General features: G+C 63.8%; 75 protein-coding genes and 1 other RNA gene. 45 read left to right on the forward strand and 31 right to left on the reverse strand.

The window, feature by feature from the left end; all coding sequences use genetic code 11:
- The first annotated feature begins 90 nt into the window (after window positions 1-90).
- The 9 genes from HCO70_RS20075 (at window position 91) to HCO70_RS20115 (ending at window position 9,567) form a co-directional block, all read left to right on the forward strand.
- Window positions 91-1,167 (forward strand): hypothetical protein, encoded by a 1,077-nt coding sequence (locus HCO70_RS20075; protein ID WP_172299526.1) that lies wholly within the window; start codon window positions 91-93, stop codon window positions 1,165-1,167.
- Window positions 1,168-1,230: 63 nt separating this feature from the next.
- Window positions 1,231-2,370 (forward strand): hypothetical protein, encoded by a 1,140-nt coding sequence (locus HCO70_RS20080; RefSeq protein WP_172299528.1) that lies wholly within the window; start codon window positions 1,231-1,233, stop codon window positions 2,368-2,370.
- Window positions 2,367-3,932, forward strand: coding sequence for a hypothetical protein (locus HCO70_RS20085; RefSeq protein ID WP_172299530.1), 1,566 nt, complete (start codon window positions 2,367-2,369; stop codon window positions 3,930-3,932). The genes HCO70_RS20080 and HCO70_RS20085 overlap by 4 nt, the downstream gene beginning before the upstream one ends.
- A 34-nt stretch (window positions 3,933-3,966) precedes the next feature.
- Complete coding sequence (locus tag HCO70_RS20090; protein ID WP_172299532.1) at window positions 3,967-5,907, forward strand: ATP-binding protein; 1,941 nt, start codon at window positions 3,967-3,969, stop codon at window positions 5,905-5,907.
- 7 nt (window positions 5,908-5,914) lie between these two features.
- Window positions 5,915-6,301 (forward strand): hypothetical protein, encoded by a 387-nt coding sequence (locus HCO70_RS20095; protein WP_172299534.1) that lies wholly within the window; start codon window positions 5,915-5,917, stop codon window positions 6,299-6,301.
- On the forward strand, window positions 6,291-7,217 hold the full coding sequence (locus tag HCO70_RS20100; RefSeq protein WP_172299536.1) for a restriction endonuclease: 927 nt from the start codon (window positions 6,291-6,293) through the stop codon (window positions 7,215-7,217). The genes HCO70_RS20095 and HCO70_RS20100 overlap by 11 nt, the downstream gene beginning before the upstream one ends.
- A gap of 4 nt (window positions 7,218-7,221) precedes the next feature.
- Window positions 7,222-8,583: a DUF6638 family protein gene (locus HCO70_RS20105; RefSeq protein ID WP_172299538.1), complete on the forward strand. Its 1,362-nt coding sequence runs from the start codon at window positions 7,222-7,224 to the stop codon at window positions 8,581-8,583.
- Between the two features lie 2 nt (window positions 8,584-8,585).
- Window positions 8,586-8,861, forward strand: coding sequence for a hypothetical protein (locus tag HCO70_RS20110; protein WP_172299540.1), 276 nt, complete (start codon window positions 8,586-8,588; stop codon window positions 8,859-8,861).
- A 10-nt stretch (window positions 8,862-8,871) separates the two neighbouring features.
- Entirely contained in the window at window positions 8,872-9,567 is a 696-nt protein-coding gene (locus HCO70_RS20115; protein WP_172299542.1) for a DUF1523 family protein, read from the forward strand.
- A 15-nt stretch (window positions 9,568-9,582) separates the two neighbouring features.
- On the opposite strand, the gene HCO70_RS20120 is transcribed toward HCO70_RS20115, so the two are convergent.
- Window positions 9,583-9,825, reverse strand: a complete 243-nt coding sequence (locus HCO70_RS20120; protein ID WP_172299544.1) for a hypothetical protein — start codon at window positions 9,823-9,825, stop codon at window positions 9,583-9,585.
- A gap of 141 nt (window positions 9,826-9,966) precedes the next feature.
- Here HCO70_RS20120 and HCO70_RS20125 point away from each other — a divergent pair, with 141 nt between their 5' ends.
- Window positions 9,967-10,215 carry a DUF6455 family protein gene (locus HCO70_RS20125; RefSeq protein WP_172299546.1) on the forward strand — a complete coding sequence of 83 codons (249 nt, stop codon included), beginning with the start codon at window positions 9,967-9,969 and terminating at the stop codon, window positions 10,213-10,215.
- A gap of 186 nt (window positions 10,216-10,401) precedes the next feature.
- A complete protein-coding gene (gene mscL, locus HCO70_RS20130) occupies window positions 10,402-10,836 on the forward strand; it encodes a large conductance mechanosensitive channel protein MscL (RefSeq protein WP_172299548.1) in 435 nt (144 codons plus the stop codon).
- A gap of 48 nt (window positions 10,837-10,884) precedes the next feature.
- On the opposite strand, the gene HCO70_RS20135 is transcribed toward mscL, so the two are convergent.
- Window positions 10,885-12,225, reverse strand: a complete 1,341-nt coding sequence (locus HCO70_RS20135) for an MFS transporter (protein WP_172299550.1) — start codon at window positions 12,223-12,225, stop codon at window positions 10,885-10,887.
- Between the two features lie 182 nt (window positions 12,226-12,407).
- Between HCO70_RS20135 and HCO70_RS20140 the strand changes: the two genes are divergently transcribed.
- Window positions 12,408-14,126 carry a tryptophan halogenase family protein gene (locus HCO70_RS20140; protein ID WP_172299552.1) on the forward strand — a complete coding sequence of 573 codons (1,719 nt, stop codon included), beginning with the start codon at window positions 12,408-12,410 and terminating at the stop codon, window positions 14,124-14,126.
- Between the two features lie 3 nt (window positions 14,127-14,129).
- Here HCO70_RS20140 and hemF read toward each other — a convergent pair whose 3' ends face one another.
- The 4 genes from hemF to clpS all read right to left on the reverse strand — a co-directional run bounded on the left by hemF (window position 14,130) and on the right by clpS (window position 17,297).
- On the reverse strand, window positions 14,130-15,020 hold the full coding sequence (hemF, locus tag HCO70_RS20145) for an oxygen-dependent coproporphyrinogen oxidase (RefSeq protein WP_172299554.1): 891 nt from the start codon (window positions 15,018-15,020) through the stop codon (window positions 14,130-14,132).
- Window positions 15,021-15,133: 113 nt separating this feature from the next.
- Window positions 15,134-15,937, reverse strand: a complete 804-nt coding sequence (locus HCO70_RS20150; protein WP_172299556.1) for an SDR family NAD(P)-dependent oxidoreductase — start codon at window positions 15,935-15,937, stop codon at window positions 15,134-15,136.
- Between the two features lie 27 nt (window positions 15,938-15,964).
- Window positions 15,965-16,960, reverse strand: a complete 996-nt coding sequence (locus HCO70_RS20155; protein WP_172299558.1) for a class I SAM-dependent methyltransferase — start codon at window positions 16,958-16,960, stop codon at window positions 15,965-15,967.
- A gap of 16 nt (window positions 16,961-16,976) precedes the next feature.
- Window positions 16,977-17,297: an ATP-dependent Clp protease adapter ClpS gene (gene clpS, locus HCO70_RS20160; protein ID WP_172299694.1), complete on the reverse strand. Its 321-nt coding sequence runs from the start codon at window positions 17,295-17,297 to the stop codon at window positions 16,977-16,979.
- 139 nt (window positions 17,298-17,436) lie between these two features.
- On the opposite strand from clpS, the gene HCO70_RS20165 reads away from it, so the two are divergent.
- Both HCO70_RS20165 and HCO70_RS20170 read left to right on the forward strand, forming a co-directional pair.
- Complete coding sequence (locus HCO70_RS20165) at window positions 17,437-18,135, forward strand: HAD family hydrolase (protein WP_172299560.1); 699 nt, start codon at window positions 17,437-17,439, stop codon at window positions 18,133-18,135.
- 211 nt (window positions 18,136-18,346) lie between these two features.
- Window positions 18,347-19,915 (forward strand): serine hydrolase, encoded by a 1,569-nt coding sequence (locus HCO70_RS20170; RefSeq protein ID WP_172299696.1) that lies wholly within the window; start codon window positions 18,347-18,349, stop codon window positions 19,913-19,915.
- A gap of 130 nt (window positions 19,916-20,045) precedes the next feature.
- On the opposite strand, the gene HCO70_RS20175 is transcribed toward HCO70_RS20170, so the two are convergent.
- The 5 genes from HCO70_RS20175 to HCO70_RS20195 all read right to left on the reverse strand — a co-directional run bounded on the left by HCO70_RS20175 (window position 20,046) and on the right by HCO70_RS20195 (window position 26,592).
- Window positions 20,046-21,653: an ABC transporter ATP-binding protein gene (locus HCO70_RS20175; RefSeq protein ID WP_172299562.1), complete on the reverse strand. Its 1,608-nt coding sequence runs from the start codon at window positions 21,651-21,653 to the stop codon at window positions 20,046-20,048.
- Window positions 21,650-22,756 carry an ABC transporter permease gene (locus HCO70_RS20180; protein WP_172299698.1) on the reverse strand — a complete coding sequence of 369 codons (1,107 nt, stop codon included), beginning with the start codon at window positions 22,754-22,756 and terminating at the stop codon, window positions 21,650-21,652. The genes HCO70_RS20175 and HCO70_RS20180 overlap by 4 nt, the downstream gene beginning before the upstream one ends.
- 127 nt (window positions 22,757-22,883) lie before the next feature.
- Window positions 22,884-23,978, reverse strand: coding sequence for a microcin C ABC transporter permease YejB (locus HCO70_RS20185; protein ID WP_172299564.1), 1,095 nt, complete (start codon window positions 23,976-23,978; stop codon window positions 22,884-22,886).
- Window positions 23,979-23,997: 19 nt separating this feature from the next.
- Entirely contained in the window at window positions 23,998-25,878 is a 1,881-nt protein-coding gene (locus HCO70_RS20190; protein ID WP_172299566.1) for an extracellular solute-binding protein, read from the reverse strand.
- A 189-nt stretch (window positions 25,879-26,067) separates the two neighbouring features.
- Window positions 26,068-26,592, reverse strand: coding sequence for a cytochrome c family protein (locus HCO70_RS20195; RefSeq protein WP_172299568.1), 525 nt, complete (start codon window positions 26,590-26,592; stop codon window positions 26,068-26,070).
- A 117-nt stretch (window positions 26,593-26,709) separates the two neighbouring features.
- Here HCO70_RS20195 and HCO70_RS20200 point away from each other — a divergent pair, with 117 nt between their 5' ends.
- Window positions 26,710-27,540 carry a prephenate dehydratase gene (locus tag HCO70_RS20200; RefSeq protein ID WP_172299570.1) on the forward strand — a complete coding sequence of 277 codons (831 nt, stop codon included), beginning with the start codon at window positions 26,710-26,712 and terminating at the stop codon, window positions 27,538-27,540.
- A 97-nt stretch (window positions 27,541-27,637) separates the two neighbouring features.
- Here HCO70_RS20200 and HCO70_RS20205 read toward each other — a convergent pair whose 3' ends face one another.
- From HCO70_RS20205 to nudC, 3 genes are all read right to left on the reverse strand, one after another.
- Window positions 27,638-28,579, reverse strand: a complete 942-nt coding sequence (locus tag HCO70_RS20205) for a hypothetical protein (RefSeq protein ID WP_172299572.1) — start codon at window positions 28,577-28,579, stop codon at window positions 27,638-27,640.
- 138 nt (window positions 28,580-28,717) lie between these two features.
- Window positions 28,718-29,203: an SRPBCC family protein gene (locus HCO70_RS20210; protein ID WP_172299574.1), complete on the reverse strand. Its 486-nt coding sequence runs from the start codon at window positions 29,201-29,203 to the stop codon at window positions 28,718-28,720.
- A 30-nt stretch (window positions 29,204-29,233) separates the two neighbouring features.
- Window positions 29,234-30,190: an NAD(+) diphosphatase gene (gene nudC / locus HCO70_RS20215; protein WP_172299576.1), complete on the reverse strand. Its 957-nt coding sequence runs from the start codon at window positions 30,188-30,190 to the stop codon at window positions 29,234-29,236.
- Window positions 30,191-30,365: 175 nt separating this feature from the next.
- Here nudC and HCO70_RS20220 point away from each other — a divergent pair, with 175 nt between their 5' ends.
- Complete coding sequence (locus HCO70_RS20220) at window positions 30,366-32,345, forward strand: bifunctional 2',3'-cyclic-nucleotide 2'-phosphodiesterase/3'-nucleotidase (RefSeq protein ID WP_172299578.1); 1,980 nt, start codon at window positions 30,366-30,368, stop codon at window positions 32,343-32,345.
- A 125-nt stretch (window positions 32,346-32,470) separates the two neighbouring features.
- On the opposite strand, the gene HCO70_RS20225 is transcribed toward HCO70_RS20220, so the two are convergent.
- Window positions 32,471-33,601, reverse strand: a complete 1,131-nt coding sequence (locus HCO70_RS20225) for a TauD/TfdA family dioxygenase (protein ID WP_172299580.1) — start codon at window positions 33,599-33,601, stop codon at window positions 32,471-32,473.
- 132 nt (window positions 33,602-33,733) lie between these two features.
- On the opposite strand from HCO70_RS20225, the gene ffs reads away from it, so the two are divergent.
- Both ffs and rsgA read left to right on the forward strand, forming a co-directional pair.
- Window positions 33,734-33,832: signal recognition particle sRNA small type (ffs, locus tag HCO70_RS20230), an RNA gene on the forward strand.
- Window positions 33,833-33,950: 118 nt separating this feature from the next.
- Complete coding sequence (gene rsgA, locus HCO70_RS20235) at window positions 33,951-34,994, forward strand: ribosome small subunit-dependent GTPase A (protein WP_172299582.1); 1,044 nt, start codon at window positions 33,951-33,953, stop codon at window positions 34,992-34,994.
- Here the strand turns inward: rsgA and HCO70_RS20240 are convergent.
- Entirely contained in the window at window positions 34,991-35,374 is a 384-nt protein-coding gene (locus tag HCO70_RS20240; protein WP_172299584.1) for a hypothetical protein, read from the reverse strand. The genes rsgA and HCO70_RS20240 overlap by 4 nt on opposite strands.
- A 98-nt stretch (window positions 35,375-35,472) precedes the next feature.
- Window positions 35,473-37,011: an ankyrin repeat domain-containing protein gene (locus HCO70_RS25060; RefSeq protein ID WP_172299586.1), complete on the reverse strand. Its 1,539-nt coding sequence runs from the start codon at window positions 37,009-37,011 to the stop codon at window positions 35,473-35,475.
- 265 nt (window positions 37,012-37,276) lie between these two features.
- On the opposite strand from HCO70_RS25060, the gene HCO70_RS20250 reads away from it, so the two are divergent.
- Window positions 37,277-39,028 (forward strand): DNA polymerase III subunit gamma/tau, encoded by a 1,752-nt coding sequence (locus HCO70_RS20250; RefSeq protein WP_172299588.1) that lies wholly within the window; start codon window positions 37,277-37,279, stop codon window positions 39,026-39,028.
- Between the two features lie 64 nt (window positions 39,029-39,092).
- Complete coding sequence (locus HCO70_RS20255) at window positions 39,093-39,437, forward strand: YbaB/EbfC family nucleoid-associated protein (RefSeq protein ID WP_172299590.1); 345 nt, start codon at window positions 39,093-39,095, stop codon at window positions 39,435-39,437.
- Here HCO70_RS20255 and HCO70_RS20260 read toward each other — a convergent pair.
- Window positions 39,434-40,351 carry a hypothetical protein gene (locus HCO70_RS20260; RefSeq protein ID WP_172299592.1) on the reverse strand — a complete coding sequence of 306 codons (918 nt, stop codon included), beginning with the start codon at window positions 40,349-40,351 and terminating at the stop codon, window positions 39,434-39,436. The two genes, HCO70_RS20255 and HCO70_RS20260, sit on opposite strands and share 4 nt — an antisense overlap.
- Before the next feature lie 42 nt (window positions 40,352-40,393).
- Window positions 40,394-41,779, reverse strand: coding sequence for an FAD-binding oxidoreductase (locus HCO70_RS20265; protein WP_172299594.1), 1,386 nt, complete (start codon window positions 41,777-41,779; stop codon window positions 40,394-40,396).
- A 73-nt stretch (window positions 41,780-41,852) separates the two neighbouring features.
- On the opposite strand from HCO70_RS20265, the gene recR reads away from it, so the two are divergent.
- A complete protein-coding gene (gene recR, locus HCO70_RS20270) occupies window positions 41,853-42,449 on the forward strand; it encodes a recombination mediator RecR (protein WP_172299596.1) in 597 nt (198 codons plus the stop codon).
- A 26-nt stretch (window positions 42,450-42,475) separates the two neighbouring features.
- Here recR and HCO70_RS20275 read toward each other — a convergent pair whose 3' ends face one another.
- Window positions 42,476-43,354, reverse strand: a complete 879-nt coding sequence (locus HCO70_RS20275; protein WP_172299598.1) for an AraC family transcriptional regulator — start codon at window positions 43,352-43,354, stop codon at window positions 42,476-42,478.
- Between the two features lie 166 nt (window positions 43,355-43,520).
- Here HCO70_RS20275 and HCO70_RS20280 point away from each other — a divergent pair, with 166 nt between their 5' ends.
- The 3 genes from HCO70_RS20280 (at window position 43,521) to HCO70_RS20290 (ending at window position 47,860) form a co-directional block, all read left to right on the forward strand.
- Window positions 43,521-44,276 (forward strand): SDR family NAD(P)-dependent oxidoreductase, encoded by a 756-nt coding sequence (locus HCO70_RS20280; protein WP_172299600.1) that lies wholly within the window; start codon window positions 43,521-43,523, stop codon window positions 44,274-44,276.
- A gap of 323 nt (window positions 44,277-44,599) precedes the next feature.
- Complete coding sequence (locus HCO70_RS20285) at window positions 44,600-45,061, forward strand: pentapeptide repeat-containing protein (RefSeq protein WP_172299602.1); 462 nt, start codon at window positions 44,600-44,602, stop codon at window positions 45,059-45,061.
- Window positions 45,062-45,529: 468 nt separating this feature from the next.
- A complete protein-coding gene (locus HCO70_RS20290) occupies window positions 45,530-47,860 on the forward strand; it encodes an arylsulfatase (protein WP_216665537.1) in 2,331 nt (776 codons plus the stop codon).
- 33 nt (window positions 47,861-47,893) lie between these two features.
- Here HCO70_RS20290 and HCO70_RS20295 read toward each other — a convergent pair whose 3' ends face one another.
- A complete protein-coding gene (locus HCO70_RS20295; RefSeq protein ID WP_172299606.1) occupies window positions 47,894-48,460 on the reverse strand; it encodes a TetR/AcrR family transcriptional regulator in 567 nt (188 codons plus the stop codon).
- A gap of 167 nt (window positions 48,461-48,627) precedes the next feature.
- Between HCO70_RS20295 and HCO70_RS20300 the strand changes: the two genes are divergently transcribed.
- Window positions 48,628-49,803, forward strand: a complete 1,176-nt coding sequence (locus tag HCO70_RS20300) for a cytochrome P450 (protein WP_216665538.1) — start codon at window positions 48,628-48,630, stop codon at window positions 49,801-49,803.
- A 96-nt stretch (window positions 49,804-49,899) separates the two neighbouring features.
- On the opposite strand, the gene HCO70_RS20305 is transcribed toward HCO70_RS20300, so the two are convergent.
- Window positions 49,900-50,682, reverse strand: coding sequence for a DUF1013 domain-containing protein (locus HCO70_RS20305; protein ID WP_172299610.1), 783 nt, complete (start codon window positions 50,680-50,682; stop codon window positions 49,900-49,902).
- A gap of 125 nt (window positions 50,683-50,807) precedes the next feature.
- Here HCO70_RS20305 and HCO70_RS20310 point away from each other — a divergent pair, with 125 nt between their 5' ends.
- Window positions 50,808-51,437 (forward strand): ribonuclease T2, encoded by a 630-nt coding sequence (locus HCO70_RS20310; protein ID WP_172299612.1) that lies wholly within the window; start codon window positions 50,808-50,810, stop codon window positions 51,435-51,437.
- A gap of 136 nt (window positions 51,438-51,573) precedes the next feature.
- Window positions 51,574-52,428 (forward strand): DUF2189 domain-containing protein, encoded by an 855-nt coding sequence (locus tag HCO70_RS20315; RefSeq protein ID WP_172299614.1) that lies wholly within the window; start codon window positions 51,574-51,576, stop codon window positions 52,426-52,428.
- 10 nt (window positions 52,429-52,438) lie between these two features.
- On the opposite strand, the gene HCO70_RS20320 is transcribed toward HCO70_RS20315, so the two are convergent.
- Window positions 52,439-53,425, reverse strand: a complete 987-nt coding sequence (locus HCO70_RS20320; RefSeq protein ID WP_172299616.1) for an NAD(P)H-quinone oxidoreductase — start codon at window positions 53,423-53,425, stop codon at window positions 52,439-52,441.
- Between the two features lie 9 nt (window positions 53,426-53,434).
- A complete protein-coding gene (locus HCO70_RS20325; RefSeq protein WP_172299618.1) occupies window positions 53,435-54,136 on the reverse strand; it encodes a COQ9 family protein in 702 nt (233 codons plus the stop codon).
- 114 nt (window positions 54,137-54,250) lie between these two features.
- Between HCO70_RS20325 and rpsU the strand changes: the two genes are divergently transcribed.
- Window positions 54,251-54,457 carry a 30S ribosomal protein S21 gene (gene rpsU, locus HCO70_RS20330; protein ID WP_057812606.1) on the forward strand — a complete coding sequence of 69 codons (207 nt, stop codon included), beginning with the start codon at window positions 54,251-54,253 and terminating at the stop codon, window positions 54,455-54,457.
- 110 nt (window positions 54,458-54,567) lie between these two features.
- Here rpsU and HCO70_RS20335 read toward each other — a convergent pair whose 3' ends face one another.
- The 3 genes from HCO70_RS20335 to HCO70_RS20345 all read right to left on the reverse strand — a co-directional run bounded on the left by HCO70_RS20335 (window position 54,568) and on the right by HCO70_RS20345 (window position 57,119).
- Window positions 54,568-56,304 (reverse strand): methyl-accepting chemotaxis protein, encoded by a 1,737-nt coding sequence (locus HCO70_RS20335; RefSeq protein WP_172299620.1) that lies wholly within the window; start codon window positions 56,302-56,304, stop codon window positions 54,568-54,570.
- Between the two features lies 1 nt (window position 56,305).
- Window positions 56,306-56,596, reverse strand: coding sequence for a hypothetical protein (locus HCO70_RS20340; RefSeq protein WP_172299622.1), 291 nt, complete (start codon window positions 56,594-56,596; stop codon window positions 56,306-56,308).
- 64 nt (window positions 56,597-56,660) lie between these two features.
- Window positions 56,661-57,119: a winged helix-turn-helix transcriptional regulator gene (locus HCO70_RS20345; protein WP_172299700.1), complete on the reverse strand. Its 459-nt coding sequence runs from the start codon at window positions 57,117-57,119 to the stop codon at window positions 56,661-56,663.
- A gap of 136 nt (window positions 57,120-57,255) precedes the next feature.
- Here HCO70_RS20345 and ald point away from each other — a divergent pair, with 136 nt between their 5' ends.
- Window positions 57,256-58,374: an alanine dehydrogenase gene (gene ald, locus HCO70_RS20350; RefSeq protein WP_172299624.1), complete on the forward strand. Its 1,119-nt coding sequence runs from the start codon at window positions 57,256-57,258 to the stop codon at window positions 58,372-58,374.
- A gap of 130 nt (window positions 58,375-58,504) precedes the next feature.
- On the opposite strand, the gene hemE is transcribed toward ald, so the two are convergent.
- Window positions 58,505-59,533, reverse strand: coding sequence for a uroporphyrinogen decarboxylase (gene hemE, locus HCO70_RS20355; protein WP_172299626.1), 1,029 nt, complete (start codon window positions 59,531-59,533; stop codon window positions 58,505-58,507).
- A 125-nt stretch (window positions 59,534-59,658) separates the two neighbouring features.
- Here hemE and hemC point away from each other — a divergent pair, with 125 nt between their 5' ends.
- Both hemC and secE read left to right on the forward strand, forming a co-directional pair.
- Window positions 59,659-60,609: a hydroxymethylbilane synthase gene (gene hemC, locus HCO70_RS20360; protein WP_172299628.1), complete on the forward strand. Its 951-nt coding sequence runs from the start codon at window positions 59,659-59,661 to the stop codon at window positions 60,607-60,609.
- Window positions 60,610-60,680: 71 nt separating this feature from the next.
- Window positions 60,681-60,881 (forward strand): preprotein translocase subunit SecE, encoded by a 201-nt coding sequence (gene secE / locus HCO70_RS20365; RefSeq protein WP_172299630.1) that lies wholly within the window; start codon window positions 60,681-60,683, stop codon window positions 60,879-60,881.
- 2 nt (window positions 60,882-60,883) lie between these two features.
- On the opposite strand, the gene HCO70_RS20370 is transcribed toward secE, so the two are convergent.
- Entirely contained in the window at window positions 60,884-62,083 is a 1,200-nt protein-coding gene (locus tag HCO70_RS20370; RefSeq protein ID WP_172299632.1) for an oxidoreductase, read from the reverse strand.
- Between the two features lie 222 nt (window positions 62,084-62,305).
- On the opposite strand from HCO70_RS20370, the gene nusG reads away from it, so the two are divergent.
- The 5 genes from nusG (at window position 62,306) to HCO70_RS20395 (ending at window position 66,339) form a co-directional block, all read left to right on the forward strand.
- Window positions 62,306-62,839 (forward strand): transcription termination/antitermination protein NusG, encoded by a 534-nt coding sequence (gene nusG, locus HCO70_RS20375; protein WP_172299634.1) that lies wholly within the window; start codon window positions 62,306-62,308, stop codon window positions 62,837-62,839.
- A 245-nt stretch (window positions 62,840-63,084) separates the two neighbouring features.
- Complete coding sequence (locus tag HCO70_RS20380) at window positions 63,085-63,642, forward strand: outer membrane protein (protein WP_216665540.1); 558 nt, start codon at window positions 63,085-63,087, stop codon at window positions 63,640-63,642.
- Between the two features lie 250 nt (window positions 63,643-63,892).
- The gene (gene rplK / locus HCO70_RS20385; protein ID WP_172299638.1) at window positions 63,893-64,321 is read left to right on the forward strand and encodes a 50S ribosomal protein L11; all 429 of its coding nucleotides are present in this window, start codon (window positions 63,893-63,895) and stop codon (window positions 64,319-64,321) included.
- A gap of 5 nt (window positions 64,322-64,326) precedes the next feature.
- A complete protein-coding gene (rplA, locus tag HCO70_RS20390) occupies window positions 64,327-65,046 on the forward strand; it encodes a 50S ribosomal protein L1 (protein ID WP_172299640.1) in 720 nt (239 codons plus the stop codon).
- 222 nt (window positions 65,047-65,268) lie between these two features.
- Window positions 65,269-66,339 (forward strand): glycerophosphodiester phosphodiesterase family protein, encoded by a 1,071-nt coding sequence (locus tag HCO70_RS20395; protein WP_172299642.1) that lies wholly within the window; start codon window positions 65,269-65,271, stop codon window positions 66,337-66,339.
- 42 nt (window positions 66,340-66,381) lie between these two features.
- Here the strand turns inward: HCO70_RS20395 and HCO70_RS20400 are convergent, their stop codons facing one another.
- Entirely contained in the window at window positions 66,382-67,146 is a 765-nt protein-coding gene (locus tag HCO70_RS20400; protein WP_172299644.1) for a YkgJ family cysteine cluster protein, read from the reverse strand.
- 439 nt (window positions 67,147-67,585) lie between these two features.
- On the opposite strand from HCO70_RS20400, the gene rplJ reads away from it, so the two are divergent.
- The 4 genes from rplJ to rpoC all read left to right on the forward strand — a co-directional run bounded on the left by rplJ (window position 67,586) and on the right by rpoC (window position 77,276).
- Window positions 67,586-68,104 (forward strand): 50S ribosomal protein L10, encoded by a 519-nt coding sequence (rplJ, locus tag HCO70_RS20405; protein WP_172299646.1) that lies wholly within the window; start codon window positions 67,586-67,588, stop codon window positions 68,102-68,104.
- 72 nt (window positions 68,105-68,176) lie between these two features.
- On the forward strand, window positions 68,177-68,560 hold the full coding sequence (gene rplL / locus HCO70_RS20410) for a 50S ribosomal protein L7/L12 (RefSeq protein ID WP_172299648.1): 384 nt from the start codon (window positions 68,177-68,179) through the stop codon (window positions 68,558-68,560).
- A gap of 248 nt (window positions 68,561-68,808) precedes the next feature.
- A complete protein-coding gene (gene rpoB, locus HCO70_RS20415) occupies window positions 68,809-72,945 on the forward strand; it encodes a DNA-directed RNA polymerase subunit beta (RefSeq protein ID WP_172299650.1) in 4,137 nt (1,378 codons plus the stop codon).
- An 89-nt stretch (window positions 72,946-73,034) separates the two neighbouring features.
- Entirely contained in the window at window positions 73,035-77,276 is a 4,242-nt protein-coding gene (gene rpoC, locus HCO70_RS20420; protein WP_172299652.1) for a DNA-directed RNA polymerase subunit beta', read from the forward strand.
- 83 nt (window positions 77,277-77,359) lie between these two features.
- Here the strand turns inward: rpoC and HCO70_RS20425 are convergent, their stop codons facing one another.
- Entirely contained in the window at window positions 77,360-78,319 is a 960-nt protein-coding gene (locus HCO70_RS20425; RefSeq protein ID WP_253913394.1) for a glycosyltransferase family 2 protein, read from the reverse strand.
- A 161-nt stretch (window positions 78,320-78,480) separates the two neighbouring features.
- On the opposite strand from HCO70_RS20425, the gene HCO70_RS20430 reads away from it, so the two are divergent.
- The 5 genes from HCO70_RS20430 to HCO70_RS20450 all read left to right on the forward strand — a co-directional run.
- Complete coding sequence (locus tag HCO70_RS20430; RefSeq protein WP_172299656.1) at window positions 78,481-79,386, forward strand: DMT family transporter; 906 nt, start codon at window positions 78,481-78,483, stop codon at window positions 79,384-79,386.
- A 278-nt stretch (window positions 79,387-79,664) separates the two neighbouring features.
- Window positions 79,665-80,036, forward strand: a complete 372-nt coding sequence (gene rpsL, locus HCO70_RS20435; protein WP_025311764.1) for a 30S ribosomal protein S12 — start codon at window positions 79,665-79,667, stop codon at window positions 80,034-80,036.
- Between the two features lie 12 nt (window positions 80,037-80,048).
- Complete coding sequence (gene rpsG, locus HCO70_RS20440) at window positions 80,049-80,519, forward strand: 30S ribosomal protein S7 (protein WP_172299658.1); 471 nt, start codon at window positions 80,049-80,051, stop codon at window positions 80,517-80,519.
- Between the two features lie 23 nt (window positions 80,520-80,542).
- On the forward strand, window positions 80,543-82,684 hold the full coding sequence (gene fusA / locus HCO70_RS20445) for an elongation factor G (RefSeq protein WP_172299660.1): 2,142 nt from the start codon (window positions 80,543-80,545) through the stop codon (window positions 82,682-82,684).
- Between the two features lie 83 nt (window positions 82,685-82,767).
- On the forward strand, window positions 82,768-82,860 hold a 93-nt coding region (locus HCO70_RS20450; protein ID WP_023878051.1), incomplete at its 3' end, for a GTP-binding protein.

Raw genomic sequence — 82,860 nt, forward strand, 5'->3', positions numbered from 1 at the left:
CTTCGCCTTGCCCGAAACCGGATGACGGGCTCTTGTAAACCCGATAAACATTCCAACGTAATCCTTATTGATTGCCAGGCGAGGAGAGAGATGAGCGACTTTGACACCCAGGTGCGGGACAGCCAGGCCCAGGTGGCCGAGGCGCAGGCCAAGATTTCAGAACTGACCAGCCGCGTGGAGACGATGGGTGCGAAGGCGAAATCGGGCGAAGACATCTCGATCGACATCGAGAACGCCACGCTGGAGGACGTTCACGCCCATACCGAGCTGATGAACGCCAACATTGCCGAGCTGATCATGGGGCTGGATGACGTCACTTCCGGCTTTTCCAAAGATTTCGATGAGATGCGGAACAAGACTGGCTGGGAGAGCTTTGTCGGCTTCTTCTCTCAGGGCCGGTCGGACACGCTGCGTCAGGAGCGGATCCGCACCGCGAATATCGATGACAAGCTGCAGGACCTGATAGCCAAGTCCGACACCATCGTGAAGCTGCTGGAAAACCAGCTTGGCGTGCTGAACGAGCACAAGGAAAAGGTCGAAGTGAACCTGACCGGCACGCTGGACGAGCGCGAGGCGGTCGTCGGCGAACTGGAAAGCCTGCGCGCCGAGATCGTGGGCATGGACCCGAAGATCATCGAGCTGGAGAACAAGATCTCTGTCGAGCAGGACGCCGCAGCGCGGACCAAGCTGGAAAGCGAGCTGGCGGCGCTGAACGCACAGTACAACGAGATGGTCCAGCAGGAGCAGGTCAAGCTGGCCAAGTCGCAGACGCTGGAGCGGTATATCGAGAAGGGCAAGACCTGGGTCGACAGCCTGCAGAACCAGGCGGCGACGCAGATGGTGCTGATCAACAAGCTGCAGACGGATACCAAGCAGCGCGTGGTGCTGTACGACGCGCTGACGAAGTCGCTGAAGACGGCACAGCAGCAGGATGTTGCGCACCGGATCAACGAGATCGGCGTGCAGACCGACAAGGAGGCGCAGACCGCCATGGCGGCCATCGGTTCGGCCACGAACCAGCGGATGGCGGACATGATGGAGGCGCACGAGGATCACATGGTCTTTGCCCGCAAGGTGCTGGAGCAGAAGGCGAAAGCGGATGAACGCTTTGCGCGGCGGTTCCAGGCCATCGTCGAGAAGCACGACAAGAACCTGTACGGGGCGTGATGCGCCAAGCGGGCGCGGTTCAAGAAGGCCGTTCGCGGCCCGGTGCGGGTGGCACGGGTAGCCATGTCTGACACGATCAAGGACGATCTTGTGCGAGACCATGTCGGTCTGACCGACACCTTCGCGGCGCGGCGGTATTTCCGGAAGTTCGAGACGATCACCGGCCACCTGATGCGGGTGGCGGCGGTGATGGAGCAGGAAGGCCGTATCTCGAAGCTCGACGTCAAGGTGATCGGCGGGTACCTGCAGCGGCTGGCGGCGACGTTTCAGGCGCTGTCGCTGAAATACCTGATGACCGGGCGGGACACGGGCACGTTTTTCGGCTCGATCTCCATCGACCGTACGGAAAGCGGGTTTCCCGTGTTCCGGGAACTGCTGACCATGGCGAACGACGCGCAGCAGGCGGAGCGCCATCTGGCCGGGACGATGAATACCCATCGGCTGAAGGACGAGATGATCCGGCAGATCGTGGGCGAGCTGGAGATCCCGACGAAGCTGCAATTCGCGATGTCGCAGCGGCTTTACTACGAGGAACTCGTAAAGGGCGACCTGTTCTGGGGGCAGAACGATCCGCAGGCGCACTGGCTGGGGGATCTGGGGCCGGGCCGGCGGCGGTATCTGGTTCACTGGAGCGTCTACGACAGCCAGGTGAACCTGCCGACGATCTACCTGATGGAGGTGGAGGACACCGGCGCCCGCGGGCTGCCGGTGGATGACCGGCGCTGGCCCGAGGTGCAGGCGCATCTGATCGCGCAGTCGCTGGCGGGGCTGAAGCTGCTGACCATCGCGCAAGGGTTCGACCGGGATTTCGGCGACCTGCATCCGAAGCTGCTGCGCCGGATTCATGTCGGGCCGATGTACTCCGCCGCCTACACCCTGCAGACCGGGCCGATCCACGACGTGCTGGACGAAGCGCATTCGCCGGAGGGTCAGGACTGGGCGCTGGCGTGGACGTCGGAGCGGCTGGAAAGCGAGCGGGTTGAGACGGAGCGGGCCGGCTGGTTCGGGACGGTGGAGCGCGAGATCTTCGCGCTGGACCCGTTCGCCGGGCGTGGCATCGACACCGGGGCCACGGCGACGGAGCGGGCGATCATCATGCCGGCGCGGCCGTTCCAGGTGCTGGCCGAGAAGAACCCGCCGGGGTTCCGCGAGGTGCGCAAGTTCGTGGTCTCGCCGAGCGGTCAGGTGGTGAGTTACCGGTGAGCGTCGTCGGCGAAAGGGAAAGCACCCGCTGGAGCCTGAATGACGCCGTGGCGGTGCCGGTTGCGCTGGTGTTCCTGGCCGCCGGGATATGGCGGCACCGGGGCTATTTTCACGACGACGCCTTTATCTCGCTGCGCTATGCGCTGAATCTCGCGAAGCATGGAGAGCTGACCTGGAACCTCGGCGAGCCGGTCGAGGGGTATACGAATTTCCTGCATCTCTTGGGTGCGGCCGGTCTCATCAGGCTGGGCGTCGCGCCGGAAACCGCCGTGCTGGCGATCAACCTTGCCGGGGCGCTGGTGCTGGTCGTTGTCGCCTTCATGGCCGCGCGGGTGGTGGCGCCCGGGGAGGACCGCGCGCTGGAGCGGATCGCGGCGGTTGTCGCGGTTGGAGCTACTCCGGGCATTGCGGTCTGGGTGACGGGGGGGCTGGAGGCGGTTCCGCTGTCGGCGATGCTGGCCGCGGGGTTGTGGGGCGTTCTGCTGCTGTCGAGGGATCCGGAGCGGGGCGGCGTGATCGCTGGTGTCGTGCTGGCCTTCAGCCTCGCGGTGCTGACGCGGATGGATGCGGCGGTGTTCATCGCGGCGAGCGGGCTGGGGCTGCTGCTGGCAAGCGGGGGCGAGACGCGCAAGCGCCTGATCGCGGCGCTGGTCGTTGTCGGTGTTCCGGCTCTCGTGTCGCTTGGCCATATGGCCTGGCGGTACGAGACCTACGGAACGCTGCTGCCACTGACATTCGATGCCAAGACCTCGCTGCCAATGGCGAGCCGGATGGCTGGGCTGCAGCCATTCTTCACGGCATCGCTGACCTGGGCGCCGATCATCGCGCTTTCGGTTATCGGGCTGTTTGCCGGTCTTCTGTTCCGGCTGCGGGGACGTGATTTCGCGCTGCTGGCGACGGTCTTCGGTGTGCATCTGGCCTATGTGATCTGGTCGGGCGGCGACCACATGAAGGGGTCGCGGGTGTTGCTGGTGATCGTCCTGCCCGCAGCTTTGCAGTTGCTTTCGGTGGCGGAAACGTTGAGCCGGACTGCGGGGCGCGCGATCATGGTGGTTGCCGCGCTGGCATCGGTCGTGGCGCTGTACCTGCGCCCGCCGTTGCAGATGGACCCGGCCGCCTATGTCGGCTCCATCATCGGGCGCCACATCGCGGCGGAATGGCCGGCGGACAGCCTTGTCGCGGTGCACACGGCGGGATCGACGCCGTTTCAGGCCTTGGATCTGCGGTTCATCGACATGCTCGGCCTCAACGATCCGGTCATCGCGGCGCGCAAGGACGTGCCGATCCGCGCCTTCATGCAGCTGTTGCCGGGCCACATGAAGGGCGACGGAGCCTATGTGCTGTCTCGCAAGCCGGACTACATCATCGCCGGATTCGCACAGGGCAGCCCGGTGGAGGAGCAGACCTTCCTGACTGACGTCGAATTGGCCGAACTGCCGGAATTCGCCAAATGCTACGAGATGCGGCAGGAGAACGTGGCGATCCCAGAAGATCTGGCTGGGCGGGGTGAGCCGCCATCCGATCCCCTGGTGTTCAGCTTTTACGAGCGAGTGTGCGAATGAGCGGTAGAGCCGGAGAGATGCGGGAGAGAGAGCGATGACGCAAAGCGCGGATCTGATGGAACTGCGCGAGGAGGATATCCGGTCGCATTACCCGGCTGTTGTCGCGATGCTGGAAGGGTTCGATCACACGCCCCGGATCGCGAAGGCGACGGATCGCCCCGCGCCGGAGCGGTCCTCTGGCATCGGGACACGGCGCCGGTTCCGGTCGACCACGCCGGGGTTGGTCACACGCTCGACGGCGCGGCCGGAGGGCGTGCGCCTGCTGGAACGGATCGAGGAGTCCGATGGCGGCGATGCACTGGTGTCGCCGGTACAGGCTACTGTGATGCAGAGTCTGCGGCGGGCCTTGGCGATATCGCTTGCGGTAGGAGAAAACTATTCCGAGGCGACCGGGCTGAAGGCACTGAAGAAGGAAAACCTCGAGGGCCGGTTGGCCGCCGGCCAGTCGGCGGAGTTTTCCGAACTGTTGCAGGCGGAGGCGCTTGCCGTTCTCTACACATTCGGCAATGCCGCTGCGTTCCTGCTGGCGTCGTCGGCGAGCGAGGTGAGCGTCGAACTGGGCGGCATCGACGAGCTGCTGACCGACAATGCGCAGCTGGCGCTGCACGGTGCATTGTGGGAGCTGGATCAGGATCTTGAGCGCTTTGCCGATAACGAGGCGAAGCTGGTGGCCGTGGTGCTGGCATTCGCGGAAGTGCTGATGGAGCGGGTCGCATTACGGGCGCAGACCGCACCGCGGCTGGGGGCGTTCACCGGCGCTTCATGGCGGGTCGAAGCGGACGATTTCACGATTCAGGGGTTTTCGCCCGCGCGGAAGGCGCGCGGTTCCACCCTGACCATGCAGTTCAAGAAGCCGAACGAAGTCGTGGGCAACCACATCGCCAAGTACCAGGCGATGAAGCTTGCCAAGATGCTGATGGCCTATGATTTCGAGCGAAAGCTGAATCCCTTCGCCGAGATGGGCGGGTTCATCTTTACCTTCATGGGGGACGGCAAGCCGGGCACGGGCAAGACCACGCTGATCCAGATGATGGCGGGGCTGATCTCGGAATACTGCACGAATGCGGGGTATCCGTTCCGTTACCAGAATTTCGGCATCGACAATATCGACAGCTATCAGGGCAAGTCCGGCCAGAATGCGAAGGCGTTCATCAACAACGTGCTGGACCCGAACGTGATCGGCTTCGGCACGGTGGACGACATCGACCAGATCGCCGGCAAGCGCGGCGACCGGCAGTCTAGCGCGGGGCAGCAGGAAGTGACTGCCGTACTGATGGAAGCCTTTGCCGGCGCGAACACCGTGGTGCGGGGCAACTGCACCTTCGGCATGTTCTCGAACTACCCGGAGAACGTGGACGATGCGCTGCGGCAGCGGGCGGGAGCGCGGTTCCTCGTCGACGGTCCGCAGACGCGGGACGACTACATCGACATTCTGGCTTTGCTGCTGGGCAAGAAGCACGATGTTCCGCTGGGGGATCACGACCTTTACGCGGCGCAGGAGATCAAGCGCGCGGTGGCGCGGTCCTTCGAGCAGCATGGCCGGCCGCAGGAGGACGGGTTGCTGCGCGTCTGGCAGGAAACCGAAGCGAAGATCGGCCGGCTCGACACGATCGCGAAGCTGGGGACCTACCTGAAGGCGATCCAGGAGGCGGACGAGCGGTTCACCGGGCGGGCGATCAAGAACATCACCGACGCGGTGAAGGTCCGGGCGATGGATTTCGAGCTGCCGGACGAATGGATGGAGGACCCGGAACTGTTCCTGTTCCGGCCCTATGACGAGAAGCTCGCGATGCTGGAGGAGATGCGGCAGCCGATCACCGTCGAGATGGTGATACAGGAAATCAACCGTTACGCGGACAGCGAGTTCCGCTATGCCGACAAGTCGGACGAGGTGGCCATCGAGGCGATGGTGCGCGATTTCGGCCGGCAGGAAGAGGCGAAGCGGCGGTATCTTGGCGGGAAGGGGGGAGCCTAGGGCGCGGATGATCGACGCGAAGCCGATATCTTTCCTGAACACCGGTGTGCCGCTGATCCTGCTGGGGGCGCTGGCGGTGCTGATCCCGTTGCTGATGGTCCCGCGCGGGACGCGGTCTCAGGTCGAGGTTGCGGTGGGGATCTGGGCGTCGGCCGGGATGCTGCTTTTGGCCGGACTGGCGGTATTCGCGGTGATCTACGCGGTCGAGGGGATCGGCGTATGGTCTGCCTTCGGAAAGGCGCCGCTGGCGACGGGATGGTTCTTTCTGACGCTCTCGGGCTACGCGGCGGTGGCCTGGGGGCCGGTGCTGTTGCTGACCTGGCTGGGGCTGGCGCAGCGGGTGGAGAAGCGGAAGGGCGAAGATCGGGCGAAGGGAGGGAGAAATGGGGCGTAGGTTCGTAGTGGAAGCCGAAGGTCTGCCTGACTTGCCAGGCATGATGCTGGTTACCCTAGAGGCTCTGAGAGAGATTGGGGGATCAGCCACCATTCAAGAACTGGATGAAAAAGTTGCGGAGCTCGAGGGCGTTTCCGAGGTTGAGCAGTCCTACGCAATGTCAGGCGACGACCCCCGACCAAGGCTCAACTATTATTTGGCGTGGGCCAGGACCTTTTTAAAGCGCGGCGAAGCAGTCGAGAATTCATCTCGAGGTGTTTGGGCCATCACTGAGGTCGGGCAAAAGATAACTGTCTATGAGCAGACCAAGACTATCTACGACAGGGTGAATGCGGAAGAGCGGGAGAAGGCACGGGAAAAACGGCAAAAAACAAAGACTGCCGAAGGGAAATCCATCTCAAAGGTAGGCCAAGAAACGCTCATGGAAGCGCCTTCGGCGGTGGCTCTCGAGGAGAATAAGGACTGGAAAACGGAGCTTCTTGAGGTTCTGAAGGCAATTGAGCCTTCTGCGTTTGAGCGGTTGTCCCAGAGACTATTGAGAGAGAGTGGATTTACCAAAGTTGAAGTGAGGGGAAAATCGGGGGATGGAGGAATTGATGGTGTCGGCGTCCTTCGGGTTAATCTCGTATCCTTCCAAATCTTCTTTCAATGCAAAAGATACAAAGGAAGCGTTGGCGCATCGGAGATCCGTGATTTTAGAGGCGCAATGCAGGGTCGGGCCGATAAGGGACTCTTTATCACAACAGGTAGTTTCACCGCACAAGCCTCTGATGAGGCAACGCGCGATGGTGCAACCGCTATTGATCTCATCGATGGGGAGCGCCTGTGCCAGTTGTTAAAAGAGAACGCGCTCGGAATTTCGACTGAAATGATTGAAAAGGTGTCTGTAGACGCCGATTGGTTCAAGAGCATCTGACCAGATGAAACGCCTTATCGAAATGGGTCTGATGTTCGGAAACCTCGTTCGGGTGGACTCGCCGGCGCTGGTGGAGCGGTACAATCGGGCGCTGACGCATCTGACCGGGAAGACGACGGAACAGACGGATTTCCACATCGACATTTCGGGCTTCAGTCCCGAGATCGGCGACGAGCTGGGCGATGACCTATACCTGAACCCGAACGGCTGTAACCGGCAGTTCATCCTGCTGACGACCGAGCAAAAATCGGCGCCGCTGCTGAACGCGCGGTTCTCGTTCTCGCGCCGGGTGCTGCGGGATTTCATCGAGGCGAACGAGGCGAAGCTGTTCGCGCTGGTCACGCGGGATGCGGTGGCGGGGGAGCTGATGAACTCGGTGCTGGAGGTTGGCTCGCCGCAGCGCCTGTTCGATATCCAGCGGATCGTGGTCGAGGCGGATACGACCGGCGGCGACGTGCGCAATGCGCGGAAGCTGCAGGAGAAGATCGAGCGGTTCCGCAACGAGGACGACGCCTGGTGGGACGACGTGCTGATCGCCGAGATGATCGGGCTGGCGAAGCAGACCGGCGACGTGACGCGGAATCCGGTGGACCTGAGCACGTTCGACCTGCAGGTCCCGGATTTCTGGACGGCGCATTACGGCGGCCTTTACGTGTTCCGCGGTGTGGAGCACCCGGCGGCGATCGCATCCGGCGACCGGGAAGCGCTGGGCGAGTTGCCGATCAGGTATGTTCTGGGCCTGAACGAGCCGAACCGGATCGCGAAGTTCTTCGAGCTGAACGGGCTGGTGGAACCGATCGTGAAGGCGCGCGGCATCGACGGGGCGGCGATCCTGCGGCAGAAGATGGACTTCATCCTCGTGGATGCCGCCGCGACTCTGGGCCACGACATGAGCGTCGCGACGCGGCGCGATCTGCGGATGCTGGCGCGGCAGCTGGGGTCCGCGCTGCCGGAAGCCTATCACGGGCTGGCGGCGCTGCTTCGCTGGGCGGAGGGCGGTGGCGACTGGCCGCGGATCGCCAGCGATCACCCGGCGTATTTCTACACCCTGCGCGCGGCGGCGGGTCCGCAGATGGAGCTGGTGAACCAGCTGCTGGCGGAGCTGACTCCGCTGGACGTGCGGCAGCTGTTCATCTGCCACAAGCAGTTATTCTACGACCTGTACCGCGGCTGGAGCGAGGCGAAGAAGGAATACGTGGCCGAGTTCCTTGCCGCCGAATACGCGGTGGACAAGGCGGGCACGCGTGCGGCGCTGTTCGGGCAGGAGCCGGGGATGGAAGAGCCCGAGGCGGAACAGGAGCCCGTGGCGCGGCGCGAGGACCTGATCAACCTGGTCGGCCCCTGGGGCGCGGTGCGGCGGAGCTAGCGATGGGATTTCTGCGGCTGATCTTTTTCGGGTTCATCGGGCTGAGCATCATCTACGGGCTGCTCTGGCTGTACTCCCGCTCGGTACGCCGCGAAAAGCTGGAGGACGCCTGGGATGCCGAACATCCGGAAGGGGGTGATCCCGAGGCGCGGGATGCCTATGTGGAGAAGGGAATGAAGGCGTATCATGCCAGCCTGCGGCCGAAGCTGCTTTTGCTGGTATACGTCGTCCCGGCGGTGGTCGCCGCCGTGGTGCTGATCGTGATGAACTGGACCTGAGGCTGCCTGAATGCGCTACGTGAAATGGACCTTCTACACCATCCTGTTCGTGCTGCTGTTCGGGCTGCTGCACTACACCTTGCCGCAGCATGACGTGGTCCGCGTGGTCAACACCTACCAGGAGCGGCAGGACCTGGACGACTGGACGCGGATATTCTGGGCGAAGCCGGACGATCAGTCGACCGGGCTGATCAACCGCGATGTCCAGTTCATCCAGACGGTGCAAAAGAAAACCTGGCTGCTGGGCTTCATCCGGCGCGACGCCGAAGGTGTGATGGTCTATCGCAACGAGGATACCGGCTGGTCGTGGCCACCATACTTCAAGTTCGACACGGCGAGCCTGCAGACCGAGGCGGATGACCTGCGGTCAACGCGCGAAAGCCCGAAATGGGCGGTCATCACGCATTACGGCTGGCGTAACGAGCTGTTCTCGGCATTTCCGAACGCAATCGCGATCCGGGAAGTCGAGTCGCCCGACGTGGTGGTGATCCCGTGGTTCAACATCTTCTTCTTCGTCTTTGCTATAACCGTGATCCTGTTCATCCGTGCGATGTGGCGGCAGTTCCGCGAACGGTCGGTCGATCCGGTGCTGGAAAGTGCGGGCGACGCCTGGGACCGGGCCGATGCACAGATCGACGACACGCGCGGACGGTTCCGTCGCTGGCTGGATTCGTGGAAGCGCAAGCCGAAGGGGCCGGTGAAGTAACAGTCGCGGGCGCGGTCAGGCGGGGTCGTTGCGGCGGAGGCGGTAGACCCCCTCCGGCAGGTTCAGCGCCGCCGAAAGATCGCGGAGCTGCGTGATCGAGAAGGTGATCTTCTCTACCCTGTCGGTCTGCGGATTGAGCTGTTCCACCGTGACGCAGTCGTCGAAGGCGTTGACGATGACGTCCTCCTGCAGATGGCTTCCGCCCTCGTCGACGAGGGTGACCACGGTGGCGTCGAAATCGTGCTCGATGGTAAACATGGCCCGACCCTAGCGGCCCTTCCGGCCTTTGCCCAGTGCCCGTAGCCGGCCATCGGCGAAAGCTTGATCAGGATCAAGGCGGAGGCCGCCGAAATCTGTCAGAATTACCATATTGGATGGGTTGTTTAGGGAGCCGAACCGATGAGCAATCGACTGGTAGAGGCAAAAACGGCCTGTCTGATGCAGGGTATGTCGCGGGTTCTGGGAACGAGTCCGGACCTTATCGAGGGCGAACTGGGATCGGATCGACTGGACGCGATGGTGCAGACTTGTCGCTCCTGTGCCCGGGCCGACGATTGTATCCTGTGGCTGCTGGATCATCAGGCGGGGTCCCGGAGGGCGCCGGAGTACTGCCTGAACGGAGAGCAGCTGGAAGCGCTGAGCGTCTGACCGGTCAGCCTGCGGAGGGCGGGCTGCGGTGCGATGCCGGCTAATAGGCCGCCCCCTTGCGGAATCCGCAGGGGGCGGCTCTATTTTTTGCCGACAAAGTCGCAAGAGATCCCCGAAAATCCTGTTACAGTCGACCCGCGGCCCCTATAGGGCGGGTCGGACAAGAGCTGGTACAGGGGGCAGAACATGCTTAGCGAATTCAAGGCATTCATCGCCAAGGGCAATGTCATGGACATGGCCGTGGGCATCATCATCGGCGCCGCGTTCACGGCGATCGTCAATTCCATGGTCGGCGACCTGATCAATCCCTTCGTCGGTCTGTTCCTGGGTGGAATCGATCTGACCAACTGCTTCATCGTGATCTCGGGCGACGGCGAATACGCGTCTCTGGAGGCCGCGCGCGAGGCGGGGGCTGCAGTCTTTGCCTACGGCGCCTTCCTGATGGCCGTCATCAACTTCCTGATCATCGCCTTCGTGGTCTTCATGCTGGTGCGCTACGTGAACCGGGTGAAGGATATGACCACCAAGAAAGAAGACGAAGCGGCCGAAGAGGCACCAGCCGGTCCGACGGAACTGGATGTTCTTCTGGAGATCCGGGATTCGCTGAAAAAGCCGGTCTGAGGGGCCGGCGCGGGGGTGATCCAAGCCCCGCCCGCCCGGGACCTGCGGCTATTTCGTTGCGGGCCAGGTCGGATGTTCGTCGTCGATCTGCACGGGGTGGCTGTGGATCCAGCCACGGCCGCGCCGCGTTGCACCCCGAAGATGCGGATGATCCTGCGGGAGGCTGGTGTGTTCATGCTCCAGCTGGTCCGGCATGCCGCCGGGCCAGAGGATTATCGCCACGAATGCCGCGGCCAGACCCGCAGCGCCGAGCCCCAACATGGCGACCGGGACGCCTGCCGTGCTGCCGAGCCATCCCGCGACCGGATAGGCGACCAGCCAGCAGGCATGGCTGAGCGCGAATTGCGCGGCGAAGAGAGCCGGACGATCCTCTGTTTCGGCGGAGCGGCGCAGCAGTCGGCCTGACGGCGTCATCACGCCCGCCAGCGCCGCGCCGATCAGGAACCAGAGCAGCAGGACCATCGGCCATGTCGGCCAGCCGGAAAACAGGATCGCAAGACCGAGGGCGGCCATCGCTCCGCTGCCGAGAAGGGCGCCGGTCAGCATGACCGGGCGGTCCGGCACGCGGTCAAGCAGGGGCGGCAGGGCCAGCGCGCCAAGCATCGATCCCGCGCCATAGGCGCCAAGCAGCACGGCGAGGTCCCGTTCGGCGCCATCATAGACGGACCGCGCGATGACCACCGTCAGTACAAGTATGACGGCGCTGACGGCGGCGACAGTCGCTGTCAGCGCCAGAAGGCCGCGCAGGCGCGGGGTGGCAAGGTAGATGCGGATGCCGCGGGTCAGACGCTCGCGGAAAGGGCGCGGTCTGGCGTCTCCGGGTGCCGGGATATGGGAGCCCAGCACCAGCGCAGCCGATGCGAGAAAGCCGAGCGATGTCCCTGCGAACAGCCAGTTCGGCTCTATCAGGCTGAGCAGCAGGCCGGCCAGAACCGGGCTGGCGAGGTTTTCCATGTCGTAGGCGAGGCGTGCCAGTGACAGGGCACGGGTATAGTTCGCCTCGTCCGGCAGGACGTCCGGCAGCACCGCCTGGTAGGTCGGGGTGAAGGTGGCGGACGCGGCCTGCAGGACGAATATCAGCGCGTAGATCTGCCACGCGGCGTCGATGAAGGGCAGGCAAAGTGCGGCGGCGGCGCGGACAAGATCGGCGGCGATCAGCACCTTGCGCCGGTTGAGACGCGCGAACAGGGCCGTGGCGACGGGTGACAGGCCGACATAGGCCAGCATCTTGATCGTCAGCGCGATGCCGAGAACCTGCCCCGCCTGATCGCCCGCAAGGTCGAACGCGGTCAGCCCCAAGGCGATGGTCAGAAGACCCGTGCCAAGCAACGCCACGACCTGCGCGACGAACAGGCGCAGGTAGGTCGGGTTTCGCAGGATTTTCAGCATCGGCGCACGCGGCTTTCCTTCCGGGAAAGCATTTGCCGGATCGAGGCGCGATGCAAGGGAGTGCGTGCGCATCGGCAACGCAACCCTGGAATGGCATCTCAAAGGGTGACAGGCGCGTATTTGATTGGATAGGCTTAACGCGACGGAAGGGTGTGCGGCGCCGGTAGCAGTGGGGGACAGCCATGGCGGAACCGATCCGGGAAGTGACGATCGTTGGTGGCGGAACGGCGGGCTGGATGGCGGCGCTGCTGCTTCTGCTGGGGTTGCCGGCCGGCCGCAAGGCGAAGATCACGCTGATCGAGTCGCCCAATGTGCCGACGGTGGGCGTCGGTGAGGCCACGGTGCCGGGCATGCCCCGGACATTGCGGGAAAGCGGCATATCGGAGCGGGATTTCTTTCGGGCCTGCAACGCCTCGTTCAAGCTGGGCGTCGACTTTGCCAACTGGAACGTCGATCGCAAAGGCGACTTCATTTCCTACATCAACCCGTTTTCGCGGCCGAACGTGCTGGATCGTGTCGATGTCGGCGTCTACTTCACCGAGTTCGGTGCCGGCAATCTCGACTACGTGCAGTCCATGTGCTTCGCCAAGGATTTCATACAGGCATGCAAAGCGCCGCGGATGTCAGGTTCGCAGGAATACGAGGCCAAGTTGGGCGTGGGTTTTGCCTATCACCTGGATGCCGGACGGTTCGCCAAGCTGATGCAGAAGTCCTGCACCCTGAAAGGCGTGCAGCACGTGCTGGACGACGTCGTCGATGTCGAGATGGACGAAGATGGCAACGTCGCGGCGCTACAGCTGGAACGCACCGGGCGGCATCCTGTCGAACTGGTGATCGACTGCACCGGGTTCCGGGGGCTCATCATCAACAAGGCGATGAAAGAGCCGTTCCTGAGTTACTCGCAATACCTCGCCAACGACCGTGCGATGGCGGTGCAGATCCCGCATGCCGATGAAAAGAAGCTGGAACCTGTGACGCGATCCACGGCGCTGGGGGCGGGGTGGTCATGGCGCGTGCCGCTCTACAACCGGATCGGTACCGGATATGTCTATTCCAGCGCGCATCGCAGCGACGACGAGGCGCGGGAGGAGTTCCTTGCACACCTCGGACCCGAAGGCAAAGGCGCCGAACCGCGGGTGATCCCTATGCGGGTGGGTCGGAACAGGAACGCCTGGGTCAAGAACTGCGTCGCGATTGGCCTGTCTGGCGGGTTCATCGAGCCGCTGGAGTCCACGGCGATCCACATGATCGAGATGGGGATGCGCTGGCTGGTCACCTATTTCCCCGACAAGGACTTCGCGCCACCGCTGCGGGACCAGTACAACCGCCTGACCGGCAAGATGTACGACGAAGTCAGGGATTTCATCTGCCTGCACTATGCCCTCGGCAACCGTACTGACACGCAATATTGGATCGATGCGCGCGAGGCGCTCGAGGTCCCCGACAGCCTTGCCGAGTTGCTCGAGGTGTGGCGCTACGTTCTGCCCGGCCATTATGATCTGAAATTCGCCTCGCTCTTCGATCACGCCACCTATCAGGCGGTTTTACTGGGCAAGCGGGTGTACGAGACCGGATACGGGGCCGGAAGCCTGACGCGCGGGGCGCAGTTGGACGCGGCGAGGTGGAAAAGCTACCTGGGGCAGGTGCGAGGAAAGGCCAAGCAGGCAGTTTCGGCAGCGGCCGATCACCGGACCTATCTGGCCGAACTGCGTGGCGACATGGAACCCAAGGTGCAGTTTCCGATGCCGCAGAAAGCGCCGACGCAGTTCGGGCAATTCGGGCAGTTCGGGATGGCACAAGCAACCGTGCCATTGCCGGGGACGCCGGTGTCTCAGATGGTCAGGGCAACGGCACCGAAACCGCCGAAAGAGCTGGATCAGGACGACGCCAGCCTGCTGTAGTGGTCAGGGCCACTTTGCTAGCGGCGGCAGACTCATCAGTACGGCGTTGGCGTCATGCCCGGTGGCGAGTCCGAATTTCGTGCCACGGTCATAGACCAGGTTGTATTCGGCGTAGAGTCCGCGGTGGACCAACTGCGTCTCGCGGTCTTCCTCTGTCCAGGGCGTATCGCGGCGGCGTTCGGTCACAGGCACGAAAGCGGGCAGGAAGGCGCGACCTACATCCTGCGTGAAGGCGAAATCCTTTTCCCAGTCGCCTGTGTTCAGATCGTCGTAGAAAATGCCACCAACCCCCCGCGCGCGGTGGCGGTGCGGGATAAAGAAATACTCGTCGGCCCAGGCCTTGAAGCGTTTGTAGTAGTCGGGATCGTGCGGGTCGCAGCCGGCCTTGAGGGCGGCGTGGAAGGTTTCGGTGTCCTCGGCATATTCGATGCAGGGATTGAGATCGGCGCCGCCGCCGAACCACCAGGCATTCGGCGTCCAGAACATGCGCGTGTTCATGTGGACGGCCGGCGTATGCGGGTTCTGCATGTGCGCAACAAGGCTGATGCCCGAGGCCCAGAAGCGCGGGTCGTCCTCGATACCGGGTACGCCGCGGGCCGCCATGGTGGTCTGCGCCGCACGGCCCAGCGTGCCGTAGACGGTGGAAATGTTGACGCCGACTTTCTCGAAGACACGACCGCCGCGCATCACGCTCATCAGACCGCCGCCTGCGTCGGCTTCCCCCTCGGCGGCCCGCTTGGTCTCGGTCACCTCGAACCGGCCGGCCGGGTGGCCTGCGAAGGGTCCGGTTTCCTGCGTCGCTTCCAGGTTTTCAAAGGCCGCGACAATCTCGTCGCGCAGGCTGCGGAACCAGTCGGCGGCGCGGGATTTCTTGACGTCGAATGTGTCGGACATGGGCACTCCGGTTTGGCTGCCGCTTGATGCGGCGCACCGGGGCGGAGGTCAACCGATGTGTGCGGCACGGCCCCGGTCCGCGTCTCGTCAGACGAAATCTGCGCCGTCGAATGTCAGTGGGCGGCGGTAGCCACCGAGTCGACCAGCGAGCGGCCGCCATCGACGGTCAGCACCTGCCCGGTCATGAAGCCGGAGCCGTCCGAGGCCAGAAAGCGCGCGGTCTCGGCAACCTCGCCGGCACTGGCGATGCGCGCGAGCGGCGTGTTGCGGATGATCTCGTCGCGGCAGTTGGTTTCCTTGAGCGTGTCCTTCAGGCTGGCGCTCATCACCGAGCCCAGGGCCAGCGCGTTCACGCGGATCCGGTTCGGTGCGAGAACCACGGCCATCGCGCGGGTCATCTGTTCGACCGAAGCGCAGCTGATGGAATAGGCCAGCAGGTCGGGATGCGCGCGCTGGGAGGCGATCGAACTGAGGTTGACGATCGAGCCCTTGGGGGCGTCCGTGTCCTCTTCCGACTGCTTGATCATGCGTTTGGCCACAAGTTGCGTCAGCCGCAGGCTGGTCATCAGATTCTGGCGGATCAACATCTCGACAGCGTCGTCATCGGGGTTCAGCGGTTCGGACTCGGTGATCTGGCGGCTGCCGTTGATCAGGATGTCGACCCGGTCGAAGGCGTCGATGGTGGTCGAGAGAAGATTGGCAAGAGTCAGCTTTTCGCGCAGGTCGCCGGCGAAATAGCGAACGTGGGAGTCGTCCTTGCCGGCGATGTCGCCGACCTCGGCCTCCAGCTTAGCCTCGTCCATGTCTGCAAAGACGACGTTGGCGTCCTGCTCCATGAAATGGCGGGCGATGGCAAGGCCGACTCCGTTGGCGGCGCCAGTCACGATGGCGGTCTTGCCTGCGATTGAGAATGACATGAGTGGTCCCTGATTCCTTCGGTCAGGTTAACGGGTCACACCGCGTGCCGCGACGGGCTTTGCGGCGGTGAGTATCTTGAAGCGGCCGGTGCTGTGGATTTCCTGCACTTCGCGGAACCGGGCGCGGGTTTCGGCCTCGTATGGAAGATGGCGGTTGGCCACAAGCCAGAGACGGCCGGAGGGTTTCAGCATCGCGGCGGCTGCGGCGATGAAGCCACGGCCAAGGGCCGGGTCTGCCGTGCGCGACTGGTGGAAAGGCGGATTGGTCACGACGGCGTCGAACGGCTCTTCCGGCGTGAAGTGCAGCGCGTCGGCCCAGTGGAACCGCGCGCGGGGGTCGGTGACGTTGCGGCGGGCGCATTCCAGCGCGGCATACTCCGCCTCGATCAGGTGAAGCTCCTCGACACCGTCGTGTTTCTGCAACTCGGCTGACAGATAACCCCAGCCGGCGCCGAGATCGGCAATGCGCTTTGGCAGCTTTTCGGGCAGGGCGGCGGCAAGGGCGGCGGAGCCCTCGTCGACCGCGTCGGCCGAAAAGATTCCGGGCGCTGTCACGAAGCCGCCGGCGATTTCGGTGCCCTTCGGATCGGCGGCCCATGCGGAGTAGTCTCCGGTTGCACGGAACAGCTTGCCATGCGCCTTGGAGAGTACCTCGCCAACTTCTCCGGTCCTGCGGCACTCCTTCAGCAGGCTTTCGACACCGTCGACCTTCTGCCCGTCGACAATGACCATGCCGCCGGTCAGCGCCGCCGCTTCGGCGACCAGAGCGCGCGCCTCGGCCTTTGCCCGTGGGACGCAGACCAGTGCGGCGGCAAATTCGCCGGTGGGCGCGACCTGCGTGTCATACCCCTGCGCAGTGAAGACGTCGTAATCTGGGCGGAAACCCTGGATGACCTGCACGCGGTCCTTCGGCAGGGCGGACAGGTCCATATCTGCACGCGGCCGGAACACGGCGATGCGGCCGTCGTCCGGAATGGCGAAGACGCCGCCCTGCAGCGCTGTGGTCAGACGGGATCCAGACATGGGAGCGGGCCGTGCCCTACTCCTTTTCCATTGTGCACTGCAAAGGGTGCTGGTGGCGGCGGGCAAAATCCATCACCTGGCCGACCTTGGTTTCGGCAATCTCGAAGCTGAAGACGCCGACGACGGCGACGCCTTTCTTGTGAACCGTCAGCATCAGCTCGAAAGCCTGCGCGTGGTTCATGCCGAAGAAGCGTTCCAGAACGTGAACGACGAACTCCATCGGAGTGAAGTCGTCGTTGAGCAGAAGAACCTTGTAGAGCGGCGGACGTTTCGTTTTCGCACGCGTTTCAACAACGACGCCGGTGTCACCGTCGTCATCGTTCTGGTTCTTGCTCATGATGAATGGCGAACGCGTCACGCGGGTTCACTCCATCGGCCGTCTGTGTTTGCTTGGAAGCGACTATATATGTTCCCGCCGACCCGTGAAAAGGGGGTCGGGCGCAGCTTTGGGCTGCAAGCGACGGTAAGGTACGGAAATGGCGGAAACGTTAACCACAATCGGCTTCGACGCGGACGACACGCTCTGGCACAACGAGCAGTTCTTCAAAATGACGCAGCAGCGATTCTCGGAGTTGCTGGCCGATTTCGCGGATGCCGAGCACCTGGATGCCAAGCTGCTGGCCGCCGAGCGGCGGAATGTCGGGCATTACGGGTTCGGGATCAAAGGCTTCGTGCTGTCGATGATCGAGACGGCCATTGAGGTGACGGACGAGAAAGTGCCGGCGCGGGTGATTTCGGAGATCATCGCCGCGGGGCAGGAGATGCTGCGCCATCCCATCGAGTTGCTGCCGCACGCGAAGGAAGCGGTCGAGGCGGCGTCGGACCGGTTCCGTGTGCTGCTGATCACCAAGGGCGATCTGATCGATCAGGAACGCAAGCTGGCGCAATCGGGACTGGGCGAGTTGTTCGACGGGGTCGAGATCGTCTCGAACAAGACACCGGATGTCTACGCCCGGATTTTCGCGGAGCATGGCGATGGGCCTGCGAGGGCGATGATGGTGGGCAACTCGATGAAGTCCGATGTGGTCCCCGCGATCAAAGCTGGCGCCTGGGGTGTCTTCGTGCCGCACGACCTGGCCTGGGCGCTGGAACACGAAGAACCGCCTGACGATCACGAGCGGTTTCGCGAGATCGAAACATTGGGTGGGCTGGTGTCACTTCTGGGCGGATTTTAATAAATTTCGAAGGTAGCATTTCCGCAACAGAGAAACATGTTGGTGGTTGGATTTGTGCATCCGCTACATGTTGACACCTCCTTTAAGAAGAAATTCAAAACCTTTGAAACTTCGGTATTTTCTCGTGATGGCTGTCGTGGTACCTTCTGGTTAATAAATCGACCGGACGTCAGATCCGGCGTATAACGAGGCAGTACGGGATAGGGACGTGATGGTGCGTCTATGGCAGTGGGTCCGCCTGGGCCTGTTCTTCATTTCTGTGGCTTTGGTTCTGTCGGGACCAGCAGGTGCGGCACCTTATGCGGCGCTGGTTATGGACATGCGATCGGGCGAGGTCCTGCATTCCGAGAACGCGGATACGCGTCTGCACCCGGCCTCTCTTACCAAAATGATGACGCTCTACCTCGCCTTCCAGGCGGTCGAGCATGGCGAGCTGACGATGGACACCGTCATCACGGTGTCGAACAAGGCGGCATCGGAGCCTCCTTCGAAACTGGGCCTGCGGGCCGGACAGAAGATCAAGCTGCGCTACCTGGTCCGCGCGGCCTCGGTGAAGTCGGCGAACGACGCCGCCACCGCGATCGGCGAGGCGATTGCCGGATCGGAAGCGGCCTTTGCCCGCCGGATGAACCGTACCGCCAAGGCGCTGGGCATGACGCGGACGACCTTCAAGAACGCACACGGGCTGACCGAGGAAGGGCACCTGTCCACCGCGCGGGACATGACGCTTCTGGGCCGTCATCTGTTCTTCGACTATCCGGAATACTACAACCTGTTCTCGCGCATGACGACCGACGCGGGAATGCGCGAAGTGGCAAACACCAACCGCCGCTTCCTTGGCTCCTACAAAGGCGCCGACGGGATCAAGACCGGGTATACGCGCGCGGCGGGCTTCAACCTCGTCGCTTCGGCCGAGCGCGGCAGCGAACGGATCATCGCGACGATGTTCGGCGGACGGTCTTCGGCGCAGCGGAACGAGCAGGTGTCTAAGCTGCTCGACCTTGGTTTCAAGCGTGCGCCGACCCGTGTTGCCCTGCGCAAACCGGCGAAGCCGGCCTATGACTCTTCCTTTCGCGAATACGCTGCGTATGAGGAAGAAGGTGGTGCGGGTAAGACGATCCGACTGATCAAGGCACCTTCGAAGAGCCCGTTCCCGGTTCTTCGGCCCGGGCCGGCGTCTGTTGAGCCGCCGGAGGAAATGCTGGTCGCGATGGCAGAGACGATCGCGGAAACAGTCACGGCAGTTACCGCCACAGTTGCCAAAACACCTCCGGCACTACCTGAAACCGCGCTGGCGCCGCCGCCGATGAAACCTGATTTTCAGCCGGTCTCCAACGTGGGTATCGATGCCGGTGTCGAGGTTGCCATGGCCGATGTCGCGAGCGATGTGATCCCGGAAGGTGACGTCGTGGAGGAGGTTACCGAAAACGAGGTCGCCTTCGCGCCGGTTCCGCGGCCGGACGAGCTGATGGAACATGTAGAAGAGGCTGGCGATGCCGACGAGGCGCCGGTTGTGGTGGAACGGCTGTCGACGAGCGGTGACCGCCATTGGGGAATCAATGTCGGACGCTATCCCACCGAGTTCCAGGCGGAGCGTGTTCTGCTGCAGACCGCGCTGACCGAACTGGGCACGCTGGACGAGGCGCTGCGCAAGGTGAAGCGCAGTTCCCAGGGCTTCGACGCGAATTTCGTCGGAATGACGCAGGATGGCGCCGCTCTCGCCTGCCGCCGTCTGGTGGCACGCAACATCGAGTGCGCTACGCTGGGGCCGGCATCGTAAACTGGCCAGACGACAGATTTGTGGAACAACAGCTCGGGGCGCAGTTTGCGCCCCGCTTGCATTATTCCAGTGTTGAATGTTGATCGCACCCCGAAATAGCGTGGAAAATTTCAACTATCGGACGAATACGTCAAGCAACAGCACCTTCTGCGTGCAGGTCAAAAGCAGCCGCCATTAGCTGTTTCGTATAATCGGTCTTCGGATTCTCGAAGATCTCGACGGCGTCTCCGGCTTCGACAACATCGCCCTGTTTCATGACCATGACCTTGTGGGACAGCGCCCGTACCACTTTCAGGTCGTGCGAGATGAAGAGGTAGGCCAACCCGTACTTTTCCTGCAGTCGCCGCAGCAGAGCGACGATCTGGACCTGCACGGTCATGTCCAAAGCAGAAGTGGGTTCGTCCAGAACTACCAGCCTGGGCCGCAAAACCATGGCCCGGGCGATAGCGATCCGCTGGCGCTGGCCGCCGGAGAATTCGTGGGGATACCGGTCCATCATGGACGGTTCCAGCCCTACCTCGGTCATGATTTCGGAGACCAGTTGGCGTTCCGGCCGGCCGTCGCCGACGCGGTGGATCTTCAGGCCTTCTGCGATGATCTGTTCCACGGTCATGCGCGGGCTGAGTGAACCATAGGGATCCTGGAACACGATCTGCATGTCGCTGCGCAAGGGCCGCATTGCGGTGCCGCTCATCTCGTGGATGCCCTTGCCCATGAAGCGGATCGGTCCATCACTGGAAATCAGCCGCATGATCGCCATCGCCAGCGTGGTCTTGCCCGAGCCGCTTTCGCCGACAATGCCCACGGTTTCGCCTGCCCGCACGGTCAGTGTGGCGTCGTTGACCGCCTTCACATGGCCGACGACGCGGCGCAGAAGCCCGCGCTGGATCGGGAACCAGATGCGCAGATGCTCGGTTTCGGCGATGGTCTCCGCACCTTCCGGGACCGGGCTGGGCCTTCCCGCAGCCTCGGCGCTTAGCAGCATCTTCGTGTACGCGTGCTGCGGGTTGTCGAAGATTTCCTTCGTCACTCCCTGCTCGACGATCTCGCCGTCTTTCATCACGCAGACCCGGTCAGCAAAGCGGCGCACGATGGTCAGGTCATGGGTGATGAACAGAAGGCTCATGCCTTCCCCGTCCTTCAGTTCCGCCAGCAACTCGAGGATCTGTGCCTGGATCGTGACGTCGAGCGCCGTAGTCGGTTCGTCCGCGATCAGCAGGTCCGGACCGTTGGCGAGAGCCATGGCGATCATCACCCGCTGCCGCTGCCCGCCGGACAGCTGGTGAGGATAATCGGCCAGACGGCTTTCGGGGTCACGGATGCCGACCTTGTCCAGCAGCTCGATGATCTTGGCGCGGACGGCGGTGCCTTCGAGGCCTTGATGCAGTTCAATCGACTCCCGCAACTGCTTTTCCAGCGTGTGGAGCGGGTTCAGCGAGGTCATCGGCTCCTGGAAGATGAAGCTGATATCGTTGCCACGCACCTTGCGCAGATGCGCGTCGGAGGCGCCGACCATCTGTTCGCCCTTGTAGCTGACGGAACCGGTGACATCAGAGCTGTCCGGCAGAAGCGAAACCGTCGACAGGGCCGTCACCGACTTGCCGGAACCGGATTCGCCCACCAGCGCGACCGTTTCGCCCTTGTCCACATGGAAGGAGACACCACGCACGGCCTGTACGTTGTTGCCGTCCTGCCGGAAGGCGATAGTCAGGTTCTTCACGTCGAGCATGCGGGTCATGTGAAGGTCTTCCTCGGGTCGAAGGCATCCCGGACGCCTTCAAAGATGAACACCAGCAGCGACAGCATGATCGCGAAGGTGAAGAAGGCGGTGAAGCCCAGCCAGGGCGCCTGAAGGTTCTGCTTCGCCTGAAGCGTCAGTTCACCCAGCGACGGGGCGGAGGACGGCAAACCGAAACCCAGAAAGTCCAGCGAGGCCAGCGTGCCGATGGTGCCGGTGATGATGAAGGGCAGCATGGTCAGCGTCGCCACCATCGCGTTTGGCAGCATGTGGCGGAACATGATGGTCCAGTTCCCGACGCCAAGCGCGCGGGCGGCCCGCACGTATTCGAAGTTCCGCGCACGCAGGAACTCCGCGCGGACCACGCCGACCAGGGCGGGCCAGCCGAACAGCGCCGTCAGGAAGACCAGCAGCCAGAAACTTCGGCCCAGGATCGCGAACATGATGATGATGATGTAAAGCGACGGTGTACTGACCCAGATCTCGATCAGTCGCTGGAACACAAGGTCCAGCCAGCCCCCGAAGAAGCCCTGCACCGCCCCTGCGATGATACCGATCACGCTGGCTATAGAGGTTACGATGATTGTGAACAGGATCGACAGGCGGAAGCCGTAGATCACCCGCGCCAGAACGTCGCGCGCAGTATCGTCGGTGCCAAGCCAATGCACGCTGTCGGGCGGCGAAGGAGCGGTGCCGTCGATGTCGTTGATCGTATTGTAAGAGAACGGAATTGGGGGCCAGACCAGCCAGCCACGCTCGATCTCCTCTCCGTCCACCACTCCGGTCTGTGCCTGCTCGATGATACCTTCCGGATCGTCGAAGCAGGTGTCGAGCCCGCCGGAGATGATCAGGCACTGCACCTCGATATCGGAATAGACCGCCTCTGTCCGGAAATCGCCGCCAAAGGCGGTTTCCGGGTAGAACCGGAAGATCGGCATGTGAAGCTGGCCGCGATAGCTGACGAGGATCGGCTTGTCGTTGGCGATGAACTCGGCAAACAGCGTCAGGCCGAACAGGATCCCGAAGATGATCAGGGACCACAGGGCGCGGCGGTTGCGTTTGAAGTTGCGCCAGCGGCGCTGGTTCAGCGGCGACAGCCACATCCGTTTGCGCTGAACCGGCGGCGGAGGTGCGCCTGGATCGCCGGGGGTCGGCTCCGGCTGCGGTTCCGGCCTTGGCTCGTCCGGCGAGGTTGGCTTGGGACGGTACTGATCGTCTGGCATCGCCATCTCAGCCCTCCCTTTTTTCGAAATCGATACGCGGATCCACGAAGACATACATAAGGTCCGAGATGATCCCGATAACCAGAGACATCAGCCCGAATACAAAGAGCGTGCCGAAGATCACCGGGTAATCGCGGGCGACGGCAGCCTCGAAGCCAAGGCGGCCGAGCCCATCGAGAGAGAAGATCGTCTCGATGATGATCGAGCCGGAGAAGAACACGCCGATGAACACCGCCGGGAATCCGGCGATCACGATCAGCATCGCATTGCGGAAGACGTGACCATAAAGGACCCGACGCTCGGACAGGCCTTTTGCCCGCGCGGTGACGACATACTGCTTCTTGACCTCGTCGAGGAAGCTGTTCTTCGTCAGCAGCGTAAGGGTGGCGAAGCTGGAGATCAGCGAGGCGACGACAGGCAGGGTGATGTGCCACATGTAGTCGAGGATCTTGCCAATCAGCGACAGTTCTTCCCAGTTGTCGGAGGTCAGGCCCCGCAGCGGGAAGATCTTCCAGTATGAGCCGCCGGCAAACAGGACCAGCAGCAGGATCGCGAACAGGAAGCCAGGGATCGCATAGCCCACGATGATCGCGCTGGACGTCCAGGTGTCGAAGCTGGTGCCGTCCTTGACGGCCTTGCGTATGCCCAGCGGGATCGAGATCAGGTAGGCGATCAGCGTCGACCAGAGGCCCAGAGAGATCGAGACCGGCATCTTCTCGATGATCAAGTCCACCACCGAGATCGACCGGAAATAGCTCTCTCCGAAGTCGAAATGCAGGTAGTTCCACATCATCGTCAGGAACCGTTCGAGCGGCGGCTTGTCAAAGCCGAATTCCTTTTCCAGCTCTTCGATGAAATCCGGCGGCAGGCCGCGAGAGCCGAGGTACCGGTCGCCCGCGCTGCCGCTGGTCGCACTGTTCTGCGCCGCTTCGCTGCCGCCGCCGGCGATGGATTCAAACACGTTCCCTTCGCCCTCGAGGTTGGCGATGATCTGTTCGATCGGGCCACCGGGGACGAACTGGGTCAGGGTGAAGTTGACGATCATGATCCCCAAAAGCGTGGGGATCACGAGCAGGAAACGTCGAAGGATATAGGCTCCCAAGGGGCGGGGCTCCGTTCGCTCAGTTGATCGCGCCGGCGGCGCGCAGCTCTTTGGCAGCGTCCTCGTCGTACCACCAGAAGCTCAGGGTTCCGAGCGAATAGGGCGGCAGAGAGTCGGGATGGCGGTACATGTTGTAATAAGCCACCGTGTAGCTGTCCTTGAACCACTGTGGCACCCAGAACCCGATCGAACGCAGAACGCGGTCAAGCGCGTGGGTCGCCGTGGTCAGTTCTTCCAGCGTCTCGGCGTCGATGACGGCCGGCAGCAGGCGGTCGACAGCCGGGTCCTGCAGGCCCATCAGGTTGCGTGAGCTGTCGCCCGCGGTTTCCGAGGCGTACCACTGCTTCAGCCCCGCGCCGGGTTCGAACCCCATGTCGAAGGTATGCGACACGAGGTCATAGTCGCCGTCACGGCGGCGGTCGACATATTGCGAGATGTCCACCCGCTCCAGCTTGGCATCGATGCCGATGGACCGGAGATTGTCGATGAATGGGTTGATGATGCGGTCGAAGGCCGGGCTGTAGTTGAGGATCACCAGCGACAGATCCTTGCCGTCCTTCTCGCGCATCCCGTCGGAGCCGGCAATCCAGCCGGCTTCTTCAAGCAGGTTGAGCGCCTGGCGTCGCGCGCGCCGGGAGGGCAGATTTTCCGTAGCTTCGTTCTCTGGCGCCATCACAACTTCGTCGGTCAGGATCGACTCGGGTAGCAGGCCCTCGTCCACCAGCGGCTGCAGCAGGGCCAGTTCCCCTTCGGAAGGAGTGCCCGTCGCTTCGAGGTCGGAGTTTTCCCAGAACGAGTTCACTCGTTCGTACAGGTTGTAGAACAGTTTTTCATTCGACCATTCGAAATTGAACATCAGCCGCACGGCTTCGCGTACGCGCGGGTCCTGCCATTTCTCGTCGCGCAGGTTGAACACCCAGGATTGCGCGGATCCGATGTTACCGTCAGGCAGTTCAGCCTTGATGGCCCAGCCTTTGTCGAGGGCCTCGAAATCATAGGCAGTGGCCCAGTCCTTCGAGTTGTTCTCTGTGCGGTAGCCGTATTCGCCTGCCTTGAATGCCTCGAGCGCGGCGGAACTGTCGGCGAAGTACTCGTAGCGGACGGTGTCGAAGTTGTACTGGCCGATGTTGAATGGGTTATCGGCACCCCAGTAGTTCGGGTTTCGGCCATAGATCACCTGCCGGCCGGGATCGAAACTCTCCACGATGTAGGGCCCGGTGCTCATGAACGGCTCGAGCGTGGATTCGTCGATCCGCGCACCGGTTTCTTCGAACCATTTCTTGGAGAAGACGACGCTGCCGCTGCCAGCGAACTGGATCGCCTCGCGGCGCGGCGCCTCGTCGGTGAAGGTGAATTTCACACGTTGCGGATCAAGGACCTCGACGTTCTCGTAGTAGGCGTTGAAGATATTGCGGTATTCCGCGATGCCCTGTTCCAGGAACAACTGGTGGGTAAAGGCCACATCCTCGGCCGTCATCGGCGAACCGTCCGAGAAGGTCACGTCGTCGCGCAGGTTGAAGATCACCCAGTCGCGGCTTTCCGGATACTCCATCGTGGTGCAGAGGTAACAGTAGGCGGTGTAGACGTCATCCGCCGTGCCCACGAGGATGCTTTCGTACATCAGGCTCATGCCGTCGGCGGCGACGCCTTTGCGGGTGTAGTTGTTGAAGCTGTCGAAGCCGCCCTGTGCCCATGTGCTGAACTCCCCGCCTTTCGGTGCGTCAGGATTCACATAGTCGAGATGCTCGAACTCCGGCCCGTATTTCGGTTCGCCGAAATTGGTGATCGCATGGGTGACGATCACATCCTCTTCCTGCGCTGTTGCGATCGTGGCCGTCCCAAGGGACAGCACGGGCAGCATCAGAAGACGCGGGATAAGGGGAATGGGGCGGACGGACATGAACGGCTCCTTCGGGCTGCTCGTTACGGGGTATCGCAAGGATACGCGTCTTGCGCGAATTTTAGGAAAAATATCCTAATAGCAAGTTGCAACCCGTCAAACGCCTGTGATCCGCATGTTAACTGCCCGTGACACAAAAAGGCCGCCCCGAAACGAGGCGGCCCTGAGACAATGGGTTGGCCGACAGGATCAGTTGCCCAGCGAGTCGAGCCAGGCGATCAGGTTGGCGCGGTCCTCGACGTCGGAAATGCCCTTGAAGGACATCTTGGTGCCCGGCGCGGCTGCCTTCGGATCGGTCAGGAAGTGGTTCAGGTTCTCGGGCGTCCAAGTGTCGCCCACCTGCTCAAGCGCGCCGGAGTAATTAAAGTCGGGAACGGAGTCGATCGCGCGGCCTACGACGCCGTCCAGGTGCGGGCCCGTGCCATTGCTGCCGTCAACCTTGTGGCAGGACTGGCAGGCGCGGAATTCCTTTTCGCCTGCGGCCGGATCGGCGGCGGCGTAGACCTCGCTGAAATCGATTTCGGGTTCCGGTTCGGAATCGTCCCCGCCCTCGCTTTCGCCGGTGTCGATTGTATAGGCCTGGTGATGTTCCTCGCCGTGGCCGGACTCGCCGACATGGTACAGGCTTTCGGCTACCCAGTTCCCCAGCAGGAAGATCAAGAACATGCCGCAAAAGCCGCCCACGATCTTGGTCATCGTCATAGTGTCGAACATGTCGCGTCCCGTTCCGTCCAGATTCCGGCGCTATCTACCCGCTTCCGTCCCCCCGGTTCAAGGTATATGAGGCGCGACCAATCGCCCAACAGGGCTTTTTGACGGAAAGACAGACAGATGAGCGGATGTATCGCCTTTCAGGGGGAGCCAGGCGCGTATTCTCACCAGGCCTGCCGCGAAGCACGGCCCGAAATGGAGGCGCTGCCCTGCGGGACGTTCGAGGACGTGATCGAAGCGGTGCGGTCGCGTCAGGCGGACCTGGCGATGCTGCCGGTGGAAAACTCGACCTATGGGCGGGTGGCGGACATTCACCGCCTTCTGCCGGAGTCGGGGCTGCATATCGTCGACGAGGCTTTCGTGCGGGTTCACATCAGCCTGATGGCGTTGCCGGGGGTGAAGATCGGCGACATCCGCAAGGTGCGGGCGCATCTGGTGCTGCTGCCGCAATGCGCGGCGTTCCTGGCGGAGCATGGAATCAAGGGCGAGGCGGCGGCGGATAGCGCGGGGGCGGCGGCGGAACTGTCGGAGGCGGGCTATACCGACCAGGGTGTTCTGGCGTCGGATCTGTCGGCCGATATCTACGGCTTGGACATTCTGGCGCGGCATATCGAGGACCATGCGCATAATACGACCCGGTTCCTGATCATGGCACGGGAGGAGGATGCGGCGCGGCGGAGCGACGAGATGATCACCACCTTCGTCTTCCGGGTGCGGAACATTCCGGCGGCCCTGTACAAGGCGATGGGGGGGTTCGCGACGAATGGCGTGAACATGACCAAGCTGGAGAGCTACATGGTGGACGGGTCGTTCACGGCGACCCAGTTCTATGCCGATATTCAGGGCCATCCGGATGATCCGGCGGTGGCTCGGGCGCTGGAGGAGCTGGACTATTTCACCTCCTACCTGAAGATTCTGGGGACCTATCCGGCGGACCTGCCGCGGAGCTGATTTTGGGGCGTCCCCATGGGGACGCCTTTCAAGTCATTGATTTCAGGCATGTTAGCGCAAACGTCCGTTTGAGGACAGGTTCGGTCATCGGCCCGATTCAGAACCACCAAGGGAAGATGTAATTCACCCCGACAGGGCCGATCGGCAGGCAGAGCAATAGACAGATCCACCAGCCGGACCGGTCCAGCACCGGCAGGCGGAAACCGAACCTGCTGGTCTGCAACCAGATCACCATCGCGGCGGCATAGAAGGTGAAGACCAGCCACCGGCCATAGTCGTCGCCGAACAGGTTCAGCCCGAGCGGCGCCAGCACTGCCAGAAACAGCAGGTCCGGGCGCCGGCGGTTGGCCCGGTAGAACCAGAGAAAAAGCGCAAAGACCGCCAGGTAGAAGGCGACGAGAAGGGCCGTCACGTACCACGACAGCGCGAAATCAAAGAACAGCACCTCGCGGTCCCATGCATTCGTGCCGTTGCCTACGGTGATGCCTGCAGCTCTTTCCGACTCGGCGAAAAGGAAGATCGCGACGACAACGATGGCCGGCAGCAGGAGCAGCGGCAACAGGCTTTGCCAGCGTTTCCCGGACCGCAGGAACTGAGCAACAATTGCCAGAGGCAGGCCATAGAACAGGATGGCGGAATGGACGAGGACGCCGATAGTGAGCGCCGCGCCCGCCAGTAGCGGGCGATCCCGAAGGACCAGCGCCAGAGCGGCAGCGAGAAGCAGCATGTTCAGCAGGTCGAAACGGCCCTGATCGTAGCCGACCTGCACCGCCCCGAGGCAACCAACAGCCAGCGCGGTGCGCAAACCGTGGCGGAGGTCAGGTGTTTCCGCCTCCGCATGCGGCAGAGCGCGGTCCGCCAGAACCAGAGCGGCGGCGGAGGTCGCGAAAAACACGATCCACGAGGCGATGGCGGCGGTCAGCGCCGGGTCTTCCGCAAGCATCACGAAGGGATGGAACAGTGTCCCGACCAGTCCGCGCCGGACGAAGCCATGCTCGAAATAGTTCACGACATATTGGGTTATCATCCAGTCGCGCATGGGCAGATGGACCGATCCCAGCGGCACCCATTGCCAGTAGCGGAAGATCAGCCCCGCGAGGCAGGCCAGCGCGGCGGCAAGCTTGAAATGGCGAGAAAGGAACAGCAGGGCGAGTGTCCCGCGATGAATTTCGGACTGTCAGCCAATATGCTGCGCTTTTCGTCCGCTTCCATGTTTGTCTTCGATATGCTTCGCGAAATCGTAGATCCGGTTCGCGAAACGTTTGCTGATTTTGGATTTCGCGAGCTTCATCGACTGGATCATCAGACGCGCGGCCAGATTGCGCGGGCGCAGATCAAGCGAAACCATCAGCCGGGTTCGCCGGGGGGACAGCGCGAGAAGTTCGGCGCGGAGTTGTCCGTCGAGACCGCCGGAATGACTGTCTATCGAGAGCGTGTTGGGGCGGTCGAATTCGGCGATCTTCGCCTCGATCTCGCGTGGCCTGCCGCGAAAGGTGAATGTCACCTCCCATTCGGACCCGATACCGGGCGCACCCTGCCCATCGGTCCGGGTCACCTCTGCCCCGCGGCGCAGCGCCTGCCTTTCGAAGCTGTCGAAGTCGGAAACGGCCGCCCAGACACGATCGATCGATGCCTCGATATCCTCTCGGGTGGAGAATTTCATGTCTGCTGTCCGTGCCTTATGCGCCCCGGATCAGTCTAGACGGTCGGCCAGCCAGTTCCAAATCAGGAATTGGGCGATAGCCCCGCGGCGGGCGGGTTTCATCGCTGTGCTGTTGCCCGCAAACACCTCCATCATCTCTTCGCGGGTGACCCAGACGGCATCCTCGATCTCGACGGGGTCGATGGTGATCTCGCGGGTCAGCGCCTCGCCCCGGCAACCGAACATCAGCGATGAGGGGAACGGCCAGGGCTGTGACGAGAGATATTCCACCGGCCCGACACGGATGCCGGCTTCCTCAAAAACCTCGCGGCGGACGGCGGCCTCGATGGTCTCGCCCGGTTCCACGAATCCGGCCAGCAGGGAATACATCCCCTCGGGCCAGTGCGGGCTGCGTCCCATCAGCAGCGAATTGCCGTGCGTGATCAGCATGATCACAACCGGATCGGTGCGCGGGAAGTGGTGTGCGCCGCAGGCAGGGCAGTCGCGCTGCCATCCCGACATGGCGATGTCGGTTGGCGCGCCGCAGACGGCGCAGCGCCCGTGCGTCGCGTGCCAGCCGGTAAGCGCCTTGGCGGTGGCGAGAAGTTCCGCCTCGCGCGGGGTCAGCCGGCTCATCGCGCCACGCAGTTCCGCGAAGACATAGCTGCCGGGCAAATCTGGGTGCCGCTGTTGCGATGGATCGGTGAAGGCGCCGACGGTTTCCGAGGTCTCTTCCGGCTCCCACGCGGAGATGTCGCAGGCAAAGCGGGGCCAGCCCTCGTCAAGGCCGAGCAGGACGGGATCTGCCGACAGGATCTTGTGGTCGGTGGCGATCCAGCCCGGCTGTTCCAGCGTTTCGTCGGCAAACAGCGGCTTTCCGCGCCAGAGCGGAATTGTGCGGGCTGCCGGATCGGCGCGCAGTTCGGCCACTGCCTTGGCATTGCCTCTTAATTCGGCTGCGCGATTCAGCGCCGAGCCGCCGAAAGTCACCGTTTCCGCTATGCGCAAGTGCCGCGCCTCCGTTACCCTGCCTCTCATTGGCACGGGTTCGCGGCCGGTGCAATTCGCGCATGCGCCGATTTCCGGCGCGTGGGACAACACGCGAATGCGCAACCCCAGGCTATCGCTTTGGTGTCACATGCCGCCGCTATAGCCTCGGCCCGAGTAGTCAGGGAGAATCAGAATGACTAAAGATAGACACGTACGAGTAAACCGCCGCGCATTTCTTGCCGGCACTGCAGCCGGAGCATCTTTGATCGCTCTCCACCCGTTTTCGGCCCGGGCTGCCGCCAACCAGGTCCACCTGCGTCTGATGGAGACGACGGACCTGCACGTCCACGTCTTCCCCTATGACTACTATTCCGACAAACCGGTCGACACGGTTGGCCTGGCGCGCACCGCCTCTATCGTCGACGAGATCCGGGCGGAGGCCACCAACTCGATGCTGGTGGACAACGGCGACCTGATCCAGGGCAACCCGATGGGCGATTACGTCGCCTATGAGCGCGGCATGAAGGAGGGTGACCTGCACCCGATCATCGCCGGGATGAACGTGCTGAACTACGACGCCGCGACGATCGGGAACCACGAGTTCAACTACGGGCTCGATTTCCTGATGAAGTCGATGGCGGGGGCGAATTTCCCGGTCGTGCTGTCGAACATCTCGAAGGAAATGGGCGGCGGGCCGCGGGACGACGTGACGCTGTTCAAGCCTTACGTGATCCTCGAGAAGACCCTGACCGATGGCGCCGGGGGCGAGCATCCGATCAAGGTCGGGATCATCGGGTTCACGCCGCCGCAGGTGATGAACTGGGACCGCAAGCATCTGGAGGGCAATGTCGAGGCGCGGGACATCGTCGCCACGGCGGAAGCCTGGGTGCCGGAAATGCGCGAGGCGGGCGCGGATATCATCATCGCGCTGTCGCATTCGGGGATCGGCGGTGCGGATCACGTGGACGGGATGGAGAACGCCTCTGTCCCACTGGCGGCGGTCGACGGGATCGACGCGGTGATGACCGGGCACAGCCACCTGGTGTTCCCGTCGGATACCTATGCGGATTTCGCGGCGGTGGACATCGAGCAGGGTACGCTGCACGGCAAGCCGGCGACGATGGGCGGTTTCTGGGGTTCTCACCTCGGACTGATCGACCTGATGCTGGAGATCGACGGCAACGAGTGGAAGGTGATGGGCTTCGAGACCTCGACGCGGCCGATCTCACAGCGGAACGAGGACCGGTCGATCACGCCGCTGGTGGAGAGTCATCAGGGCGTGCTGGACGCGGTTCAGGCGGATCACGACGCGACGCTGGCCTATGTGCGGCGCGCGGTCGGGAAGACGTCGGCGCCGCTGCATTCGTATTTCGCCCTGGTGGCGGACGATCCGTCGGTGCAGATCGTGTCGAACGCGCAGACCTGGTACATCGCCGAGATGCTGAAGGGCACCGAGTACGAGGGGCTGCCGCTGGTCTCTGCCGCGGCGCCGTTCAAGGCCGGGGGCCGGGGCGGGCCGGAGTATTACACGGACGTGCCGGCGGGGGATGTCGCGATCAAGAACGTGGCGGACCTGTACCTGTATCCGAACACCATCCGCGCGGTGAAGGTGACGGGGCAGGAGCTAAAGGACTGGCTGGAGCGGTCGGCCGGGATGTTCAACCAGGTCGAGCCGGCCGCGGCGGACGCGGTTCTGCTGAACCCGGATTTTCCGAGCTACAACTTCGACGTGATCGACGGGGTGACCTATCAGATCGACCTGTCGCAGCCGTCGAAATACGGCCCGAAAGGCGAGCTGGAATACCCGGATGCGAACCGGATCGTGAACCTGGAATACGACGGGGCGCCGGTGGATCCGGCGCAGGAGTTCGTGATCGCCACCAACAACTACCGCGCCGGCGGCGGCGGCAGCTTTCCCGGCGCGGACGGCTCGACGATCATCTTCGAGGGGCCGGACACCAACCGCGACGTGATCGTGCGCTACATCGTCGAGCAGGGGACCATCAACCCGTCTGCCGATGCGAACTGGACCTTCGCGCCGCTGGATGGCGCCACGGTGCTGTTCGACACCGGACCGGCAGCGTCTGGCTACATCGCCGATGTGAAGGGCGTGACCATCGAGGAAGCGGGCGAGGGGCCGGACGGCTTCGCGCGTTACCGCATCCAGCTCTGATCTCTGGCGGCCCGCTCCCCTTGGGGCGGGCCGCTTTCCATTGAGCGCCTGCGGCGCACGCTTTCTGGCACTTCGTGCTGTAGGGGGCTCTGCCCCCGTCGCTTCGCGATTCCCCCGGGATATTTTCAGCCAGAAGAAGCGGCTGGCCCGTTGCCACGGGAAAGGACGCGGAGGCGGCTGTCGAATTCCTGGCGGTCGACATAGAAGCCGTGAAGGTGGCGGAAGCCGGTGTTCGGGTCGAAGCGGGTCCGTCCGTGCAGGGTGCGGCGGTTGTCGAAGACGACCATCTCGCCGCCTTTCAGCTTCAGCGTGACGCCGTAAGCCGGATCGTCGAGCCGGGCGAGCCAGCGACGGAAAGCCGGGTAGAAGGCGGTCATCGCCTCGGGCGCCATGTCGAAGACGTCGACGAGGTGCCCGCTATGGGTGATCTCCCGGAGCCGGCCGTCGGGAAACAGGTCAATCACCGGGCGGTGACTGCGGATATCCGCCGTGCTGTCGTGGAAGCGGAACGGCACCGGCGTGCGGCTGAGAAGGGCGTAGTCCTCGGGCGCTTCGGCCTCGACATCCGCGGCGACCGCGAAACCGTCGACGAAGATGGATCCGCCGCCCACCGCCTCGTTCGCGAGGCAGTGCAGGAACTGGTAGCCCGGCGGCAGTTCCTGGTTCGGCAGGTCGGTATGGAGCGGCAGCGCCTCTGCCGTGTAGGCGAGGTTGTTGGGATTCGGGATCGTCCGGACCGCGAAGGTGGTGCCGAAATTGGTTTCGCGCAGGAAACCGACGCGGCGGGCGATCTCCGGGCCGGCCTCGACACGGTCCGCGACGCCCTCGACGATGGTCAGACCGTAGCTGGCGGTATCCTTCATCCAGGCAACGAGCGCCTGATCGCTGGCGAGGATGTCTTCCGCCGTGTAGCGCCGGATGCCGTCGGCGCCCAGATCGCCGCGCCAGAAAACGCGCTCGACACGGGCCGGGTCCGGCACCGCCTCTCCTGGGACGTGGGACAGAAGCCAGTCGAGTTCGAAGGCGCTGCTGTGACCGTCGGCCCAGTTTAGCGACAGGCGGTCGCCGATGAGCTCGGCGCAGGCGAGCACCGGGTTCTCCGGCAGGTCGCGCAGGTCGAGGATGCGTTCCTCAGTCTCGGGGTGGAAGGCGGTGGGGCAGTTGTGGCGCAGCCAGATCAGCGGATAGACCGCGTCGGCGGCTCCGGTGCGCGCAAGATGCAGCCCGTCAGGCGCGATGCTGGCCGATTGCGGCATGGCTGGTCCTCCGTCCGTTTTGCAGGACAGGCTGCCGCGCCGCATGCGGCGGGTCTTGCCGGGATGCGACCTGTCTGTCGTTTCGGGGCAATATGGTTGCACCCGGCGCCAAGACGCACTAAATCCACTGGTCGAGAGGTTGGCGCGGGCGAGCGCCTCGCCAACCCGGTCAGGTCCGGAAGGAAGCAGCCGTAACGAGCCCCGCTTGGGTCGTTGTCCAGCCTCTCACCCTAGAACGGAGGGCGTACGCATGGAGATTGTGGCCCAATAAGCCAAGGGCAGTTCAAGCTGCCTCTGAGGTCGCGGATATCCGTCCGCGAGGCTTTTTCCGTTCGAAGGAATTCTTCCATTGACTGACATTTCATTGGCCGGCCTGGGCTGGTCCAACTTCTATCTGGCGCAGCTCGACGGCGAGGATGCCGAGGCTGCGCCCTGCCGCATCGTGTCCGTTGCACGCGACAGGGTGACGGCGCTTTCGCCTGCGGGCGAGACGGTGCTGATGACCGGCGGGCATCTGTCCGCCGGCGAGATCGCCTGCGGTGACTGGGTGCTGAGCGATGGCGCGCGCGTGCTGCGGGTGCTGGAGCGGCGGACCCTGCTGCAGCGGCGGGCGGCAGGGCCGCGCGCCGAGCGGCAGCTGATCGCGGCGAATGTGGATACGCTGGGGATCGTCACCTCGTGCAACGCCGATTTCAACGCGGCGCGGCTGGAGCGGTACCTGGCGCTGGCGGCTTCAGGCGGGTGCCTGCCGCTGGTGGTGCTGACCAAGGCGGATCTGGCGGAGGATGCCGCGGGGTTCGCGCGGGCGGCGGAGCGGCTGTCGCCGCTGGTGGCGACGGTGGTGCTGGACGCGCGCGATCCGGAGGCGGTGGCGGAGGCGCTGGCGCCGTGGTGCCGGGGCGGGCAGACGCTGGCGCTGGTCGGATCGTCGGGGGTGGGGAAGACCACCCTGACGAATGCACTGACCGGCGGCGCGGAGGCGGTGCAGGGTATCCGCGAGGACGACGCCAAGGGGCGGCATACCACGACGGCGCGGGCGCTGCGTCCGGTGGCGGGCGGCGGCTGGCTGATCGACACGCCGGGGATGCGGGAGCTGGGGCTGACCGGCGCCTCGGACGGGATTGCGGCGGTGTTCGCGGATCTGGAAGAGCTGGCGTCGGATTGCAGGTTTTCCGATTGCGCGCATGAGGGCGAGCCGGGATGCGCGGTGCAGGCGGCGATCGACGCGGGCGATCTGGAGCCGGAGCGGGTTCAGCGCTGGCGCAAGCTGCAGCGCGAGGATGCCCGCAGCACCGAGACCATCGCCGAGAAGCGGTCGCGCAGCCGCGCCTTCGGGAAGCACATCGCCAGGATCCAGCGGGAGAAGCGGTACGATAAGGGGGGCTGGGACTAGCCCACCGCGGATTGCGTCGAAGCGACGGGCGCCGGGGTCAGATCCGGCGCCGGCCCCGCCGCGGGCTGCGACAGGCTGACCCAGATGAACAGGGTCGCGAGGGATGCGGCCGAGAGGCCGAGCACGCCGATCGGCAGCAGTGCCAGGTTCCGCATCGGATCGCGGCGGGGCAGGGACCTTGAAAAGACGGCGGTCAGGGCCGCCATCACGGTTGCCACGAACTGCCAGACGACGAAGACGCCGATGCGGTTCCAGCCCGCCGTGAAACCGAAGTCGTTCTCGGGTGTCACGTAGAAGGCGAGGAACGACCCAAGGTAGGCAATCGCCCAGGCGAAGAGCAGGAGCGGGACCATGCGCCGATGCGCAGTGGAGACGGTCATTCACGACACTCCGATAAGAGGAGTCGCCGAAGCAGCTTTTCGGCGACTCCTTGAACATACGCTTAGTTGGCCGCGGACCAAGAGGATTCTCGAATGGGTCAGCCCGGGCCGGTACCGGTCACCTGTTCGGGGTGATTTTCCGCCCAATCCGCCAGAAAACCGGCCATTTCCGGCTCTCCGGCATTGTCGATAAGCCTTTGCGGCAGCGGTACGCCCGATTCGAGGGCGAGGCGGGCGCAGGCAATGTGATCCCGTTCCGCGCGGGCGGGGCAGTTTTCCGAGCCGTGGAGGATGGTTGAGAGGAGGTCGCCGCCGTAGTGGTTGACGCGGGTCAGGTCGGGGCCGAGGGACAGGAAGAACTCCATTGCTTCTGGCAGGCCCTCCCACCCGGCGATCTGCACCGGGGGAAGGCCCATCGGGTCGGGCCGGTCGGATTCGAGGCCGAGGGCGATCAGGCGTTTGACGTGCGGGAGCTTGCCGGGGAGATGCAGCAGTTCCCGGGGTAGGACGCGGTAGCCGTGGCGCAGGGTTTCGGGGTTCAGGCGGGCGCCGTCGGGCAGGGTGCCGTCCGCAGCTTCGGCGAGACGCTGTTCCTCGGGCGTCAGGGTGGTGTCGCCGCCGGCCTCGGCGATGAGGCGGGCGGCGTCCACGTTGCCGTAGACGCGGGCGAGGCCGTAGGGTGTGGTGCCGTGATACCGCGTGGACGGATCGGCGCCGGCGTCGAGCAGCAGGCGGATCATCCGGGCGTCGCACATGCGGCGGGCCGCCTGGTGCAGGGTGGGGATCACGAAGGACGGCTCGCCGGAGGGGTGCGGGGCGATGCCCTCGTTCGGGTCGGCCCCGGCGTCGAGCAGGAGTTGCACCGCCTGATGATCGTTGAAATCGAGCGCACGGGGCAGGGCGTTGGTGCCTTCGGGCCGCGCGCCGTGCTTCAGCAGGAGTTTCAGGCCGTCGTGATGGCCGAGTTCGGTGGAGTGGTAGAGCGACTCGTTGTCGTTCGGGTCGGCGCCGTGGTCGAGGAGCCATTCGGCGAGGGGGACGTTGTTGGCATGGCCGAGGGCGCCGTAGAGGGCGGAGAGGGGCGTGTTCTCGTCGCCGTCGAACGGATAGCTGTCGTTGGGATCGGCGCCCGCGGCGAGGAGGGCGTCGGCCACGGCGAGCATGTTGGCTTCGTTGCCGCCGCCGTGGATGTGCTGCGAGAAGGCGAGGTGCAGGATGGGGCGGCGGCCCCGAGCGCCGAGGGGGCGGTTCACGGCGTCAGGGTCCTCGGCGAGCACCTTGCGGACGTGGTCGATGTCGTAGGTGGCGCAGGCCAGCCCGAAATCCTCGCGCCCGAGATCCGGGGTTTCGGTCAGCAGGGCATCGGTGACCCAGTGCTGGCCGAAGTAGAGCGCGGATGCCAGCCGCTGCGCCTTGGCGGCGCGGTCCATTGCGGCGCTGTCGGCGGCGAATTTCAGACGTGGCCAGCTGGTGTGGCCGTTCTCGCGCGCGATCACGTGCAGGGCGTCGGCATGTTTCAAAGTGTCGGCGCCGGGCAGGACGGCGTCGACGCGCGCCTGCGCATCAGGATCGCCGGAAAGGAACGCCTTGCGGAGCTGCTTGGCGGCGCGGCGGAGACTGTCGGTGGATATGGTCATCGGTTTCCCTCAATCCGCCCGGTGGTCCGCCTGTCGGGCACGAGTTCAACCGAAGATATGGTCACTTCGTTCTGAGAGGTGCTGTGAAGCTTTCCGCGGACCCGGATGCCGCCTCTGACCGGCATGTCCCAGCGTAATCGGGTCGGGCCGGTTGCACAAGGTTGCTGGCTCGTCGCCCGGATCTTGTTCGCGGATCATTCCCGCACTTGGGGCCGGTGGCAGGTTGCTCTAGTCTCGCCGCATGCCCGATTCCGCCGAGCCGCCGATGACCGACGAGAAATCCCCCGCCTACCAGGTGCTGGCCCGGAAATACCGGCCGGAAACCTTTGCCGATCTTGTCGGACAGGACGCGATGGTGCGGACGCTGAAGAACGCGTTCAAGGCGGACCGGATCGCGCAGGCCTTCATCATGACCGGCATCCGGGGGACCGGGAAGACGACGACGGCCCGGATCATCGCCAAGGGAATGAACTGCATCGGGCCGGACGGCAAGGGCGGGCCGACGACCGAGCCCTGCGGCGTCTGCGAGCACTGCAAGGCAATCATGGAAGGCCGCCATGTCGACGTGATGGAGATGGACGCGGCGTCGAACACTTCGGTCAACGATATCCGCGAGATCATCGACTCGGTGCATTACCGGGCGGCTTCTGCCCGCTACAAGATCTACATCATCGACGAGGTTCACATGCTGTCGACCAGCGCGTTCAACGCGCTGTTGAAGACGCTGGAAGAACCGCCGGCGCATGTGAAGTTCATCTTTGCCACTACCGAAATCCGCAAGGTGCCTGTGACGGTGCTGTCGCGGTGCCAGCGGTTCGACCTGCGGCGGATCGAGCCGGAGGTGATGATCGATCTGCTGCGCAAGATTGCCTCTGCCGAGGGCGGCGAGATTTCCGACGAGGCCCTTGCGCTGATCACGCGGGCTGCGGAAGGGTCGGCGCGGGACGCGACCTCTCTGCTGGATCAGGCGTTGTCGCACGGCGCCGGGGAGACGACTGCCGAGCAGGTGCGGGCGATGCTTGGGCTCGCCGACCGGGGCCGGGTGCTGGACCTGTTCGACATGATCATGGCCGGGGATGCGGCCGGCGCGCTGACCGAGCTGTCGGCGCAATATGCGGACGGGGCCGATCCGCTGGCCGTACTACGCGATCTGGCCGAGATCACCCACTGGGTCAGCGTTATCAAGATTACGCCCGAGGCGGCGGAGGACCCGACCGTCAGCCCCGACGAGCGCGCGCGTGGCATGGGCATGGCCGAACGGCTGCCGATGCGGGTGCTGACGCGGATGTGGCAGATGCTGCTGAAGGCGCTGGACGAGGTGGCGCAGGCGCCGAACGGGATGATGGCGGCCGAGATGGCGGTGATCCGGCTGACCCATGTCGCCGATCTGCCGCCACCGGAGGATCTGATCCGCAAGCTGCAGGACGCGCCACCGACCGCGCCTGCCCCGGCGCCGCAGGGCGGACCGGGCGGCGGCAGCGCCGGAACGCAGGCGGTGCAGCAGGCGCAGGTGCGGATGCAGGCAAGCGGCGGCGCGGCGGGAACGGCGACGGCACTGTCGGTCGACCCGGAACAGGCGCTGGCGCGTTATGCGCGGTTCGATCAGGTGATCGAACTGATCCGCGCGAACCGGGACGTGAAACTGCTGGTCGAAGTCGAGACGACTTTGCGGCTGGCGCGGTATCAGCCGGGGCGGATCGAGTTCGAACCGACCGACGACGCGCCGCGCGATCTGGCGTCGCGCCTGGCCGGGCGGCTGCAGGGCTGGACCGGGGTGCGCTGGGCGGTGAGCGTGGTGGGCGAGGGCGGCGGACAGACCATCGCCGAGGTCCGCGACGCCGAGCGGATGGCGCTGGAGACCGAGGCGAAGAAACATCCGCTTGTCGCGGCGGTGTTCGATGCGTTCCCGGGGGCGAAGATCACAGAGATCCGGACGCCCGAGGCGCTGGCGCAGGAAGCCGAGGCCGAGGCGCTGCCAGAGGTCGAGGATGAATGGGACCCGTTCGAGGAGGACTGAGGTCCCTTGTCCCGCCGCGCCCGGCCCCATATTGAGAGACGGATTTCCCCCGAGGAGTAGTGTGATGTTCAAAGGACTGGGCAATCTTGGCGACATGGCCGGGATGATGAAGAAGGCCAAGGAGATGCAGGCCAAGATGGCCGAGATGCAGGAGGCGCTGGAGACCATGACGGTGACCGGCGAATCCGGGGCCGGGCTGGTCAAGGCGACCGCCACCGCGAAGGGGGAACTGACCGCTCTGGACATCGACCCGTCGATCTTCAGCGCCGAGGACAAGGAAGTCGCCGAGGATCTGATCGTCGCCGCGGTGAAGGATGCGCAGGTGAAGGGCGCCGAGCTGGGCCAGGAGCAGATGCGCAAGATCACCGAGGAACTGGGCCTGCCGGCCGACATGAAGCTGCCCTTCTAGGCGCTGGCGGCGGTTCGGCGGCGTCTGACGTTCGGCTTTCGCGTGTCCTTCTTCACATAGTACGGGGCGGTGCGCGAGCGGGTGAGCAGGCGGTGCTGCACCGCGGGGCTGATCGCTTCGAGAAAGAAGAACGAGCCGAAATCGTCGTAAATACCGTGGATATAGGACGGGTATCGGTTCGGCCCGACCAGAACCGTTGCGTCGGCGGTTTCCGCAAGCTCCCTTATCGTTTTCAGGCCGATGTCCTCCTGCGGGCGGAACTTGCAGCCGCGGCGGCCCAGCGTGGTGATGTCGCCGTGGATGATGACGTCGCCGATCTGCAGATGCGCCGCGATCAGGCAGGCCATGCGTTTGTGGACCAGCGCATAGCCCCACCGGTAGGACCAGCGCACAGTGTAGAGCGCGATGGTGATCGCGCCCGCCAGACCCCATAGCCATAACAGACGCGACGGGGTGGCCCAGGGCGTGCTGTGGCGGTCGTTGCTGAGGTCGCGCAGGCTGGGGGTTTCCACGTCGGTGCTGCGCGGCGTGCTGCAGGCCTGGTCGCGCAGCTGCTCCACCGACTGGATACGCGCGCGCAGGACGCCTGCGTCGGGGATGCGGCGGGCGTCCGAAATATTCGCGGCTTCGTTCATTAGCCGGAAGACGGCGACGCCGAGATTCTCGAAACCGATGGCCCTCAGCCGGTCGGCGACACCGGTCTTGACGGTGCTGTCCACCAGCCCGCGCAGTCTGCCGGAGCGGGAGGCAACGAATTCCGGGCCGTTGAAGCTTTGCAGCTTCAGTTCCGCCACCAGGGCGTCAAGCTCTGGCGTCAGGCCGCAGCGGCGCTGGGCCTGCGCAGGCAGGGTCGCGGCGCACAGGCAGGCCACGGCCAGAATCGCATAGAGGACGGATCGAAGGGACGCTTCCATCCCGGAAGTTTGCGCCGATCCGGCAAATGCTTCGTTAACACCTCACCGGCCAGTGAGCGCCGCACCGATCCTGGCGAGGGGGGACACGCCGCCGCCCGCCGCCTCGTGCCGGTCGGCGGCGTCGAACAGGCGGTACATGGCGTTGATGCCGAGCCAGCGCAGCGGTTCCGGCTCCCACCGGCGGACGCGGCGGTTGACCCAGGGCAGTCCGGTGAGCTCGGTGGCGCGGTCGAGGGCGAGGTCGGCGAGCGTGCGGCCTGCTAGGTTCGAGGTGGAGACGCCGACGCCGACATAGCCGCCGGCCCAGCCGAGGCCGGATTTCGGGTCGTATCCCACAGTGGCGCACCAGTCGCGCGGGACGCCGAGAACGCCGCACCACGCGTGGTCGACCCGTGCCTCGGCGGCGGCGGGGAAGTGGCGGCGCAGAACCGCGATCAGGCGGTCGACGGTGGCGGTGTCGGGGATGCCCGACGCGTCGATGCCGGAGCCGAAGCGATAGGGCGTGCCGCGCCCGCCGACGGCGATGCGGCCCTCGCGCGTGCGCTGGCAGTAGCAATAGACATTGGCGGTATCGCCGAGGATCTCGTGGTTCTGCCAGCCGATTTCGTTCCAGACGGCATCGGGCAGGGGTTCGGTGACGATCTGCGCGGAGTTGAGGGGGAGCCAGTCCCGCCTGTTGTTTTTCAGGGCGGCGGTAAAGCCCTCGGTGGCGCGGAGGACCTTTCCGGCGCGGATCGTGCCCCTGTCGGTGACAATGCGCCCGGGCTGAATGTCGAGAACCTCTGTGCCTTCGGCGATGGTGACGCCGAGCCGTTCCACGGCTGCGGCCAGGCCGCGCACGAGTTTCGCGGGCTGAATGCGGGCGACGCCGGTGATGATCATGGCGCCGAGGGTGTTGGGGATGTTCACCCTCGCGTGTGCCTCTTCGGCGGAAATGGCGAAGACACGGTCGGCGCCTTCGCCCCAGCTCAGTCGATGCGCGACTTCTTCCTGCATGCGTTCGAGCTGGGCGGGGTTCGTTGCGACCATCAGCTCATCGGTGCGCAGGATGTCGGCGTCGATGCCTTCAGCCTCGGCCACGCGGATCACTTCGTCCACGGTGCCGTTCATCGCCTGCACCATGGCGCGGATGCCCTCGTCGGTACCGGTGGAGCGGTATTTTTCGTGGGTCCACGCAAAGCCGCCGGTCAGCCAGCCGCCATTGCGGCCCGAAGCGCCAAAGCCCGCGAATTCCTTCTCGACGATCAGGATGTCGAGGGACGGGTCAGCCTTCTTGAGATAATAGGCTGTCCAGAGCCCAGTATAGCCCGCACCGACGATGCAGATATCGGCCGAAGCATGGCCGGCGAGCGGCGGACGCCGTTCCGGCAGGCCGCCGATATCGCTGTACCAGAACGAGACATCGCCAAGGCGTTGGGGCCGCGTCATTTTCAGTGCTCCAGAAGGGGCGGGCGGCAGATCTCCTCTGTCGCTCCGCTTTGCGCCGGTTTAACCTTTGGCCATGAGCGATGCACCCCGTGAAATCGAAGCCCTGATCGAGATGATGGCGAAGCTGCCGGGACTTGGTCCGCGGTCCGCCCGGCGCGCCGTGCTGCACCTGATCCAGAAGCGCGGCCTGCTGATGACGCCGCTTGCGCAGGCGATGCAGGCGGTGGCCGAAACGGCACGGGAATGCCTGAACTGCGGGAACATTTCCACCGCCGATATCTGCCCGATCTGCGACGCCGAAAAGCGGGCGAACGGGGAGCTATGCGTGGTCGAGGATGTCGCCGACCTGTGGGCGATGGAGCGCGCCGGCGTGTTCAAGGGGCGGTATCACGTGCTGGGAGGCACGCTTTCGGCGCTGGATGCGGTGGGGCCGGACGAGCTGCGGATCCCGAAGTTGCTGGACCGGGTTGCGGCAGAGGGCGTGTCGGAAGTGATCCTTGCGCTGAACGCCACTGTCGACGGGCAGACGACGGCGCATTACATCGCGGACCAGCTGGACGGGCGGGTGAATGTGACCTCGCTGGCGCAGGGTGTGCCGATCGGGGGCGAACTGGATTACCTCGACGACGGGACGATCACCGCGGCGCTGAAGGCGCGGAAGGCGTTCTAGAGCGGTTCATTTGCAGGTAGATCTGCTCAGCTGGCCTTCTTCAGGTCGGCGCGGGGTGGGGCGCCGAACTTCCTTGAATAGTCGCGGCTGAACTGCGTGGGGCTTTCGTAACCCACATCGAAAGCGACGGTGGAGACGCTGTCCGCGCCGCCCTGCAGCCGGTCGCGCGCATTCAGCAGGCGCAGATCCTTCTGGAACTGCAGTGGCGTGGTCGATGTCACCGCCTTGAAATGGGCGTGGAAGGTCGAGGCACTCATACCCGCGATGCCGGCGAGGTGCTGGGTCGGCAGGCTTTCATCCGCGTGGGCGCGGATATGGGCGATGGCGCGGGCGATGCGGCTGGCATGGCTGCCTTGCCAGAGCAGCGCACGAAGGACTCCACCGCCCCGGGCGCGGAGCAGGCGGTAATGGATTTCCTTCAGGATCAGCGGGGCGAGGACCCTGGCCTCTGCCGGGTCGTTTGCGAGGGCTAGGAGACGCATGAAGGCGTCTGCGATCTCCGGGGTCGCGGGCTGGGTCTGCAGCGCGTCCGGCGCGGTGTCGACGGGCTGGTCGCCGGTCTCGGTGGCGAGACCGCGGAGCATATCGAGGTCGAGCGGCAGGACGAGGGCGATGTAGGGCTTTGCGGGATCAGCGTCGATAACGCGGGATACGATGGGGATGTCGTGGCTGACGATCAGGAGCTGCCCGGCACCGACATGGACGGCGTGGGAGTGGGTGCCGGTTTCCTTTGCGCCCTGCAGTACGAGGCAGACGAGCGGGTCGTACAGCATGGATTCCATCTGCGTCCGTGTTGGCCGGCGGGAGATGCCTAGGCCGGCGACGCCGGTTTCGACCATGCCGTCGCGGATCTGTGCGCGGGTGGCGAGGTCTTCGGCGCGGGTGATGAGTGTCTGGTGATCCATTGGGTGGCTCCTTTGATCTGGAAGATATGACATGCCTGCGCAGAATCCAGTGAGCGTTTTTCCTGGCTTTCGGAGGATCGGGCAGGATTGCCGGAGGATGCGGCAGGCGCTGAGGGGGTCCGGCGCCATATCAAGTGGCATCGGAAGCAACCAATGGAGTTCGGTCATGAACCGCATAGCAGTAATCACCGGTGGCAGCCGCGGGCTTGGACGCTCGATGGCATTACATCTTGCAGAACAAGGAGTTGGCGTTGTCCTGACCTACAGGGGCAATGGCGGAGCGGCCGACGAGGTCGTCCATGAGATCGAAAGCAAGGGCGGCAGGGCCGTGGCCATGCAGCTCGACACGACGGACGCGGAGACGTTTACCGGATTTGCCGAAAAGCTGGAGGTTTCGCTGCGCCAGACATGGGGGCGCGGGAGTTTCGACTACCTCGTGAACAACGCCGGGTTCGGCTATTACGGGGCGGTGGCGGAGACGCCGGCGGCGGATCTGGATGCGCTTTATTCGGTGCATGTCCGCGGGCCGTTCCTGTTGACGCAGGCGCTGTTGCCGCTGATGGCGGATGGCGGGAAGATCGCGATGATTTCCTCGGGGCTAGCGCGGTTTGCGCTGCCGGGATACGGGGCTTACGCGATGATGAAAGGCGCCGTCGAGGTGCTGGCGCGCTACCTGGCGAAAGAGCTGGGGCCGCGGGGCATTTCCGTGAACGCGATCGCGCCGGGGGCCATCGAGACCGACTTTGGCGGAGGCGCGGTGCGGGATAATCCCGAGGTCAATCAGATGATCGCCAGCACCACCGCGATGGGCCGGGTCGGGCTGCCGGACGATATCGGCGGGTCGGTGGCGGCGCTGCTGGCCGGGGATACGCATTGGATGACCGGGCAGCGGATCGAGGTTTCGGGCGGTCAGCTGCTCTGACTTTGGAAGCGGCACACCCTGTGCGCCGGGCGGACACGGCCGGTGCACGGGGTGTGCATCCACTGGCGGAGGATGGCCGAACCGGGACGACGGGGGCCAGTAGGAAGCGTTGGCCATTGTCGGGTAAGTCGGCCGTGTCTGCACTTGGTTGGCAAAATTCATTTCGGCGGCGGTCTGCGGGAGTTGTAACCGTCAGGTCCGATCTCCACCTTCGTTAACATGAGTTGGGTATAGACCAGCCCCAACGGGAAGGGCATCCGTCGTCGTTCTTGTGACGGGCGGGTGGATGGGCGCGCGGCGTCCCTGAATCGAAGGACTACTGCATGACATTTCGTCCCCGCGCTTTCGCAGCGTTTTCGGCCTGCGCCGTCACCCTTAGCCTGATTGCCGGTTTCGCCATCGCCCAGTCGGAGGATGCGCAAGGAGACCTGCGCATGATGGGTCAGTGCAAGGGCTGCGCCTTCAACGGCGACAGTTTTGCGGGGCGCAGCCTGATCGGTGTCGACTTTACCGATGCGACTTTTGAGGCGGTGGATTTCAGCGGGGCGGATCTGGACATCGCGGTCTTTGACGAGACGCGCCTGGCGAATGTCAGTTTCGCGTCTGCGTCGATGCAGGGTGTCAGTTTCTCGGATGCGGTGCTTACGGATGTTCAGTTCGACGGCGCCGACCTGACGGGTGCTTCGTTTGATGGGGCCGTCGTGGACATGATGGAGCTTGATCAGGCGGTTCTGTGCAATACGCAGATGCCGAACGACCTTCTGGACAATTCAGACTGCGACTGATCGGAAACGCGGTGCGATCCCTGAGCGGAACAACCGGGCTCGGGCCCGGGGAGATTGGTGTTTCAGCGAGGCTATGAGCTGGCTTGGCGCAGGTCCGGCGACCGAGGCCGCCGGCTGCGTCAAAATTTGTTGGTCATTGAATATGGTGATTGTCGGCGGGACGGCGCGCTGAGGCAACTCGGTAAGATTACGTAAGGGAATTTCGCGTGGCCGGGCGGGCTGGTGCTGTTGGTTAAGTGCGCATTGCGCCTGCTGGCGATGGAGGCCACAAAATCGGTTCCGAACCGACTACTACCAATACAATGTATTACGCGAACTCTGCGCGGTGATTCGTGCATAGAGTGTGAATACACTTGGCCGCTTCCCTAACGTTAATGTACTCTGTTGGCATAGTTCATCCTTACCTGGTTCCCCCCGGAGGCCGCTATGCCTATCTGCAAATCCCCTATATTTCTGACCATTCTGCCCTTGCTGACGACGGGACTCAGCGCCCTTGCCCAGACATCGGACTCCCCGCTCGCCGCCAGCGACGGACAGACCGTGCTGCCCTATGCCGAACAGAAATACCGCGGAAATGTCGGCACGACCTATCTCAACTCTGACCCGCCGGAATTCCCCGCCCCGGTGACTGCGCCCGAAGGAGCGCCGAACGTCCTGCTGATCCTGCTGGACGATGTCGGCTTCGGGCAATTTTCCGTTTCCGGAGGCGGCGTTCCGTCGCCGGCCATGGATGCGCTTGCCGAGGAAGGGTTGCTTTACACCCGCTTCCACACCACGGCGCTGTGTTCGCCCACGCGGGCGGCGCTATTGACCGGGCGCAATCACAATGTTTCGGGCACCGGCGTCATCACCGAACTGGCCACGGGCTATGACGGCTATACCGGAATCATTCCGAAGGACACCGCGACCGTTGCGGAGATCCTGCGCCAGAACGGGTACATCACCGCGTGGTTTGGCAAGAACCACAATACCCCGGTCTATGAGACCAGCGCGATGGGTCCTTACGATCACTGGCCTAACGGCCTGGGGTTCGACCATTTTTATGGGTTTATGGCGGGTGACACCAACCAGTTGCGGCCCTACCTGTTCGAGAACCAGACCGCGCTCGGAACGCCTGAGGAGGACGATTATTACGTCAGTGTCGACCTTGCTGACCGCACCATCGAGTGGTTGAGAAACATCGAGGCGATCCAGCCGGAGAAACCCTGGCTGGCCTACCTGGCCCCCGCCGCGACCCACGCTCCGCACCAGGCACCGCAGGAACTGATCGACCAGTTCGCGGGACAATTTGACATGGGCTGGGACGCGTATCGCGAGCAAACCTATGAGCGACAGAAGGAGCTTGGCATCATCCCGGCCGAGTCCGTCCTGACCGGACGGCCCGAGAGCCTGCCGGCCTGGGACAGTCTGAACGACGACCAGAAACGGCTTTATACCCGGATGATGGAGGTCTTCGCGGCTTACGGTCTGCATGTGGACCAGGAGGTCGGCCGCGTGCTGGATTACGTGGCCACGCTGCCTGACGCCGACAACACGATGACGATCTACATCATCGGCGACAACGGCGCATCTGCCGAGGGCGGATTCGACGGCACCCTGAACGAGAACGCCTTTTTCAACGCCTACCTGATGACGACCGAAGACATGCTTGACCGGATCGACGAGATCGGGACCGAGATGCATTTCAACCATTTCCCGGCCGGATGGGCGTGGGCGATGGACAGCCCGTTCCAGTGGACCAAGCAGGTGGCGAGCCACCTTGGCGGCACCCGCAACGCGATGCTGGTGAAATGGCCCGCCCGCTATGCGTCCGACGGCGAGACGCGGACGCAGTTCCTGCATGTCATCGACATTGCTCCCACGATCCTCGAAGCCGCCGGAATTGCCGAGCCGCGCAGCGTCAACGGCACAACCCAGACGCCTATCCAGGGAAAAAGTTTTCTGGATACGCTGGCCGATCCGGATGCCGAAGAGGTTCGCACCAGTCAGTATTTCGAGATGGTCGTGAACCGCGCCATGTACAAGGATGGCTGGTGGGCGGCGTCCCTGGCGTTCGAGCCGTGGGATCCGGTTCGGGGCGAGTTCGACCCGCTAACTGCGGAGTGGGAACTGTACAATCTGGATGAGGACTTTACCCAGGCCAGCAACCTCGCGGATGAAAACCCCGAGATACTGGCCGAGATGGAAGCGCTCTGGTGGGCGGAAGCGTCAAAGAACAAGGCGTTGCCGCTCGACTGGCGCGGCGCCGAGCGGTTCAGCGCGGAACTGACTGGCAAGCCCAATCTCGCGGGCGACCGGACGAGCTTTACCTATTTCGGTCCGCTGGCGGGGCTGCCGGAATCGTCTGCGCCCGATCTGAAGAACAAGTCCTTCAGCGTCACCGCGAATGTCGAGATCGGGGACGGCGCCAACGGCATGATCTTCACGCAGGGCGGCAATACAGGGGGATGGGCGTTCTACCTGCAGGACGGCACGCTGAAGACGGCGCATAACTACATCGACGTGGAGGTTTTCCTGGTCGAGAGCGACAGTTCCGTGGCGGCCGGCGAACATGAGCTTAAGATGGATTTCGCCTATGACGGCGGGGACGAGACCGGTGGCGGCGGCACCGTGACCCTGTCGGTCAACGGCGAGACGGTGGGCACCGGGACGGTCGAGCGCACCACACCGTTCAAGTATTCGCTGTCCGAGAACCAGGATATCGGATCGGACACGGGAACGCCGGTGACATACGACTACACGGCGCCGTTCGTGTTCGAAGGCACGCTGGAAACGGTGGTGGTCGATCTGCAGGGATAGGCCCGTGCGGGTTTCCGGCGGCGCCGTAAGAACCTAGTTCTTTGGCGCCAGCCCCGCTGCCATGATCCGCCAGGAGCGGCTGACGAAAAGCTCTGCGTCGGGCGGGTCACCGCGGGCGATCCACCGGTTGCAGGCTTCCCGCAGCCCGCCGGTAAAGATCGCCGCGGTGACGTAGGGATCGAGGGACGGATCGAGTTCGCCCTTTTCCTGGCCGCGCTCGATCACCCAGGCGGCGGATTCTATGATCTTGCCGCGGCGGCCGAACTCGATCTGTGCGACTTCGGGCGAGCCGGAAAGCTGGCCGAGGATGATCGGTGTCAGCGGGTCGTGGAACAGGAAATCGACGATGCGGACGAGGCGCTCGCGCTCGCGTTCGAGCCAGGGGCGGCCGCGGCCCATGTCCTGCATGACGATGTCGTCGTAGCGGTCGTAAAACTCGGTGACGACGGCGGCGACCAGGCCGGCCTTGGAGCCGAAATGGTGATAGGCAAGGCCAACGGACACACCCGCGCGGCGGGCGACGTCTCCGATTTCGACATTGCCCTTCTGTTCGATCATGGCGGCGCGAGCTGCGGCGATCAGCGCGCTGCGTTTGTCCATTGCCCTGTTCATTCCACAATCTTGTGCGATTGCGGGGATTGACTGCAAGCGCAATCAATGTTGAACTGAATTCAATTCAGTTTTTAAACCCTGATTCCCCCCCTCCGTTCAGGAGTCTGATTATGACATTGCTTGACGTCCCCCCCCGGCCGACCGATTCCACAGGTTTGCCCGTTGTTCTTGATCAAGAATTCGTCCCCGATACCCACGGAGTTCTGGCCGAATGGCGCGCGAAATCGCCCGCCATCGCGATGCAGGACGGCCGGATCATCGTGCTGCGCGCAGAGGATGTAATCCGGCTGACCACCGATCCGCGGACAATGCAGATCCCCGGTGTCGCCTATGCCAATCACCATCGGATTCCAGAAGGGCGGGCGCGCAAATTCCTTGAGGATATGCTGCTTTTCTCCAACGGTGAGGCGCATGTACTGCGCCGCGGTCCGTTCGCGCGGGCCTTTGCCTTTTCCGCTATCAAGGCGCGGCGGCCGGCGATCCGCGCGGTTGCCCGGCAGGTGATGGCGGAAATGCCGCGCGGCGAGGAGTTCAATTTCGTCGACCGTGTCGCGGCGCGGGTGCCGTCGGAAATGATCGCCGGTTTGCTGGGGCTGCCGGTGTCGGATGCGCCGTATTTTTCGTCGCTGGTCTACAAGCTGGCGCGGACGCTTTCGACGAACTACCCGATGGAGATGCATGACGAGATCGAGACGGCGGCGAACGAACTGTACGCTTATCTCGGTGGGCAGCTCGCCGAACGGCAGACAGCGCCGCGCGATGACATGCTGACCGGCTTGCTGGAGACGGTGGATGAACTGGGTGAGGAAGACACCCTGACCCAGCTGATGGCGGTGGTGCTGGCCGGGACCGACACAACGCGCGCCGCCTTTGCAATCATGGTGATGCTGCTATTGCAGGACGGCCAGGCCTGGACGGATGTGCGCGATGACCGCGGGTTGATCCCCGGTGCGCTGTCCGAGGCGCTGCGCTGCGAGCCGTCGGTCGGCGCGCTTCCCCGTCTGACGGCTGCGGCATTGGAACTGGGAGACTTCACTGTGCCGCCGGGGCGGATACTGGTGCTGTCGTCGGTGTCGGCGATGCGCGATCCGGCGCTATATGCCGAGCCCAACCGGTTCGACATCCGCCGCACGGATCATCCGAAGCTGCACCTGGTTTTCGGCGGCGGCGTGCATCGCTGCCTAGGCGAGATGCTGGCGCGGATCGAGATGGAAGAGGCGCTGGACGCGCTGCTAGACGCAGCGCCGGATCTGCAGCTGGTCGAGGCGCCGCAGATCCTGGGGCTCGGCGGGATCCGGGGGGTCACGCCGATGACGGTGCTCGCGCCTTAAACCCCATACGGAAAAGCGAAATCGCCAATGCCCTGCCGCGCTTTCCGCGATCGGGCATTGGCGACGAGACTTTTGCCAGCGATTTGCGGTACCGCCTTAGCTGCGGTCGTCTTCTTCGTCGTCATCCCCGTGATCGACATCCGGCTGATCATCGCCGGAGGGCAGGTTGAAGAAGCTGTCGGCGTCCGGCAGATCGTCTTCCTGATCATCATCGCCGCGCGGATCGTCAGTAAGCGAGAAGGTTTCCAACCCGGAGATCGCGGTCGGGATCTTCGGTTCGGTATCCATTTCCAGGCTCTGCTCGGTCGAGACCAGTTTGCGGCGTTCGTCATCCGACAGGACGCCGCCTTCGGCCTCTCTCTTTTTCGCAGCCTTTTGCACCGCGGCATCCAGTTCGCTCTGCTTGCAGAGACCGAGCGCCACCGGGTCGATCGGCTGGATGTTGGCGATGTTCCAGTGGGTACGCTCGCGGATCGACTGGATCGTCGGCTTGGTGGTGCCGACGAGCTTGCCGACCTGGCCGTCGCTGAGTTCCGGGTGGAACTTTACCAGCCACAGGATCGCGGCCGGGCGGTCCTGACGCTTGGACAGCGGGGTGTAGCGCGGGCCGCGGCGCTTTTCCTCGCCGACGGCGGCGGGGTTGAATTTCAGCTTCAGCTTGTGGAGCGGGTCGGACTCGCCCCTGTCGATCTCGATCTGGTCGAGCTGGTTGTTGGCGATCGGGTCGAACCCCTTGACCCCGGCGGCGACGTCGCCGTCGGCGATGCCCTGAACCTCCAGCTCGTGCAGGTCACAGAAATCGGCGATCTGCTTGAAGCTGAGCGTGGTGTTGTCGACCAGCCAGACGGCGGTCGCTTTCGCCATGATCGGTTTCGCCATTTTACGTCTCCTTCGACAATATCTCTCTTCGCCGGGGAAAACGGCTGGTCCGGCTGGACCCTGTCCTCGTTTTCAGGGAAGTTGGCGATCCATATAGCGACTGTGAGCCCCGAGGAAAAGCCCTTATGCGCTGGCTGGCCATCTTGCTGTTGACGGCGACGCTGGCCCGGGCGGAGGGCGAGCGGGCAGGGGATTTCGACTATTACGTGCTGTCCCTGTCGTGGTCGCCGTCGTGGTGCGCGCTGGAGGGCGATGCCTCTGGCAGCTCGCAATGCGATGCAGAGAACGCGTTCGGCTGGGTGCTGCACGGGCTGTGGCCGCAATACGAGGACGGATGGCCGAGCTATTGCCGGACCGGCGCGCGGAACCCATCGCGGGCGGAGACCGCGGCGATGGCGGATGTCATGGGGACATCGGGTGCGGCGTGGCACCAGTGGCAGAAGCACGGGCGCTGTTCGGGGCTATTTTCGGACGACTATTTCGCGCTGGCGCGGGTGGCCTACGGGCGGGTGGCGCGGCCCGAAGTTTTCCGCAAGCTGGCGAAGGCGGTGACGCTGCCCGCGAGCGTGGTCGAGGACGCTTTTCTGGAGGCCAATCCGGGGCTTGGGGCGGACATGATCACGATCACCTGTGCGGCGGGACGCATACAGGAGGCGCGGATCTGCCTGACGCGAGATCTTGAGCCGCGGGACTGCGGGGCGGACGTTGTTCGCGACTGTTCGATGCGGGACGCTTTGCTGGATCCTATCCGCTGAGTTTCCTCCGCAGAAAGTGAATGCCTGTTCAGCTTTAACGTGTTAGGCTTTTTGCATGCGTTGGCCGCCGTTCCGGCCGGCCGCACGACCGGAACCTGTCGGCCCGAGTGACGAGGATCACGTTGGGAGGAAGGTGATGGTCAAGACAATCGGCAATCCAATGAGCTGGACCGCGCAGGCCATCGGCGGCGCGGCCGAACATGTCACCCATTCGGTCGAGAAGGTCGGCAGTCACGAGATCAGGGAGATCCGGCTGCGCGACCTGACGGTCGACGATCTGCGGGATTCCCTGCAGAAGGGGGTCGAGGATTTCGCGGCGGCACGGGCAGACGTGATGTTCCTGGTGCTGCTCTACCCGGTCATCGGGCTGGTTCTGGCGGGCATCGGGTTTCACGCGGCGCTGCTGCCGCTTCTGTTCCCGCTGGCATCGGGCTTTGCGATCATCGGGCCGGTTGCGGCAGTGGGGCTTTATGAGATCAGCAAGCGCCGGGAGCAGGGAGAACCCGCCAGCTGGGCGGCGGCGTTGGGCGTGATCGGCTCGCCGAATTTCGCTTCGGTGCTGGTGCTGGGGGTCTACCTGGTGGCTTTATTCGTGCTGTGGATGGTGGTGGCGAACGGGATCTACCAGCTGACACTGGGACCGGGCGCGCCGGTGTCGCTGATGGCATTCCTGACCGACCTGCTTACCACCGCGGCGGGATGGACGATGATCATCGTCGGCTGCGCCGTGGGTTTCCTGTTCGCGCTGGCGGCGCTGGCGACGAGCGTCGTAAGTTTCCCGCTGTTGCTGGACCGCGAGGTCGGTGTGCCGCAGGCGGTCACGACCTCGTGGCGGGTGTTTACCCGGAGTCCTCGGGTGGTGCTGACGTGGGGCGCGATCGTCGCGGCGTCGCTGATCCTGGGGTCGATCCCGGCCTTCATCGGGCTGATCATCGTGCTGCCGGTGCTGGGCCACGCGACATGGCACCTGTACCGGCACGCGGTGGAGTAGCTGCGGGCGGCTAAGGAGCGACCTCAAGAACGATCTTGCCGATGTGCTCGGAGCTTTCCATACGGGCATGGGCCTTTGAGGCGTCGGCGAGGGGAAAGGTCTGGTCCATGACCGGGGCGATGGTGCCGGCGGCGAGGAGCGGCCAGACGTTTTCGCGCAGGCCCTCGGCAATCCGAGCCTTGGCGAGGTCGCTTTGCGGGCGGAGAGTGGAGCCGGTGATTGTCAGCCGGCGGGCCATCACCTGAGCGAAGTTCAGTTCCGCCTTGGGGCCGGCAAGGAATGCGATCATCACGAGGCGGCCATCGTCGGCCAGGGCCCTGATGTTGCGCGGGATGTAGTCGCCACCGACCATGTCGAGGATCAGGTCGGCGCCGCCTTCGGCCTTGAGAGCCTCTACGAAATCCTCGTCACGGTAGTTGATTGCGCGCTCGGCGCCGAGATCGGTGCAGGCGGTGCATTTCTCTGCCGAGCCGGCAGTGGTGAAGACGCGGGCGCCGAAATGGCGCGCGAGCTGGATTGCCGTGGTGCCGATGCCGGAGGAGCCGCCGTGGACGAGGAAGCGTTCGCCGGCGTTGAGACCGCCGCGCATGAAGACGTTGGTCCAGACGGTGAAATAGGTTTCGGGCAGGCAGGCTGCCTGTTTCAGGCCGAGCCCGTCGGGCACTGGCAGGGCGTGCGCTGCCGGGGTGGTGACGTATTCGGCGTAGCCGCCGCCGGGCAGCAAAGCGCAGACCTTGTCGCCGACCTGCCATCCGGTGACGCCGGGACCCACGGCGGCGACCGTGCCGGAGGCTTCGAGACCGGGGAGATCAGACGCGCCGGGCGGCGGGTTGTAGTTCCCCGCGCGCTGCAGCGCGTCGGGGCGGTTCACGCCGGCATAAGCGACTTTGATCAGGATCCGGCCGTGCTCTGGCTCGGGGATCGGGCGCTGAACGGGGCGCAGAACCTCGGGTCCGCCCGGTTCCGAGATCTCCACGGCGGTCATCATTTCGGTCATGGCGTTCCTCTAGTTCTGCGCGTCCCAGTGGCCGGGCATGTCGTCCCGCGCCTGCCTGTTGGGTGCCCTGACCTTTGACAGGATCGCGTTGGGGCCGGCCATCAGGCGGCTGAGAACCGGGTTCTCGCGCACCTGCGCCTTGAATTTCTCGAATTTCATGACGTCCTCGATACGGCGGTCGAGGAAGGCCCAGGTCGCCTCGTACCCCTCGGAAGTGTCGCCGAGCCAGTAGAGCACGGTGGCGGAATAGACGCCGGAGAGGGTCGCGCGCTTGGTGTACCAGTTGATGTCCTCGGACGGGTCGCCGAGCGCGGTCCAGATCGCGTCGGACGTGCCCCAGATGAGCTTCGTGCCCTCGGCGGCGTTCTGTGGCAGGGCGAAGAAGCTGGTGCCGCGGCGCACAGCCTCGCGGTCTGTCGCTGCCTCGATCCGGGCCCGGACGGCGAAGGCGATGCGGTCGCGGAAACGCATTTCGCCGAGATCGGTTTCTTCTATGCGCCTGATCATGGCGGTGTCGCCGGTACGGTGGAAATCGGCGGCGAGGTCGAGCGGGCCGCGGGGGCAAATCGCGCGCGCTTCGCGCGGGGTCATGCCGATATCGGCAGCGGCGGCCTTGAAGGTCGTCTCGGACCAGCCGTCGAAGGCGACGTGGGTCAGCGCCGACTGCAGAAGCCGTTCGCGGGGGCTGGCGGTGTCGGATGAAGCGGTCATGGTCCGGACCTCCGTGTCATTTCATGCGCATGGTGGACAAGGTAGCGACGCTTTGCTATACGGCCACCTCCTGCAATTTCCGCAACCCTAACTTAGAAAGGTGGTGACAACCACATGCAGGTCAGCGTTCGCGACAACAATGTCGACCAGGCCCTCCGGGCTCTGAAGAAGAAGCTGCAGCGTGAGGGCGTTTTCCGCGAAATGAAGCTTCGGCAACATTTCGAGAAACCGTCCGAGAAGCGCGCGCGCGAGAAGGCCGAGGCCATTCGCCGTGCCCGCAAGCTCGCACGCAAGAAAGCCCAGCGCGAAGGGCTGCTCTAAGCGGCATCCGGACATTGTTTCGGTACACTGGGGGCTTAGGCCCCGTCCGACGACCCCCGCGGCCCGGCCCCGGGGGTTTGTCATTTCCGGGGGTGCATTTCGGGCGTTTCCTAGGCTGATTTTCTCGTGCCTTCGTCGCCGGTCGCATCCCAGCCTTCTTCCTCTGCGGCCAGCTCTTCGAGCCGGAACGCGGCCATCGCCTGCGCCAGCCCGCGCGCGCCGGTGTCGAGGGTCTGGCAGGCGGCAGTGGTTTCCTCGAACATCGCGGCATTCTGCTGGGTCACGCGGTCGAGTTCGTTTGCGGCCGAAGTGATCTCTGCCAGGCTGCCAGACTGCTCGCGTGTGGCAGAGGCGATGTTGCGGATACGCTCAGCAGTTTCGCGTACCGAATCCGTGATTCCGCGGAGCGCGTCGCCGGTTTCCCCCACCAGCACAACACCGCTCTGAACCTGCTGCCCGCTGGAGGAAATCAGGTCGCTGATCTCCTTTGCGGCCTCGGAAGACCGTTGCGCCAGCGCCCGCACCTCGGATGCGACGACGGCGAAACCGGCACCTGCCTCGCCGGCGCGGGCCGCCTCGACTCCTGCATTCAGCGCCAGCAGGTTGGTCTGGAAGGCAATGTCGTCGATCACCGAAGTGATCTGCGCGATCTTGCTCGACGAGGCCTCGATCCGGCCCATCGCGGCGACCGTCCGCTCGACGATCGCGCCGCCGTCACCAGCCTTGTCTTGTGCAGCACCGGCGAAGGACGATGCATCCTCTGCCATTGCGGCAGCTTCCTCCACCGAAGCGGTCAGCCGGGTCAGTGCCGCCGCGGTTTCCTGCAGCGTGCCCGCCTGCCGTTCGGTGCGGTTCGCCAGTTCCTGCGAGGAGCTGTTGATGCTGCCCGATTCACCGCGAATCTGGTCGGCATAGTCGATGACATCGCGGATCGCGGTGCCGAGCTGTTCCGCCGCCTCGTTGAAATCGAGGCGCAGCGGCTCGTACTCTTCGGCAAAAGCCGCGTCGATGCGGGTGGAGAGATCGCCTGCGGCCAGTGCGTGCAGCGCCGTCTTCAGTGAAGTCACAACCGTGTCCAGGGAAGCAGCCGTAGCACGGCGCGCCTCTGCCTCGCGGCTTTCGGCCTCCTGCGTCTGGCGGCGCGCCGCCTCTGCCTCTTCCTGCTGCGCCTGGGCGCGGGAGGCGGCCTGCTCCGCGCTGACGCGCGCAGTCTCGGCTTCGGTCCGCTCTGCCTCTGCTTCGGCCTGCGCAGTGCGGGCGCTTTCCAGCGCGGTGTCGGCGGTCGCCTTCGCATCCACCAGGGCTGCGTTGCGGGCACGGCTTTGCGCGTCCATATCGAGCCGTACCTTTACCGCCATGACCAGGGCCACCGTTTCCAGCGCCACGATTGCGCCGTGGAACAGCGACCGCTCGATATTCAGGATCGGGTCGACCGAGGGGTAGACCAGCGCCGGCAGCAACACACTGAACGAGACATGGTGCAGGACGATGGTGCCCGCGGCGAAGAGGATGGCGCGGATGTCGACCAGCGAGACCAGCACCGCGATCATCGCGAAAAAGGTCATGTGCGCGTCGATCTGCCAGGGGTGCCCGCCGAAGGCGGCGGTGAAACCGATGGCCTGCCCGACGGAGGCCTGGCCCACGGCGATGCGCGCGGTGGTGCCCCCCATGCGGCGCCCGATCTCGCCCAGAGCGGCGAAGGTGGCGGCGATCGCGATGGCGACGACATACCCGGTGCCCGCGAAGAGACAGGTGAAGGCAACCACGGGCACCGCCGCCCAGTTCGCCCGCATCACCCGGTTCATCGCGATCTGGCGGCTTTTTTCGAGGGCGTCGGTTTCCGTCATCTCAACCTGCTCCGCAAATGGCCGCCAGTGTTGTGCCGTCGGTCACCGACCATGCGCCGCTGGCGCGGGCGCGGTCGGCGAATCCGGCATCACCGATGGCGAATACGGCGAGCGGCGCGCGCTGCGGCCCGACGATCCGGCCGCCTGCCGCCGCGACGATCTGTGACGCGTCGTGCCAGGGCGCTGCGATGACCAGCATCGGCCTGTCCGGATGTGGCGCATCGCCAAAGGTTATGGCCGCCGGTCCGGCGGCCACTGCCAGCACGGGGAAAATCAGTGGGTAACAGCGCATGCCCGCCTCGCTTCTGTTCGCGGCGGGTATAGGGGCGAAGTTTTAACCGTCGCTGAACGCGGGTTCAGACAGGCAGTGCGGTGGTCTGCCAGACCTTGCGGAGAGAGAAAGAGGATTTCATCTGTGCGACGCCGGGCAGCCGGGCGAGGTGTCGGCGGTGGATGCGGGCGAAATCGTCTGCGTCACGGGCGGAGATCTTGAGCAGGTAGTCCGCCGTGCCAGCCATCAGGTGGCATTCCAGCAGGTCCGGCACGCGGGCGACGGCACGTTCGAAGGCATCGAGCGCGTCCTCGGTCTGGCCGGACAGCGTGATCTCGACGAAGATCGTTGCCGGACGGTCGAGCTTGCGCGGATCCAGCAGCGCCACGTATCTGGCGATGACGCCCTCGCTTTCCAGTCGCTGCACCCGACGGTGGCAGGCAGAGGGCGACAGGTTCACCTTGTCGGACAGCTCTGCGTTCGACATGCGGCCGCTCTTCTGCAAAGCGGTCAGGATTCTGCGGTCCGTCTCGTCAAGTTCGATCATTGCGGCGGTTTCTTTCGTAGAATCCGGTTTCCATCGAAGAAATTAGCGTATTTGGCCGGAGTATCGCCAGAGAAATCGACGGAATTGCCGAAAGGGGCGGGCAGAATAGTCGGCAAAACCAAGGGAGAGAGTGATGAAGATCGGTTGCCCAAAGGAGATCAAGGCGCAGGAGTTCCGCGTTGGCCTGACCCCGAACGCGGCACGCGAGGTGGTGGTGCATGGCCACGAGGTGCTGGTTGAAGCCGGCGCCGGCGCGGGCTCCGGATTTGCCGATGCGGATTACCTTGCCGCGGGCGCGCGGATCTTGGCGACGGCGGCGGAGGTCTTTGCCGAAGCCGATCTGATCGTGAAGGTGAAGGAACCACAGGCGCCGGAGCGTGCGATGCTGCGGGAAGGACAGGTGCTGTTCACTTACCTGCATCTGGCGCCAGATCCGGAACAGACCGAGGACCTGCTGACCTCCGGCGCAACCTGCATCGCTTACGAGACGGTGACCGATGCCTCAGGCGGGCTGCCTCTGCTGGCGCCGATGTCAGAAGTGGCAGGCAAGCTGGCGCCGCAGGTTGGCGCCTGGACGCTGCAGAAGGCCAATGGCGGGCGCGGTGTGCTGATGGGCGGCGTGCCGGGCGTGGGTCCGGCGCAGGTGATGGTGATCGGCGGCGGCGTTGTCGGGACGAATGCGGCGCGAGTCGCTGCCGGAATGGGCGCTGACGTGACGGTGCTGGACCGGTCGCTGCCGCGGCTGAGGTACCTCGACGACGTGTTCGGCGGAGTGTTCCGGACCCGATATGCCACGGCGGGCGCGACGGCAGAGCTGGTGGTGCAGGCCGACATGGTGGTTGGCGCGGTGCTGATTGCCGGTGCGGCGGCGCCGAAGCTGGTGACGCGGGCACAGCTCAAGGACATGAAGCCGGGCGCGGCGATCGTCGATGTGGCGATCGACCAGGGCGGCTGTTTCGAGACCTCGCGCGCCACCACCCATGAGGACCCGATTTACGAGGTCGATGGCATCATGCATTACTGCGTGGCGAACATGCCGGGCGCGGTGGCGCGCAGCTCGACCATCGCGCTGGGCAACGCGACGCTGCCGTTCCTGCTGGCGCTGGCCGACAAGGGCTGGCGCAAGGCCTGCGACGACGATCCGCATCTATTGAACGGGCTGAACGTCTATGCCGGGCACCTGACCAACGTGCCGGTGGGCAAGGCGCTGGGGATGGACGTGCTGTCGCCGTCTATGGCGCTGAAGCAGTAGGGGCGGGATCCAAGAAGGATCCGCTCCTTCTTCTGGCTGAAAATATCCCGGGGGAGTTGCCGGAGGCGACGGGGGCAGAGCCCCCTTCGGCGGATCGGATTGCAGGTTCCAATCCGGTCCTGTGCTCCGCCTAACCGCGGATCGCCTCGAGCATCCTGTGCACATTTTCCGGATCGGCGTCGGGGGTAATGCCGTGGCCGAGATTGAAGATATGCGGACCGCCGGAGAAGGCGTCGACCACCCGTTTCGTTTCGGCCACCAATGCGTCGCCGCCGGTCACCAGAAGGGACGGATCGAGATTGCCCTGTACGCAACCGTCCTTTTGCACGTGCTCCGCGGCCCAGGCGGCATCCACCGAATTGTCGAGTGCCACGCAATCGGCGCCGGTGGCCTTGGCGAAACCCTCGTAGGCAGGGCCGGCCTCTCGCGGAAAGGCTATGACGGGGATGCCGGGATGGCGCGCCTTCAGCTCGGCGATGATGCGTTTGGCGGGGGCGAGGGCGTAGCGGTCGAAGGCGTCGCCTTTCAGCGAGCCGGCCCAGCTGTCGAAGAGTTTCACGACTTCCGCGCCCGCGTCGATCTGGGCGGAGAGATAGGCGATTGTCGCCTCGGTGATGCGGGCGATCAGCGCGTCGAAGAGGGCAGGGTCGCCCTCGCGCAGGACGTGGGCTGGGCCCTGGTCGGGCGTGCCGCGGCCGGCGATCATGTAGGTGGCGACAGTCCAGGGCGCGCCGGCAAAGCCGATGAGGGTGGTTTCGGAGGGCAGTTCGCGTGATAGGATACGGATGGTTTCGTAGACCGGCGACAGCGTCTCGTGGATTGCGTCGGCGGGTTTCAGGGCGTCGAAATCCGATTGCGCGGTCACGGTCGACAGGCGCGGGCCCTCACCGGTGACGAACCACAGATCGGCGCCGAGCGCCTGCGGCACCAGCAGGATGTCGGCGAATAGGATGGCGGCGTCGAAGCCATAGCGGCGGATCGGCTGCAGCGTGACCTCTGCGGCGAGATCCGGCGTGTAGCAGAGCGACAGGAAGTCGCCGGCTTTCTCTCGGGTGGCGCGGTATTCCGGCAGGTAGCGTCCCGCCTGCCGCATCATCCAGACCGGGGGGACGGGCTGGGTTTCGCCTGCCAGCGCCCTGAGGATCGTCTTGCTCGTCATGAATGCCTCCTGTCCGGGCGCTAGGTCCCGCGCGGGACGCGAAGTGTCAAGCGGTTCGCCTGCGGCGTCCGGGCGCGGCATCGGGGCGGTTTCGCTTGGCCGCGACTTGGTCTAAGGCCTTTCGCATGACCCGACCGACCCCTGAGAACCCGCTGAAAATCGGCACCCGCGGCTCGCCGCTGGCTCTGGCGCAGGCGCATGAGACCCGAGAACGCATCGCCGCCGAATTTGGTCTGCCGCAGCAGGCGTTCGAGGTGGTGGTGATCAAGACCACGGGCGACGACGCGGCGCTGATCGCGGCGGACCGGCCGCTGAAGGAGATCGGCAACAAGGGGCTGTTCACCAAGGAGATCGAGGAGGCGCTGCTGGCGGGCGCCATCGATATCGCAGTGCATTCGATGAAGGACATGCCGACAGAGCAGCCGAAGGGTCTGCTGCTCGACTGTTACCTGCCGCGCGAGGATGTGCGGGATGCGTTCGTTTCGCCTGCGCTGGGCGGGATTGGCGATCTGCCCGAGGGCGCGGTCGTGGGCACGTCGAGCCTGCGGCGCAGGGCGCAGCTTTTGCACCGGCGGCCGGACCTGACGGTCGTCGAGTTCCGCGGCAATGTGCAGACGCGGCTTCGGAAGTTGGGGGAGGGCGTGGCGCAGGCGACATTTCTTGCGATGGCGGGGCTGAACCGGCTGGATATTCCGGACGTGCCGATGGTGGCGGTTTCGCCGGACGAGATGCTGCCCGCGATCGCACAGGGGGCTATCGGGATCGAGCGGCGTGGCGATGATGGTAGCGTCGCGGAATTGTTGGAAGCGATCCACGATGCCGAGACCGCAAAGCGGCTGGCGGCGGAACGGGCGTTGCTCGCCGCGCTCGACGGGTCCTGCGAGACGCCGATTGCGGGGCTGGCGGAGATGGAAGGTGGAAACCTGCGGCTGCGGGGCCAGATTCTGCGCCCCGACGGATCGGAGGCGCTGTTCGACGAGGCGACCGGTGCAGTGGAAGATGGGGCGGAGATGGGCCGCGTGATGGCCGCTGCGCTGCTGGATCGCGCCGGCGCGGGCTTTTTTGGCTGGCGGTGAAGGCCGCGGGCGCTTGAAAACCCCGGCCAAAGCCCGTATCTGCCCCGCTACCTGATCCAGAGGACACCCGAATGGCCACCCGTACAAACCCGCTTCAGTTCATCCAGCAGGTCCGCGCCGAAATCGCGAAGGTCGTCTGGCCGACGCGGCGTGAAGTACTTCTGACCACGGTGATGGTCTTCGTGATGGCCTCGCTGACGGCGGTGTTCTTTTTCTTCGTCGACTGGATCATCCGCTCTGGCCTGCAACTGCTGCTGACGCTGGTGGGCTGAACTCAGCCGCCGAATCGCTCTTTCCAGAGACGTATGCGCGTGGCGTCGCGCGCCTCGTAGCTTTCCAACGCTTCCTGAAGGTCCATCGCGAAATCCTCCCCGCGATCCTCGGCCATGGCCGCTAGGCGCATCGTGTACCAGGCGGTGACGCCGCCGGCGACTGTGGCGCTGAACCTCGGGAAATCCGGGTCGCCGCCTTCTGACAGCCAGCGGTTTGGGAGCCGGGTGTCGAGGCACAAGGCGCGGGCGAGGCCGATCATGTCGGCGGCGCCGGAGGCGATGGCGCCCACCGCCTGCTGCCGGGTTTTGAAGCCACCGGTGACCATCAGCGGCTTGTCCCAGACGGCCCGGGCGCGCTTCGCGAAATCAGTAAAATAGGGTCCGCCGCCGGCGCTGTCGGAGGCAGGTTTCGCACCGGGGAAATAGGTGCCGCCGCTGATATCGGCGATGTCCAGCGGTGTGGCGTTCAGGTGGCGCAGCACCTCAAGCGCGTCGGTTTCGGTCAGGCCGCCTTCGAGCTGGTCGCTGGAATTGATCTTGATCGCGATGGGAAAGGCGGGCCCGACGGCGTCGCGCACGGCATAAACAATTTCGGCGATCATCGCGGTGCGGTTGGGGATGGATCCTCCATAGGCGTCGGTGCGGCGGTTGAAGAGCGGCGAGAGGAACTGGCTGAGCAGGAACCCGTGGGCGGCGTGGATCTGGACTCCCGTGAAGCCAAGCGATTTCGCGCGGGCGGCGGCAGTGGCGAAGAGGCCGGGAAGTGCGCGGATCTCAGCGGCGGACATTGCCTCGCAGGTCAGGCCGTTGACGTCTAATGCGGAGGGCCCTTTCGGGTGGCTTATGGGCGCGTGGGCGAGGGCGCCGGCATGGCCGAGCTGGGCCCAGAGATCGGCGACGGGTTCGGTGGCGCTACGGGTGAGGTCGCGGAAGGCCCCGGCATCGGCGTCTTCTGCAAGAACGAGATTGCCGGGCTTTTCCGGGTAGTGCGGGGACGGCTGCACCTCTCCGACGATTGAAAGGGCAAGGCCGTCCTCGGCCCACCGGCGGTAAAGCCGTGACTGCGCGCCGGTCGGGTTGCCGCGCCCGTCGCCGAGCGAGTCCGACATCGCCGATTTGGCGATCCGGTTCTTCAGGACCGCACCGCAGGGCAGGGCGAGAGGCTGGCCGAGGATGGCGGCCGGGCTGGCGTCGGAAGGCATGGGGCAGATGCTAGGGAAACCGGCGAGGAGGTAAAGCGGACGGGCCGTGGCGCGCCGCCATAAAGGCTTGAATCCCGCTTCCATGCACGGTATCGCAGCAAAACTTCCCCCGACAAGGCGTGCTTCGAATCGAGTTGCACGCCCCTTTTTGTTCCGGGGAGCACGGATGGGATTGCCGGAATTCCACGGGATTTCCGGTCGAAGCAAGGAAACGGACGGCAGATGGCGAAGCGTTGGTATTCGGTGAGCGTGCTCTCGAATTTCGAAAAGCGGGTGGCGGAACAGATCCGGCATGCGGTGACCGACGCCGGCCTCGAGGACGAAATCGAGGAAGTGCTGGTTCCGACCGAAGAGGTCATTGAGGTCCGTCGCGGCAAGAAGGTCACGACCGAGCGCCGCTTCATGCCCGGCTACGTGCTGGTGCGGATGGAGATGACCGACCAGGGCTATCACCTGATCACCTCGATCAACCGGGTCACCGGGTTCCTCGGCCCGCAGGGCAAGCCGATGCCGATGCGCGACGGCGAGGTGAACGCGATCCTGAACCGCGTCGAGGAAGGCCAGGAAGCGCCGCGCACCCTGATCCATTTCGACGTGGGCGAGAAGGTCGCTGTCACCGACGGGCCGTTCGAGGGCTTCGACGGCATGGTCGAGGAAGTGGACGACGACAACCAGCGCCTGAAGGTGTCGGTGTCGATCTTCGGCCGCGCCACGCCGGTGGAACTGGAATACACGCAGGTTTCGAAGCAGGGGTGAGCCCTGCCGATTGCGGCGCCGGGGCCTTGGGCCCGTAACGCTGTGGTTCGACATAAATTTGGCTAGCAGCTAAGGCTGGTCCGAACTTAGGACGAGATTTCCTGTTTCGCCGCCAAGGCGCCCACAATCTTTGAACCGTTTGCCGCGCCGCACGACACATTCCCAGAGATCAACGATGCGGACCGGATTGTTCGCGCTGAACGGGAATGAGAATTATGAACGCGAATTTGAAAAACATCGGCGCCATGGCGATTGCCGCAAGCCTGCTGGTCCAGGCCGGCGCCGCGAGTGCGGAAGGCTGGGCGGTCGAGGGGTACGGCGGTGTCCGCTTCGAGGGCAACCTCGGGTATGGCGCCATGGATTTCGACACCGACCAGGGAACCATGTTCGGTGCGCGGGTGCTGTACACGCCGAATGACTCCAACCTGTCCTTCGGCGCCGAGTATAACCGGAGCCAGGCGGAATATACCGGCTATGACAGCTCAGTGAACTCGCAGGCGATCCTTGCGGTCGGGCGCTACACGTTCCCAAGCAACTCGCCTTTGAGCTTCTATGCGGGTCTTGGGCTTGGGGCGATCGAGGTCGAGTATGATGGCGGCTCGATGTTCGCGCCTTACAGCGGTTCGGCAACGACCTTTGGCGGTCAGGTCTCGCTGGGCGTCAGCTACGACATTTCCGAGCGCGTCAGCCTGCTGGGCGAGTTCATCCACCAGCGCGCATTCGACGATGTGACCATCGCCGGCGTCAACGGGATCGGGTACAGCAGTAACAACGTGGTTGTCGGCGTTCGGTTCGAGTTCTGAGCCGGAGTACATGACTTGAAGTCTGGATGCGCGTCCTTCGGGGCGCGCATGCTGTTTTTGGGGTCTCGCCCCCGTAAGGCGTGGCCCGCGCGAATCCCTTGCATCACGGCGCAACCCGGTGTATCCGGCGCGCCTGCCGATCCTTCGGCACACTTGTGGGAGGCGAGACGGACGCGTTCGTCGGACCAGACCACATCAACCGTAAGCCCGCGGAACGCGTTCGGCGGGCGTTGAGACAAGGAGACGGCCAATGGCCAAGAAAGTCATGGGCACCATGAAGCTTCAGGTGCCTGCCGGACAAGCGAACCCCTCTCCGCCGGTTGGTCCGGCGCTGGGTCAGCGCGGCATCAACATCATGGAATTCTGCAAGGCGTTCAACGCCAAGACGCAGGAGATGGAGCCCGGTGCGCCGTGCCCGACCGTGATCACCTATTACCAGGACAAGTCCTTCACCATGGATATCAAGACGCCGCCCGCGTCTTACTTCCTGAAGAAGGCCGCCAAGCTGAAATCCGGCGCCAACACTCCCGGCCGTCAGACCGTGGGTACGGTGAACGTCAAGCAGGTGCGCGAGATCGCCGAAGCGAAGATGAAAGATCTGAACGCCAACGACGTCGAAGCGGCGATGCAGATCATCCTGGGGTCGGCCCGCTCGATGGGCATCGAGGTGAAGGGGTAAGCGAGATGGCAAAACACGGAAAACGCACCACCGCTGCCCGCGAAGCTTTTGCCGGCAAGGAAAACCTGTCGGTCGAGGAAGCCGTTGCACTGGTTAAGGCGAATGCCACCGCCAAGTTCGACGAGTCGGTCGAGATCGCGATGAACCTGGGCGTCGACCCGCGCCACGCCGATCAGATGGTCCGCGGCACGGTGACCCTGCCCAACGGCACCGGCAAGAATGTCCGCGTCGCCGTCTTCGCCCGTGGCCCGAAAGCCGAGGAAGCGCAGAAGGCCGGGGCCGATATCGTCGGCGCCGAGGACCTGATGGAAACCGTACAGGGCGGCACCATCGAGTTCGACCGCTGCATCGCCACCCCGGACATGATGCCGATCGTCGGCCGTCTGGGTAAGGTGCTGGGCCCGCGCAACCTGATGCCGAACCCGAAAGTCGGCACCGTGACCATGGACGTTGCCGAGGCAGTCAAGGCCGCCAAGGGCGGTCAGGTCCAGTTCAAGGCCGAAAAGGCCGGTGTCGTCCATGCCGGCGTCGGGAAGGCGTCGTTCGACGAAGGCAAGCTGGCCGAGAACGTCCGTGCCTTTGTGGACGCGGTGAACAAGGCGAAGCCGGCGGGCGCCAAGGGAACCTACATGAAGAAGGTCTCGATCAGCTCGACCATGGGTCCGGGTGTGTCGGTGGATGTGATGTCCGCGACCGGCAACGCTCCGGTGGAAGCGGCCGAGTAACGCTTCTTTACTTACAGGACGATTTCAAGCGGGGCCCCTTGGGCCCCGTTTTGCTTTTGGCGGTCGCATTGCGCGTACCCGTGGCCCGTTTTCACGAAACGGTCGTGATAGAGACACCGAACTTTTTCACAAGCTAAATGAATTCGTGACCCTAACGGATCACGCTGGGGCAGCGGTGTCGTGGGGGCATCGTATTCCATCCAAAAGCATCAGGACCCAGCCATGCGATCCGTACTTTTCCTGTCGGCCTTCGCGCTGACCGCTCTGCCGCTGTCTGCGGCGGCGACCACTTATAGCACCCTCGACGGCACCGCACCCGAAGTCATCGCGCACCGTGGCGCCAGCGGCTACCAGCCGGAACACACGCTGGCTTCCTATGAACTGGCCGCACTGATGGGCGCCGATTACATCGAGCCCGACGTGGTGATCACCAAAGACGGTGTCGCCATCGCGATGCACGACACGACGCTGACCCGCACCACCAACGTGGAAGACGTGTTCCCGGGCCGGGCCAGCTATGAAGCGTCGGAGTTCACGCTGGCGGAGATCCGGTCGCTAACCGTGGATATCACCCCGGCGCACCAACTCAGCGATAGCTCGATCCCGGGCTACGTGCCCTCGACGGGGACGCCTTACCTGGTGCCGACGCTGCAGGAAGTCGTGGATTTCGTCATCGACTTCAACGCGAAGAATGGCACCAATATCGGGCTTTACCCGGAACTGAAGACAGCAGACGACGCGCTGAACCGGATCATTGTGGAGACGCTGATTGCCGCCGGGTTCGACGGCCCGGAGGACAAGGTGTTCATTCAGAGCTTCGACCTGCAGACGCTGCAGGACGTGAAGGCGATCCAGGAGGAACTGGGATCCGACATTCCGCAGGTGGCACTGGGCGCGGCGCAGATGGTGAATGGCGTGGCCTATCTGATCCGGTCGCTTACAGAGGGGACGGCGCTGGACGCGATCGTCGATTTCGTCGACGCTGTGGGCCCGAGCCTTCTGTCACTGCCAGCGCTTGGGATCGGAGTGACGCAGGAATACGTGGATTATGCCCACAACCTGGATCTGCTGGTGCATCCCTACACGTTCAACACCTGGGATTCGGATGCGGCTTATTCCGAGTTCGAACCCTATTTTGATATGGGGATCGACGGGTTCTTCACCAATTACACCGATGTCGCGATCGCGGCGATCGAGACCTACGGGCCGGAACCGTCGCCGGTGCCGCTGCCGGCCACGGCGCTGCTGTTGTTGAGCGGGATCGGCCTGATTGCGATGCGCCGGCGCGGCTAGTCGGTTCGGAAACGGGTAACGCGCCGTTTCGGTGCGTTGCCGTCAACCGCGTCCGACCGCGGCCCGCGCGGCGTCGCGGCAAGCGTCTTCCAGGGCGCCGGGCTTGTGACGAGCGGCGTCGAGGCTGTCCCCGGCCGTTTCGCCGTCGACCGCGCCGCTGGCGATGCGGGACATGGAATAGGTTGCGACCCGGGAGATGCCTTTCAGCGTTTCACGCGCCAGCGCGTGGAGCGCGAGGTAGTCGAGGTGGGTGCCGAGAAGGCCGGCCCCCTTTGCCTCGCCGCCCTCGGAATTGATCCGGCAGGCCCCGGCATCGGTGGACAGGAACGAGCGGCAGATCATCGGGCGTGCGTCGTAAGCGCGGCAAGCGCGGGTTTCGGGATCGAGCGCGGCGCAGGCGGCTGGATGCCATCCACGGCCGTCGGGCTGGCCGGCGAGTGGCGCGAGCGCGTCATGCAATCGGCGCGCCTCGGTTTCTGTGATGGTGCCACCGTCGCCGCCGGAAAGGATGCAGCAGAACGCGCAGCCGGCGGCGCAGGCGGCATTCTTGACGGCTTCGGGCGGGGTGCGCAGCATCTCGTCGCGCAGTGCCGTGCCGATCTGCCAGGCGGCCCTGCCGGAGGCCATATCGGAAAGGACCTTGGCGGGCGGCAGTCCGTGGCGTTCGGCCGTATCGAGGTAGGCGGCGAGCATCCGGCGGGCGCGGTCTGTGGCGGCGCTGCCGGCACCCTGTGCACGGGCACGCTTGGCACGTGCCTTGAGATCAGCCGGGGTGGCCGCGCGGCGCTTTGCAATTGCGGCACTCATACCTTGTATTTCCTGATGTATGGCAGCATGCGGTGACCGTAGGCTCAAGATGGCCAAAAGGTCCAGCAGCAGCCGTTTGAGTGCCGTATCGGAAGGCGAGCCGTGCAAGTTGCGTAAAATTTGCGCGAGTATCGTGACAAGCTGAACGGAATTCACTTTCTGCTCTTCACATTTCTGGAAGAACCTACTAACACCCGCCTTTGTCAGGTCGCCCCGAACTCTCGTGGCGGCCTGATGATTCGTCCGAGACGGTGGGTGGTCCGCCATGATGATGGGCCATAATTCCTGCCTGAGACGGGAAAGAGACAAGATTTCTTCGGACGGCGGTTCCGCCGTGCCGGGGCGACTTGGCCGGACCCGTAAGGACCCGATGCCGGGCATATGTCCGGTAAATTAGGAGCCGGAGGGTCATTTGGCCCTCCATACTTGGAGCAAAACTGTGGATAGAGCCCAGAAAGAGAAAGTGGTCGATGAACTCGGCCAGATCTTCGAAAGCTCTGGCGTCGTGGTGGTAGCACACTACGCGGGTCTCACGGTTGCCGAGATGCAGGACCTGCGCGCACGCATGCGTGATGCGGGTGGGGCCGTTCGCGTCGCCAAGAACAGGCTCGCCAAGATCGCCCTGGAAGGAAAGCCGAACGCTTCGATCGCCGACCTTCTGACGGGTATGACCGTACTCGCCTATTCCGAGGACCCCGTGGCAGCAGCCAAGGTGGCCGAGGACTTCGCCAAGGATAACAAGAAATTCGAGATCCTTGGCGGTGCTATGGGCGAAACGGCTCTGGACCGGGCCGGTGTGGAAGCCGTGTCGAAAATGCCGTCGCGCGAGGAGCTCATCGCTTCCATCGTCGGCTGTCTCGGCGCACCCGCTTCGAACATCGCCGGGGCCATTGGCGCACCTGCTTCGAACATCGCGAGCATCCTCTCGACTATCGAGGAAAAGGCCGAAGCGGCCTGAGGCAAACGGGATATCCGCGCGGGGTTGCAAACCCACGCGTTGGAACACATCTAGGAAAACGGAAACAGACAAATGGCTGATCTGAAGAAACTCGCCGAAGAGATCGTGGGTCTGACCCTGCTCGAGGCCCAGGAACTGAAAACCATCCTCAAAGACGAATACGGCATCGAGCCCGCCGCTGGCGGCGCGGTGATGATGGCCGGTCCGGCTGCTGGTGGCGACGCCGCCGCTGCTGAGGAAGAAAAGACCGAATTCGACGTCATCCTGAAGTCGGCCGGTGCATCCAAGATCAACGTGATCAAGGAAGTCCGCGCGATCACCGGTCTTGGCTTGAAAGAAGCCAAGGATCTGGTCGAAGCCGGTGGCAAGGCCGTCAAAGAAGGCGTGTCGAAAGACGAGGCCGAAGAGATCAAGGGCAAGCTGGAAGCAGCTGGCGCCGAGGTCGAGGTCAAGTAATTCCGCGTCCGGTCCGGTGGGCCGGAAAGCGTATCGAAAATGGCTGGATCCGGGGGATTCCCGGGTCCGGCTATCCGCGTCTCAGGAAGGGCTTCTTGCCCCGGAGCCTTTCCTAAGGTGCGGTGAGTGATCGGGCGGCTGTCGGTGGGACGACGGCCAGGGATAGATCGCTCCGACCTGTTTCCAAGGGCGCGATACCGGGGCCCGACGGTATCTGCGTTTGCGAAGATGAAAGGTGAACTCCTCCCATGGCGTCCAGCTACCTTGGCCAGAAACGTTTGCGTAAATATTACGGGAAGATCCGGGAAGTCCTGGAGATGCCCAACCTCATCGAGGTGCAAAAGTCCAGCTACCAGCTTTTCCTAGATTCCGGCGATGGTGTTGAGCCGGCGAAAGACGAAGGCATTCGTGGCGTCTTTGAATCGGTCTTCCCGATCAAGGATTTCAACGAGACCGCCGTGCTCGAATTCGTGAAGTACGAACTCGAGAAGCCGAAATACGACGTGGAAGAGTGTATGCAGCGCGACATGACCTACAGCGCCCCGCTGAAGGTCACGCTTCGCCTCATCGTGTTCGATGTCGACGAGGACACCGGCGCGAAGTCGGTCAAGGACATCAAGGAACAGGATGTCTTCATGGGCGACATGCCCCTGATGACCCCGAACGGTACGTTCATCGTGAACGGCACCGAGCGCGTTATCGTGTCCCAGATGCATCGCTCGCCGGGCGTGTTCTTTGACCATGACAAGGGCAAGACTCACGCGTCGGGCAAACTGCTGTTTGCCTGCCGGATCATTCCCTACCGCGGATCGTGGCTCGACTTCGAATTCGACGCCAAGGACATCGTGTTCGCCCGGATCGACCGCCGCCGGAAGCTGCCGGTGACGACCCTGCTCTATTCCCTCGGGATGGATCAGGAGGCGATCATGGACGCCTACTACAACACTGTGACCTACACGCTGAAGAAGAACAAAGGCTGGGTGACCAAGTTCTTCCCCGAGCGCGTACGCGGCACTCGTCCGCCGTTCGACCTGGTCGACGCGGCCACTGGCGAGGTGATTGCCGAAGCCGGCAAGAAAGTGACCCCGCGTGCGGTGAAGAAGATCATCGACGAGGGCAAGATCACCGAGTTGCTGGTTCCGTTCGAGAATGTCGTCGGCAAGTACGCCGCAAAAGACATGATCAACGAGGAAACCGGTGCGATCTATGTCGAGGCCGGTGACGAACTGACCTGGGAAACCGACAAGGACGGCGACGTGACCGGCGGTACCCTTAAGGAACTGCTGGACGCGGGGATCACCGAGGTTCCGGTTCTGGACATCGATAACGTCAATGTCGGTCCGTACATGCGCAACACCATGGCGCAGGACAAGAACATGGACCGCGGCTCGGCGCTGATGGACATCTACCGGGTCATGCGCCCGGGCGAGCCGCCTACCGTCGAAGCTGCGTCGACCCTGTTCGACACACTTTTCTTCGACAGCGAGCGCTATGACCTCTCTGCCGTGGGCCGGGTAAAGATGAACATGCGCCTGGCGCTCGACGCGCCGGACACGCAGCGAACCCTGCGCAAAGAAGATATCGTCTCGTGCATCAAGGCGCTGGTTGACCTGCGGGACGGCCGCGGCGAGATCGACGACATCGACCACCTCGGCAACCGTCGAGTGCGCTCGGTTGGCGAACTGATGGAGAACCAGTACCGCGTCGGTCTGCTGCGGATGGAGCGCGCGATCAAGGAGCGCATGTCGTCGGTCGAAATCGACACCGTCATGCCGCAGGACCTGATCAATGCGAAACCGGCCGCCGCCGCCGTGCGTGAGTTCTTCGGCTCGTCGCAGCTGTCGCAGTTCATGGACCAGACCAACCCGCTGTCGGAGGTTACCCACAAGCGGCGCCTGTCGGCGCTTGGACCGGGCGGCCTTACTCGCGAGCGTGCCGGCTTCGAAGTGCGCGACGTGCACCCGACCCACTATGGCCGGATGTGCCCGATCGAAACGCCGGAAGGTCCGAACATCGGTCTGATCAACTCGCTGGCCACTTTTGCCCGCGTGAACAAGTACGGCTTCATCGAGACTCCCTACCGCGTAGTCAAGGAAGCCCAGGTGACGGACGAAGTGCACTACATGTCCGCCACTGAGGAAATGCGGCACACTGTGGCGCAGGCGAACGCGTCGCTGGACGACAGCGGTAAGTTCACCAATGAGATGGTCAACACCCGCCAGTCGGGCGAATACACGCTGGCCCCGGTGGAAAGTGTCGACCTGATCGACGTATCGCCGAAGCAGCTGGTGTCGGTCGCGGCGTCGCTGATCCCGTTCCTTGAGAACGATGACGCGAACCGCGCGCTGATGGGCTCGAACATGCAGCGGCAGGCGGTGCCTCTTCTGCAGGCGGATGCACCGTTCGTTGGTACCGGCATCGAGGGCAAGGTTGCCATCGACTCGGGCGCCGCGATTCAGGCACGCCGTGCGGGTGTCATCGACCAGGTCGACGCGCAGCGGATCGTTATCCGTGCGACGGAAGAGCTGGAGCCTGGCGATCCGGGCGTGGACATCTATCGACTGCGCAAGTTCCAGCGGTCGAACCAGAACACCTGTATCAACCAGCGTCCGCTGGTGAAGGTGGGTGACACGGTTCTGAAGTCGGAAGTGATCGCGGACGGTCCGTCGACGGAGCTTGGCGAGCTGGCGCTTGGCAAGAACGTGGTCGTCGCCTTCATGCCGTGGAACGGTTACAACTACGAGGACTCGATCCTGATTTCCGAGCGCATCGTGCGCGACGACGTCTTCACCTCGATCCATATCGAGGAATTCGAAGTCGCCGCCCGCGACACGAAGCTCGGGCCGGAAGAGATCACCCGCGACATTCCGAATGTCGGCGAGGAAGCCCTGCGCAACCTCGACGAGGCGGGTATCGTCTATATCGGTGCCGAAGTGGGGCCGGGCGACATTTTGGTCGGGAAGATCACGCCGAAGGGTGAATCGCCGATGACGCCGGAGGAAAAGCTCCTGCGTGCGATCTTCGGCGAGAAGGCTTCGGACGTCCGCGATACCTCGCTGCGGCTGCCGCCGGGCGATTTCGGGACCATCGTGGAAGTGCGGGTCTTCAACCGTCATGGTGTCGAGAAGGACGAGCGGGCGCTGCAGATCGAGCGCGAGGAAGTGGAACGTCTGGCCCGTGACCGGGACGACGAGTTGCACATCCTTGAGCGCAACATCTACGCGCGTCTGAAGGGCATGATCCTTGGCAAGACCGCAGTGAAGGGTCCGAAGGGCGTGAAGCCGGGTTCCGAGATCAACGAGGAACTGCTCGAGATGCTCTCGCGCGGTCAGTGGTGGCAGCTCGCCCTGAGCGACGACACCGAGGCCGCTCAGGTCGAAGCGCTGAACGCACAGTTCGAAGCCCAGAAGCGTGCGCTTGACGCCCGCTTTGAGGACAAGGTCGAGAAGGTGCGCCGCGGCGACGATCTGCCCCCGGGTGTGATGAAGATGGTCAAAGTCTTCGTGGCTGTTAAGCGCAAGCTGCAGCCGGGCGACAAGATGGCCGGCCGTCACGGCAACAAGGGCGTCATCTCCAAGGTCGTGCCGATCGAGGACATGCCGTTCCTCGGCGACGGGACCCCTGTCGACTTCGTGCTGAACCCGCTGGGTGTGCCGTCGCGGATGAACGTCGGCCAGATCCTCGAGACCCACATGGGCTGGGCCGCGCGCGGTCTGGGCGAGCAGATCGGCGAGGCGCTGGGCGAGTACCGGCGCAAGGGCGACCTGACCCCGGTCAAGGAAGCCATGCGCATCGCCTATGGCGAAGACGCCTGGGAAGAGGGCATCGCGGAAATGAACGATGACCAGCTGATCGAAGCTGCGTCGAACGTGACCCGCGGCGTTCCTATTGCCACGCCGGTCTTCGACGGTGCCAAGGAAGCTGACGTCAACGACGCGCTGAAGCGGGCCGGTTTCAATGAAAGCGGCCAGTCGGATCTGTTCGATGGGCGGACGGGCGAGAAATTCGCGCGTCCGGTGACAGTGGGGGTCAAATACCTGCTGAAACTGCACCACCTAGTCGACGACAAGATCCACGCGCGTTCGACCGGTCCATACAGCCTTGTTACCCAGCAGCCGCTGGGTGGTAAGGCGCAGTTCGGCGGTCAGCGTTTCGGGGAGATGGAGGTCTGGGCGCTGGAAGCGTATGGCGCCGCCTACACCCTGCAGGAAATGCTGACGGTGAAGTCGGACGACGTGGCCGGCCGGACCAAGGTCTACGAGTCGATCGTCAAGGGCGAGGACAACTTCGAAGCGGGCGTTCCCGAGAGCTTCAATGTGCTCGTTAAGGAAGTCCGCGGCCTCGGCCTGAACATGGAACTCCTGGACGCGGAGGGTGAGGAATAACGGGACGAGCGCCTTCGATGGCGCTTGGCAGGGCGCTTTGACGCGCCTTGCTCCCGGCCTGACCCAACGCCCCTGAATAGGAATTCGAGATGAACCAGGAACTGACCACCAACCCGTTCAACCCGCTTACGCCGCCGAAGACCTTCGACGAGATTAAGATCTCGCTGGCTTCGCCGGAGCGGATCCTGTCTTGGTCCTACGGTGAGATCAAGAAACCGGAGACGATCAACTACCGCACGTTCAAGCCCGAGCGGGATGGCCTGTTCTGCGCCCGTATCTTCGGGCCGATCAAGGACTATGAGTGCCTTTGCGGCAAATACAAGCGGATGAAGTATCGCGGCGTCGTCTGCGAGAAATGCGGTGTGGAAGTCACGCTGCAGAAGGTCCGCCGCGAGCGCATGGGCCATATCGAACTGGCCGCGCCGGTTGCGCATATCTGGTTCCTGAAGTCTTTGCCGTCCCGCATCGGTCTGATGCTGGACATGACGCTGCGCGATCTGGAACGCATCCTGTACTTCGAGAACTACGTGGTGATCGAACCGGGCCTCACTGACCTGCAATACGGCCAGTTGATGACCGAAGAAGAGTACATGGACGCGCAGGACGCCTATGGCATGGACGCCTTCACGGCGAACATCGGTGCCGAGGCGATCCGCGAGATGCTGGCTGCGATCGACCTGGAGTCGGAAGCCGAGCAGCTGCGTGCCGACCTGGCCGAGGCGACCGGTGAACTGAAGCCTAAGAAGATCATCAAACGGCTTAAGATCGTCGAAAGCTTCCTCGAGTCCGGCAACCGCCCGGAATGGATGGTGATGACCGTTATTCCGGTCATTCCGCCGGAACTGCGTCCGCTGGTGCCGCTGGATGGCGGCCGCTTCGCGACTTCGGACCTGAACGACCTGTACCGCCGGGTTATTAACCGGAACAACCGCCTGAAACGGCTGATCGAGCTGCGCGCGCCGGACATTATCATCCGGAACGAAAAGCGGATGCTGCAGGAATCGGTCGATGCGCTGTTTGACAACGGCCGCCGCGGCCGCGTCATCACGGGTGCCAACAAGCGCCCGCTGAAGTCGCTGTCCGACATGCTGAAAGGCAAGCAGGGTCGCTTCCGTCAGAACCTTCTGGGGAAACGGGTCGACTTCTCGGGCCGTTCGGTCATCGTGACCGGTCCCGAGCTGAAGCTGCACCAGTGCGGCCTGCCGAAGAAGATGGCGTTGGAGCTGTTCAAGCCGTTCATCTACTCGCGGCTTGAGGCGAAGGGCCTGTCCTCGACGGTCAAACAGGCGAAGAAGCTGGTCGAGAAAGAGCGCCCGGAAGTCTGGGATATTCTCGACGAGGTGATCCGCGAGCACCCGGTTCTTTTGAACCGTGCGCCGACGCTGCACCGGTTGGGCATCCAGGCTTTCGAACCCACGCTGATCGAAGGCAAGGCGATCCAGTTGCACCCGCTCGTCTGTTCGGCCTTCAACGCCGACTTCGACGGGGACCAGATGGCTGTTCACGTGCCGCTTTCGCTGGAAGCCCAGCTGGAAGCCCGCGTGCTGATGATGTCGACGAACAACGTTCTGTCGCCGGCTAACGGCGCGCCGATCATCGTTCCTTCGCAGGATATGATCCTGGGTCTGTACTACATCTCGATGCAGCGCGAAGGCATGAAGGGCGAAGGCATGGTCTTTGCTGATGCCGACGAGGTGCAGCACGCGCTTGATGCGGGTGAGGTTCACCTGCACGCCAAGATCACAGCGCGGGTGAAGCAGATCGACGAGACCGGACAGGAAGTCTGGGAGCGGTTCGAAACCACCCCGGGCCGCGTGAAGCTCGGCGCGCTGTTGCCGCTGAACGCCAAGGCACCGTTCGAACTGGTGAACCGCCTTCTGCGGAAGAAGGAAGTTCAGCAGGTTATCGACACCGTCTACCGCTATTGCGGTCAGAAGGAATCGGTCATCTTCTGTGACCAGATCATGTCGACCGGCTTCAAGGAAGCGTTCAAGGCCGGCATCTCCTTCGGCAAGGACGACATGCTGATCCCCGACACCAAGTGGGGCATCGTGAACGGCGTCCGCGAGCAGGTGAAAGAGTTCGAACAGCAGTACATGGACGGCCTGATCACCCAGGGCGAAAAGTACAACAAAGTGGTCGATGCCTGGTCGAAATGTTCCGACCAGGTGGCGGACGCGATGATGGGCGAGATTTCCGCCGTCCGGTACGACGATGCCGGCGCGGAGCTTGAGCCGAACTCGGTCTACATGATGTCGCACTCTGGTGCGCGTGGTTCGCCGGCGCAGATGAAGCAGCTGGGCGGGATGCGCGGGCTGATGGCGAAACCGTCGGGCGAGATTATCGAAACGCCGATCATCTCGAACTTCAAGGAAGGCCTGACCGTGCTGGAGTACTTCAACTCCACCCACGGCGCCCGGAAAGGTCTGGCCGACACCGCTCTGAAGACGGCGAACTCGGGTTACCTGACCCGTCGTCTTGTGGATGTGGCGCAGGACTGCATCGTCCGCGAGCACGACTGCGGCACCGACCGGTCGATCACTGCCGAGGCAGCCGTCAACGACGGTGAGATCGTCGCCTCGCTGGCCGAGCGTATCTTGGGCCGTGTCGCGGCCGAAGACGTCATGAACCCGGGAACCGACGAGGTGATCGTGGCATGTGGTGAGCTGATCGACGAGCGCAAGGCCGATGCGGTTGAAGCCGCGGGCATCGCCGCCGTGCGGATGCGTTCGCCGCTGACTTGCGACTCGGAAGAGGGCGTATGCGCTATGTGCTACGGCCGCGACCTGGCGCGCGGCACGATGGTGAACCAAGGCGAAGCCGTGGGCATCATCGCGGCGCAGTCGATCGGTGAACCAGGCACGCAGCTGACGATGCGGACATTCCACATCGGCGGTATCGCGCAGGGTGGCCAGCAGTCGTTTCTCGAGGCGTCGTCCGACGGCAAGGTGGAGTTCCGCAACGCGAACATCCTTACCAACGCCGCCGGCGAGCAGATCGTGGTTGGCCGTAACATGACGCTGGCGATCATGGACGAGAATGGCACCGAACGGGCTAGCCACAAGCTGGGCTATGGCACCAAGGTGTTCCCGGAGGATGGCGCGACCGTCAATCGAGGTGACAAGCTGATCGAGTGGGACCCCTATACCCTGCCGATCATCGCCGAGAAGGACGGCTCCGTCCGCTTCGTCGACCTGATTGCGGGCATCTCTGTCCGCGAGGATACCGACGAGGCGACCGGCATGACCCAGCGGATCGTATCCGACTGGCGTGCCGCGCCGAAGGGCAACGAGCTGAAGCCGGAGATCATCCTGGTCGGCGACGATGGCGAGCCGGTCCGCAACGATGCGGGCAACCCTGTGACCTATCCGATGTCGGTGGACGCGATCCTTTCGGTCGAAGATGGCTCGAATGTTCAGGCCGGCGACGTCGTCGCGCGGATCCCGCGCGAGGGCGCCAAGACCAAGGACATCACCGGCGGTCTGCCGCGGGTGGCGGAACTGTTCGAAGCGCGCCGTCCGAAAGACCACGCGATCATCGCCGAGATCGACGGCTACGTACGGTTCGGGCGCGACTACAAGAACAAGCGCCGGATCACGATCGAGCCAGCGGACGAGTCGATGGAGCCCGTCGAGTACATGGTGCCGAAAGGCAAGCATATCCCGGTGGTCGAAGGCGACTTCGTCCAGAAGGGTGACTACATCATGGACGGCAACCCGGCGCCGCATGACATCCTGTCGATCATGGGTGTCGAGGCACTGGCCGATTACATGATCAACGAAGTGCAGGACGTGTACCGGCTGCAGGGCGTGAAGATCAACGACAAGCACATCGAGGTGATCGTTCGCCAGATGCTGCAGAAATGGGAGATCCTCGATTCCGGCGACACCACGCTTCTGAAAGGCGAGCATGTCGACAAGGTCGAATTCGATGAAGCCAACGCGAAGGCCGAGTCGAAAGGCGGCCGTCCGGCACAGGGCGAGCCGATCCTGCTGGGGATCACCAAGGCCTCGCTGCAGACCCGGTCGTTTATCTCGGCGGCGTCTTTCCAGGAGACCACGCGCGTGCTGACCGAAGCCTCGGTTCAGGGCAAGCGGGACAAGCTGGTGGGCCTGAAGGAGAACGTCATCGTCGGCCGGCTGATCCCTGCAGGGACCGGTGGCGCGACCCAGAAGGTGCGGCGCATCGCGCAGGAGCGCGACGCGGCGGTCATCGAGGCCGCCCGTGCCGAAGCCGAAGCCGCGGCGGCTCTGGCCGCTCCAGTAGAGGACTTCATGTCGGAAGATCACTTCGACGCCGGTCTGGTGGAGACGCCGGAAAGCCGCGAGTGATCTCGACTTTCCCCTGATATGCAGGAGCCCCGCCTTGGCGGGGCTCTTTGCGTTTCGAGGGTTGAATTCGCGCCGTCGGCGCGTCAATTCATCGAGCCGGCAAGTTCCATGTGCCGCTGAAAGCGCGGGTCATCTTCGGCGGGCTGTCCGGCTGCATGAGCGAGGCGCGTAACATAATCGGCGCAGCACAAGTGGTGCAGTCGCGCTATGCCTGGCAAGGCCATTGCCTGGGCGTGGAGAGCGGCGAATTGCTGCGTATAGCGTAGGGCGGAGATATCGGTGTCTTCGTTCCGGTCGTATCTGACGAGGAAGTCATCGGTGTATCGGTCGCGCCTGGCGGCGGGGCTGGGTGTGCCGCGCTTCAGCGCGAAGCTTTCCGGCGAGCGGATCATATAGTGGTTCATCTGTGCCGCCGCGTGCGTGACGCGATCGGGATGCGTCGCCATCTGCTCACCTTGCCGAGGATCGTAGCGCGAAAGGTTACGCCCTTCGCTGTCGATCCAGCGGTTCGCTCCCTTGCCCCAGTCGCCGTCGAAGCCGATTGGGCTGTGCATGCCGAAGCGCCGAAACTCCAGAGGATGCCGGATCAGTGACTTGAAGGAGGTGTTGGCGGGATGGTGGGCTTCGGCACAGCGGGTGAATGTGCGGTGTTGGAGCGTGTCATGCCATTCGGACTCGCCACTGCTGCCAAAGACTTTCCAGTGAAAGGCGATACCGTGGAAACGTTCGGGTGCGTCGTTGAGAAAGCCGGGAATTGTGCCGTCGCCGTCGTGGATTACGAGGAATTCGTCGACATCACAGATCAATAGCCAGTCATGGCTGGCGACACTAGGGTGATTGCGGAAGGCGGCATGAGCGGAGCGCTTTGGTGGCGTGCCCGGCGGCGGGGAGTGGGTGATATGTGTTAGCCAGCCGGCTTGTTGCAGCAGATCCAGAAGCTGCGGTGAGTGGTCGGTGCAGTCATTGGTGGCGACCAGGAGGTCGAAGCCGAGCATCCTGTACCAGGTGACCCATTCAACGAGAAAGGCGCCTTCGTTGCGCATTGCCGCGGCGACGAGAAAGGCGCTGTCAGTGCGCATGCGGGGCCGGTCCGGTTCTTGCCATTCCATAGCAGATAGCGCGTCGGCCCGGGGCAAGTCTACCACTGGCCGATCCTGTCGAAGCCGCTGGCGCAGCCCGAAATTCGCTGCTACGGGCCGTCGCCATGGCAGCGATGTCGGACAACCTGCGCGGCTCCATGCTGATGGCCGCGTCGATGGCGAGCTTCACCATCAACGACGCCTGCATGAAGGCGACGAGCGACGAGCTTCCGATGTTCCAGGCGCTTTTCCTGCGCGGAGTCTCGACCTCGCTGCTGATGTTGGTGCTGGCCTGGATGCTGGGCGGGCTGAGCCTTCGGTTTTCGAGCCGCGACTGGATGCTGATCCTGATGCGGAACGTGACCGAGATCGGCGCCGCATATTTCTTTCTGTCGGCGTTGTTCAATATGCCGCTCGCCAATGCCTCGGCGATCATGCAGGCGCTGCCCCTGTCGGTGACACTGGCGGGTGCGGTGTTCATGGGCGAGGTCGTGGGATGGCGGCGGCTGAGCGCGATCATGTTCGGGTTCATCGGGGTGATGCTGATCGTGCGGCCAGGGGCGGAGGGGTTCAGCGTCTATTCCCTTTATGCGCTGGTTGCGGTGACGCTGGTAACCGCGCGCGACATCATTTCCCGCAAGCTGTCGGCTCTCGTGCCGTCGATGACGGTGGCACTGTTCAACGCGGTGTCGGTGATGGTTTTCTTCGGGCTGGCGTCGATCTTCATCGATTGGGCTCCGCTGTCAGGCAAGGCAGCGGCGCAGCTGGGGCTGGCATCGGTCCTGATTATCGGCGGCTACCTGTTCAGCGTCTCGGCGATGCGGGTCGGTGAAATCGCCGTCGTGGCTCCGTTTCGATATACCAGCCTGCTCTGGGCGCTGCTTCTGGGTTTTGTCGTATTCGGCGATTGGCCGGAGCCGTTAACTTTGTTGGGCGCAGGTATTGTAGTTGCGACCGGCGTATATACATTCTACCGCGAGCGACGGCTTCGACGTCCGCAATTTCCGCCAAAGACACTGAGAATCCGCTGATCGGGCAGGGTACGGCTGGAAGGATTGCCAAGCTGTTGACAAGGGTCGGGACTCACCCTATACGGCGCCCACTCGGGCGGAGGCATACCGCCTGTCACAGAACTGAAGTGGTCATGATCCGGGCCAGACGCCCCGATCCTCTGTAAACCCACCGCGTCGTTCCCGCGAACGGGGACGGGTGCGGTTTTCGTGTTTTGCGGACGCGCGAGACACGGCCATCGAAACCGGGGACGCGCGCCCCATGAGACATAGTGTTGCAACACGGGGAATGAACCGGAATGCCAACGATCCAACAGCTGATCCGCAAGCCGCGGCAGCCTAAAGTAAAACGATCCAAGTCGCAGCACTTGGAAAGCTGCCCGCAAAAGCGTGGCGTCTGCACGCGCGTCTACACGACGACGCCGAAGAAGCCGAACTCGGCCATGCGGAAGGTTGCCAAGGTGCGCCTGACCAACGGTTATGAGGTGATCAGCTACATCCCCGGTGAAAGCCACAACCTGCAGGAGCACTCGGTGGTCCTGATTCGCGGCGGCCGGGTGAAAGACCTTCCGGGTGTCCGCTACCACATCCTGCGCGGTGTGCTTGATACCCAGGGCGTCAAGGACCGTAAGCAGCGCCGCTCGAAATACGGCGCCAAGAAGCCGAAATAAGAGGATTTACCGATGTCCCGCCGTCACGCTGCTGAAAAACGCGAGATCCTGCCCGACGCCAAGTATGGCGACCGCGTTCTGACGAAGTTCATGAACAACCTGATGATCGACGGCAAGAAGTCCGTCGCCGAGAGCATCGTCTACAATGCTTTCGACCGGGTTGAGGGCCGCCTGAAGAAAGCGCCGGTGGAGGTGTTCCACGAGGCGCTCGACAACATCAAGCCTTCGGTCGAGGTCCGCTCCCGCCGGGTCGGCGGCGCCACCTACCAGGTGCCGGTCGAAGTGCGCCCAGAGCGCCGTGAAGCGCTTGCAATCCGCTGGCTGATCAACGCCTCGCGCGCCCGCAACGAAAACACCATGGAAGAACGCCTCGCCGGTGAGCTGCTCGATGCCGTCAATGGCCGCGGCGCCGCCGTTAAGAAGCGCGAAGACACCCACAAGATGGCCGACGCCAACAAAGCGTTCAGCCACTACCGCTGGTAATTCAGATCTAAAGGCACCCTCTCATGGCACGCGAATATTCCCTCGGCCGGTACCGTAACTTCGGTATTATGGCGCATATCGACGCTGGCAAGACCACGACGACCGAGCGGATCCTCTACTACACCGGCAAGTCCCACAAGATCGGCGAAGTCCACGACGGCGCCGCGACCATGGACTGGATGGAGCAGGAGCAGGAACGCGGGATCACCATTACTTCGGCTGCGACGACCACTTTCTGGTTCCGCACCGAGGATGGTAAGAACCCGACCGGCATCTACGGCGACACGCCGGAAGAAGCCCGGTTCCGCTTCAACATCATCGACACTCCCGGCCACGTTGACTTCACCATCGAAGTCGAGCGTTCGCTTGCCGTGCTCGACGGCGCCGTCTGCGTTCTGGATGCCAACGCCGGCGTCGAACCGCAGACCGAAACCGTCTGGCGCCAGGCCGATCGCTACAAGGTTCCGCGCGTCGTCTTCGTCAACAAGATGGACAAGATCGGCGCCGATTTCGACAACTGCGTCAAAATGATCAAGGACCGCACCGGTGCCATCCCGGCCCCGATCCAGTTCCCGATTGGCGCGGAAGACCAGCTGGAAGGCATCGTCGACCTCGTCACCATGAAGGAATGGGTGTGGAAAGGCGAAGACCTGGGCGCATCTTGGGTCATTACCGACATCCGCGACGAGCTGAAAGACAAGGCCGAGTCCATGCGTGCCGAGCTTGTCGAGATCGCTGTCGAGATGGACGACGACGCGATGGAGAAATACCTGGAAGGCGAAGAGCCAGACGAGGCCACCCTGCGGTCACTGATCCGCAAGGGCACGCTGTCGCTGTCCTTTGTTCCGGTTATGGCCGGCTCGGCGTTCAAGAACAAAGGCGTTCAGCCCATGCTCAACGCCGTGATCGACTATCTGCCGGGTCCACTCGACGTGCCGCCCTACATGGGCTTCGCGCCGGACGACGAAACGGAAACGCGGAACATCGAGCGCAAGGCCGATGACAACGCACCGTTCTCGGGCCTGGCGTTCAAGATCATGAACGACCCGTTCGTCGGTTCGCTGACCTTCACCCGGATCTATTCCGGCACCATGAAGAAGGGCGACTCGATCCTGAACTCGACCAAAGGCAAGAAAGAGCGCATCGGCCGTATGATGATGATGCACTCCAACAACCGGGAAGAGATCGAGGAAGCGTTCGCGGGCGACATCATCGCGCTGGCCGGTCTGAAAGAGACCACCACCGGTGACACGCTTTGCGACGCGCAGAAGCCGCTGGTTCTGGAAACCATGACCTTCCCCGATCCGGTGATCGAGATCGCGGTGGAGCCGAAGACGAAAGCCGACCAGGAGAAAATGTCTCAGGGCCTGCAACGTCTGGCAGCCGAGGACCCGTCCTTCCGCGTCGAGACCGACCTGGAATCGGGCCAGACCATCATGAAGGGCATGGGCGAACTTCACCTCGACATCCTGGTCGACCGCCTGAAGCGGGAGTTCAAGGTCGAGGCCAACATCGGTGCGCCGCAGGTGGCCTATCGCGAGACCATCTCGAAAGAGGTCGAGCACACCTACACCCACAAGAAACAGTCGGGTGGTTCGGGTCAGTTCGCCGAGGTCAAGCTCGTCATTACCCCGACCGAGCCGGGCGAAGGTTACTCTTTCGAAAGCCGTATCGTCGGTGGTGCCGTGCCGAAGGAATACATCCCGGGCGTGGAAAAGGGCATCAAGTCGGTCATGGACTCCGGCCCGCTGGCTGGTTTCCCGGTCATCGACTTCAAGGTCGCGCTGATCGACGGTAAGTTCCACGACGTTGACTCCAGCGTTCTGGCCTTTGAAATCGCTGCCCGTATGGGTATGCGTGAAGGCATGCGGAAAGCCGGCGCCAAGCTGCTGGAACCGATCATGAAGGTCGAAGTTGTGACGCCGGAAGAATACACCGGCAACATCATCGGCGATCTGACCTCTCGCCGGGGTCAGGTGCAGGGGCAGGAGAACCGCGGCAATGCGATCGCGATCAACTGCTTCGTGCCGCTGGCGAACATGTTCGGCTATATCAACAACCTGCGTTCGATGTCCTCGGGCCGGGCGAACTTCACCATGCAGTTCGACCACTACGAACCGGTGCCGCAGAACATCAGCGACGAAATCCAGGCGAAATACGCTTAATCGGGATGGCGGGGTGAACTCCGCCCTACCCACTCACCGTAGGGCGGGGCCCACCCCGCCGCCCCGACAAAGAGGAGGCCATTATGGCAAAGGCAAAGTTTGAACGTACGAAACCGCACGTGAACATCGGGACGATCGGGCACGTTGACCACGGCAAGACGACGCTGACGGCTGCG

The sequence above is a fragment of the Pseudoruegeria sp. HB172150 genome (genome assembly GCF_013184805.1).
In the GTDB taxonomy this organism is placed as follows: domain Bacteria; phylum Pseudomonadota; class Alphaproteobacteria; order Rhodobacterales; family Rhodobacteraceae; genus Psychromarinibacter.

Bases quoted from the DNA above. Each gene is read 5' to 3' on its own strand.
- HCO70_RS20080 (WP_172299528.1), top strand. From the start codon at position 1,231: ATGTCTGACACGATCAAGGACGATCTTGTGCGAGACCATGTCGGTCTG.
- HCO70_RS20280 (WP_172299600.1), top strand. From the start codon at position 43,521: ATGAACCGCATAGCAGTAATCACCGGTGGCAGCCGCGGGCTTGGACGC.
- clpS (WP_172299694.1), bottom strand. From the start codon at position 17,297: ATGAGCAAGAACCAGAACGATGACGACGGTGACACCGGCGTCGTTGTT.
- HCO70_RS20285 (WP_172299602.1), top strand. From the start codon at position 44,600: ATGACATTTCGTCCCCGCGCTTTCGCAGCGTTTTCGGCCTGCGCCGTC.
- HCO70_RS20370 (WP_172299632.1), bottom strand. From the start codon at position 62,083: ATGCCTTCCGACGCCAGCCCGGCCGCCATCCTCGGCCAGCCTCTCGCC.
- HCO70_RS20205 (WP_172299572.1), bottom strand. From the start codon at position 28,579: ATGCGCGACTGGATGATAACCCAATATGTCGTGAACTATTTCGAGCAT.
- HCO70_RS20210 (WP_172299574.1), bottom strand. From the start codon at position 29,203: ATGAAATTCTCCACCCGAGAGGATATCGAGGCATCGATCGATCGTGTC.
- fusA (WP_172299660.1), top strand. From the start codon at position 80,543: ATGGCACGCGAATATTCCCTCGGCCGGTACCGTAACTTCGGTATTATG.
- hemE (WP_172299626.1), bottom strand. From the start codon at position 59,533: ATGACGAGCAAGACGATCCTCAGGGCGCTGGCAGGCGAAACCCAGCCC.
- HCO70_RS20120 (WP_172299544.1), bottom strand. From the start codon at position 9,825: ATGTTTACCATCGAGCACGATTTCGACGCCACCGTGGTCACCCTCGTC.
- HCO70_RS20310 (WP_172299612.1), top strand. From the start codon at position 50,808: ATGCGCTGGCTGGCCATCTTGCTGTTGACGGCGACGCTGGCCCGGGCG.
- rpoB (WP_172299650.1), top strand. From the start codon at position 68,809: ATGGCGTCCAGCTACCTTGGCCAGAAACGTTTGCGTAAATATTACGGG.
- hemF (WP_172299554.1), bottom strand. From the start codon at position 15,020: ATGTCCGACACATTCGACGTCAAGAAATCCCGCGCCGCCGACTGGTTC.
- HCO70_RS20220 (WP_172299578.1), top strand. From the start codon at position 30,366: ATGACTAAAGATAGACACGTACGAGTAAACCGCCGCGCATTTCTTGCC.
- HCO70_RS20140 (WP_172299552.1), top strand. From the start codon at position 12,408: ATGGCGGAACCGATCCGGGAAGTGACGATCGTTGGTGGCGGAACGGCG.
- HCO70_RS20380 (WP_216665540.1), top strand. From the start codon at position 63,085: ATGGCGATTGCCGCAAGCCTGCTGGTCCAGGCCGGCGCCGCGAGTGCG.
- HCO70_RS20325 (WP_172299618.1), bottom strand. From the start codon at position 54,136: ATGACCGCTTCATCCGACACCGCCAGCCCCCGCGAACGGCTTCTGCAG.
- recR (WP_172299596.1), top strand. From the start codon at position 41,853: ATGAGCGATGCACCCCGTGAAATCGAAGCCCTGATCGAGATGATGGCG.
- HCO70_RS20265 (WP_172299594.1), bottom strand. From the start codon at position 41,779: ATGACGCGGCCCCAACGCCTTGGCGATGTCTCGTTCTGGTACAGCGAT.
- HCO70_RS20100 (WP_172299536.1), top strand. From the start codon at position 6,291: ATGGGGCGTAGGTTCGTAGTGGAAGCCGAAGGTCTGCCTGACTTGCCA.
- HCO70_RS20275 (WP_172299598.1), bottom strand. From the start codon at position 43,354: ATGGATCACCAGACACTCATCACCCGCGCCGAAGACCTCGCCACCCGC.
- rpsL (WP_025311764.1), top strand. From the start codon at position 79,665: ATGCCAACGATCCAACAGCTGATCCGCAAGCCGCGGCAGCCTAAAGTA.
- HCO70_RS20425 (WP_253913394.1), bottom strand. From the start codon at position 78,319: ATGCGCAACGAAGGCGCCTTTCTCGTTGAATGGGTCACCTGGTACAGG.
- HCO70_RS20180 (WP_172299698.1), bottom strand. From the start codon at position 22,756: ATGTGGCTGTCGCCGCTGAACCAGCGCCGCTGGCGCAACTTCAAACGC.
- rplA (WP_172299640.1), top strand. From the start codon at position 64,327: ATGGCAAAACACGGAAAACGCACCACCGCTGCCCGCGAAGCTTTTGCC.
- HCO70_RS20225 (WP_172299580.1), bottom strand. From the start codon at position 33,601: ATGCCGCAATCGGCCAGCATCGCGCCTGACGGGCTGCATCTTGCGCGC.
- HCO70_RS20135 (WP_172299550.1), bottom strand. From the start codon at position 12,225: ATGCTGAAAATCCTGCGAAACCCGACCTACCTGCGCCTGTTCGTCGCG.
- HCO70_RS20250 (WP_172299588.1), top strand. From the start codon at position 37,277: ATGACCGACGAGAAATCCCCCGCCTACCAGGTGCTGGCCCGGAAATAC.
- HCO70_RS20255 (WP_172299590.1), top strand. From the start codon at position 39,093: ATGTTCAAAGGACTGGGCAATCTTGGCGACATGGCCGGGATGATGAAG.
- HCO70_RS20125 (WP_172299546.1), top strand. From the start codon at position 9,967: ATGAGCAATCGACTGGTAGAGGCAAAAACGGCCTGTCTGATGCAGGGT.
- hemC (WP_172299628.1), top strand. From the start codon at position 59,659: ATGACCCGACCGACCCCTGAGAACCCGCTGAAAATCGGCACCCGCGGC.
- rpsG (WP_172299658.1), top strand. From the start codon at position 80,049: ATGTCCCGCCGTCACGCTGCTGAAAAACGCGAGATCCTGCCCGACGCC.
- HCO70_RS20090 (WP_172299532.1), top strand. From the start codon at position 3,967: ATGACGCAAAGCGCGGATCTGATGGAACTGCGCGAGGAGGATATCCGG.
- HCO70_RS20115 (WP_172299542.1), top strand. From the start codon at position 8,872: ATGCGCTACGTGAAATGGACCTTCTACACCATCCTGTTCGTGCTGCTG.
- HCO70_RS20170 (WP_172299696.1), top strand. From the start codon at position 18,347: ATGGTGCGTCTATGGCAGTGGGTCCGCCTGGGCCTGTTCTTCATTTCT.
- HCO70_RS20110 (WP_172299540.1), top strand. From the start codon at position 8,586: ATGGGATTTCTGCGGCTGATCTTTTTCGGGTTCATCGGGCTGAGCATC.
- HCO70_RS20095 (WP_172299534.1), top strand. From the start codon at position 5,915: ATGATCGACGCGAAGCCGATATCTTTCCTGAACACCGGTGTGCCGCTG.
- HCO70_RS20430 (WP_172299656.1), top strand. From the start codon at position 78,481: ATGGCAGCGATGTCGGACAACCTGCGCGGCTCCATGCTGATGGCCGCG.
- HCO70_RS20165 (WP_172299560.1), top strand. From the start codon at position 17,437: ATGGCGGAAACGTTAACCACAATCGGCTTCGACGCGGACGACACGCTC.
- HCO70_RS20190 (WP_172299566.1), bottom strand. From the start codon at position 25,878: ATGTCCGTCCGCCCCATTCCCCTTATCCCGCGTCTTCTGATGCTGCCC.
- HCO70_RS20155 (WP_172299558.1), bottom strand. From the start codon at position 16,960: ATGTCTGGATCCCGTCTGACCACAGCGCTGCAGGGCGGCGTCTTCGCC.
- secE (WP_172299630.1), top strand. From the start codon at position 60,681: ATGGCCACCCGTACAAACCCGCTTCAGTTCATCCAGCAGGTCCGCGCC.
- rpoC (WP_172299652.1), top strand. From the start codon at position 73,035: ATGAACCAGGAACTGACCACCAACCCGTTCAACCCGCTTACGCCGCCG.
- HCO70_RS20400 (WP_172299644.1), bottom strand. From the start codon at position 67,146: ATGAGTGCCGCAATTGCAAAGCGCCGCGCGGCCACCCCGGCTGATCTC.
- HCO70_RS20175 (WP_172299562.1), bottom strand. From the start codon at position 21,653: ATGACCCGCATGCTCGACGTGAAGAACCTGACTATCGCCTTCCGGCAG.
- HCO70_RS25060 (WP_172299586.1), bottom strand. From the start codon at position 37,011: ATGACCATATCCACCGACAGTCTCCGCCGCGCCGCCAAGCAGCTCCGC.
- HCO70_RS20075 (WP_172299526.1), top strand. From the start codon at position 91: ATGAGCGACTTTGACACCCAGGTGCGGGACAGCCAGGCCCAGGTGGCC.
- HCO70_RS20395 (WP_172299642.1), top strand. From the start codon at position 65,269: ATGCGATCCGTACTTTTCCTGTCGGCCTTCGCGCTGACCGCTCTGCCG.
- HCO70_RS20305 (WP_172299610.1), bottom strand. From the start codon at position 50,682: ATGGCGAAACCGATCATGGCGAAAGCGACCGCCGTCTGGCTGGTCGAC.
- mscL (WP_172299548.1), top strand. From the start codon at position 10,402: ATGCTTAGCGAATTCAAGGCATTCATCGCCAAGGGCAATGTCATGGAC.
- HCO70_RS20195 (WP_172299568.1), bottom strand. From the start codon at position 26,592: ATGTTCGACACTATGACGATGACCAAGATCGTGGGCGGCTTTTGCGGC.
- HCO70_RS20105 (WP_172299538.1), top strand. From the start codon at position 7,222: ATGAAACGCCTTATCGAAATGGGTCTGATGTTCGGAAACCTCGTTCGG.
- rplL (WP_172299648.1), top strand. From the start codon at position 68,177: ATGGCTGATCTGAAGAAACTCGCCGAAGAGATCGTGGGTCTGACCCTG.
- ald (WP_172299624.1), top strand. From the start codon at position 57,256: ATGAAGATCGGTTGCCCAAAGGAGATCAAGGCGCAGGAGTTCCGCGTT.
- HCO70_RS20150 (WP_172299556.1), bottom strand. From the start codon at position 15,937: ATGTCATTCTCAATCGCAGGCAAGACCGCCATCGTGACTGGCGCCGCC.
- HCO70_RS20240 (WP_172299584.1), bottom strand. From the start codon at position 35,374: ATGACCGTCTCCACTGCGCATCGGCGCATGGTCCCGCTCCTGCTCTTC.
- rpsU (WP_057812606.1), top strand. From the start codon at position 54,251: ATGCAGGTCAGCGTTCGCGACAACAATGTCGACCAGGCCCTCCGGGCT.
- HCO70_RS20200 (WP_172299570.1), top strand. From the start codon at position 26,710: ATGAGCGGATGTATCGCCTTTCAGGGGGAGCCAGGCGCGTATTCTCAC.
- HCO70_RS20295 (WP_172299606.1), bottom strand. From the start codon at position 48,460: ATGGACAAACGCAGCGCGCTGATCGCCGCAGCTCGCGCCGCCATGATC.
- HCO70_RS20335 (WP_172299620.1), bottom strand. From the start codon at position 56,304: ATGACGGAAACCGACGCCCTCGAAAAAAGCCGCCAGATCGCGATGAAC.
- HCO70_RS20260 (WP_172299592.1), bottom strand. From the start codon at position 40,351: ATGGAAGCGTCCCTTCGATCCGTCCTCTATGCGATTCTGGCCGTGGCC.
- HCO70_RS20320 (WP_172299616.1), bottom strand. From the start codon at position 53,425: ATGACCGAAATGATGACCGCCGTGGAGATCTCGGAACCGGGCGGACCC.
- rplK (WP_172299638.1), top strand. From the start codon at position 63,893: ATGGCCAAGAAAGTCATGGGCACCATGAAGCTTCAGGTGCCTGCCGGA.
- HCO70_RS20315 (WP_172299614.1), top strand. From the start codon at position 51,574: ATGGTCAAGACAATCGGCAATCCAATGAGCTGGACCGCGCAGGCCATC.
- nusG (WP_172299634.1), top strand. From the start codon at position 62,306: ATGGCGAAGCGTTGGTATTCGGTGAGCGTGCTCTCGAATTTCGAAAAG.
- HCO70_RS20340 (WP_172299622.1), bottom strand. From the start codon at position 56,596: ATGCGCTGTTACCCACTGATTTTCCCCGTGCTGGCAGTGGCCGCCGGA.